The sequence below is a fragment of the Streptomyces pratensis genome, from assembly GCF_037137275.1.
GTDB classification, from domain to species: Bacteria; Actinomycetota; Actinomycetes; order Streptomycetales; family Streptomycetaceae; genus Streptomyces; species Streptomyces pratensis_B.
Genome location: NZ_JBBBEN010000062.1, coordinates 23,938 through 139,280, shown reverse-complemented (window position 1 = coordinate 139,280; position 115,343 = coordinate 23,938). Strand labels below are relative to the sequence as shown.

At 72.0% G+C, this 115,343-nt stretch carries 102 protein-coding genes, 1 pseudogene and 1 riboswitch (1 of these 104 running past the window's edge); of the genes and pseudogenes, 73 read left to right on the top strand and 30 right to left on the bottom strand.

The features are described from left to right. From V9U70_RS05085 to V9U70_RS05060, 6 genes are all read left to right on the top strand, one after another. Positions 1–1,652, top strand: partial view of a sensor histidine kinase gene (locus tag V9U70_RS05085; RefSeq protein WP_336673233.1) — the 3' portion only. Its footprint begins 1 nt before the window's first position; the window shows 1,652 of its 1,653 coding nt (coding positions 2–1,653); the start codon is cut by the window's left edge — 2 of its three bases fall inside, at positions 1–2; its stop codon occupies positions 1,650–1,652. Beyond that, the gene (locus V9U70_RS05080) at positions 1,649–2,056 is read left to right on the top strand and encodes a roadblock/LC7 domain-containing protein (RefSeq protein ID WP_336673232.1); all 408 of its coding nucleotides are present in this window, start codon (positions 1,649–1,651) and stop codon (positions 2,054–2,056) included. Before V9U70_RS05085 ends, V9U70_RS05080 begins: the two co-directional genes overlap by 4 nt. Continuing rightward, positions 2,053–2,424, top strand: coding sequence for a DUF742 domain-containing protein (locus V9U70_RS05075; RefSeq protein ID WP_336673231.1), 372 nt, complete (start codon positions 2,053–2,055; stop codon positions 2,422–2,424). Before V9U70_RS05080 ends, V9U70_RS05075 begins: the two co-directional genes overlap by 4 nt. Beyond that, positions 2,405–3,019 carry a GTP-binding protein gene (locus tag V9U70_RS05070; protein ID WP_336673230.1) on the top strand — a complete coding sequence of 205 codons (615 nt, stop codon included), beginning with the start codon at positions 2,405–2,407 and terminating at the stop codon, positions 3,017–3,019. Before V9U70_RS05075 ends, V9U70_RS05070 begins: the two co-directional genes overlap by 20 nt. 187 nt (positions 3,020–3,206) lie before the next feature. After that, complete coding sequence (locus tag V9U70_RS05065; protein ID WP_336673229.1) at positions 3,207–4,799, top strand: cytochrome P450; 1,593 nt, start codon at positions 3,207–3,209, stop codon at positions 4,797–4,799. A gap of 168 nt (positions 4,800–4,967) precedes the next feature. Next, a complete protein-coding gene (locus V9U70_RS05060) occupies positions 4,968–6,314 on the top strand; it encodes a 6-phospho-beta-glucosidase (RefSeq protein WP_336673228.1) in 1,347 nt (448 codons plus the stop codon). Between the two features lie 52 nt (positions 6,315–6,366). Here V9U70_RS05060 and V9U70_RS05055 read toward each other — a convergent pair whose 3' ends face one another. Next, positions 6,367–6,804, bottom strand: a complete 438-nt coding sequence (locus V9U70_RS05055; RefSeq protein ID WP_336673227.1) for a hypothetical protein — start codon at positions 6,802–6,804, stop codon at positions 6,367–6,369. After that, positions 6,798–7,274, bottom strand: a complete 477-nt coding sequence (locus V9U70_RS05050; RefSeq protein WP_336673226.1) for an ATP-binding protein — start codon at positions 7,272–7,274, stop codon at positions 6,798–6,800. Before V9U70_RS05050 ends, V9U70_RS05055 begins: the two co-directional genes overlap by 7 nt. 207 nt (positions 7,275–7,481) lie before the next feature. On the opposite strand from V9U70_RS05050, the gene V9U70_RS05045 reads away from it, so the two are divergent. The 3 genes from V9U70_RS05045 (at position 7,482) to V9U70_RS05035 (ending at position 9,518) form a co-directional block, all read left to right on the top strand. Further along, entirely contained in the window at positions 7,482–8,342 is an 861-nt protein-coding gene (locus tag V9U70_RS05045; RefSeq protein WP_336673225.1) for a helix-turn-helix domain-containing protein, read from the top strand. After that, complete coding sequence (locus tag V9U70_RS05040) at positions 8,342–8,578, top strand: DUF397 domain-containing protein (protein WP_336673224.1); 237 nt, start codon at positions 8,342–8,344, stop codon at positions 8,576–8,578. The genes V9U70_RS05045 and V9U70_RS05040 overlap by 1 nt, the downstream gene beginning before the upstream one ends. A gap of 133 nt (positions 8,579–8,711) precedes the next feature. Beyond that, positions 8,712–9,518, top strand: a complete 807-nt coding sequence (locus V9U70_RS05035; protein WP_336673223.1) for an SAM-dependent methyltransferase — start codon at positions 8,712–8,714, stop codon at positions 9,516–9,518. A 61-nt stretch (positions 9,519–9,579) separates the two neighbouring features. On the opposite strand, the gene V9U70_RS05030 is transcribed toward V9U70_RS05035, so the two are convergent. Then, positions 9,580–10,008, bottom strand: a complete 429-nt coding sequence (locus V9U70_RS05030; protein ID WP_336673222.1) for a cupin domain-containing protein — start codon at positions 10,006–10,008, stop codon at positions 9,580–9,582. 53 nt (positions 10,009–10,061) lie between these two features. Between V9U70_RS05030 and V9U70_RS05025 the strand changes: the two genes are divergently transcribed. Both V9U70_RS05025 and V9U70_RS05020 read left to right on the top strand, forming a co-directional pair. Next, positions 10,062–11,027, top strand: coding sequence for a GlxA family transcriptional regulator (locus V9U70_RS05025; protein WP_336673221.1), 966 nt, complete (start codon positions 10,062–10,064; stop codon positions 11,025–11,027). Positions 11,028–11,055: 28 nt separating this feature from the next. Next, positions 11,056–11,484 carry a YchJ family protein gene (locus tag V9U70_RS05020; RefSeq protein ID WP_336673220.1) on the top strand — a complete coding sequence of 143 codons (429 nt, stop codon included), beginning with the start codon at positions 11,056–11,058 and terminating at the stop codon, positions 11,482–11,484. Between the two features lie 157 nt (positions 11,485–11,641). Here V9U70_RS05020 and V9U70_RS05015 read toward each other — a convergent pair whose 3' ends face one another. From V9U70_RS05015 to V9U70_RS05000, 4 genes are all read right to left on the bottom strand, one after another. Next, positions 11,642–13,735 (bottom strand): MDR family MFS transporter, encoded by a 2,094-nt coding sequence (locus V9U70_RS05015; protein WP_336673219.1) that lies wholly within the window; start codon positions 13,733–13,735, stop codon positions 11,642–11,644. 57 nt (positions 13,736–13,792) lie between these two features. Next, positions 13,793–14,647: an ATP-grasp domain-containing protein gene (locus tag V9U70_RS05010; RefSeq protein WP_336673218.1), complete on the bottom strand. Its 855-nt coding sequence runs from the start codon at positions 14,645–14,647 to the stop codon at positions 13,793–13,795. A gap of 222 nt (positions 14,648–14,869) precedes the next feature. Next, entirely contained in the window at positions 14,870–15,133 is a 264-nt protein-coding gene (locus V9U70_RS05005; RefSeq protein ID WP_336673217.1) for a hypothetical protein, read from the bottom strand. 200 nt (positions 15,134–15,333) lie between these two features. Then, a complete protein-coding gene (locus tag V9U70_RS05000; RefSeq protein ID WP_336673216.1) occupies positions 15,334–16,548 on the bottom strand; it encodes a PucR-like N-terminal domain-containing protein in 1,215 nt (404 codons plus the stop codon). Positions 16,549–17,370: 822 nt separating this feature from the next. On the opposite strand from V9U70_RS05000, the gene V9U70_RS04995 reads away from it, so the two are divergent. The 17 genes from V9U70_RS04995 (at position 17,371) to V9U70_RS04915 (ending at position 35,272) form a co-directional block, all read left to right on the top strand. Further along, on the top strand, positions 17,371–18,303 hold the full coding sequence (locus V9U70_RS04995) for a hypothetical protein (RefSeq protein ID WP_336673215.1): 933 nt from the start codon (positions 17,371–17,373) through the stop codon (positions 18,301–18,303). A gap of 254 nt (positions 18,304–18,557) precedes the next feature. Next, positions 18,558–19,214: a hypothetical protein gene (locus V9U70_RS04990; RefSeq protein WP_336673214.1), complete on the top strand. Its 657-nt coding sequence runs from the start codon at positions 18,558–18,560 to the stop codon at positions 19,212–19,214. A 432-nt stretch (positions 19,215–19,646) separates the two neighbouring features. Further along, positions 19,647–21,143 carry a DUF6801 domain-containing protein gene (locus tag V9U70_RS04985; protein WP_336673213.1) on the top strand — a complete coding sequence of 499 codons (1,497 nt, stop codon included), beginning with the start codon at positions 19,647–19,649 and terminating at the stop codon, positions 21,141–21,143. Positions 21,144–21,706: 563 nt separating this feature from the next. After that, a complete protein-coding gene (locus V9U70_RS04980; protein ID WP_336673212.1) occupies positions 21,707–22,693 on the top strand; it encodes an ABC transporter ATP-binding protein in 987 nt (328 codons plus the stop codon). Further along, positions 22,690–23,559: an MlaE family ABC transporter permease gene (locus V9U70_RS04975; protein WP_336673211.1), complete on the top strand. Its 870-nt coding sequence runs from the start codon at positions 22,690–22,692 to the stop codon at positions 23,557–23,559. Before V9U70_RS04980 ends, V9U70_RS04975 begins: the two co-directional genes overlap by 4 nt. A gap of 3 nt (positions 23,560–23,562) precedes the next feature. Next, complete coding sequence (locus V9U70_RS04970) at positions 23,563–24,366, top strand: MlaE family ABC transporter permease (RefSeq protein ID WP_336673210.1); 804 nt, start codon at positions 23,563–23,565, stop codon at positions 24,364–24,366. Beyond that, entirely contained in the window at positions 24,366–25,667 is a 1,302-nt protein-coding gene (locus V9U70_RS04965; protein ID WP_336673209.1) for an MCE family protein, read from the top strand. Before V9U70_RS04970 ends, V9U70_RS04965 begins: the two co-directional genes overlap by 1 nt. Continuing rightward, the gene (locus tag V9U70_RS04960) at positions 25,664–26,695 is read left to right on the top strand and encodes an MCE family protein (RefSeq protein ID WP_336673208.1); all 1,032 of its coding nucleotides are present in this window, start codon (positions 25,664–25,666) and stop codon (positions 26,693–26,695) included. The genes V9U70_RS04965 and V9U70_RS04960 overlap by 4 nt, the downstream gene beginning before the upstream one ends. Next, positions 26,692–27,711 (top strand): MCE family protein, encoded by a 1,020-nt coding sequence (locus tag V9U70_RS04955; protein ID WP_336673207.1) that lies wholly within the window; start codon positions 26,692–26,694, stop codon positions 27,709–27,711. Before V9U70_RS04960 ends, V9U70_RS04955 begins: the two co-directional genes overlap by 4 nt. 1 nt (position 27,712) lies before the next feature. After that, on the top strand, positions 27,713–28,858 hold the full coding sequence (locus V9U70_RS04950; protein WP_336673206.1) for an MCE family protein: 1,146 nt from the start codon (positions 27,713–27,715) through the stop codon (positions 28,856–28,858). Continuing rightward, complete coding sequence (locus V9U70_RS04945) at positions 28,855–30,015, top strand: MCE family protein (protein ID WP_336673205.1); 1,161 nt, start codon at positions 28,855–28,857, stop codon at positions 30,013–30,015. Before V9U70_RS04950 ends, V9U70_RS04945 begins: the two co-directional genes overlap by 4 nt. Continuing rightward, positions 30,012–31,298 (top strand): MlaD family protein, encoded by a 1,287-nt coding sequence (locus V9U70_RS04940; protein WP_336673204.1) that lies wholly within the window; start codon positions 30,012–30,014, stop codon positions 31,296–31,298. The genes V9U70_RS04945 and V9U70_RS04940 overlap by 4 nt, the downstream gene beginning before the upstream one ends. Next, positions 31,295–31,816: a hypothetical protein gene (locus tag V9U70_RS04935; RefSeq protein ID WP_336673203.1), complete on the top strand. Its 522-nt coding sequence runs from the start codon at positions 31,295–31,297 to the stop codon at positions 31,814–31,816. The genes V9U70_RS04940 and V9U70_RS04935 overlap by 4 nt, the downstream gene beginning before the upstream one ends. 23 nt (positions 31,817–31,839) lie before the next feature. After that, positions 31,840–32,478: a hypothetical protein gene (locus V9U70_RS04930; protein ID WP_419723932.1), complete on the top strand. Its 639-nt coding sequence runs from the start codon at positions 31,840–31,842 to the stop codon at positions 32,476–32,478. Positions 32,479–32,537: 59 nt separating this feature from the next. Further along, positions 32,538–33,065, top strand: a complete 528-nt coding sequence (locus V9U70_RS04925) for a nuclear transport factor 2 family protein (protein WP_336673202.1) — start codon at positions 32,538–32,540, stop codon at positions 33,063–33,065. 43 nt (positions 33,066–33,108) lie between these two features. Further along, positions 33,109–33,885, top strand: coding sequence for a hypothetical protein (locus V9U70_RS04920; protein ID WP_336673201.1), 777 nt, complete (start codon positions 33,109–33,111; stop codon positions 33,883–33,885). Positions 33,886–33,943: 58 nt separating this feature from the next. Further along, positions 33,944–35,272: a lytic transglycosylase domain-containing protein gene (locus tag V9U70_RS04915; RefSeq protein ID WP_336673200.1), complete on the top strand. Its 1,329-nt coding sequence runs from the start codon at positions 33,944–33,946 to the stop codon at positions 35,270–35,272. A gap of 160 nt (positions 35,273–35,432) precedes the next feature. On the opposite strand, the gene V9U70_RS04910 is transcribed toward V9U70_RS04915, so the two are convergent. Beyond that, complete coding sequence (locus V9U70_RS04910; protein ID WP_336673199.1) at positions 35,433–36,494, bottom strand: ATP-dependent DNA ligase; 1,062 nt, start codon at positions 36,492–36,494, stop codon at positions 35,433–35,435. A gap of 76 nt (positions 36,495–36,570) precedes the next feature. On the opposite strand from V9U70_RS04910, the gene ligD reads away from it, so the two are divergent. Together ligD and V9U70_RS04900 are read left to right on the top strand one after the other, a co-directional pair. Beyond that, positions 36,571–37,593 (top strand): non-homologous end-joining DNA ligase, encoded by a 1,023-nt coding sequence (ligD, locus tag V9U70_RS04905; protein WP_336673198.1) that lies wholly within the window; start codon positions 36,571–36,573, stop codon positions 37,591–37,593. After that, the gene (locus V9U70_RS04900; protein ID WP_336673197.1) at positions 37,590–38,693 is read left to right on the top strand and encodes an ABC-2 transporter permease; all 1,104 of its coding nucleotides are present in this window, start codon (positions 37,590–37,592) and stop codon (positions 38,691–38,693) included. Before ligD ends, V9U70_RS04900 begins: the two co-directional genes overlap by 4 nt. 18 nt (positions 38,694–38,711) lie before the next feature. Here V9U70_RS04900 and V9U70_RS04895 read toward each other — a convergent pair whose 3' ends face one another. Continuing rightward, positions 38,712–40,943: an OmpL47-type beta-barrel domain-containing protein gene (locus tag V9U70_RS04895; protein WP_336673196.1), complete on the bottom strand. Its 2,232-nt coding sequence runs from the start codon at positions 40,941–40,943 to the stop codon at positions 38,712–38,714. Then, entirely contained in the window at positions 40,940–43,441 is a 2,502-nt protein-coding gene (locus tag V9U70_RS04890; RefSeq protein WP_336673195.1) for a ThuA domain-containing protein, read from the bottom strand. Before V9U70_RS04890 ends, V9U70_RS04895 begins: the two co-directional genes overlap by 4 nt. Before the next feature lie 270 nt (positions 43,442–43,711). Between V9U70_RS04890 and V9U70_RS04885 the strand changes: the two genes are divergently transcribed. From V9U70_RS04885 to V9U70_RS04875, 3 genes are all read left to right on the top strand, one after another. Then, complete coding sequence (locus V9U70_RS04885; RefSeq protein ID WP_336673194.1) at positions 43,712–44,740, top strand: multicopper oxidase domain-containing protein; 1,029 nt, start codon at positions 43,712–43,714, stop codon at positions 44,738–44,740. A gap of 273 nt (positions 44,741–45,013) precedes the next feature. Next, positions 45,014–45,808, top strand: coding sequence for a VOC family protein (locus tag V9U70_RS04880; RefSeq protein WP_336673193.1), 795 nt, complete (start codon positions 45,014–45,016; stop codon positions 45,806–45,808). A gap of 81 nt (positions 45,809–45,889) precedes the next feature. Then, positions 45,890–46,144 carry a WhiB family transcriptional regulator gene (locus V9U70_RS04875; protein WP_336673192.1) on the top strand — a complete coding sequence of 85 codons (255 nt, stop codon included), beginning with the start codon at positions 45,890–45,892 and terminating at the stop codon, positions 46,142–46,144. A 318-nt stretch (positions 46,145–46,462) separates the two neighbouring features. On the opposite strand, the gene V9U70_RS04870 is transcribed toward V9U70_RS04875, so the two are convergent. Next, a complete protein-coding gene (locus V9U70_RS04870; protein WP_336673191.1) occupies positions 46,463–47,437 on the bottom strand; it encodes an acyl-ACP desaturase in 975 nt (324 codons plus the stop codon). A 586-nt stretch (positions 47,438–48,023) separates the two neighbouring features. Between V9U70_RS04870 and V9U70_RS04865 the strand changes: the two genes are divergently transcribed. Together V9U70_RS04865 and V9U70_RS04860 are read left to right on the top strand one after the other, a co-directional pair. After that, positions 48,024–49,100 carry a polyprenyl synthetase family protein gene (locus V9U70_RS04865; RefSeq protein WP_336673190.1) on the top strand — a complete coding sequence of 359 codons (1,077 nt, stop codon included), beginning with the start codon at positions 48,024–48,026 and terminating at the stop codon, positions 49,098–49,100. Between the two features lie 83 nt (positions 49,101–49,183). After that, positions 49,184–50,257 (top strand): polyprenyl synthetase family protein, encoded by a 1,074-nt coding sequence (locus V9U70_RS04860; protein ID WP_336673189.1) that lies wholly within the window; start codon positions 49,184–49,186, stop codon positions 50,255–50,257. Here V9U70_RS04860 and V9U70_RS04855 read toward each other — a convergent pair. Continuing rightward, positions 50,208–51,584: a wax ester/triacylglycerol synthase domain-containing protein gene (locus V9U70_RS04855; protein ID WP_336673188.1), complete on the bottom strand. Its 1,377-nt coding sequence runs from the start codon at positions 51,582–51,584 to the stop codon at positions 50,208–50,210. The genes V9U70_RS04860 and V9U70_RS04855 overlap by 50 nt on opposite strands. After that, positions 51,581–52,327 (bottom strand): ATP-binding cassette domain-containing protein, encoded by a 747-nt coding sequence (locus tag V9U70_RS04850; protein ID WP_336673187.1) that lies wholly within the window; start codon positions 52,325–52,327, stop codon positions 51,581–51,583. The genes V9U70_RS04855 and V9U70_RS04850 overlap by 4 nt, the downstream gene beginning before the upstream one ends. Positions 52,328–52,693: 366 nt before the next feature. Here V9U70_RS04850 and uppS point away from each other — a divergent pair, with 366 nt between their 5' ends. Continuing rightward, complete coding sequence (gene uppS / locus V9U70_RS04845; RefSeq protein ID WP_336673186.1) at positions 52,694–54,337, top strand: polyprenyl diphosphate synthase; 1,644 nt, start codon at positions 52,694–52,696, stop codon at positions 54,335–54,337. A gap of 20 nt (positions 54,338–54,357) precedes the next feature. Here the strand turns inward: uppS and V9U70_RS04840 are convergent, their stop codons facing one another. The 4 genes from V9U70_RS04840 to V9U70_RS04820 all read right to left on the bottom strand — a co-directional run bounded on the left by V9U70_RS04840 (position 54,358) and on the right by V9U70_RS04820 (position 57,056). Further along, positions 54,358–54,999 carry a hypothetical protein gene (locus tag V9U70_RS04840; protein WP_336673185.1) on the bottom strand — a complete coding sequence of 214 codons (642 nt, stop codon included), beginning with the start codon at positions 54,997–54,999 and terminating at the stop codon, positions 54,358–54,360. Positions 55,000–55,309: 310 nt separating this feature from the next. Then, on the bottom strand, positions 55,310–55,726 hold the full coding sequence (ssgD, locus tag V9U70_RS04835; RefSeq protein ID WP_336673184.1) for a spore wall synthesis regulator SsgD: 417 nt from the start codon (positions 55,724–55,726) through the stop codon (positions 55,310–55,312). A gap of 372 nt (positions 55,727–56,098) precedes the next feature. Continuing rightward, on the bottom strand, positions 56,099–56,641 hold the full coding sequence (locus V9U70_RS04825; RefSeq protein ID WP_336673183.1) for a DUF1707 SHOCT-like domain-containing protein: 543 nt from the start codon (positions 56,639–56,641) through the stop codon (positions 56,099–56,101). Positions 56,642–56,756: 115 nt separating this feature from the next. After that, on the bottom strand, positions 56,757–57,056 hold the full coding sequence (locus V9U70_RS04820) for a YciI family protein (protein ID WP_336673182.1): 300 nt from the start codon (positions 57,054–57,056) through the stop codon (positions 56,757–56,759). Between the two features lie 135 nt (positions 57,057–57,191). Here V9U70_RS04820 and V9U70_RS04815 point away from each other — a divergent pair, with 135 nt between their 5' ends. The 4 genes from V9U70_RS04815 to V9U70_RS04800 all read left to right on the top strand — a co-directional run bounded on the left by V9U70_RS04815 (position 57,192) and on the right by V9U70_RS04800 (position 60,248). After that, positions 57,192–57,884: an endonuclease V gene (locus V9U70_RS04815; RefSeq protein WP_336673181.1), complete on the top strand. Its 693-nt coding sequence runs from the start codon at positions 57,192–57,194 to the stop codon at positions 57,882–57,884. Positions 57,885–57,955: 71 nt separating this feature from the next. After that, positions 57,956–58,393 carry a glutaredoxin domain-containing protein gene (locus tag V9U70_RS04810; protein WP_336673180.1) on the top strand — a complete coding sequence of 146 codons (438 nt, stop codon included), beginning with the start codon at positions 57,956–57,958 and terminating at the stop codon, positions 58,391–58,393. A gap of 115 nt (positions 58,394–58,508) precedes the next feature. After that, on the top strand, positions 58,509–58,652 hold the full coding sequence (mmpA, locus tag V9U70_RS04805; protein WP_336673179.1) for a morphogenic membrane protein MmpA: 144 nt from the start codon (positions 58,509–58,511) through the stop codon (positions 58,650–58,652). 303 nt (positions 58,653–58,955) lie between these two features. Beyond that, on the top strand, positions 58,956–60,248 hold the full coding sequence (locus tag V9U70_RS04800) for a YhgE/Pip domain-containing protein (RefSeq protein ID WP_336673178.1): 1,293 nt from the start codon (positions 58,956–58,958) through the stop codon (positions 60,246–60,248). Between the two features lie 72 nt (positions 60,249–60,320). On the opposite strand, the pseudogene V9U70_RS04795 reads toward V9U70_RS04800, so the two are convergent. Both V9U70_RS04795 and V9U70_RS04790 read right to left on the bottom strand, forming a co-directional pair. Continuing rightward, positions 60,321–60,634, bottom strand: a pseudogene (locus tag V9U70_RS04795) (transposase); the annotation flags it as partial. 138 nt (positions 60,635–60,772) lie between these two features. Continuing rightward, positions 60,773–61,396, bottom strand: coding sequence for a TetR/AcrR family transcriptional regulator (locus tag V9U70_RS04790; protein WP_336673364.1), 624 nt, complete (start codon positions 61,394–61,396; stop codon positions 60,773–60,775). 124 nt (positions 61,397–61,520) lie between these two features. Between V9U70_RS04790 and V9U70_RS04785 the strand changes: the two genes are divergently transcribed. From V9U70_RS04785 to V9U70_RS04770, 4 genes are all read left to right on the top strand, one after another. Beyond that, on the top strand, positions 61,521–62,972 hold the full coding sequence (locus V9U70_RS04785) for an amidase (RefSeq protein WP_336673177.1): 1,452 nt from the start codon (positions 61,521–61,523) through the stop codon (positions 62,970–62,972). Positions 62,973–63,303: 331 nt separating this feature from the next. After that, a complete protein-coding gene (locus tag V9U70_RS04780) occupies positions 63,304–64,755 on the top strand; it encodes a sugar porter family MFS transporter (protein WP_336673176.1) in 1,452 nt (483 codons plus the stop codon). A gap of 95 nt (positions 64,756–64,850) precedes the next feature. Continuing rightward, positions 64,851–66,272 carry a glucose-6-phosphate dehydrogenase gene (gene zwf / locus V9U70_RS04775; RefSeq protein WP_336673175.1) on the top strand — a complete coding sequence of 474 codons (1,422 nt, stop codon included), beginning with the start codon at positions 64,851–64,853 and terminating at the stop codon, positions 66,270–66,272. A gap of 96 nt (positions 66,273–66,368) precedes the next feature. Beyond that, positions 66,369–67,481, top strand: coding sequence for an FUSC family protein (locus V9U70_RS04770; protein WP_336673174.1), 1,113 nt, complete (start codon positions 66,369–66,371; stop codon positions 67,479–67,481). A gap of 220 nt (positions 67,482–67,701) precedes the next feature. On the opposite strand, the gene V9U70_RS04765 is transcribed toward V9U70_RS04770, so the two are convergent. Next, entirely contained in the window at positions 67,702–68,934 is a 1,233-nt protein-coding gene (locus V9U70_RS04765; RefSeq protein WP_336673173.1) for a saccharopine dehydrogenase family protein, read from the bottom strand. A gap of 206 nt (positions 68,935–69,140) precedes the next feature. Between V9U70_RS04765 and V9U70_RS04760 the strand changes: the two genes are divergently transcribed. The 4 genes from V9U70_RS04760 (at position 69,141) to V9U70_RS04745 (ending at position 75,004) form a co-directional block, all read left to right on the top strand. Next, positions 69,141–70,346, top strand: coding sequence for a CaiB/BaiF CoA transferase family protein (locus V9U70_RS04760; protein WP_336673172.1), 1,206 nt, complete (start codon positions 69,141–69,143; stop codon positions 70,344–70,346). Between the two features lie 8 nt (positions 70,347–70,354). Next, the gene (locus V9U70_RS04755; RefSeq protein WP_336673171.1) at positions 70,355–71,497 is read left to right on the top strand and encodes an acyl-CoA dehydrogenase family protein; all 1,143 of its coding nucleotides are present in this window, start codon (positions 70,355–70,357) and stop codon (positions 71,495–71,497) included. 82 nt (positions 71,498–71,579) lie between these two features. Next, on the top strand, positions 71,580–72,794 hold the full coding sequence (locus V9U70_RS04750; RefSeq protein ID WP_336673170.1) for an acetyl-CoA C-acetyltransferase: 1,215 nt from the start codon (positions 71,580–71,582) through the stop codon (positions 72,792–72,794). A gap of 38 nt (positions 72,795–72,832) precedes the next feature. Next, the gene (locus V9U70_RS04745; RefSeq protein WP_336673169.1) at positions 72,833–75,004 is read left to right on the top strand and encodes a 3-hydroxyacyl-CoA dehydrogenase NAD-binding domain-containing protein; all 2,172 of its coding nucleotides are present in this window, start codon (positions 72,833–72,835) and stop codon (positions 75,002–75,004) included. Between the two features lie 98 nt (positions 75,005–75,102). Here the strand turns inward: V9U70_RS04745 and V9U70_RS04740 are convergent, their stop codons facing one another. Further along, a complete protein-coding gene (locus V9U70_RS04740) occupies positions 75,103–75,834 on the bottom strand; it encodes a MerR family transcriptional regulator (protein ID WP_336673168.1) in 732 nt (243 codons plus the stop codon). A 529-nt stretch (positions 75,835–76,363) separates the two neighbouring features. Between V9U70_RS04740 and V9U70_RS04735 the strand changes: the two genes are divergently transcribed. Together V9U70_RS04735 and V9U70_RS04730 are read left to right on the top strand one after the other, a co-directional pair. Then, positions 76,364–77,749 carry a M14 family metallopeptidase gene (locus V9U70_RS04735; protein WP_336673167.1) on the top strand — a complete coding sequence of 462 codons (1,386 nt, stop codon included), beginning with the start codon at positions 76,364–76,366 and terminating at the stop codon, positions 77,747–77,749. A gap of 72 nt (positions 77,750–77,821) precedes the next feature. Continuing rightward, positions 77,822–79,591: a BCCT family transporter gene (locus tag V9U70_RS04730; RefSeq protein ID WP_336673166.1), complete on the top strand. Its 1,770-nt coding sequence runs from the start codon at positions 77,822–77,824 to the stop codon at positions 79,589–79,591. Between the two features lie 128 nt (positions 79,592–79,719). Here V9U70_RS04730 and V9U70_RS04725 read toward each other — a convergent pair whose 3' ends face one another. After that, positions 79,720–80,655, bottom strand: coding sequence for an FAD-dependent oxidoreductase (locus V9U70_RS04725; protein WP_419723936.1), 936 nt, complete (start codon positions 80,653–80,655; stop codon positions 79,720–79,722). A gap of 170 nt (positions 80,656–80,825) precedes the next feature. Between V9U70_RS04725 and V9U70_RS04720 the strand changes: the two genes are divergently transcribed. After that, the gene (locus tag V9U70_RS04720; RefSeq protein ID WP_336673164.1) at positions 80,826–82,463 is read left to right on the top strand and encodes an ABC-F family ATP-binding cassette domain-containing protein; all 1,638 of its coding nucleotides are present in this window, start codon (positions 80,826–80,828) and stop codon (positions 82,461–82,463) included. Between the two features lie 129 nt (positions 82,464–82,592). On the opposite strand, the gene V9U70_RS04715 is transcribed toward V9U70_RS04720, so the two are convergent. Both V9U70_RS04715 and V9U70_RS04710 read right to left on the bottom strand, forming a co-directional pair. Then, positions 82,593–85,037: a Tex family protein gene (locus tag V9U70_RS04715; RefSeq protein ID WP_336673163.1), complete on the bottom strand. Its 2,445-nt coding sequence runs from the start codon at positions 85,035–85,037 to the stop codon at positions 82,593–82,595. Positions 85,038–85,252: 215 nt separating this feature from the next. Next, positions 85,253–86,116, bottom strand: coding sequence for an SCO6745 family protein (locus tag V9U70_RS04710; protein WP_336673162.1), 864 nt, complete (start codon positions 86,114–86,116; stop codon positions 85,253–85,255). A gap of 127 nt (positions 86,117–86,243) precedes the next feature. On the opposite strand from V9U70_RS04710, the gene V9U70_RS04705 reads away from it, so the two are divergent. Together V9U70_RS04705 and V9U70_RS04700 are read left to right on the top strand one after the other, a co-directional pair. After that, the gene (locus V9U70_RS04705; protein WP_419723931.1) at positions 86,244–87,236 is read left to right on the top strand and encodes a GlxA family transcriptional regulator; all 993 of its coding nucleotides are present in this window, start codon (positions 86,244–86,246) and stop codon (positions 87,234–87,236) included. A gap of 91 nt (positions 87,237–87,327) precedes the next feature. Further along, positions 87,328–87,963, top strand: a complete 636-nt coding sequence (locus V9U70_RS04700) for a DJ-1/PfpI family protein (protein WP_336673160.1) — start codon at positions 87,328–87,330, stop codon at positions 87,961–87,963. Here the strand turns inward: V9U70_RS04700 and V9U70_RS04695 are convergent. Beyond that, positions 87,953–88,717, bottom strand: a complete 765-nt coding sequence (locus tag V9U70_RS04695; protein ID WP_336673159.1) for an enoyl-CoA hydratase/isomerase family protein — start codon at positions 88,715–88,717, stop codon at positions 87,953–87,955. The genes V9U70_RS04700 and V9U70_RS04695 overlap by 11 nt on opposite strands. A 77-nt stretch (positions 88,718–88,794) precedes the next feature. Between V9U70_RS04695 and V9U70_RS04690 the strand changes: the two genes are divergently transcribed. Both V9U70_RS04690 and V9U70_RS04685 read left to right on the top strand, forming a co-directional pair. Further along, complete coding sequence (locus V9U70_RS04690) at positions 88,795–89,418, top strand: HdeD family acid-resistance protein (RefSeq protein ID WP_336673158.1); 624 nt, start codon at positions 88,795–88,797, stop codon at positions 89,416–89,418. 145 nt (positions 89,419–89,563) lie between these two features. Beyond that, a complete protein-coding gene (locus V9U70_RS04685) occupies positions 89,564–90,019 on the top strand; it encodes an ATP-binding protein (RefSeq protein ID WP_336673157.1) in 456 nt (151 codons plus the stop codon). A gap of 25 nt (positions 90,020–90,044) precedes the next feature. On the opposite strand, the gene idi is transcribed toward V9U70_RS04685, so the two are convergent. The 4 genes from idi to galE all read right to left on the bottom strand — a co-directional run bounded on the left by idi (position 90,045) and on the right by galE (position 94,520). Beyond that, positions 90,045–90,638, bottom strand: a complete 594-nt coding sequence (idi, locus tag V9U70_RS04680; protein ID WP_336673156.1) for an isopentenyl-diphosphate Delta-isomerase — start codon at positions 90,636–90,638, stop codon at positions 90,045–90,047. 146 nt (positions 90,639–90,784) lie between these two features. Continuing rightward, on the bottom strand, positions 90,785–92,050 hold the full coding sequence (locus V9U70_RS04675; protein WP_336673155.1) for a bifunctional class I SAM-dependent methyltransferase/N-acetyltransferase: 1,266 nt from the start codon (positions 92,048–92,050) through the stop codon (positions 90,785–90,787). A gap of 260 nt (positions 92,051–92,310) precedes the next feature. Further along, complete coding sequence (locus tag V9U70_RS04670) at positions 92,311–93,252, bottom strand: cation diffusion facilitator family transporter (RefSeq protein WP_336673154.1); 942 nt, start codon at positions 93,250–93,252, stop codon at positions 92,311–92,313. A gap of 281 nt (positions 93,253–93,533) precedes the next feature. Continuing rightward, a complete protein-coding gene (gene galE / locus V9U70_RS04665) occupies positions 93,534–94,520 on the bottom strand; it encodes a UDP-glucose 4-epimerase GalE (RefSeq protein WP_336673153.1) in 987 nt (328 codons plus the stop codon). Positions 94,521–94,837: 317 nt separating this feature from the next. On the opposite strand from galE, the gene V9U70_RS04660 reads away from it, so the two are divergent. From V9U70_RS04660 to V9U70_RS04580, 17 genes are all read left to right on the top strand, one after another. Continuing rightward, entirely contained in the window at positions 94,838–96,592 is a 1,755-nt protein-coding gene (locus V9U70_RS04660; RefSeq protein WP_336673151.1) for a DUF5941 domain-containing protein, read from the top strand. Beyond that, positions 96,589–97,326, top strand: coding sequence for a phosphocholine cytidylyltransferase family protein (locus V9U70_RS04655; protein ID WP_336673150.1), 738 nt, complete (start codon positions 96,589–96,591; stop codon positions 97,324–97,326). The genes V9U70_RS04660 and V9U70_RS04655 overlap by 4 nt, the downstream gene beginning before the upstream one ends. Next, positions 97,314–98,375 carry an iron-containing alcohol dehydrogenase family protein gene (locus V9U70_RS04650; RefSeq protein WP_336673149.1) on the top strand — a complete coding sequence of 354 codons (1,062 nt, stop codon included), beginning with the start codon at positions 97,314–97,316 and terminating at the stop codon, positions 98,373–98,375. Before V9U70_RS04655 ends, V9U70_RS04650 begins: the two co-directional genes overlap by 13 nt. Then, positions 98,353–99,132 (top strand): CDP-alcohol phosphatidyltransferase family protein, encoded by a 780-nt coding sequence (locus V9U70_RS04645; RefSeq protein ID WP_336673148.1) that lies wholly within the window; start codon positions 98,353–98,355, stop codon positions 99,130–99,132. The genes V9U70_RS04650 and V9U70_RS04645 overlap by 23 nt, the downstream gene beginning before the upstream one ends. A gap of 8 nt (positions 99,133–99,140) precedes the next feature. Beyond that, positions 99,141–100,013, top strand: coding sequence for a glycosyltransferase family 2 protein (locus V9U70_RS04640; protein WP_336673363.1), 873 nt, complete (start codon positions 99,141–99,143; stop codon positions 100,011–100,013). Between the two features lie 101 nt (positions 100,014–100,114). Further along, positions 100,115–101,044 (top strand): ABC transporter permease, encoded by a 930-nt coding sequence (locus V9U70_RS04635; protein ID WP_336673147.1) that lies wholly within the window; start codon positions 100,115–100,117, stop codon positions 101,042–101,044. Beyond that, on the top strand, positions 101,037–101,822 hold the full coding sequence (locus V9U70_RS04630; RefSeq protein WP_336673146.1) for an ABC transporter ATP-binding protein: 786 nt from the start codon (positions 101,037–101,039) through the stop codon (positions 101,820–101,822). The genes V9U70_RS04635 and V9U70_RS04630 overlap by 8 nt, the downstream gene beginning before the upstream one ends. A gap of 415 nt (positions 101,823–102,237) precedes the next feature. Further along, on the top strand, positions 102,238–103,146 hold the full coding sequence (hpnC, locus tag V9U70_RS04625) for a squalene synthase HpnC (protein ID WP_336673145.1): 909 nt from the start codon (positions 102,238–102,240) through the stop codon (positions 103,144–103,146). 8 nt (positions 103,147–103,154) lie between these two features. After that, positions 103,155–104,096 (top strand): presqualene diphosphate synthase HpnD, encoded by a 942-nt coding sequence (hpnD, locus tag V9U70_RS04620; protein WP_336673144.1) that lies wholly within the window; start codon positions 103,155–103,157, stop codon positions 104,094–104,096. Positions 104,097–104,214: 118 nt separating this feature from the next. Then, on the top strand, positions 104,215–105,600 hold the full coding sequence (gene hpnE / locus V9U70_RS04615; RefSeq protein ID WP_336673143.1) for a hydroxysqualene dehydroxylase HpnE: 1,386 nt from the start codon (positions 104,215–104,217) through the stop codon (positions 105,598–105,600). Continuing rightward, on the top strand, positions 105,597–106,700 hold the full coding sequence (locus V9U70_RS04610; RefSeq protein ID WP_336673142.1) for a polyprenyl synthetase family protein: 1,104 nt from the start codon (positions 105,597–105,599) through the stop codon (positions 106,698–106,700). Before hpnE ends, V9U70_RS04610 begins: the two co-directional genes overlap by 4 nt. 105 nt (positions 106,701–106,805) lie before the next feature. Continuing rightward, positions 106,806–108,800: a squalene--hopene cyclase gene (gene shc, locus V9U70_RS04605; RefSeq protein ID WP_336673141.1), complete on the top strand. Its 1,995-nt coding sequence runs from the start codon at positions 106,806–106,808 to the stop codon at positions 108,798–108,800. Continuing rightward, positions 108,800–109,447 carry a phosphorylase family protein gene (locus V9U70_RS04600; RefSeq protein ID WP_336673140.1) on the top strand — a complete coding sequence of 216 codons (648 nt, stop codon included), beginning with the start codon at positions 108,800–108,802 and terminating at the stop codon, positions 109,445–109,447. The genes shc and V9U70_RS04600 overlap by 1 nt, the downstream gene beginning before the upstream one ends. A gap of 5 nt (positions 109,448–109,452) precedes the next feature. Further along, entirely contained in the window at positions 109,453–110,472 is a 1,020-nt protein-coding gene (hpnH, locus tag V9U70_RS04595) for an adenosyl-hopene transferase HpnH (protein ID WP_336673139.1), read from the top strand. A 109-nt stretch (positions 110,473–110,581) separates the two neighbouring features. Next, positions 110,582–111,979 (top strand): aspartate aminotransferase family protein, encoded by a 1,398-nt coding sequence (locus tag V9U70_RS04590; protein ID WP_336673138.1) that lies wholly within the window; start codon positions 110,582–110,584, stop codon positions 111,977–111,979. Positions 111,980–112,038: 59 nt separating this feature from the next. Further along, the gene (locus V9U70_RS04585; protein ID WP_336673137.1) at positions 112,039–112,647 is read left to right on the top strand and encodes a helix-turn-helix domain-containing protein; all 609 of its coding nucleotides are present in this window, start codon (positions 112,039–112,041) and stop codon (positions 112,645–112,647) included. 63 nt (positions 112,648–112,710) lie between these two features. Continuing rightward, positions 112,711–112,884: a DUF6126 family protein gene (locus tag V9U70_RS04580; RefSeq protein ID WP_336673136.1), complete on the top strand. Its 174-nt coding sequence runs from the start codon at positions 112,711–112,713 to the stop codon at positions 112,882–112,884. A 19-nt stretch (positions 112,885–112,903) separates the two neighbouring features. On the opposite strand, the gene V9U70_RS04575 is transcribed toward V9U70_RS04580, so the two are convergent. After that, positions 112,904–113,716, bottom strand: a complete 813-nt coding sequence (locus V9U70_RS04575) for a tyrosine-protein phosphatase (RefSeq protein WP_336673135.1) — start codon at positions 113,714–113,716, stop codon at positions 112,904–112,906. 442 nt (positions 113,717–114,158) lie between these two features. After that, positions 114,159–114,315, top strand: a riboswitch (cyclic di-AMP (ydaO/yuaA leader). 4 nt (positions 114,316–114,319) lie between these two features. Between V9U70_RS04575 and V9U70_RS04570 the strand changes: the two genes are divergently transcribed. Then, positions 114,320–115,309, top strand: coding sequence for a M23 family metallopeptidase (locus tag V9U70_RS04570; protein ID WP_336673134.1), 990 nt, complete (start codon positions 114,320–114,322; stop codon positions 115,307–115,309). Positions 115,310–115,343: the final 34 nt, after the last annotated feature.

Sequence of the window (115,343 nt, the reverse complement as noted above, 5' to 3'; positions counted from 1 at the left end):
TGGTCCGTGTTGAATCACCGCCGACCGACAGAAGAATTCCCGTCGTCCGCGTAGTCCTGCCGCCTGTGGTCCTGATGGGCGGCGCCACCGCGGCCGGTGCGGCCCTGGTCGTCCCGGCCGCGCGGATACCAGTCGCCGTGTGCGGCGTGATCGCCACGATCGCGGTCGCCGTACTCACCGCCGCACTGCACCGCCGCCGCCACGCCATGCGCGTCGAGCGCGCGGCGTACGAGCAACGCATCGCCTACCTGGAACACCGCATCCTCTCGCACGACTCCGAGACCGTGCGGCTCACCAAGGAGGTCATGCCCGCCGCCATCCGACGGCTGCGGGTGGGCAATTCGCCCGAAGAGGTGATGCGCGACGTCGTCGACGCGGACGTGGCCAACCGGCATCTGCCCAAGGCGCTGCGCGAGCAGATCTACCAGGTCCTCGAAGTCATCGACAACGAGGAGGCGCGGCGTGACTCGGCTCAGCGCGCCTTCGTCAGCGTCGCCCGCCGCGTCCAGGCGATCGTGAACCGCCAGGCCAGTGAACTGCGGGAGATGGAGGACCACTACGGGCGCAACCCCGAGGTCTTCGACGACCTGCTGCGCATCGACCACGGAACCGCGCTGATCGGCCGGCTCGCCGACTCCATCGCCGTCCTCGGCGGAGCCCGGCCGAGCCGCCAGTGGCCCAAGCCCGTACCGCTGTTCAGCGTGCTGCGCGGTGCGATGTCCCGCATCCTGGAGTACCAGCGCGTCGATCTGCACTCGATCGCCAAGGTCGCCATCGTCGGCACCTCGGTCGAACCGCTGATCCACGCCTGCGCCGAGCTGCTGGACAACGCGACCCGCTACTCGCCCCCCCAGACCCGGGTGCACGTCACCGCGGTCGAGGTGCAGACCGGCATCGCCATCGAGATCGAGGACGGCGGCGTCAGCCTCAGCGAGGAGGCCCGCGCCCGCGCCGAGAACATGCTCGCGCAGGCCCAGGCCGGCATCAACATGAACGACCTCGGGGAGTCCCCGCGGCTCGGCATGGCCGTCGTCGGCCGGCTCTCACGGATGTACCAACTCCAGGTATCGCTGAGGCAGTCCGCGTACGGCGGCGTCCGTGCCGTCCTCATCGTGCCGCGCGACATGATCACCACGGGCCCCGCCCCGGGCATCGCCCACGGCATCGGCGCCACCTCGCGGCCGACCAGCTCGCTGGACATGTCCCAGCTCCAGCACGTGGTACCGCCGCCCGGCAAGCGCAAGCCCAAGCCCGCCGCCACCGGCCCCGTGCCCTCGGTGGCAGCCCCGGCCCCCGCCGACGCCCCCGCGGCCGCGTCGCGCCCGGCCGCCCCCGCAGCGGCCATGGAGGACCACGCTCCCGTGGTCACCGAGTGGACCGAGAACGGGCTGCCGCAACGCCGCAGCCGGGGCCGCGCCCCGCTCGGCTCGCACAACCTCCCGCAGCAGCCCCCGCCGCCACCCGCCGTCCAGGCCAACGGGCGCCAGCCCGGCCGGGACGCGGGCGGGCCCGGTGGCGGCCCGGCCGGCGGCGAGAGGCCCCCCGGCCTGTGGCTGGAGGCCTTCACCCAGGCCGTCAACGGCGTACCGCAGGAACCGAAGCACGGCGGCGAAGACGCCGATGACGCGTGGGACAAGGGAGACCTGAAGTGATCCAGCAGCGGGGAAACATGGACTGGATGCTCAAGGAACTGGCCGAGGAGGTTCCGAGCATTCACCAGATCGTGGTGCTCTCCTCGGACGGTCTGCGCATCGCGATGCACGGAGGCGACCCCGACGTCGCCGACCGGCTCGCCGCGGCCTGCGCCGGACTGCAGAGCCTGGCCGCCGCGGTGGCCACCGAGATCCCTTACAGCGACGGCCTGATGAAGCTGGTGGTCATCGAAGTGACCGGCGGGTTCTTCTACCTGATGGCGGCCGGCACCGGCGCGTACCTCGCGGTGCTGGCCGGCGAGACCGTCGACGCCGGTCTGGTCGGCGCGCGGATGCGGGACATGGTCGTGCGGATCGGAGCCCATCTGACCAGCCCGCCCCGCCACGGCGGGCAGTCCGGATGAGCGGTCCCCGACGAGAACGCCGCAAGGCGGACCCGGCGCTCAACGATCCGGAACGGCTGTATGTGATCACCGGTGATCTCGACGACAGCGAACGGGCCGCGCTCGACCTGGTCACGATGGTCGTCGCGCAGGCGGAGCCCTCGCCGACGTTCCAGCCCGAGCAGGCCGCCATCCTTCGGCTCTGCCAGGCTCCGCTGTCCGTCGCCGAGATCTCGGCCTACCTCGGCCTGCCGTTCAGCGTGGTCACCTCGCTCCTCAGCGATCTGCTCGCGACCGAACTCATCGAGTCGCGCGCGCCGATCGTCCGCGCCACACTCCCCGACAGGTCCCTTCTCGAAGCGGTGATGCATGGACTTCAGAAGCTCTGACACGATCACCGGACCCCGTAGCGAGGACGTCCTTCCCACCACGGTCACCGCCGCGGTGAAGGTCGTGATCGTCGGCGGGTTCGGCGTCGGCAAGACCACCATGGTCGGTTCTGTGAGCGAGATCCGGCCCCTGACGACCGAAGAGACCATGACCCAGGCCGGCGTCGGCGTGGACGACAACGCCGGGGTGGAGACGAAGACCGCCACCACCGTCGCCATGGACTTCGGGCGGATCAGCCTCAGCGAGGAACTGATCCTCTACCTGTTCGGCACCCCGGGCCAGGAACGCTTCTGGTTCCTGTGGAACGGGCTCTTCGAAGGGGCCCTCGGCGCCGTCGTCCTCATCGACACCCGGCGGCTGGAAGTGAGCTTCGACGTCATCGGCCGGCTGGAGGAGCGTGGGGTCCCGTTCGTGGTGGCCGTGAACACCTTTCCCGACGCGCCGCACCATCCGGTCGAGGCCCTGCGCAGAGCGCTCGACCTGCCGGACGAGGTCCCCATGGTCGACTGCGACGCCCGGATGCGGGTCTCCAGCCGCGATGTGCTCATGACCCTGATGCGCTACCTGCACAGCCTGGCCGTCCCGCTCGCCTGACGCCGCGTCCCCCGCCCCCGAAGCGCGCCCGGAGCCGCCCCGCCGTCCGGACCGACACCGGGGGCGTGCGCCCACCGGCGCGCGCCCTCGGTCGGGGCCGCTCCTGCGTGCGCGTGTCCCACGCCCGTACGTCCCCGTCCCGTCCCCCTTGTGCACCAGCCTTGGAATCCTGATCCCTGGAGCCCCTGTGACAACCCCCTTCCACCACGAACCCGGCGCCGTGCCGCCGCCCCAGTGCCCGGCCCACGACCTCGACATCGGACCCGGCGGGCTGCGTCGGCTCCATGGTCCCGAGGCGGAGACCGACCCGGCGGGCCTCTACGCCAAACTCCGAGCCGAACACGGGACGGTCGCCCCGGTCCTGCTCCACGGTGACGTGCCCGCCTGGCTCGTCCTCGGCCACAGCGAGAACCTCCACCTCACCCGCACGCCGTCCCAGTTCTCCCGGGACTCGCGGCGCTGGCGCGCCCTCCAGGACGGCAGTGTCGCCCCGGACCATCCGCTGGCCCCCATCTTCACCTGGCAGCCCGTCTGCGTGTTCGCCGACGGCGCCACGCACGAGCGCCAGCGCGGCGCGGTCACCGACAGCATGGAGCGCATCGACACCCGTGGCGTCCGGCGCCACATCAACCGCTTCAGTAACCGCCTGGTCAACGACTTCTGCGAGAAGGGCAGCGCCGACCTGGTCAACCAGTTCGCGGACCACCTTCCGATGATGGTGATGTGCGCGATCTTCGGTATGCCCGAGGAGTACGACGAGCGCCTCGTCCAGGCGGCCCGCGACATGACCCGCGGCACCGAGACCGCCGTGGCGAGCAACGCCCACATCGTGTCCGTGCTGACGCGTCTCGTGGAACGCCGCCGCGCCGAGCCCGCACCCGACTTCGCCGGCTGGCTCGTCGAACACCCCGCCGCGATGACCGACATCGAGGTCGTCGAACACCTGCGGCTCGTCCTCATCGCCGCCTACGAGTCGACCGCCAACCTCATCGCCAACGTCCTGCGCATGGTCCTGATCGACCCGCGCTTCCGCGCCCGGCTCAGCGGCGGACACATGACGGTGCCCGAGGCGGTGGAGCAGACCCTCTGGGACGAACCCCCCTTCACGGCGGTGTTCGGCCGCTGGGCGGTGGGGGACACCGAACTGGGGGGCCAGCAGATCAAGGCCGGAGACGCCCTCCTCGTCGGCATCGCCCCCGCCAACACCGACCCCACCGTCCGCCCGGACCTCACCGCGGACATGGGCGGCAACCGCGCCCACCTCGCCTTCAGCGGCGGCCCTCACGAATGCCCCGGTCAGGACATCGGCCGCGCCATCGCCGACGTCGGGGTCGACGCGCTGCTGATGAGGCTTCCCGACCTGGAACTCGGCATCGAGGAGAGCGAACTGAGGTGGATCGGCAACATCATGTCCCGCCACCTGGTCGAGCTGCCGGTGAAGTTCGCCCCCAGCCCCCGGCAGAAGCTGGACGCCGACCCGCTCTCGGTGATGGCCCGCGCCGATCGGCCGGCCGGTGCGTGGGAGGTCTCCTCCCCGCCCCGGCCCGTACCGGAGCCCCTTCCGGCGGCGGGCATGCAGCCCGCCCACGCCCCGGGGGCCGCCCCGCAGACCGCCCCTTCCGCCCCCGCGGCGGCGGAGCCCGTCCCGGCGGAGCCCGCCCCGGCCGAGCCTGCCTCCCCGGCGGAGCCTTCCCCGCAGGCCGCGATCCCCGAGCAGCGTCGCCCGGCCGCGCCCGCCCGGCTCTGGCAGGCCGTGTCCCGCTGGTGGAACGGCTACTGATCCGCCGCTGACCCGAGCGCGACGGCGGTCCCGGGCCACTGCCCCGGACCGGGACCGCCCACGCCGCCCCACGCACGGGCCGGGACGGCTGCCGGACCGCCGGCCGGGCCCCCACGTGCGGACCGGGGGAGCGCCGCGGAGCCCGCCCGCCCCGTACCATCGAGCAGCGTGAAGCTGACAATTCTTGGCGGTGGCGGATTCCGGGTGCCTCTCGTGTACGGGGCCCTCCTCGGCGATCACGCCGAGGGCCGCGTCTCGCGTGTGACGCTGTACGACACCGACGCCGGCCGGCTCACCGCCGTCGCCCGCGTCCTCGGAGAACAGGCGCGAGGCATCGCGGACGCCCCCGCCGTGATCGCCACCACGGATCTCGAAGAGGCGCTGCGCGGCGCCGACTTCGTCTTCTCCGCGATCCGCGTCGGCGGCCTGTCCGGGCGCGCCGCCGATGAACGCGTGGCCCTGGAGGAGGGTGTGCTCGGACAGGAGACCGTGGGCGCCGGAGGCATCGCGTACGGGCTGCGCACCGTTCCCGTCGCCCTCGACCTGGCCCGGCGCATCGCCCGTCTCGCCCCGGACGCCTGGGTCATCAACTTCACCAACCCCGCCGGCCTCGTCACCGAGGCGATGTCCCGGCACCTCGGCGACCGGGTGATCGGGATCTGCGACTCGCCGGTCGGGCTGGGGCGACGCGTCGCCCGCCTCCTGGGAGCCGACCCGGACCGGGTCTGGATCGACTACGCCGGGCTCAACCACCTCGGCTGGCTCCGGGGCCTGTACGTCGACGGGCGGGACGAACTGCCCCGGCTGCTGGCCGACCCGGTCCTGCTCGACTCCTTCGAGGAGGGCCGCCTCTTCGGCCCCGAGCTGCTGCGGTCGCTCGGCTCGATCCCCAACGAGTACTTGCACTACTACTACTTCAACCGGGAGGCCGTCCACGCCTACCGGCAGGCCGAACGGACCCGGGGGGCCTTCCTCCGCGACCAGCAGGAGAGCTTCTACGCCCGGATGCGGGAGCCCGGCACTGCGGCGCTGCTCACCTGGGACCGCACCCGCGCCGAACGCGAGGCCACCTACATGGCGGAGAACCGTGAGGTGGCGGGGGCCGGGGAGCGGGAGAGCGACGACCTGGAATCCGGCGGGTACGAACAGGTGGCGCTCGCCCTGATGCGGGCCGTCGCCCGCAACGAACGCACCTCCCTGATCCTGAACGTCCGCAACCGCACGACCCTTTCTGCGCTGGACTGCGAGGCCGTCGTCGAAGTGCCCTGCCTCGTCGACGCCAACGGGGCCCACCCGGTGGCCGTCTCGCCCCTCCCGTACCACGCGGTCGGTCTGGTGGCAGCGGTGAAGGCCGTCGAGCGCGCGGTGCTCGAAGCGGCGGAGAGCGGATCGCGCGCGGCGGCCGTCCAGGCGTTCGCCCTGCACCCGCTCGTCGACTCGGTCGCGGTGGCCCGGCGGCTGGTCGAGCGGTATGCCGAGGTCCATCCGGAGCTGTCCCACCTCGGCCGGGCCTGACTGCGGGCCCGGCCGGGCGTCCACCGCGCCGGGACGGGGACCCGCCTCCTGCTCAGGGCGCGGGCACCGCGCTGGGCGTCCCGGCGGCGGCCCAGCGCGGAGTCACGCCGGTCACCTGGCAGACCATCAGGAAAAGGGGAATCGGCGGGGTGTACGGAGTGAGGCCCTCCGGCGTGTGGATCAGCCGGGGCCGTCCGACGGGGACGGCGGCGTCCCGGGCGTAGGTCACCTGCCCGGGCCAGTCCAGGTCCAGGTCGGAGCCGGCCGGGACGATCCACCACCACCGGTCGGCGTCGGCGAAGACGCACCCGGTGCGCGGCAGATGGGACATCAGGCGGAAGCCGTGGCGGGCGGGCACGCCCACGGCGTCACAGCCGAGGCTGGCCGACATCGAGGCCGGCAGCGCCAGCCGCACCGGGCCGCCGCTGTGCTCGGCGGGCAGCCGCGTGCGGTGGGCCGTGCGGAGCCGGGACAGCGCGTTCCTCAGCATGGGTGCTCCGCGTCGTACAGCCGCTCCGAGCCGTGCGGCACCTCCGCCCAGACGATGCGCCCGGAGGTGTACCCGGCGTCGTGCGAGCCCCAGGAATCGCTCAACGCGTCGACGAGGAGCAGTCCTCGGCCGTGCTCGTCGTCGGCGGTGCGGCGCAGCCGGGGGCCGTCGGGCTGGTGGCCCTGGTCCTGCACGGCTATCCGCAGTTGTCTTCCCAGGCAGCGCAGCTCGCACACCACCCGGGCGCTCGCGGTGTGCACGATCGCGTTGGTGACCAGTTCGGAGACGATGAGCACGGCGGCCTCGTGGGCGTCGCCGGTCAGCTTCCAGGCGTCCAGGCGGGCCCGCGTCAGCCGCCGTGCGCCGGCCACCGACTCGGGGCGCGCGGGCAGCGTGAAGCAGTACCGGAGCGCCTCCGTCCCGGGGCTGAGATCCGTGTTCCGGGGGATGAGCGCACTGCCAGGTGCCACGACCGATTCCTCACAGTGGGGGCTGCGTCACACGTCGTTCTCCGCGTACACGGGAGCGGGCGTGACTGAGCGAACTGGTTCGGTAGCCAACTCTCCCCCTGACACGGACACTTGGCAAGGGGCACTCTGAAATTTTCAGAGTGACTGTGTCGTTGGGGGCGCACGCATGGCACACTGCTCGCAAAACAGCGCATGGGGAGGTCTCAAGTGAGCGAACCGCGGTCCGCCCCGACCGTGGGCCAGGTCGTTCTCGGCAAGCGCCTGCAGGATCTGCGCGAGCGCGTCGGACTGGCCCGTGACGAGGCGGCGAAGGTGCTCAGGGTCGCTCCCGCGACGATACGTCGCATGGAGACGGCCGAGGTCGGACTGAAGATCCCCTATGTCCAGCTGCTGCTGAAGGCGTACGGCGTCGCCGACCGCGAGGCCGATGCCTTCGTCGAACTGGCAGAGGAGGCGAACAAGCCGGGCTGGTGGCAGCGCTTCCACGACGTGCTGCCCGACTGGTTCAGCATGTACGTCAGTCTGGAGGGCGCGGCGAGCCTGCTGCGCATGTACGAGCCGCACTTCGTGCCCGGCCTGCTCCAGACCGAGGACTACGCGCGCTCCGTGATGCGCACCGGAGCGATCGGCCAGACCAGGCCGGAGGACATCGAGCGCCATGTGGCGCTGCGCATGGAGCGGCAGTCGCTGCTGGCAAAGGGCGACGCGCCCAAGCTGTGGGTGATCATGGACGAGACCGTCCTGCGGCGGCCGGTCGGCGGACCGGAGGTGATGCGCGGCCAGGTCGACAAGCTGCTCGACGCCACCGCGCTGCCCCATGTCACGCTCCAGATCGCCGAGTTCGCGACCGGCCACCACCCCGGAACGTACGGCCCGTTCGTCCTGTTCCGGTTCGCCGTGCCCGAACTCCCCGACATGGTCTACAGCGAGTACCTGACCGGGGCGGTCTACTTCGACGCCCGCCCCGAGGTGGCGTCCTACCTCGAAGTCATGGACCGCATGGCGGCTCAGGCCGCGACTGCACAACGCACGAAGGAAATCCTCCGGGACTTCCGCAAGGAGCTGTGATGAACCGTATATACAACGGCATGCCTGCCGGGGACCTCGGCTCCGAGGGCTGGTACAAGCCGTGGAGCGGCGGTAACGGCGGCAACTGCGTCGAAGCCATGAAGCTCGCGGACGGCCGGGTCGCGGTACGCCAGTCCGCCGATCCCGACGGCCCCGCCCTCATCTACTCCAACGGCGAGATCGCCGCCTTCATCGAGGGCGCCAAGGCCGGCCAGGCGGATTTCCTTCTCCTGTGAGGCGGCGCCGCCCTATCCTGTCGGGACCTCCCAGGACGGCCCCCGTGGCGCGGCGGCGCGTCCCGGCCGTGCAGTTCGTTTCCCCTGATCCATCCGACCGTCGACGTACGGACCCCTGACCACGGAGCGAGCCATGACCGGGCACCACCACTCCATCGAGATCGACACCAGCAAGCCGCATCCGGCCCGGATGTACGACTGGTTCCTCGGCGGCAAGGACCATTACCCGGTCGACGAACAGATGGCACGGCAACTGCTCGCTCTGGACGCACGCGGCCGCGACATGGCGCGCGTCAACCGGGCGTTCATGCACCGGGCGACCCGCTGGCTCGCCGGGCAGGGGGTGCGGCAGTTCCTGGACATCGGCACCGGCATACCCACCGAGCCGAACCTCCACCAGATCGCCCAGAAGGCCGCACCCGAAGCGCGCGTCGTCTACTGCGACAACGACCCGATCGTGCTCGCCCACGCGGCGGCCCTGCTGCGGTCCACCCCCCAGGGCGCCACCGAGTACATCCAGGCCGACGCGCGCGAGCCGGAGGCCATCCTGGCCGCGGCCGGCAAGGTCCTGGACTTCGACGAGCCGATCGCGCTGTCGCTGCTGGCGCTGCTGCACTTCATCGACGACGAGGACGGCGCGGGCGAGCTGGTCGGCCGGCTGGTCGAACAGCTCCCCTCCGGCAGCTACCTGGTGCTCTCGCACACCACCGGTGACTTCAACCCGGAGGGCGCCGCCCAGGCGCGGGCCCTGTACAAGCAGCGCGGGATGACGCTGCGACCCCGCAGCCGCGCGGAACTCACCGCCTTCTTCGACGGCCTCGAACTGGTCGAGCCCGGCGTCTCGCTCTCCGCCGAGTGGCACCCGGAGCTCGGCGAGCCCGTCGAGGTCCCGGGCGACGAGCCTATCCCGGGCTACGCGGGCGTCGCGCGCAAGCCCTGACCGGGCCCGCCCCCACGCCCGCTCGCCCGGTCCCGGGCGGGAGGGCGCCGAGGGCGCCCTCTCATACGCTGAGCGGGTGCCCCGTGGTGGCGTCCACGTGGGCGGGCACCTCGTCGTGGGCGTCGCCCACCGACGACGTCCCCGACGGCTCGAAGAGCAGGAGCGAGGCGCCGCCGGTGGAGCGGGGCCGGTGCCAGACGCCGCGCGGGACGACGAAGACCGCGCCCTTCTCCAAGGTCACCGTCCGCTCGCCGTCCCCCTCCGCTCCGTCGCGCAGGGCGATGTCCAGCGCCCCCTCCACCACGAGGAAGAACTCGTCCGTATCTTCGTGCACATGCCAGACGTGCTCTCCCTCCACCTTGGCCACCCGTACGTCGTAGTCGTTGACCCGGGTCACCACGCGCGGGCTCCACAGCGCGTCGAAGGAGTCCAGGGCCTCGCTCAGCGAGATCGGTCGCATTGCGCGGGGTGCCGCGCTTCCGTTGCTCATGGCGTCCACCCTCGTCGCTGGACCCCGTCGTCCGGGAGTGCTACGAATCGCATATGGCAAAAGAATCCTCGCACCGGGTGGTGATGATCGTCGCGTCCGGGTCCAACCCCTTCGAAATGGGGGTGGCGACCGAGCTCTTCGGTCTGCGACGGCCGGAGCTTCCCGTGCCCTGGTACGACTTCGGGATCTGCTCCCCCACGCCCACGGTCCGGATGCACTCCGGCTTCTTCCAGCTCTCCGGCGTCGCCGGGCTCGACGCCGTGGACCGGGCCGACACCGTCATCGCCCCCAACCGTCCCGACCCGCTGGAGGAGCCCGACCCGGACGTCCTGGCGGCGATCGGACGCGCCGCCGCCCGGGGCGCCCGCCTCGTCAGCTTCTGCACGGGGACGTTCACGCTGGCCGCCGCCGGAGTCCTGGACGGCAGACGGGCCACCACCCACTGGCGGTGGGCCGACGCCTTCACCGCCCGGTACCCGCACGTGGACCTCGACCCCGACGTCCTCTTCGTCGACGACGGGCAGGTGATCACCGCGGCCGGCAGCGCCGCCGCCCTGGACACCGCCCTCCATCTCGTCCGCGCCGACCACGGGGCCGAGACCGCCGCGGCCGTCAGCAGGCGCCTCGTCCACCCGGCGCACCGGGACGGCGGCCAGCGCCAGTTCGTCGAGCACCCGGTGCCCGAGGTCGCCGACGCCTCGCTCGGTCCGCTCCTGACCTGGGCCGCCGCGCACCTGGCCGACGGCCTGGACGTGTCCGCGCTCGCCGCCCGCGCCGCCGTCAGCCCCGCCACTCTGCACCGCCGCTTCCGGGCCCAGCTCGGCACCACGCCGCTGGCCTGGCTCACCGAACAGCGCCTCACCCTGGCCTGCCGCCTCATGGAACGCGGCGAGGAGCGCCTCGACGTGATCGCCCGTACCAGCGGCCTCGGCACGGCGACCAGCCTGCGCACCCAGCTCCGCCGCCGCACGGGGCTGACGCCCACCGAATACCGCCGCCGCTTCGCCCCGGCCCGCTGAGGCACTCGTCCCACGGCACAATGGACCCATGTCACGACGCGCCTCCCGGCGGCCCGCCGCCCCGCGGACCGCCTCCGCCGGCCCCTGCCCGTGCGGGTTGCCCGCCGCCTACGGGGAGTGCTGCGGCCGCTTCCACTCCGGCCGTGCCGCCGCCCCGACCTGCGAAGCGCTGATGCGCTCGCGGTACGCGGCCTTCGTCCTCCAGGACGCGGCGTATCTGCTGCGCACCTGGCACCCCGAGACCCGGCCGCCCGCCGTCACGTTCGACCCCGCGATGCGCTGGGTGCGGCTGGAGATCCTGGGCGCCACCGAGGGCAGCGCCTTCCACACGGCCGGAACGGTCACCTTCCGCGCCCACTACACCGACGACGGGCGGCCCGACGCCCTCCACGAGCAGAGCCGCTTCGTCCGCCACGAGGGGGCCTGGGTCTACGCCACGGCCGTCTTCGTCGACTGAGCGCCGACGGCGCCGGACCACCGGCCGTGAGCGGGGGGCTCCCGGCGCGTGACGCCCGCCCCGCGCCGAGAGCCGGGACGTTTCCCGGCGGCGGGGCCCCGGCGGGGAAGGCGTACGGGCACAGCCGGGGCCCGGGAGCCGAACGGCCCGCCCCGGGTCAGGCGGGAGCCCCGATCCTGGCCGAGCCGCCGGGGCTCGGCTCCGGTGACAGCTCCTGGGCCAGATCCTCCGCCAGCAGCCGCTTGGCGATCACGTCGACCGTGGCCCGCAGCTCACGGTCATCAGGCCGGGCTCCGTCCTCGGCCAGCCGCTCGTTGAGCCAGCGCCCCCAGGCGTCGGAGATGACCGCCGCCTCCCGCCGGCCCGCCGCCGTGTGCGAGAAGAGCTGGCCGTCACCCGTCAGGAAGCCCTCCTCGATCATCCGGTCGAAGACCGGCACCAGCACCTCCGGCGGGATGCGGTGGCGGGCCGCGATCAGACCGAGCCCCGCGTGCCCCACCATCCGGGTGAACAGGTCCACCTGCATCACCGCCCAGGCCCCCGCGATGTCGAGGCGGGTGTCCGACTCCGCGACGATCCGCCGGGCCATGCCCGTACCCGTGCCGTGCAGGATGGTGGCCACCGAGAACTCCAGGAGTTTCGCCGAGTCCCCGGTGCCCGGCTGGGCGAAGCCCTCGCCCATGTCCGTGGAGCCGAGCCGCGCCGAGTCCCGCAGCTTCACCTCCTTCAGGAACAGCGCGACGACGAAACCGAGCAGCGCCACGGGCACCGTCCACAGGAACACCGTGTGCAGGGTGTCCGCGTACGCCTGGGCCAGCGGCTCCGCCTGGGCGGCCGGCAGCGCGTGCAGCGCCTGCGGACTCTGCGAAGCGTCGGCCAGCGCCTCCGGATCGCCGCCCGCCGCGACCGCGTCCGCCACGCCGTCGGCGAGGTTGGGCCGCAGCGCGTTGGCGTAGATCGTGCCGAACACCGCCGTGCCGAAGGCGCTGCCGAGCGTACGGAAGAACGTCACCCCCGACGTCGCCGTGCCCAGGTCCGCGTAGTCCACGGTGTTCTGCACGGCGATCGTCAGCACCTGCATGGCCAGCCCGATGCCGAGCCCCAGTACGACCATGTAGAGCGACTCCAGCCACACCCCGCTGCTGGGACCCATCCGGGAGAGGAGGAACAGTCCGGCGGCCATGACGAGGGTGCCGACGATGGGGAACAGCCGGTAGCGGCCCGTCTTGCTGACCACGTTGCCGCTGAAGATCGAGGCGACCAGCAGGCCGACCACCAGAGGCAGGGTCCGCACGCCGGAGAGTGTCGCCGAGTCCCCGTCCACGTACTGGAGATAGGTCGGCAGGAAGATCATCGAGCCGAGCATCGCGAAGCCCACGATGAAGCTGAGGATCGAGCAGACCGTGAACACCGGGTTGCCGAACAGCCGCATCGGGAGCATCGGCTCCCTCGCCCGAGTCTCCACCCGGCAGAACAGCGCCAGGGCGAGCAGCCCGCCGGCGAAGAGCCCGATGATCACGGACGAGCCCCAGGCGTACTCGTTGCCGCCCCAACTCGTCGCCAGGATCAGCGCGCTCGCCCCGACGGCCACCAGCGCGATGCCGGCGAAGTCGATGACCGGCCGCCCCGCTGCCTTGACCGAGGGGATGTTGCGGGCGGCGGCGATGACCACCGCGATGGCGATCGGCACATTGACGTAGAACGCCCAGCGCCAGGTCAGGTGGTCGGTGAACAGTCCGCCGAGCAGAGGGCCGATCACCGTCGAGATGCCGAAGACCGCCCCGATCGCCCCCTGGTACTTGCCCCGCTCGCGCAACGGGATGACATCCGCGATCAGCGCCATCGACGTGACCATGAGACCGCCCGCGCCGATGCCCTGCATGCCCCGCCAGATGATCAGCAGCAGCATGTCCGAGGCGAGGCCGCACAGGAACGACCCGGTGATGAAGACGATCGCCGAGATCTGGAAGACCAGCTTGCGCCCGAACAGGTCGCCGAACTTGCCGACCAGGACGGTGGCCACCGTCTCCGCCAGCAGATAGGCCGTGACCACCCACGACATGTGGGCGGCGCCCCCGAGGTCCGAGACGATCGTCGGCAGGGCCGTGCCGACGATCGTCTGGTCCAGCGCCGCCAGCAGCATGCCGAGCACGATCGTCGCGAACACGATGTTGCGGCGGCGTCGGTCCAGGACGGGCGGCGGCGCGACGCCACTCTGCTCGGCGGGGGCTTGCTCGCTGGCAGTGGTCACGTCTGCACCCTCACACCGGCCCCGCCCGCCCGCATGCGGGAACGGGCCGGACGGGGGTCAGCGGGGCAGGGCGGCGATCGACGCCTTCAGCCGCGCCACGAAAGCCTCCCGGACGTCTTCGGCCACCCGGTCGAGCGAGAGATACGGGTTGAGGTCCTCCAGCTCGACGAGGAGCAGAGCGCCCTCGGCCGTGCGGCAGGCGTCGACCCGTTGGACGCCGTGTGTGAGGGGGTTCCACTCGATGAAGCGCCGGGCGAACGCCAGGTCCTCCGCGTCCGCCGGGTACGGCTCCAGCACCCACCGCCGCCGCGGGTCGGGGGCGTACAGCGCGTACTGGAAGTCGTGGTCGACGAAGTAGAAGGAGACCTCGTAGCGGAAGTCGATGCGCGGTTGGACGAGCAGCGCGCCCGGGGGCGCCTGCTCAAGCTCCGTCCCGACCGCACTCCGTGCGACGAACCGCAGCCCCACCGAGTCCGCCCCCAGCTTCGGCTTCACCGCGTACCGCGCCGCCTCGGGCAGCACCGGCAGGTCCGCGGCCCGGTCCACGGTGGGGATCACCGGGAAACCGGCCCGGCTCAGCTCGACCAGATACTCCTTGCCCGCCATGTCGCCCCGCCCCCCGAGCGGGTTGTAGACCGGCTTGCCCAGTTCGACGGCGCGCGTGCGGAACGCGTCGTACGCCGTGCGGTAGTGGAGCACGGGCCCGCTGTTGCGGACGAGCACGGTGTCGAAGCCCTCCATCAGCGCGGCGGCGTCCCGGGGGTGGCACAGGGCGACGTCGAACGCCTCACGCAGCCGGGAGCCGAGGAAGACGTCCTCGTCGCCGTAGCGCCGGCCACGGGCCTCGTAGGCCAGATCGGTGACGAGCAGGACGGAGGGGCGGCGGGAACCGGCGCAGGGCACGGCGGGCATGGGCTCTCCCGGGCGGGGCGGGGACACGGACGGACGTCCACTGTCGCCGATCCCCGGGCGGGGCGGGGGACGGGGTGGCCCCTCTCGCCCGTTCGCACGGCAGCCGCCCCGGCGGCCCTCCCCGCACCGCACCGCACCGCGGGGCACTCGCCCCGGTGGTCCGTGAGCGCGCCGGCCCGCGGCGAGTGGCGGCGCGCCGTGGGCGTCATGGGACGGGGGTGTTCAGAAGGGCGATCCGGGCACGACCGCCATACGTGGATGGTGGGCGCACAGGACCTTGTTGGCACGCGCCAGGTCGGACAGGGCATGCTCGCGGTCGGCCTGGTCCTCGACGCCGAGCAGCGGGCCGCGGAAGCGGCGGACCTCCCGGGCCGCGCAGTCGGCGTCGAACTCCGCCCGGAGGATGTGCGGCGGAATGCACGAACCGATCAGCGCGGCGACCCGGTCCGGGATCGGCACGGGGACGAGGAGGTGCGAGGCGGTCATGAAGTGTTCCCTCTCGGATGGTTGGCCAGGAGGCGGTGCCCGGGACCGCCGCTGGGTGAGCGGCGGATTGCTTCCTGTGTACGGGACGCGGTTCCGGGTTTCACCTCGGGTACGTCTCCGTGTCGCAACCGTTGGGGACTGACCGTCTATTTCGCCTTACGCGCCGGTAAGTTGACTCGTCGCGCCGAACGTGCTGCGGATCAGGGGGACGCGCCGGTGGACCGGGAGCGCAACCGCAGCGCACGCAGGACCGCCTCGGTGGTGAAACGGCTCTCCGGATCGACGAGCTGATCACCGAAGATGGTCTCCAGACTGCGCATGCGATAGCGCACCGTCTGCGGGTGGACGTCGAGCAGCGCACCCATCTGCGCCGCCGTGCCCCGGGTGTCGAGCCAGATGCGCAGCGTCTCGATCAGGCGCTCGCGGCGGGCGGCGCTGATCTCGGACACGGCGGCCAGCTCCCTCCGGGCGAGCTGGTCGAGCAGAGCGGGGTCGGAGAGCAGCCACAGGGTGGTGAGGTGGTCCTCGCAGTGGATCAGCGGGGCGTCCTCGATCACCCCGGTGTCGACGAGTTCCAGCACCCGGCGGGCCCAGCGGATCGACTCGCAGGCCTGGGCGGTGGGGACGGTCAGGCCGATCGCCGCCCGGGTGGCCGGAAGGGCCTGGGACAGCATGGTTCTTCGCGCCTCGTCCAGGGGGCCGGGAACGAGTAAGTGCGGTTGCGGGGCGCTGAGGTCGACCAGGACGTCGCGGTCCGTCCTGAGCCGGTCCAGCTCCGCGGGAGCGCGTGCGGCGACCAGGGTGACCTCTTCCGGGAGGGCCCAGCCGACCTGCTCGCTGAGGTCGGCGATGGCGCTCCGGGGGGCCGGGCGCCCCGCGAGGATGAGATGGAGGAGGCGCCGGCGCAGCGCCTCACTGTGCTCGCCCGACTGGGACTGCACCTCCAGGAAGCCTTCCCTGGACAGGGATTCCAGTTCGTCGATGTAGGCGAAGAGGGCGTCGGCGAAACTCAGCATCAGGCTGGGGGACAGGTGGTGGCTCTGGCCGACCTTCTTCGCCCGCCGCAGGGCTACCCGCGCACCGAGGCGGTACGCCCCCTGGAGGGTGTCCATGCTCCGGCCCTCGTACGCCTCGAACCGGCCGAAGCGCCGGCACATGTCGTCCCGGAGCGTGGTGGGGGCGGAGGGCTCGGCCACCAGGTCGACGAAGGAGGAGAGGCTCTGCTCCACCCCCACGCGGATGGCCTGCCCGTTCGGGCCGTCGAGCAGCCGGGCGTATTCGGGGAAGGCCCGGGTGACCTCGACGCCGATTTCCTTGATGAGGCTGGGCAGTTCCGGCCGCATGATCGCGGCGAATTCCTGCGGAAGCGGGCCCAGTGGGTCTCCGGTATCCAGCGGCTGTATGAGATGTGCCATGACAAGTCCCCTTGCTCTCGGCGCCCGGTGGTGGGGTGAGACGGTGGGGGAAAGCGCTCCCACGAACCGGCAGGTGCGTACCAAGTTCGCGACGAAGATAGACCACGGAACTGGCACTGCACACCACCTGGACAAGATCGGAGTGCAGGGGGCACGCATCGTCGCCGCGGCGCGGTACTTCTGTGCAGGTCGGACCGCATTGCTCGCTTTCGGACAATGAATTTCGGCCGCATGCTCCGGCGGTGACAACAAAGGCGCCGCGCCGGCCCCGTGCTGTTCCGTGACCCCGTGGTCTTCGCGGACGCCTAGCGGAACGCCGTACGCCCAGGGGGCTCAACACGGCGAACGTGTCCAAGAGGCCGTGCGGGCGCGGGCACCGGGGCGCGGGCGCCGGGGCGCGGGCCATGCATTCCCGCACCGGGGCGCGGGGGCGCCTGAGGCTTCCGGCCGCTTCGGCGGTGAGCGGCCCGGGGTGCGCACCGGGCGCGGGGTCACGGCGGCCGTGCAGCATTTCCGCGCTTCCCCGTACGCATTCCTTGATAAGGGAAGGGTGTTCCGTTGCTCATTTCCGGATCAAAAAGCGTGGGGCGCAAAAGATCTTAGACGGACGGATTGTGTCGCGCTGTTTCCGGCGAGTAACATCACGCCTCAGCCAATTCGGTCAGGAAATCTGCCCGAAATTTGATGCTCCGATCCTCCGCCCCCGGGCCCAGCAGCGGCTCCATCACCGTCGACCGTCACCGTCGCGGTGCGGGCATGGGTTGCAGAACCGGTCAACTTCGTGCACGAGGCCGCGCCACGGCGGCTGACAGAGGGGACGACATGAGATCTGTTTCCAATCGCACCCGTATAGGCCTGCTGGCGGCGTTCACCGCGTTCAGCGCTGTGCTCTCCACGGGCTCGGCCACCGCGGCCACCCAGCTCAACGGCGACTGGGCGCCCTTCGACCGCTGCCCGGTCGACGCGCCCGCCATGCTGGCCGCGGACGGCGTCGACACCATCGCCACCTGCATCGCGTCCAGTTCGGTCACCGGCTCCATCACGCTGGGCAAGACCCAGGTCGCCACCGCCAACAGCGATCTCCAGCTCGGTGTCATCCAGCGCAGCGATGGGACCGCCTCACTGGTGGCTCCGCCGGAAGGGGCGCTCACCGCGGACCCGGCCGAGATCCCGGGCGGATTGATCGGGCTGATGTGCCCCAGTGGAATTCCCTTCGTCTCCGCGATATGCCGTCAGCTGACGGACAACGACCTCAACCGCGTGACGGCCACCATCGAACCGGCCGGAGCGCCGCGCGACTTCCAAATGAACGCCGCTTTCTCCACCGGCGAGCCCATCCTCACCCTCCCGGTCCGCATCCACCTCAAGAATCCGTTCCTGGGGGACAAGTGCTACATCGGAACCACCGCCGATCCGGTGCTGCTGAAGCCGGAGAACCTGACCGCCCCGAGCCTCTCGCTCCAGCGGTTCGCGGCGGACGGAACCCGGGACGACGAGGGCGAGATGGGGCGCTACACCTTCGACGGCGCCGACCAGGGCGATGACGCGTTCGCCGTGCCCGGGGCCAGCGGGTGCGGGGCAGGCCTGCTGAACTGGGCGGTCAACCTCAAGACCGGCCTCCCGTCCGCCGCCGGGAAGAACAGCGTGACGCTCAACGACACCACGACGTACTTCGGCAGCCCCTACGACCCCGCAGGCCTCGCGCCGAACGAGGGCAGGAAGCTGTCGGAATTCTGGCACTCCGCGCAGCGGTAGGCCGCCCGCCCCGGCCTAAGGAGGTGGTGCGACAGCGCCCCACCGGACCCCCGCACCTTCCAGGACCGGCGCCAAGGCCCCGCGTCGCGATCGAGCAGTCCCGCCCGCCGCGGGCATCCCCGGGAGAGAGCCGCTTCCCGGGACGCTCGACAGCGTCGCGGCCGACGGCGCTCCGCACCGCCCCATCAGCGGAAGCGCCCTCTCCAGTCACGTTCAGTCGCATCCCCCACGGGACGAGAAAAGGGAGTATCCCCATGTTCAAACGAACCGGTGTCCTCACCGCGATCGGCGCCGCCGCGGCATCCGTCGTGCTGGCCGCCCCCTCGGCCGTCGCCGCGCCGAGCAGCTGGACGATCACGCCGACCGGCGCCTTCACGGGCAGCGCCGGAGTGACCGTCCTGACCGACAACAACGGCAACAAGATCCAGTGCGCCTCCTCCGCGGCCTCGGGCTCCGCCCCGGCCTCTCCGGTCGCCGGCAGCCCGGCCAAGCTCGCCTCCATCTCGGCGATCTCGTTCAACTCGCCGTGCACCGGGCCGTTCAGTTCGACGTGGACGGTGACCACCACCCCGCCGTGGGAGATCTGGGGCGCGAACTACGCTGCGGGGGGCGGCGCCAACTCCACCGGTCAGACGACCGGTGAGATCAGAGCGATCAAGGCGAAGGTGAGCGGGAACAGCATCCTCGGCCCCTGCACCTTCAACGTCACCGGCAAGGTCGCCGCGAAGTACAACAACCCGAGCGCCGGAGGGAGCAACGGCACGCTGAACACGGCGGGCGGCGGGCTCACGCTGTCGATCGCCAACAAGGTGGGCGGCGGCTGCGGCATCGTCGGCACCACCGCCAGCTTCCAGGGCCTGTACACCATCGTGAACACGGCGTCGGGCAAGTCCCCGGTCATCAGCGGGTGACCCACCCGCCGTTGACGCCCTGTACGTGAGCGTGGTGCCCGGCCGTGAGCCCTCGACGGCCGGGCACTGCCCACGAGCGGGCTCCCGCCCCTCTCGTACCTCCCGCGCCCCTCGCCGGAGCGGCCGCCACGACCGGACCGCTCCGGGCGTCCGCCGGCGGGCCGATCCACGCACCCGCCGACAAGGCCGCCGCGGTGGATTGTCATCCCCTGACAAAGTCCGCGGCACGGTGCTCCGGCCGGGGCCCCCGGCTCTTCCCAGGCGCTGCCGGCGTGCGTACCGTACTGGCCGGTAGGGGGAAGGCCCCGGCCGTTCGACGTCCGCAGAGAGCCCGCTCGACGTCCGCCGCGGGGCCGTTGCCGAGCAGCAGCGGACCCGCTTTCCGCAGCCCTCCTGCCCAGGGGCTCACGCGCGCCGGAAGGACACATCCGTATGACCGTCGATGTACGCGCCGCAGCGAGACGACCGATTCACTGGGCCGTGGGCGGGACGCTCGTCGTCGCCACCGCACTCGTCCCGAGCGCCGAATCGGCGGCCGCAGAACAGACCACGGAGATCGGCCTCCGCTATGTCTGCCCCTTCCCGTCGGGGCCGGAGGAGGTGGACGTCGTCGTCTCCGCGGTGCTGCCCACCTCGGTCCGCACGGGCGAGGAGGTCCAGCCCGAGCAGGTGTCCATCGAAGTGGGGCTGGAACGGACGGCGCTCGCCCGGTTCACCGGTCTCGAAGCGGCCGTCGTCTCCGCCGAAGCCCGGCTCACCGTCCGCAACGCCGTCGGCGACCGGTCCGCCGACGCCTCGTGGGAGAAGCTGGCCGCCCCGCCGACCGCCCTGCCGGACGATGGAGCACTTGTCCTCACCGCCGTCGGCGACGTGCCGACGGTCACCTTCAACACCGCCGGACGCGCGACCATGACGCCGGCCGGGCTCGGGCTCACGCTGTCCTCGTTCACCGGCGACGGAGCGGCGACCTCGCCCCCGGGGCTCGACGTGTCCTGCGAGCCGGCCCCCGGTGAGGAGCCGCGGCCGGCCTCGATCACGGTCCGCGGGGACGCCGACCCGGCCGGCCCCGCGCCGACGCCCGGGGCGAACACCCCCGCTCCGCCACCGCCCCCGGCGCCCGACCGCCCGGGCGGCGGCCTGCCCCCCATCGCGCGGGAGAAGATCGACGCCCTCACCGACGAACGGCTCGAAGCCCTCGACGACGCCGACCCGGGCAGTTGCCCGATCGAGATCCCGCCCGAGTGGGTGATGACGACGGCCGAGACCTACGCCGCCGGCTACGCCAACGCCGCCAAGCTGGACGGAGCCGCGGCGCTGGGGCCCGCCTTCATGAAGGTGGTGCTCAACAAGCGCTACATCAACGACTCCTGCGCCTCGACGGTGGACGTCACCTCCGAGGTGGAGTTCACGTACGAGGGGCGCCGCCAGCTCCCGCCGACTGAAGCCACGTTCCTCACCTACGGTTTCATGCCGACGACCGCGACCATGACGCTGGAACAGGTAGGGCCGCCGGCCGCCGTGCACACCCACACGGTCACCAACACGCCGACCTACCCGGAGGAGACGACGGTCACCGCCCAACTCGTCATGCGGCTCTCGGACGTCGAGGTGAACGGCGTGCCGCTGGAGGTGGGGCCCGACTGCCGCACGGAGCGCCCCTTCGAGCAGGTGCTCAGAGGGTACGGCCAGAGCTACCCGAGGGCCGGCTACCTGGTGGCGTACGGAGGGACGCTGACCGGGTACGCGCACATCCCGCCGTTCGAGGGGTGCGGGGTCGAGGAGGACCTCGACGCGATCTTCACCTCGGCCATCTCCAGCGTCGGGAAGAAGGCCGACAACTACACCAAGATGACGCAGGCGCCCCTGTGCGTGGCGACCAACCCGGAAGGGCCCGACTGCCCGCCGAGGGTGCCGCTGCCCGAGAGGTGAGCACGCGGCGCCCCGCCGCCCCACTCCAGAAGGGCCCGTCCGGTTCCACAGGCCGCACGGGCCCTTCGCGCTGCCCGGACGGGCCGCCCGCGAAAACGAGGACTCATCATCATCTGACAGGTTTGACGCGCGGAACACTCACTCGCCGACAACTCGCCTCAGCCGGTGAATTATCGGCCAGGAAAATCCGTACCCAGTATTGCGGACTCAGGTTACTGGACCGTAGCGTCCCAGTTGTGCCGAGCGGAAATGCCTTCGCACCTGCCCGTTCGGCGTGCGGCGGCCCGGTATGCACCCCTTCCGGTCCACCGAACCTGCCGTAGGGGGACCGGCGTGCTTGCGCACCTTTCGACAAGGAAGGGAGCCGGCCTTGTCATCGCATGACAAGTGCTCCGCCCGCGCCACTTTGTTCGTCGATCTCCGCTGTTCAAAGGCTTGCCCCGGCGGTTTCGGCAGACATAGCGTGCGCCCCCCGGTGCACCTGTGACGAACCGCCGACCGCCTTCCTCGGAGCCGGAGCGCTAAACGATGACTACGTTCACCACCACTTCTCAGGAGGGTCGATGGGAATCGAAGTAGTCGTCGAGGGCCTGACGAAGTCCTTCGGCAAACAGAACATCTGGCAGGATGTCAGCCTCACCCTGCCCGCCGGCGAAGTGAGCGTCATGCTCGGCCCTTCCGGCACCGGAAAGACCGTCTTCCTGAAATCCATCATCGGCTTGCTGAAACCCGAACAGGGGCGCGTGCTCATCAACGGCGTCGACATGGTGAACAGCTCGGAGCGCGCCATCATGGAGACGCGGAAGCTCTTCGGCCTCATGTTCCAGGACGGGGCCCTCTTCGGCTCGATGTCGCTCTTCGACAACATCGCCTTCCCCCTGCGCGAGCACACCCGCAAGAAGGAATCCGAGATCCGTCGCATCGTCATGGAGCGCATCGACATCGTGGGCCTGCTCGGCGCCGAGGGAAAGCTCCCGGGCGAGATATCCGGCGGCATGCGCAAGCGCGCCGGCCTCGCCCGCGCCCTCGTCCTGGACCCGCAGATCATCCTCTGCGACGAGCCGGACTCGGGCCTGGACCCCGTCCGCACCGCCTATCTGTCACAGCTCCTCATCGACCTCAACGCGCAGATCGACGCGACGATGCTCATCGTCACCCACAACCTCGACATCGCGGCGACCGTCCCCGACAACATGGGCATGCTGTTCTGCCGCAACCTGGTCACCTTCGGGCCTCGCGAGGTGCTCCTCACCAGCGACACCCCGGTCGTCTCCCAGTTCCTCTCCGGACGCCGTGAGGGACCCATCGGCATGTCGGAGGAGAAGGACGCCGCCACCCTCGCGGCCGAGCGGCTCAGCGACACCGCAGCCCTACCCGCCGGGCCCCGTGCCGTCGTCCCGCAACTGGAACCGTCGCCCGGGATGCCCGTACGCCAGGGCGCGCTGCGCCGCAGGGAGAGGGTCATGTCGATGATGGGCCAGCTTCCGGAGGCCGCCCGTACGGCCATCCTCCGCAGCTACGCCCCGGCCGCGGGAGGTGCCCGCGCGTGAGTGCCCCGATGCCGGTGCGGCCGCCCGAGCCGCCCGAGATCCCGCCGCCGCCCCCCGGCCCCGGCAGCGCCCGCCCGGCACACGGACAGCGAAACCCGTCCCGGCTGCTCGCACCGCTCCGGGAGACCGGGAAGCTGTTCGCGCTCGCCGTCGCGGTGGTCCGGGCCGTCTTCCGCAGACCCTTCCAGGTCCGGGAGTTCGTCGAGCAGTTCTGGTTCGTCGCCAGCGTGACGATCCTGCCGGCCGCCCTCGTCTCCATCCCCTTCGGCGCGGTCATCGCCCTCCAGGTCGGATCGCTCACGCAGCAGCTCGGCGCCCAGTCCTTCACCGGCGGAGCCAGCGTGCTCGCGGTGATCCAGCAGGCGAGCCCGCTCATCGTGGCGCTGCTGATCTCCGGGGCCGCCGGGTCCGCGATCTGCGCCGACCTCGGCTCGCGCAAGATCCGCGAGGAGCTGGACGCGATGGAGGTCATGGGCGTCTCACCCATCCAGCGCCTCGTCGTCCCCCGGGTGCTGGCCACCATGCTGGTCGCCGTCCTGCTGAACGGGTTGATCTCCGTGGTCGGCACCCTCGGCGGCTACTTCTTCAACGTGATCATGCAGGACGGCACCCCGGGCGCGTACCTCGCGAGTTTCTCCGCCCTCGCCCAGCTGCCCGACCTCTACATCAGCGAGTTCAAGGCCCTGATCTTCGGCTTCATCGCGGGCATCGTCGCCTCCTACCGGGGCCTCAACCCACGCGGCGGCCCCAAGGGCGTCGGCGACGCGGTCAACCAGTCCGTCGTCATCACCTTCATGCTGCTGTTCTTCGTGAACATGGTCCTCACGGCGATCTACCTCCAGATCGTCCCCGCGAAGGGGAGCTGACCCATGGCGATGCTCAGCAGACTCGACCGGGCCGGCGACCAACTCACCTTCTACGTCAAGGCCATGGTCTGGATACCCCGCACGTTGCTGCGCTACCTCAAGGAGGTGCAGCGGCTGCTGGCCGAAGTGGCCTTCGGCAGCGGCGGGCTCGGGGTCATCGGCGGCACCATCGGCGTCATGATCGCCATGACCCTCTTCACCGGAACGGTCGTCGGCCTCCAGGGGTACGCGGCCCTCAACCAGATCGGCACCTCGGCGTTCACCGGATTCATCTCCGCCTACTTCAACACCCGGGAGATCGCCCCCCTGGTGGCCGGCCTCGCCCTCTCCGCCACCGTCGGGGCGGGTTTCACCGCCCAGCTCGGCGCGATGCGCATCAACGAGGAGGTCGACGCGCTGGAGGCGATGGGCGTCCGGTCGATGCCCTACCTCGTCACGACCCGGATCATCGCCGGAGTCGTCGCCATCATCCCGCTGTACGCGATCGGGCTGCTCTCGTCGTACGTGGCCTCCCGCTACATCACCATCCTGTTCAACGGGCAGTCGGCCGGGACGTACGACCACTACTTCAACCTGTTCCTCTCCCCGGACGACGTGTTGCTGTCGGTCCTCAAGGTGCTGGTCTTCAGCGTGCTGGTCATCCTCGCCCACTGCTACTACGGCTTCCACGCCGACGGCGGCCCGGCCGGAGTGGGCGTGGCGGTCGGCCGGTCGGTGCGCAACGCGATCGTCCTGATCAGCGTCACCGACTTCTTCCTCTCGCTCGCCATCTGGGGCGCCACGACGACGGTGAAGGTGGCCGGCTGATGCGTACACGAAGCCCCCGCACGACCGCTCGCTCGGCCCGGCGCCGACTCGCCGGAGTCGCCTTCCTGCTGGTCCCCGCCGTCCTGGTGTGGGTATCGGTCTCGGTGTACGAGAAGGACTTCGCGGACGAGGCCACCGTCACCGTCCGCACCGGCTCCGTCGGCAACGAGATGCACGAGAACGCCGATGTGAAGCTGCGCGGAGTGGTCATCGGGCAGGTCCGCTCCATCGCCACCGACGGCGAGGGCGCCCGCCTCACCCTGGCCATCGACCCGGACGAGCTGGACCGCGTCCCCGCCGACGTCACCGCCCAGATGCTGCCCACCACGCTCTTCGGCCAGCGGTTCGTCGCGCTCGTCCCGCCCCGGACCCCCTCGGGCGGCGCCCTGCGTGCCGGAGCGGTCATCCCGCAGGACCGCTCCAGCAACGCCATCGAGCTCGAAGAGGTCCTGGACAACGTCCTGCCGCTGCTGTCCGCCGTGAAACCCGAGAAGCTCGCCGCGACGCTGAACGCCGTGTCGCAGGCGCTGGAGGGACGCGGCGAACGGCTCGGCGAGACGCTCGTCACGCTGGACGGCCACCTGAAGAAATTCAACCCCCAACTCCCCACCCTCAACGCCGACATCAAGGAACTCGTGAAGGTCAGCGCGCTCTACGCGGACGCCGCCCCGGACGTCCTCGACGCGCTGACCGACGCCACCGTCACCAGCTCCACCCTCGCCGAGCAGGAGGCGGAACTGGCCCTCCTGCACGGCGCCACCACCGCGGCGGCGCGGGACGCCACCTCCTTCCTGCGGGAGAACAAGGAGAACCTCATCCAGCTCTCCGCGGCCGGCCGGCCGACCCTCGAACTCCTCGCCAGGTACGCCGATTCCTTCCCCTGCACCCTGCGCACCCTGGCCGGGTTCGTGCCCGCCATGGACAAGGCACTGGGCAAGGGGACGGACCGGCCGGGACTCCACGTGTCGGTCACGTCCGTCCCCTCCCGCGGGAAGTACGTCCCGGGCAGGGACGCCCCGGTCTACGACGCCACCGGCGGGCCCCGCTGCTACTCGGTCCCCTACGTCGGCAAGGCCGCCCCGACCGCCGACGACCGGCGGGCGGCCGACGTCACCGCGCCCCCCGCCGGCCGGGACGACGGCGCGGACACCGCGCTCGGCCTGCCCAACTCGCCCCAGGAGTCCCAGCTCGTCAACGAACTGATCGCCCCCTCGTTGAAAGTCCAGCCGCAGACCCTGCCCGACTGGAGCAGCGTGCTCATCGGTCCGGCCTTCCGCGGTGCGGAGGTGAAGCTCAAGTGAAACGCCGCTCGCTCACGGGACCGCTGGTCAAGTCCCTCGTGTTCATCGTGGTCACCGTCCTGGCCACCACCGTCCTGGGACTCTCCATCGCCAACAAGGGGGTCGGGGACACCACCACGTACAAGGCGCGGTTCACCGACGCCACCGGGCTCGTCCCCGGGGACAGCGTCCGGATCGCCGGAGTGAAGGTCGGCCAGGTCGAGTCCGTGAGGGTCGCGGACCGGAGGGTCGCGGAGGTCGCCTTCGCCGTACGCAAGGGGCGCAGTCTCCCCGCGTCGGTGACGGCGTCCATCAAGTACCTCAACATGGTCGGACAGCGCTACGTCGACCTCGACCGGGGCCCCGGGCCCGTCGGCCGGACCTTCGCCGCCGGGGACACCATCCCGCTCTCCCGCACCACCCCGGCACTCGACCTCACCCAGCTCTTCAACGGCTTCCAGCCCCTCTTCGAAGGGCTGTCCCCACCCGACGTCAACCAGCTCGCCGGCTCCATCGTCCAGGTGCTCCAGGGCGAAGGCGGCACCGTCGACAGCATCCTGCGGCATGTCGGGTCGCTCACCACCACCGTCGCGGCGAAGGACCGGGTGATCGGAGAGGTGATCAGGAACCTCAACACCGTGCTCAAGACGGTCAACGACCGTGAGGCGGGCTTCGACGACCTCGTCACCACCCTGGAGAAGCTCGTCACCGGATTCTCCGGCGACCGCAAACCGCTCGGCGAGGCCGTCACGGCCATGGGCGCGCTGACCACCGTCACCGCCGACCTCTTCAGGGACGGCCGCGAGCCCCTCAAGGACGACATCCGCCAACTCGGCAGGCTGAGCGCCCAACTGGACAAGGGGGCACCGCAGATCGAGAACTTCCTCCAGAAGACCCCGGCCAAGATGGCGGCCATCGGCCGGCTGACCTCCTACGGGTCGTGGCTGAACCTCTACCTCTGCGAAGCCAAGGTCAGCGGAGTCACCCACGACGACGGCAGCACTCCGCCCACCGGCATCGCCATCACCCAACCGAGGTGCCAGGCATGAGCATCACCCCCATCCGGGAACGTGACCCGGTCGCCGTCAGCATCGTCGGGCTCCTCGTCCTGGCCCTCCTCGGCCTCGCCGCCTGGCGCGCCGACTCGCTGCCCTTCGTCGACGCGGGCACCGCCTACAGCGCCGACTTCACCGAGTCCGCCGGACTCGCCGACGGCGACGAGGTGCGCATCGCCGGAGTGAAGGTCGGAGAAGTCACCGGCGTCTCGCTCGACGGGCCCCGCGTCAAGGTCGACTTCCGCGTGAAGGACGCCTGGATCGGCGACTCCTCCACGGTCGGCATCGCCATCAAGACGCTCCTCGGCGAGAAGTACCTCGCCGTCGACCCGCTGGGCGACGCCCCGCAGGACCCCGGCGCCCGCATCGCCGCGAGCCGCACCACCTCCCCGTACGACGTCAACCAGGCGTTCAACGGGCTCGGGGAGACCATCGGGGAGATCGACACCGAACAGCTCGCCAAGAGCTTCGAGACGATCTCCGACACCTTCCAGGACTCCCCGCCGCATGTACGCAGCGCCGCCGACGGACTCTCCGCCCTCTCCCGGACCGTCTCAGCGCGCGACGCCCAGCTCGCCACCCTGCTGCGGAGCGGCAAACAGCTCAGCCGGACCCTCGCCGGGAAGAAGAGCAGCTTCGAGACGCTCCTGGAGGACGGCAACCTGCTGCTCGGCGAGCTCCAGGCCCGCCGCGACTCCATTCACCTGCTGCTCACCGGAACCCGCAGACTCGGCGCCCAGCTCACCGGACTCGTCGAGGACAACGACAGACAGCTGGGGCCCGCCCTGGACTCGCTCGGCCGGGTCACCGCCGTCCTGGTGAAGAACCGCGAGAGCCTCGACGAGGTCCTCGCCATGAGCGGCTCCTACAGCCGGCTCGTCGGCAACACCCTGGGCAGCGGCCGCTGGTTCGACAACTACGTCTGCGGCGTCGTCCCGAAGCACTACCTCCCCGCCGGCACACCGCCCGAGACCGGGTGCACGCCGCCCCGCCAGGAAGGGGGACGCTGACATGAGACGCGCCCGCATCATCGGCATCGGCGCCGGACTCGCCCTCGTCGCGGTCGCGGCCGCATCCGGGGTGAGCGCTCTGGAGGAGGACGGGAAGACCACTGTCACCGCCTACTTCGACCGGGCCACCGGCGTCTACGCCGGTTCGGACCTGCGTGTCCTCGGTGTACGGGTGGGCACCGTGGAATCCGTCGAGCCCCGCGGCGAGGAGGTCGAGGTCGTGCTCCGCCTCGACAAGGGCGTCGAGGTCCCCGAGGACGCCCACGCGGTCGTCGTCGCCCCCAGCCTCGTCGCCGACCGGTACATCCAGCTCGCCCCGGCCTACGACGGCGGGCCGCGCCTCGCCGACCACGCGGTCCTGCCGGCCGCCCGCAACGCCACCCCCGTCGAGGTCGACGAGCTCTACGCCTCGATCACCGAGATCTCCACCGCGCTCGGCCCCGACGGCGCCAACGGGAGCGGCGCACTGGCCCGGCTGCTGGACACCGGAGCGAAGAACCTCGACGGCAACGGGAAGGCCGTCGGGGACTCCATCGAGCAGTTCGGCAAGGCCACCAGGACCCTTGACCGGAGCAGCGACGACCTCTTCTCCACCCTGACCTACCTCCAGTCCTTCACCACCATGCTGAAGGACAAGGACAGCGACGTCCGGACCGCCGAACAGCAGCTCGACTCGGTCACCACATTCCTCGCCGACGACAAGAAGAACCTCAGCGCGGCACTCAAGGAGCTGGGCGCCGCGCTGGGCCAGGTCAAGACCTTCATCGCCAAGAACCGCGGCGCGCTCAAGAAGAACGTCGACGCCCTGGTCCCCGTCACCCAGGCCCTCGTCGACCAACGCGCCTCACTCGCCGAGGCGATGGACACCCTCCCGCTCGCCGCGGGCAACGTCCTGAACGCCTACGACCCGGCCACCCGGAGCCTCAGCGGGCGGACCAACCTCAACGAACTGTCCATGGGCGGACCGCTCGTCGAGCCCGGGGCAGCGTCCGCCGCCGCCCGGCTCACCGGGCTCGCCCCCGTCGACGCCGGCCGCCGCAAGGCCCTGCCCGTCCTGCCGCTGCCGGAGATCGGCACGGTCTACGGCACCCCCGGCGGGAAGCCGGCGGACCAGGAACCGGATCGGAAGAAGGGGGCCGGACGATGAACCGTGTCCTGCGCGGGCCCGCGCGCGCGGCCACCGGAGCGGCGGCCCTCCTCGCCGCCGGAGCGCTGATCGCCATGGCCGTGGTCCGCCCCGATGTACCGGCCTTCACCGGGATCGAGCAGATACCGCTGCCCGGCGGCGCCGACCTCGGCGACCGGCCGTACGAGATCACCGCCGAGTTCGGCGACGTCCTCAGCCTGGCGCCGCAGTCCTCCGTCAAGGTCAACGACGTGTCCGTCGGCCGTGTGACCAGGATCGCCCTCGCTCCGGACGGCTGGAGCGCCCGGGTCACCATGCGGGTCAACGGGAAGGTCGAACTGCCCGCCAACGCGTACGCCCGCCTGGAACAGTCCAGCCTGCTCGGTGAGAAGTTCATCCAGCTCGCCCCGCCGCCCGGCGACACCGCACGCGGCTCCCTGGCGGCGGCCGGCCGCATCCCGCTCGCCCGCACCAACCGCAACCCGGAGGTCGAGGAGGTGCTCGGCGCGCTGTCCATGCTCCTCAACGGGGGCGGCGTCCAGCAGCTCAAGACCATCACCACCGAGCTGAACAAGGCGCTCGCCGGCCAGGAGCCGCAGATCCGCTCCGTCCTCAACCGGGTCGACACGCTCGTCACCGACCTCGACGCCAACAAGAGCGACATCACCCGGGCCCTGGACGGGGTCAACCGGCTCGCCGCCACCCTCGCCACCCGGGAACAGGACGTCGGGACCGTACTGACCGGGCTCAGCCCCGGACTCAAGGTCCTGGAGAAGCAGCGCGGCTCCCTGCTGACCATGCTGCGCTCCCTGGACACCCTGTCCACCGTGGCCGTCGACACGATCAACCGGAGCAAAGCCGACATGATCGCCGACCTCAAGGCCCTCGCCCCGACCCTCGAAGCGCTGGCCGACTCCGGCCAGGACCTCCCCGACTCCCTCCAGGTGCTGCTCACCTACCCCTTCACCGACGAGGTGCTGCGCGGCGTCAAGGGCGACTACCTCAACGTCTACCTGGACGTGACGGCACTGCCCGGCACCCAGATCATCCCGGCGCTCACCCCGGGCGACCCCACGGACCCGCCACCCCCGGCCGAGGGCGACGGACCGGAGGCCCTCGGCGGGCTCCCGCTGCCGCTGCCCGCCGTTGCCGGCGCCCCGCGGGGAGGCACCCGGTGATCACCCTCGCCATCCGGCTGAAGAACCTCGCCTTCCTCGTCATCGCCGTGCTGGTCCTCGGCTACCTCGGGGTGCGCTACGCCGACCTCGGCCACTACGTCGGCCTGCGCGGCTACTACACCGTGACCGTCCAACTCCCGCAGACCGGCGGCTTGTACACCCACTCCAACGTCACCTACCGGGGCGTGTCGGTGGGCCGGGTGGGCCCGATCGAGCTGACCGACGACGGAGTGGAGGCGGAGCTGCGGATCGAGAAGGACGCCCCGCCGATCCCGGACGGTCTGACGGCCGTCGTCGCGAACCTGTCGGCGGTCGGCGAGCAGTACATCGATCTGCGGCCCACCCGTGAGGACGGCCCCTTCCTCGGCGACGGTTCGGTCATCGACGCGGCCGACACCACCATCCCCGCGCCCCCCACCGACGTCCTCGTCAGCGTCGACGACTTCGCGAGCTCCGTCGACACGGAGAGCCTGCGCACCGTCGTCGAGGAGTTCGGCGCCGCTTTCGAAGGACGCGGCGACGACCTCCAGGTCCTCCTGGACACCGGTGGCGACTTCATCGAGGCCGCGGACCGGGCCCTTCCGGTGACCACCCGGCTGATGGCCGACGGCGAGCGGGTCCTGCGCACCCAGGCAGAACAGGGCCAGGCCCTGAAGGGCTTCGCCTCAGGGGCCGAGGAGCTGGCCGCCGAACTCAAGGGCTCCGACGCCGACCTGCGCCGCCTCATCGCCTCCACCCCCGACGCGGCCGTCCAGATCAGCGGACTCCTGCGCGATCTGGACCCGGCCTTCGGAGTCGTCGTGGCCAACCTCCTCACCACCTCGGAAGTCGCCGTCACCCGGCAACGCGGCCTGGAGGAGCTCCTGGTGAAACTGCCCGCCGTCGCCGCGGCCGGAGCCAGCGCGGTCGACGACGACGGCGCCCGGTTCGGCATGGCCGTCACCTTCTTCGAGCCCCTGCCCTGCACAGCCGGCTACGGCGGCACGGTCTACCGCAACGGCCTCGACACCTCGCCCGGTCCCGCGGTCAACACCGCCGCCCGCTGCACCGCGTCGCCGGGCACCGGGATCAACGTCCGGGGGAGCGCCAACGCCCCCGAGGGCGGCCCGGTCCCCGAGCCCGCCGTACCGGGTTCCATGCTGCCGCGCGTAGGCAGCGCGGAGAAGGCGGACGCATCGGGCAAGGCGGCGGACCGGCTGCCCGGGGCACTGGGCAGCGGGCCCGTGGCCGAGCCGCCGGCCGCCGGCATGGGCGGGCTGCTCGGCCTGGGAGGCGGCTCATGACCTCCCGTGCCCGACGCCTGGGCGGCTGGGCCGTCCTGCTCGCCGCCGCGCTGGTCTGCGGGCTCGGCGCCTGGTCCTACGACCGGGCGCGCCAGGACCGTTCCCTGTCCTACGCGAAGGCCCGCGACACCGCCCTCGCCCAGGGGAAGCGACACCTGACGGTGCTGAACAGCCTGGACGGCACGGACGCGGCACGGGTCGACGCCGGACTGCGCAGCTGGCTCGACGCCTCCACCGACCCCCTGCGCGACGAGCTGGAACGGACGGCGAAGGACGACGCGAGAACGCTGACGAAGGCGGGCGACACCGCGCGCGGCGAGGTCACGTCGGCGGCGCTCACCGCGCTGGACGAGCGCACCGGAACGGCGGAGCTGATCGCCACCGTGGACGTCGAGGTCACCGGGCGCACCGGTGCGCCCGGCACCCAGCGCAAGCGTTTCGAGGCCACCCTCGCCCGCACGGCGGACGGCTGGAAGGTCGAGGCGCTGACCGCGATCGGGACGGGCGGCGAGCGATGAGTCGGCGGGAAGGGGCGGTCACGGTGGACGGCACGAGCGCGGAAGCGGACACCGGCACGAGGGAGGACAGGGCCGAGGAGGATCGCGCCGAACCCGCCGTCACCGGCCCGCGACCGCCCGAGAGCTTGGACGCAGAGGCCGCGGCGGAGCCCCGGAGCAGGCCCCGGCGCCTGCCCCGCGTGGCCGGCGCGCTCCTGACGGTCGTCCTCCTGGCCGCGGGCGGCGTTCTGTACGCCGAGGGCCGCCAGTTGCGCGACACCCCGGCCACGGCCAACCTGGCGCTCACCGACGCGGAGGCGACCGCCCGGGTGACGGGCGACGTCAGCAACGCGCTCGGCAGGATCTTCTCGTACGGCCCCGGCACCACCGCCGGCGCCAAGAAGGCGGCAGAGGACGTCCTGGCGGGCCAGGCGCTCAAGCAGTACGCGGCGCTGTACGGGCAGGTCGAGCGGCAGTCGGCCGATCAGAGGCTGACGCTCACCACCCAGGCCGTGCGGGCGGGCGTGACCCGGCTGACGGCCACCAGCGCCCACCTCCTGGTCTTCCTCGACCAGGTGTACGAGCGTCGGGGTCGGGCCGCCACGACAGCCTCCGCGCAACTCGACGTGACGGCGGAACTGCGCGAAGGGCGCTGGCGGATCGTCGAGATCGGCTCCCCATGACGGCGGCCCGGCCGCGACGAAGCACCGGTCCGGTTCGGCAGGCAGGAGAGAGGCAGCTCATGGCACGTACAGGGACGAGGAACCCGCTGGTGATCGCGGCTCTGGCACTGACCGTCGGCGCGGCCGGGGCGGCGGGTTGGGGCGGCTGGCAGCGCTACGAGGCCGCGCACGACGAAGCGGCCTCCTTCGCGCAGACCCGCGACGACGCGCTGGCGGCGGGCGAACAGGCGGTGCAGAACATGAACACCCTGGACCACCGTGCGCTGGAGGAAGGGCTGGACAGCTGGGAACAGTCCACCACCGGTGACCTGCGTCGGCAACTCGTGGAAGGACGCGACGCGTTCGCGCGGCAGATCGCCGAGGCGAAAACGGTCAGCACCGCGACGGTACTGGCCGGCGCGGTGACGGAGTTGGACCAACGCTCGGGCAGGGCCGGGGTGATGGTGGCGCTCCGGGTCACCGTGAAGGCGCCGAAGGGCGAACCGGCCGTGAAGGAGAGCCGGTTGCTCGGCAGCCTCACCAAGACCTCGGAGGGGTGGAAACTCAGCGCCCTGGGCCAGGCGCCCGTCGGCAGCACGGCCGGCTGACCCCGCACCCGCCCACGCCCCACGCCCCGGAGAGGACCCGCCCATGTCCACGACCCGCCACCTCGTCAACCGCCGCCGCCGACTGGCCACGGCCGCCCCCTCCCGTACGCCGGCGGACTCCACCGGCCCGCGGGAGCTGGAGACGGAGCCGCGCCGGACGCCGGCCGACGTGGACCCCGGAGCCGACGCCGCTCCCCGTGCCGCCGACGACGGCGGAGCAGGAGCCGGCGCCGAGCGGGAACCGGACGCCGGTCCGCCTGCGGACGGCCCCGGAGAGAAGAGCCGGCCCGCACGCCGCCCCGGCCGCCTCCGCGTCCCCCTGCCCGCCGTGCTGAGCGTCCTCACCGTCCTCTTCGGAGCCTTCGCCATCTGGGCGTTCGCCTCGGCCGGCGACCTCCGCGACGAGCCGGCCCGGCAGAACACCGCCCTCACCGACATCGGCCGCACCAGTGAGGTGAAGGGCCGGATCAGCGAGGCGGTCGGCGCGGTGTTCTCGTACGACTACGCCGAGACCGCGCGCTCCGAGAGCGCGGCGAGCACCTATCTGACCGGCCGGGCCGTGGAGCAGCACAGGGAGATGCTCGCCGACGTACGGGAACAGGCGCCGAGCCAGAAGCTCGTTCTGACCACGACCGTCACCGAGAGCGCCGTGGAGTTCCTCGACGGCGACCGGGCCCGGCTTCTGATCTTCGCCGACCAGAGCAACACCCGTACCGGCAAGGACGAGGAGACGACCTACGCGGCGGCCATGTTCGCCGTGGACGCCGTGCACCGCGAGGGCGCCTGGCTGATCGCCGGCATCGACACGTTCACCCGGTGAGTCCGAAGCCCCGGACCGCGGGAGAGGACCCCGGACGACGGGGGAGAGGGGAGCCCATATGAGCTTCAACCGAACGGTGCGCCGCCGGCTCACCGCCACGGCGACGGCGGTCGCCGCGATGGCCGCGCTCACCGGGTCCCAGGCGCCGGGCTTCGCGGGGCTCGCGAGCCGCGCGGATAACGCGGCGGCCTCGGACGACGTGGTGTGGACCGAGGTGCCGGGCGACGACGTCTACCACACCGAGTTACCACCGCTGCGGAGCCCCGAACCGCTCAGGGCTCCGAAAGCGGGGGCCGGGCCAGCCCCGGCCGCGCGGCACAGCTCTGTCGCGGCCCGCGCCCGCTCGGAGGCGGGCATCCCGGCCACCGTGCTCGCCGCCTACCGCAAGGCAGAGAGCGCGGTGCGCCGCAGCGACCCCGGCTGCCGGCTGCCGTGGCAGCTCCTCGCGGCGATCGGCAAGGTCGAGTCGGGCCAGGCGTCCGGCGGCCGGGTCGACGCGCGCGGGACGACGCTCACCCCGATCCTCGGCCCCGCGCTCGACGGCCGGGGCTTCGCCCTGATCCGGGACACCGACGACGGGGCGTACGACGGCGACCGCGCCTACGACCGGGCCGTCGGGCCGATGCAGTTCATCCCCTCGACCTGGGCCCTCTGGGGCGCGGACGGCAACGGCGACGGCCGCCGGGACCCCGGCAACATCTACGACGCGGCGCTCGCCGCCGGGCACTACCTCTGCGCCGGGCCCCGCGACCTGACGCGCCGGGCCGACCTGGACCGGGCGGTCCTCAGCTACAACCGTTCCGACACCTATCTGCGGACGGTGCTGTCCTGGCTGGCGTTCTACCGCGGGGGCAGCCACCCGGTGGCGGACGGCTCGGGCCCTGTCCCCAGCACACCCGGCCCCGGCGGCCGGACCCCGCCCAGGGCTCCGGTCGGCGGCCCGGGGGCCCCGGCCGGGCCGGGCAAGGGCGACGGAGGCGTCGTCATAGGGCCACAGCCCACCCGCCCGCCGAACCCGACGCCGACCGAGCCCGGCCCCACCGAGCCCGGCCCCACCGAGCCCGGCTCGCCGAGCCCCACCCCCGGCCCGACGGACCCGGGGCCCACGGAGCCGGGGCCCACGGACCCGGGCCCGAGCCCCAGCCCCGACCCCGACCCCACGGACCCCGGACCCACGCAGCCGGGCCCGAGCCCCAGTCCCGACCCGCTGCCCACCGAGTCCGACCCCGCCGAGCCCGCCCCGGCCCCCACCCCTGACCCGACCGGGACCACCGCGTCCCCGGCTCCCGGCCCCGGCCCGGACTGCCCCGCGCCGCCCGCGTCCGGCGGCGTGGAGGCGGCGGACGATGACTGCGCCACGCCGCCGGGCGCCGCGGTCCACGCCTAAGGGCTGTCCCGTAGTCCCTGGCGGGCGCGCGACGACAGCTACGGCACCTCGCCGCGTTGTCGGAACGCCCGAATACATCCAGTATGCGGACGTCCCTCCGCCTTGCGATGCACCGCATCTGACGCCGCACGCTGATCCACCAGGGACTACGGGACAGCCCTTAGCCCCCTGACAACACCTCCGCCAGGTCGTAGGAGACGACCTCCTCCAACTGTGCGTACGTACAGCTCGCGGGGGACCGGTCCGGACGCCACCGCCGGAACTGCGTGGTGTGCCGGAACCGGTCCCCTTCCATGTGGTCGTACGCCACCTCGCAGACCCGCTCCGGCCGCAGCGGCACCCAGGACTGGTCCTTCTTGCCCGACCAGCGGTTCTGAGCGCCCGGCAGCCGGGCGCTCTCGTGTGCCGCCGCTTGCGTCCACGCCGCCCACGGGTGGTCGGCGGGCCTTGTTCGCAGCGGGGCTAGTTCCTCGGCGAGCTGGGTGCGCCGCTTCATCGAGAAGGCCGCGCAGACTCCGACGTGCTGGAGCGTTCCTGCGGAGTCGTACAGGCCCAGCAGCAGAGAGCCGACGACCGGGCCGCTCTTGTGCTCGCGGTAGCCCGCCACCACGCAGTCGGCGGTCCGCTCGTGCTTGATCTTGTACATCACCCGGGTGTCTGGGCGGTAGGGGAGATCGAGCGGCTTGGCCACGACCCCGTCCAGCCCCGCGCCCTCGTACCGTTCGAACCACTGGCGGGCGACCTCCACGTCCGTGGTGGACGGGGCGAGGGCCACGGGCGGAAGCGCCCCGGACAGCGCCGCCTCCAGCACGGCCCGCCGTTCGGACTGCCGGGTGGAGAGCAGGGAGGTGTCGTCGACGGCGAGGACGTCGAAGGCGATCAGGCTCGCCGGAGACCGCTCGGCCAGCATCCGCACCCGGGAGTCCGCCGGATGAATCCGCTCACTGAGCCGGTCGAAGTCGAGCCGTCCCTCGTGGGCGACGACGATCTCCCCGTCGATCACGCACCGCGGCGGGAGATTGTCCCGCACAGCGGTGACCAGATCGGGGAAGTAGCGGGTCAGCGGCTTGCCGGTACGGCTGCCGATGACCACCTCGTCGCCGTCCCGGTGCACGATCGCACGGAATCCGTCCCACTTCGCCTCGTACTGCATACCCGGCGGAATCGCGGACACCGATCGGGCGAGCATCGGCTTCACGGGCGGCATCACCGGCAGGTCCATGCCCCGATACTGGCCCGCCCCTGCGGCGATGTCTCCCGATATGCGCCATAAGTGCGATCGGCCTACGGTGACCGACATGGGAGCAGCGGTGGAACTGGACGCGGGCGGACGGGCCGTGAGGCTGTCCCATCCGGACAAGGTGTACTTCCCTGAGAAGGGCTACACCAAGAGAGACGTGGCCGAGTACTTCCTGGCCGTGGGGGAGGGGATCACCCGAGCCCTGGACCGGCGGCCGACCACGCTCCAGCGCTTCGTCGACGGCGTCGAAGGCGACTTCTTCTACCAGAAACGCGCCCCCAAGAACCTCCCGGAGTGGATTGCCACCGCCCGCATCACCTATCCCAGCGGCCGCCACGCCGACGAGCTCTGCCCCACCGAGCTCGCCGCAGTGCTCTGGGCCGCCAATCTCGGCACGCTCACCTTCCACCCCTGGCCGGTCCGGGCCCAGGACACCGACCACCCGGACGAGCTGCGCATCGACCTCGACCCGCAGCCCGGCACCGACTACGCCGACGCGGTCACCGCCGCCCACGAGCTGCGCTCGGTCCTGGAGGACCACGGAGTGCGCGGCTGGCCCAAGACCTCCGGCGGCCGAGGGATGCACGTCTTCGTCCCCATCGAGCCCGTGTGGACCTTCACCGGCGTGCGGCGCGCCGCCATCGCCGCCGGCCGCGAACTGGAACGCCGGATGCCCGGACGAGTGACGACCGCCTGGTGGAAGGAGGAGCGCGGCGAGCGGATCTTCGTCGACTACAACCAGACCGCCCGCGACCGCACGATCGCCTCCGCCTACTCCGTGCGCCCCTTCCCGCACGCTCCGGTCTCCGCACCGCTGCGCTGGGAGGAGATCGACGACGCGGAACCGCGCGACTTCGACATCCGGACGCTCCCGGCGCGCTACGCCGAACTCGGCGACGTCCACGCGGACATGGGCCGAGAGGCGTACCGGCTCGACGCGCTGCTGGAGCTGGCGGACCGGGACGAGCGGGAACACGGACTCGGTGACCTGCCCTACCCGCCGGAGTATCCGAAGATGCCCGGCGAACCGAAGCGGGTGCAGCCCAGCCGCGCCCGGCACGACGACGGCGAGGCTCCGTGAGCCGGGCGGCGCGCGGGAGCACGGGGCCCGGTGGCGGTGAGAAACGCGGAGGGCACGGGGCCCACGGCCGCTCCCCGGCCCTCCGTGAGCACTGGGAGGCGTACAAGCACTCGCCGTTCCTGCCCGCCACCGTCCTGGTGCTCATCATCGCCGCCGCGGCCGGTCTCTTCGCCGGCTCCTACACCTACGCCATGGCCAACCCCACCCCCCACCGGATTCCCGCGGCCGTGGTCACCCAGCCGGAGACGGAGAGCCGTGAGGACTTCGTCGCGGGGATGGAGAAGGCGCTCGACGCCTCCCTCCAACTGCGCTCCTACCCAGACGTCGCGGCCGCCCGCCGCGCTCTGGACGAACAGAAGGTCTTCGCCGTCCTGCGCCCGTCCGACGACGGGATGGCCCTCGACGTGGCCGGCGCCTCGGGAGCCTCCGTGGCCGAGCTGCTGGGCCGGGCGGGGGCCCAGGTGGGCGACGCCACGGGGGTGCCGGTGACGGTCAGGGACGTCAAACCGCTCCAGGACGGCGACCCCCGCGGGCTCGCCCTGTTCTACATCTCACTGGCCGCCGTGATCATGGGCTTCCTCGGCGCGATCCAGCTGAGCGTGCACGCCCACGGCCTCAATCCGGCGGAACGCATCGCGTTCACCGCCGTGTACGCCCTGCTCGGCGGTTTCGCCATCGCCGCGGCCGTGGACTGGTGGCTCGGGGCCGTCGACCTGCCCTTCGTCCAGTCCTGGCTGATCCTGGCGTTCACGATGTTCACCTCCGGCATGGTCTTCACCATGTTCAACACCCTGATGGGCCGCTGGGCGATGATCCCCACCTGGGGCGTCATGGTGCTGCTCGGCAACCCCTCGTCCGGCGGCGCGGTGTCCTGGCCCCTGCTGCCCTCCGCCCTCGGGCACATCGGCCGCTGGCTGCCGCCGGGCGCCGCCGTCAACGCGCAGCACACCGCCGTCTACTACCAGGGCCACCAGTTCCTGTTCCCGTATCTGGTCCTCACCGCCTGGGCGCTCGTCTCCTGCACGGTGTTCTGGGTGTGGCGCCACCGGCACCCCGGTGGCCGCGACCGCACGCCGGAGCATGCGGCCGCGGCCACGTGAGGAAGCGGGGCCCGGGGGCTACAGCTCCTGGACGCGGATGTCCCGGTAGGAGATGACGTCCGAGACGCCGTGCACCTGGAGCCCGATGTGCCCGGAGGCGAACCGCCGGCCGTCGGTGCCCGGGTCGTCGCCCCGCGGCGGCTCGAAGAGCTGACCGCGGGTGTTGTCGAACTCGTTGACCAGGACACCGTTGCGGTAGACCTCGTAGTGCTGGTCCACCACCCGGATCTCGTAGTCGTTCCAGGTCCCCTTGGGCGTGACCCCGGCGCCGCCGAGGCCCACCCGGTCGAAGCCGTACACCGAACCCGTCTTGTACATGTCGCCGTCCGGCCGGTCGTTCACCTGGATCTCATGGCCGTACTTGATGGCGACCCACTCGGGCCGCGGCTCCTCCGGATGGTCGTGGACCTTCGGGAAGCGGACGAAGACCCCGCCGTTCGCGTTTCCCGTGCCCGGGGCGTCGTCCCGCCACTGGAGCTTCAGCGAGAAGTCCTCGTAGGCGCGGGCCGGGAACCAGAGCATGCCCATGCCGTCCACCGCAGTGGAGCTGGTGATCGCGCCCTCCTCCTCGTCCAGCTCGAACGCGCCGCCGCCCACGTGGCTCCACTTGGCGAGCGAGGCGGCCGTGCCGTCGAACAGCTTGGTGTACCCCTCCGACCGGCCCGGCATCCCGATGCCCGACTGCTTGGCGGCCCGGACGACGGCCCGGCGCTCGCGCGTGTCGATGACGCCGTCGCTCCGCAGCCTGTCGACGACCTCCGTCACGTGCTTGAGGAACAGCGCGTGCGAGGACCAGTCCTTCTCGTCCTCGATCAGCTCGTTGATCGTGCAGCGGTTGCGTGTGATCCGGTTGGGCACGCCCGTGTCGACGGTGCCGACGATGACGGTGTGCCGCTCGTCGAACTCCGCGCAGTTCGGGGCGGGCACGCCGCCGCCCTGCGCGACGGTGAACGACACCCGGCGCGCCTGTGACGTGTTGCCCGCCTTGTCCGTGGCCCGGTGGGCCACCGCGTGGTGACCGACCCGGTCGACCATGACGGGGCTCGTGTAGGCGAGGTAGGGACCGCCGTCGAGGGAGTACTCGATCATGTCGACGCCCGAGTCGTCGTCCGTCGCGGTGAGGGTCACCTCGGCGCTGGTGATGAACGCCCCGTCGGAGTTCTTGTCGCCCTCCAGCTTCACCGAGGTCTCCGGGGCTGTCTTGTCCCGCGACGGCGGCTCCACCACGGTGAAGTCGACGGCCTTCTCGTCCGCGACGTTGCCCGACCGGTCCTCCGCCCGGTAACGGACCCGGTGCTCGCCCGTGTCGTGGACCATCACCGGCGCGGTGTAGGGCTGCCAGTCGCCGTCCGCCCCGAGGGCGTACTCGATGGCGTTGACGCCGGAGCCCGTGTCGGACGCGGTCACGGTGACCGTCGCCATCCCCAGGTACGCGCCGTCCGCGTCCCGTTCGCCCGAGACGGTCGCCGAGGTCTCCGGCGGCGTCTCGTCGTCCGTCGGCGGCGCGGCGACCGTGAAGTGCACGGACTTCTCCGCCGCCGCGTTGCCCGCCCGGTCGGTGGCCCGGTAGCGGACCGTGTGGTCGCCGACCCCGTTCACCACGACGGGCGTGGCGTAGGGCTGCCAGTCGCCGTCCGCCCCGAGGGCGTACTCGACGGTGTCGACGCCGGAGCCCTCGTCGGTCGCCGCCACGGTGACCGTGGCCTGCCCGATGTACGCGCCGTCGCCGTTCCGGTCGCCGTCGACCTCCGCCGAGGTCGCGGGGGCGTCGGTGTCCTCGCCGCCGCCCTCGGTGACGGTCAGGACGCCCTGCATCCGGCCGTGGCCGGGGATCGTGCAGTGGTAGAAGTAGCGGCCGGGCGTCAGCGTGACCTCCACGCTGTGCCTGCCGCCCTCGGCGTCGCCCGGGTTGGCCAGGATGTTCAGCTGGACGTCGTCGTTGAACTCCGGGTCGGAGACGCCGAACGTCAGCGTGTGCGGCATGCTCGTCGTGTTGCCGGTCGCCGTGCTGTTCTCGAAGACGATGGTCGCCCGCCCCGCCACCGCCGTCTGCGGCGCGGTCAGATAGCGGTCGATCGGATCACCCGCGGTCCACGTCAGCACCTGCTCCGCGGCCGCCGGCCGGCCGCCCTCCCGGCCGTACGCGGCGGTCGAGGTCAGCCCGAGAACCATCAGGAGCGAGCCCAGCAGGGCCGTCCAGAAGCTGAGCGGACGATGCCGCCGTCGTGCGGGGGACAGGGGGTGTCTCACTGCGCTGCCGCCTTGTCTACGAGGTCCTCGGCGGCCGGGGTCGCCCCGCCACCCTTGTACGTCACGCGCCACAGCGCCGACTTGGAGTCGGAGGTGAAGAAGCCGCGTCCGTAGTCGAGGACGTACAGCGAGCCGTCCGGCGCGAACTTCCAGTCCATCAGGTTGCGGACCCCGTCGGGCCCGACCGGAATGATCCTTCTCAACGACTCGGCGTGGGTGGGCAGTCCGCCCTTGCCCGCCGTCCTCGGGTCGGTGATCACCGCGTGCCGGGGCTGAGCGCCGTCGTAGAAGTCGCCGACGAACCACTTGCCGTCCCAGTAGGCGGGCCACTTGACGGCGGACCCGCTCTCGGCGTCGTAGCGGTAGACCGGGCCGTTCATCGTGGCCTGCCCCCCGCCCTTGAGCCAGGGCAGCAACTCCCGCTGCTCCTCGGTCCGGTAGCTCGGCACCCCGTCGGCGTCGCGCGGGTAGTCGACCCCGCCGCCCTGGGGTGAGTACCAGATGGTGTTCGGGGTCACCGGAGGCAGCTTGACCAGACCGTCGTTGTGCGGCGACTCGTTCCTCGGGGCGTCGCAGTCGTACCAGCCCAGGGGCTTGGACGGGTCGGGCAGATTGCGGTCCCGGTAGGGCTGGTTGTTGCCCATGCAGTACGGCCAGCCGTGGTTGCCGGCCTCGGTGATCGCGGCGAACGTGTCGTACTTCGCCGGCCCCCACGTGGTGCTCGGCTCACCGGCGTCCGGGCCGACCCAGCCCGCGTACAGCGTGTCGGTCGCGGGGTCGACCGAGATCCGGGCCGGGTTGCGCACGCCCATCACATAGATCTCGCCGCGGGTCTTCCCGCCGCCCTCGTCCGGCTCCCGCCCGGTGAAGAGGTTGCCCTCGGGCAGTGTGTAGGCGCCGTCGTCCTCAGGGTGGATGCGCAGGATCTTGCCGTTGAGGTCGTTGGTGTTGCCCGCGGTGCGCCGGGCGTCGGCGAAGGCGACGCCCTTGTAGGTCGGCTCCGGGTTGTTTCCGGAGTAACCACCGCTGAAGCCGGAGGAGTTGTTGTCACCCGTCGCGATGTACAGGTTCTCCTTCGAGTCCCATGCCATGCCGCCGCCCGCATGGCAGCAACTGTGGATCTGCACGGGCCAGTCGAGCAGCACCCGCTCGGAGGAGAGGTCCAGTCTGTTCGCCGCCGAGTCGAACCGGAAGCGCGAGACCTGGCGGGTGGCCATGCGCTTGACCCGGTCGATCTTCGCGTGCGGGGTGTAGTGGAGGTACACCCACCCGTTGGAGCCGAAGTCCGGGTCCAGCTCGATGCCGAGCAGCCCCTCCTCGACCTTGACCAGTTCGTCGCCGCCGCCCTTGTTGCCGAAGACGTCCAGCGCGCCCGCGAGCGTGACCTGCCCGGTCTTCGGGTCGTAGACGTGGACCTCGCCCCTGCCCTTGCCGATGTCGGGGTCGTTCCAGTCGACGACGACCGGGCTGGAGCTGTCGGCACCGCCGCGCCCGATGTAGAAGACGCGCCCGTCCGGTGCGGTGACCAGGCCGTGCGGTTCCCCGATCTGGTCGTTTAGGCCCGGCTGGTTGGGCCGGGTGAGCCGCTCGGCCGTGTAGTTGGCGTCGATGGTCGCCTTGCAGTCGGCCTGCGAGGTCCGGTTGGTCCAGGCGAGTGCGCCGCGCAGGTGGTCGCGGAAGTCGGTCTCCGCGAAGCTGTTCGCCGTGCCGCCCATGGCCGTGTAGAAGGACCGGCCGCCGTCGTAGTCGCGGCACCAGGAGACCGGGTGGTCCCAGCCGTTGCCGCCGGCCCCCGGATCGTACGTCGACTCCCTCACCCGCGCCACGGTGTGCACGTCACCGGAGGGGTTCTCCACCCAGTTCAGCCACGTGTCGGGACGCTTCCACTCCAGCGGCAGGTTCTTGGTGGCCGGGTGCACCCGGTCCCCGATCTCCACGGTCGCCCGCTGCACGGCAGCCGGGCTGTCCGCCTTCGGGCGTGCTCCCACCAGTCCGGTGAACCAGTCCGAGTACGGCTCCGTGCGCGCCGCGTCATGGATGCCGAGGAAGCCGCCTCCCGCCTCCATGTACGCCTCCAGGCCCGCCTCCTGCTCCGGGTCGAGGACGTCCCCGCCGCCGGTGAGGAAGACGACCGCGTGGAACGATCCGAGCCGCTTGCCGTTGGTGAAGACGCCGGCGTCGGCGGTGGCCACCGTGGTGAAGCGCCCGGCCTCCGGGCCGGTCAGCCCGATCCGCTCGATCGCCGCGATCCCGGCGTTCGTGTACGGCGCCTCTTCGCCCGCCGAGGCGTGGAAGACCAACACCTTGACCTTTCCGGCGGCGCCCGGAGGGGTGGGCAGGGACAACGTTGTCGCCATCCTCGCCACCAGCTCCGGACTCGGTGATGTGCTCACGCCGGCGGCGTTGCCGCTCAGCAGGGATACGGTCAGCGCGCCGGCCGCCACGACCGCCGCGAGGCCGCGTCGTGTTCTGGACCGGCGATGCGGTGCACGCTGCATGTGGTCACCCACCCCTCTGAGATCGCTTGCACCTGTCGGTGACGGTCGCTTGCTCACTCTTCGTCACTGCCTGTTCGTATACTGCGACAGCGCACGAAGCTAGACCTCTTTTCGCGGTCCGCCAAGCCTCGTGGCGGCAATCGCACGAACTTTGTCCTGGATGTGGATAAACGGCGGCGCCCCCGCTACGGTGTGGCCCGTCCCGGGGTTCCGTGGGCCCCTCCGTCTCCGAACAGCCGCCAGTTTCCGGTACGCAGTGGGGAGTTCGACATGGACCGAAGGACCTTCAGCCGGCGGATGCTGGCCGGTGGCGCGGCTGCGGCGGCAACGGGCGTGACATCGTTGTCGCTCGGCGCGGCCGCAGCGACCTCCGCCGAGCTCCCGCCGCGCACCGCCCCGGCCGGCGGCGTGGTGCGCCACCTGAGGATGTACGCGGAGAAGCTGCCGGACGGACAGCTCGGCTACGGCTTCGAGAGGGGCAAGGCCTCGATCCCCGGTCCGCTCATCGAGATCAACGAGGGCGACACCCTGCACATCGAATTCGAGAACCTCACCGACGTCGACGCCAGCCTCCACGTCCACGGCGTCGACTACGACATCGCCAGCGACGGCACCCGGTTGAACAGGAGCCATGTTGGGCCCGGCGGCACCCGCACGTACACCTGGCGCACCCACGCCCCGGGCCGTCGCAAGGACGGCACCTGGGAGCCGGGAAGCGCGGGCTACTGGCACTACCACGACCACGTCGTCGGCACGGACCACGGCACGGGCGGCATCCGCAGGGGGCTCTACGGTCCGGTCGTCGTGCGCCGTCAGGGCGACATCCTGCCCGACAGAACACTCACGATCGTCTTCAACGACATGACGATCAACAACAGGGCCGGTCACGAAGGGCCCGACTTCGAGGCCACGGTGGGCGACCGGCTCGAAATCGTGGTGATCACTCACGGTGAGTACTACCACACGTTCCATATCCACGGTCACCGCTGGGCGGACAACCGGACCGGCCTGCTGACCGGCCCCGACGACCCCAGCCGGGTGATCGACAACAAGATCTGCGGGCCCGCGGACTCCTTCGGCTTCCAGTTCATCGCCGGTGAGCGCGCGGGTGCGGGGGCGTGGATGTACCACTGCCATGTGCAGAGCCACTCCGACATGGGCATGGCGGGGCTGCTGCTGGTCAGGAAGCCGGACGGGACCATCCCCGGCCACGAACCCCACCACGCGTCGGGCGGGGCCGAGAAGGGCGGCGCGAAGGGCGAGCCCGGCGGCGAGGAAGCGGCCGAGCACCGGCACTGACCGCGACGGCGACGGCGCGGGCCGGGGCACGGCGGCCCCCGGCGCGCCGCTCCGCCCCGGCGTCCGACCCCGGCCCGTAGACGGCGCCCACGCTGAAGGGTGTGGCAGGAGCGGCCGCCGTCGGGAACGCGTGGACGGCCGGGCGGGCGGGAGCGGCCCCGCCGGCCCCGCGTGGACTGCGGTGGTCGGCGTCCGGTGCGAGACTCGACAGGAGGGGGAGACCACGGCACCGCCGCGCGAGCCGCGCCACCCGCACCGATGGAGGAGCACGCGATGACCAGCCCCGCCTTTCCCGACGGAGCGCCCAACTGGGTGGATCTCGGCACGCCCGATCTCGGCGGGGCCGCCGCCTTCTACAAGGGCCTGTTCGGGTGGGACCTGGTCCCCGGCGGCCCCGAGGTCGGGGGGTACGGGATGTTCACCCTGGGCGGCCGGTACACCGGCGGGGTGATGACGGTGGCAGAGGACGGGTCCCCGAGCGCCTGGTCGGTCTCCTTCCGCTCGCCCGACGTCGCCGCCACCGCCGATGCGGTCGCACGGGCGGGCGGGAGCGCCGCGTTCGAGCCGATGGACGTCCTCGACTTCGGCAGCATGGGCGGCTTCACGGACCCGGCCGGGGCGTATTTCGGCGTGTGGCAACCGAAGGGGCACACCGGCTTCGGCGTCGTCCAGGAGCCGGGGTCGTTCCTCTGGGCCGAGCTGTACACCCCGGACGTCCCTGCGGCGGCCGCCTTCTTCCGCAGCGTCTTCGGCTGGCAGACCGAGGAGCTGAAGGTGGAGGGCACCGACTACGCCTACACCACCGTCCACCCGGCGGGAGCCGGCCCCGAGGCGGCGTTCGGAGGCCTTGTGCGGATGGGCGACGTCCCCTCCGAAGCCGCCCGCGGGCCGCACTGGCTGCCGTATTTCGACGTGGCCGACGTCGGCGCCACCGTGGCCGAGGCCAAGCGCCTCGGAGGCTCGGAGACGCTGGCGGCGATGGAGGTGCCCGGTGTCGGGACGATGGCCAACGTCGCCGACCCGTACGGAGCGGTCTTCGCGGTGATCAAGCCCCGGCCGATGGGATGACCGCCGTCGAGACGCCCCGCCGCGGTGCGGATTGATGAGACGTTGACCGGTCGTTTATCGCGGCCGGGCACGGTGGGTCGCATGCTGATCAACACCGTGACCGACGACGCGCTCGGCTGGCAGGAGTCCGCGCTGTGCGCGCAGGCCGGGCCGGAGTTCTTCTTTCCGGCCCCGGGCAGCTCCACACGCGAGGCCAAGCAGTTGTGCAACGCCTGCGAGGGGCGGCTGGCATGTCTGGAGTACGCACTCGCCAACGACGAGCGGTTCGGCGTCTGGGGCGGCCTCTCCGAGAAGGAGCGCGAGCGGCTGCGCAGAAGGACCTACGACCGGGGCTGAACGGCGGCGTGCGCCCCGGCGTCCTCCCGCCACGTCGAGCGTGCGCACCGGAGGCCCGCAACGCCGCCGTACGGAGGGCGAGTCGAGGTCGCAGGAGCGGGCCGCGTCTCCGCGGGCGCCGGCCCTGACGCGGGCGCCGGCGCCGGGAGCCTGTACCGCGGAGGTCTCGGCGGTGCCGCGCATCACACACGGCCACACCCGCGTCGGCCGTCGTCCTCGCCGAGCCCGCCGCCGGGACCGTCCGCGCCGACGCCCGGGCGCCCGTCGGCTGACGGGCCGGGCCACGGGCGGCGGCGAGCGGCGGACGGCGACTCCGGATCAGGCCCGGCCGCGCGCCACCATCCTGGCCTTGCGGGCGGCGAGCTTCTCGTCGAACTTCGACGCCTCGCTGTCCAGCCCGCTCATGTACAGGCCCAGTTCCTCCTGCGCCTTCAGGCCCTCCGGGCCGAGCCCGTCGATGTCCATCACCTTCAGATACCGCAGCACGGGCTGGATCACGTCGTCGTGGTGGATGCGCATGTTGTAGATCTCGCCGATCGCCATCTGCGCGGCGGCCCGCTCGAACCCGGGCATGCCGTGACCGGGCATCCGGAAGTCGACGACGACATCGCGCACGGCCTGCATCGTCAGGTCCGGGGCCAGCTCGAAGGAAGCGCCCAGGAGATTGCGGTAGAAGACCATGTGCAGGTTCTCGTCGGTGGCGATCCGGGCCAGCATCCGGTCGCACACCGGATCGCCGGACTGGTGGCCGGTGTTGCGGTGCGACACGCGGGTGGCCAGCTCCTGGAACGCGACATAGGCGACGGAGTGCAGCATCGAGTGCCGGTTGTCCGACTCGAAGCCCTCCGCCATGTGCGTCATGCGGAACTGCTCCAGCTTGTCCGGGTCCACGGCGCGCGAGGTGAGGAGGTAGTCGCGCATCACGATGCCGTGGCGCCCCTCCTCGGCCGTCCAGCGGTGCACCCAGGTGCCCCACGCGCCGTCGCGGCCGAAGAGCGAGGCGATCTCGTGGTGGTAGCTGGGGAGGTTGTCCTCGGTCAGCAGGTTCACCACGAGGGCGATCTTGCCGATGTCGGTGACCTTGGACTGGTCGGACGACCAGGCCTCGCCGTCCTCGAAGACGCCGGGGAAGTTGCGTCCGTCGGAGAACGGGACGTACTCGTGCGGCATCCAGTCCTTGGCGACCTTGAGATGGCGGTTGAGTTCTTTCTCCACCACCTCTTCCAGCGCGTACAACAGTTGGGCGTCGGTCCACGCCTTCGAACTGCCGAGGTGGGGAGAGGTGATCGTCACGGGGAGCTCCTGGGGACGGGAGAATTACCTACGGCTTCGTAGGTTACGTGACCGTAGGTTAAGGCGGCCGTAAGGGCAAAGCCAAGCCGGCTCCCGAAGACGCCCGACTACCCACGGTCATCCGCCCTGACGGGGGCGTTCGCAGGAGGGCGCGGGGGGCTGATCGAGCCCTTCCTTCACCGATCCGGAGCCTGTCACTCCCGGCTCGGCCCCGGACGCGCCCCGGGCTCAGCTCTCGCCCTCCTCCTGCCCCGTATCCCGGCGCGGATACCGGGCCGTGGTCGACGCGGCCCCCGTGGCACAGGAGCGCGCGTGCCGGCCGACGGCGACGGGACCGGGAGCGTTCGCAGTCCATGGGCGGGGTGGGGCGGGCTCCCGCCTGGTGGGCCGGCGTATCCCCCCGCAGGCCAGCAAGCGTGTTCTTCGGCGGGCCGGGTCGTTGGGCCGGTCATGCAGATCAAACGGGTGACGTGGCCCGACGGCGGCTCTCGCTCTCATCAGCGCCGCGCTCCGGGCCGCGGCCACGACGACTCCGTCGCTCCGGACGCCCTGGGCGGGGTCCCGGCCGGCGGGGAGCGGTGAACCGGTGACCTCGAGTGTGGTCGACGCGGAAGCGGTCGACCTGCGTGCGGTGCGAGAGCGGGTCGATGCGGCCCTTGAGGACTTCCTGACGGAGAAGGCCCGGGCAGCGGCCTGCCGGGGGTACCCGCCGGAGGTGGTGCAGACCCTTCGCGACTTCCTGGCGGCGGGCGGCAAGCGCATCCGGGCACTGCTGTGCGTGGTGGGCTGGCATGCCGCCGGCGGTCACGGGGACGCGGCGCAGGCGGTGCGGGTGGCGGCGTCGTTGGAGCTGTTCGTGGCCTTCGCCCTCATCCACGACGACATCATGGACGACTCGGCCAGCCGCCGCGGCCGGCCCGCGGTCCACCGCGTGGTGAGCGCCCGGCTCGGTGAGGGGGCGCGGGCCGAGCGGCTTGGCGCGGGGGGCGCGCTGCTGGTGGGCAACCTCGCGCTGGTGTGGGCGCAGGAGTTGCTGCACACCGCCCGGTTGGAGCCGGGGCGGGAGGGGTCGGTGCACGGGTGGTACGACGCGATGCTGGAGGAGGTGATGTACGGGCAGTACCTCGACGTCATGGGGACCGGTCGGGGCGCTGACGACGTCGAGGCGGCCTTGCGGATCGTCCGTCACAAGACCGCTGCCGCGACGATCGAGCGGCCGCTTCAGCTGGGGGCCGCCGTGGCCGGGGCCGGTGGAGCGGTGATGGACGCCTTCACCAGGCTGGGCCTGCCCCTGGGAGAGGCGTTCCAGCTGCGGGATGACCTGCTGGACGTCTTCGGCAGCCCGGACGGCGTCGGCGCGCCGGGGCTGAGCGACCTGCGCGAGGGGAAGCGGACCGTTCTGCTGGCGCTGGGACTGCGCATGGCCGACCCGGTCCAGCGGGAACGGCTCGGGCGCCTGGTGGGCCGTGCCGACCTGCAGGAGCGCGAAGCGGCGGAGATCCGGGGCATTCTGCGGGCGACGGGGGCGCGGAAGGAGACCGAGCGGATGATCGCCTCCCGGTACACGCACGTGCTGAGCGTCCTGGACGAAGCCGGCTTCCCGCCGGCCGCGGACCGCGCTCTGCGTGGTCTGGCGGCCAGGGCCACCCAGTACACCTCCTGACCCCGGCCGTGGACCCCGGGTACCGGCCGTTATCGTCACACCCCTACCTGATGTCACCCGATTCACGAGCAGGAGCATGTGTCATGAGCCAGCAGCGGTTCCTCGAGCGCGTCAGCGGATACGAGCGTTGGTTCACCACACTGTTCGAGGAGTACTTCGCCACGTTGAGCACCCAGTTCGATGCGCCGTCGTTCAGCCGGTTCGCCCCGGAGTGCCTCGACCTGCTGCGTGAGCTGTCCTTGCGGGGCGGGAAGCGGATGCGGGTCGCGCTGCTGCGGGAAGCGACGCGCCTGGTGACGGACGGGCCCGTCGAGGGCCTGGACGCCGCCGCGTTGAGCATCGAACTGCTGCAGACCCACGGCCTGGTGCACGACGACCTCATCGACGACAGCCCCGTCCGCCGCGGGGGCCCGTCCACCTACTACGCCTACCGCCGGCGGTTTCCCGACCGCCCGCAGGCGGCCCTGGGGCTGACGGTGCTCGCGGGCGACCTCGCCCTGGCCCTGTCGCTGCGGGTCCTGCTGGACGCGAAGATGCCCGCCGGGATGCGGCAGTCCATGGTCGAGGTGCAGACACGGGCGGCGGCCGACACGTTCGTGGGGCAGATCATCGACCTGGAACGCGACTTCGCCACCGCGCCGGACGAGGAGGTCCTGCACTGCGTGGCCGACTACAAGTCCGCCCGCTACTCGATCCTCGCCCCCCTTCAGCTCGGTCTGCTGGCCGCGGGCGAACAGCCGCAGCTCTTCGAGAGGGAGCTGCGCGAGTACGCGCGGCTGGTGGGGATCTGCGGGCAGATGCGCGACGACTACCTGGACCTGTTCGGGGACGCGGGCACCATGGGCAAACCGGTCGGCACCGACCTGCGTGACGGCAGGCACACCTACACCCTCCGCGCCCTCCTCGCGGCCGTCGACGACGCCGAGCGGCGCGTGGTGGACACCGCGCTGGGCGATCCCGCCTGCACGCCCGGGACGATCGCCGCCGTCCGGGAGATCGGCGAACGCCGCGGCGTGGCGGACCGCATGCGGGCGGACATGCGGACTTACGCGAAGCAGGCGTCCGCGGTGGCCGCCGAGTGGCGTCCGCGGTGGCGGGAGGAGGCCGTCAGCTTCTTCGAGCGGTTGCCGCTGTGGAGCGTCGAGCGAGCCGGATGACCAGCGATCGCACCACCGACCTGCCCTGCCCGGCCGGTGGGGGGTCACGGTCCGCGGTACGCGTGGCCCGGGCCGTAAGATCGGCAACGGCTTGGCGCCAGCGGTCGGGAAGGGTGTCGGCGCCGGGGAGGGCGGTGTCGATGCGGAAGCACACGCTGGTCGTGTCGCCGTAGGTCATCGCCACGACGGCGAGGGGCACGCCGGGAGGGCAGCAGATGATGGGGTCGATGCGCTGCACCGCCGCGTCACCGTAGTCCAGCCGCTGACGCATCACCAGGTTGGAGGCGCAGACGGTGAGCCGGCCCGGGGCCGTGCTCACGTCCACGAGACGCTGGAGCAGCCTTCGGGGGAGGCGGGTGATGGCGGCCCTCAGTACGGTCTTGTGTCCAGCGGCCTTCAGCCCACGGGTGAGACCTCGCGTCCGCGCCAGCCGCTCGCCGACCGTCATCGGAGAGCCGGGCAGGTCGATCCGTACCGGGTACACCCGGTTGCCGGGCACCGCGACTTCGTCGGGCGTGCGCAGGTTGACGGGTACCAGCACCGGCAGGGTCGGGCGGGCGGCGCGGGGCCAGAACTCCCGGGCCCAGTGGGCGACCGCGTGGGCCAGAGCGGTGAGGTAGACGTCGTTGGCGCTGGCCGCGCCGGCGCGTGCCGCGGCGCGCAGGCTGCCGGAGGGCACGTGGACCCACAGCAGATGACGCCGGCTGGACAGCGGATGCGCGGCGGACTGCCACAGACGGTGCCGGCCTGCGCCCCGCAGCAGGACCGCGGCGCTGTGCGCGACCTGGCGCGCACGGGGCCGGGCGGCCGAAGGGACGCCCCGGGCGAGCAGGGAGTGCTCCTGGCCTGGTGGCTGCGGCCCGAAGAGCGTTTCCAGGACCGTGGCGGTGTTGGCGCCGTTCTGGACGGCATGGTGGGTGAGGTACAGCAGCGCGAACCCGTCGGGCACGTGACCGTGCAGCAGGACGATGCGCCAGGCCGGGGCGTCCTCCGGCCACGCTTCTCGCACCAGGCGGCCCACTACTTCTCGGAGAACCTCCTGTCCGCCCCCGACCTGTCCGGACCGGACGTGCCAGGTCATCTCCGGGGTGGCGGCCTCCCACCGCGCGGTCGGCCCCTCGCCGGCCACGCGGTGCGTCAGACAGGGCAGCGTGTCGAGGCGAGCGGTGACGTGCTCGCGCAGGCCCGCGAGATCGGGCGGCGGACCGCTCAGGTGCAGCACCGCCCCGACCGTCATGTTCGCGTCCGGGTGGCGCGCCCTCTGTTCGGCCCTGAGCATGACGAGATCAGCAGGGCTCGGCCCGGGGAACTGGTCCATCCGTCTCATCCCAGCAGCGTGTAGAGGGGGGCGCCGACCGCCGCGCCGATCAGCGTTCCGGCGAGGACCTGGCCGGTGGTGTGGCAGCGCAGCCGGACACGGGACCAGCCGATCAGCATGATCACCGGGGCCGGCGCGAGCGCCCACGGGCCGAAGGCGGTCACGAGGATGGCGAGTGCCCCGGAGGCGACAGCGGAATGCACCGACACCTTCCAGAAGAACGTCACGGCCAGCAGGGCGAGGAGGACGGAGGCCATCGCCGTCACCAGCGCGGTCACCTCCGCGGGGGCGCCCCCCGCGTACAGCAGTGCGGTGGCGGTGAGGACGCAGGCCATCACCCCGGGGGCGGCCATGAGGCGGTCCTGTCTGCGCCGCATGCGCCGGTCGCCCCAGTACCGGCGGCTCTCACCGAAGTGAAGGACCAACGTCGGCCCCACCGCGGTGAACAACGCGGCGAACGCCCCCCAGCCCAGGCCGGCCCAGCTGTCGGCCCGCCAGCCCAGGAGCGGGGCCAGCACGAGCATCCAGTTCCGGGGCTCGCCGCCGTCGCTGAGCAGCCACGCCCAGCGTGCTTCACCGCGCGGCACGCGCGACAGCGTGCTCTTGCCGGCCCCGTTCTCACCGACGACGCCCACCAACTGGCCCGGACGCACCTCGAGCGTCCCCCGCAGGACAGGACGCCGCCGATAGCTCTTGTGCACATCCCGCACGTCCAACACCGGCCCGCCCGCACTCACCGCTCCACCCTCCACGCCCACCGCCTCCTTCCGCGCCGGCCTGTCACCGGGCCTCGCCTGACCGCATCCAGCCTCGACCTCATCGACCGCGCCCCCGGCGACGGGAGAGCCCACCTTGGCCCAGCCGTGCAACGACGACGACCGGGCGCAGGACACGACCCTAGAGACGGTCGCGGCCCCACGGGTCGCAGCGCGTGACGGCAACGTGCCGACCGCCCTGCCGCACCGGCACTGCTTCCCCGGCGTCACCAGCTGCGGGCCGGGGGCGCTCCCGCCCCTTCCTCGCCGACCACGTCACGTCGTCACACCCGGAACCGGGCGGTCGACGTGTCGTTAGGGACCAGGGAGGCTTCCTCCCTCAGGCCTATGGGGAGGTCGCGTATGGCGCGCGAGGAGACATGGTCCGGCTCGTCCGCTCTGCACGAGTCCTACGCACGATGCGAGGCGTTGGCCAGACAGCACCACATGCCGATGTGGCGGGCGACCGAACTCCTGCCCGCGCAGGTCCGCCCTCCCATGCACGCCATCACCGGCTTCGTCCTGCGGACCGACACCATCGCCGACAGAGGCGGAACCGCGGCAGAACGCGAGCGCCGCCTCGCCCGCTGGTGTGCCGCCGCCCGTGAGGGGCTCCGCTCGGGGAAGAGCGGGCATCCGGAACTGCGGGCGTTCGTGGACACGGTCGAGCGATGGGAGCTCGACCGCGGGGTGATCGAGGAGCTTCTGGGCACTCTGGAGGCCGACTGCGTCAGTCCGCCCTTCTTCGAGACGTTCCAGGACCACCGGCGGTATCTGAGGGGAACGGGGGGCGCGACCTTCGAGCTGTGGGGCCCGCTGCTGGGAGTGAGGGGGCCGGAGGCGCTGGCGATGCTCTCCCTGCTGGGCGAGGCGGCCCAGATGGCGGACACCTTCGAGGACCTGGCGGAGGACCTCGCCGCCGGCCGCTGCTATCTCCCGCGCGCCGATCTGCGGGCCCGGGGGCTGGAGGTGGGCGATCTCGTCCGCGGTGAACGCCCCGAGGCGCTGACGGAACTGGTGCGCGTGCAACTCGGCCGCTGGAACGTCCTGCTCGAACAGGCGGCTCCGGTGGCGGGGTCGGTGCGGCCCGAGTACCAGCCGTTCCTGCATCTGCTGGTCCTGGGCGTCCACCTGCAGTTCGACGAGGCCGCTCTGAGGCAGGCGCGGGTCTTCACGCAGGGTCTTCAGCCTCTGGTGTCCGCCGACGGGGACCCTCACCGCCCGGTATGGCCGCACCTGGGAGTCGACACGGTGCCGGGTCACGTCGCGGTCATCATGGACGGCAACCGGCGATGGGCCCGGGAACAGGGGCAGCCGGCCGTCCGGGGTCACCAGGCGGGCCAGTGGTCCGCTCTGCGCCTGGTCAACGCCGCGCTGCGGCTGGGGGTGCGGCACCTGACGCTCTACGCCTTCTCCACCGAGAACTGGGACCGTTCCCAGGACGAACGGGACACGTTGTTCGAGACCATGGGCGATGCGCTGGGCCGGGGCGCGGAGTGGCTGCACGACCTGGGGGTGCGGATGCGCTGGTGCGGGCGGCGCGACCGGATCGATCCGTCGCTGGCCTCCGCTCTGACCCTGGCGGAGAGCATGACGTCGAGCAACGAGAGGCTGTCACTGACCGTCTGCGTCGACTACGGAGGGCGCGAGGAACTGGTCGAGGCCGCCCGCGCGTTGGCCGCGGAGGCAGTCGCCGGGGCGATCCGGCCCGAGGCCGTCGGTCCGGCCGACCTGGAGCGGCACCTGTACGCGCCCGGCCTTCCGGATGTCGACTTGTTGATCCGCACCTCCGGTGAGCAGCGCATCAGCAACTTTTTGCCGTGGCATCTGGCCTATGCCGAGATGATCTTCGATCCGACCCCCTGGCCCCGCTTCGGCCTGGAACAGCTACGGGAGGCGATCACGGTCTACGCCGGCCGTCAGCGCCGCTTCGGAGGCACCCTCCCCGTCCCCGCCCGGCCGAGAGAACCGGCTGGAGACCTCCCGAGCCCGGGCCCGGGCTTCTGAACCCGGGCCCGGACCTCACCTCACGGCTTCGGCGGGGTGTACACGCCGGCGACGGTCACGTATCCCAGCACCGTGCCGTCGCTGAACGGGGACGCGCCGAACGTCGCGGCATACGCGTCGAGCAGCTCAGAGGTGGCGTACAGCGGCACCTCACTGAGCCTGACCTTGAGGGGCATCCCCACCGGAGCCTTGTCGGTGGTGAGCTTCCCGTCTTCCGCACCGCACCGCAGGGCGGGGCTGTGCTCGACGGTGACGCCGTTGACCCGGCACCTTCCCGAGGCCAGTGCGCCGTGCAACGCGCCCTCCAGCTCGGTTAGCCGTACGTTGCCCAGCTGTGTGCGCACCGAGACGCCCCCGTCGAGAGCACCCCTGCCCTCGGCCTTCGGGAGCTGCGTCAGTGAGGGGTCGCCGGCTCCGGACCGCACGGGAAACCGCACCGCCGGATCACCGGCGGACTCGACCAGCACGGCTGGGGCCTCGGCCTCGACCACCGCTCCCAGCCGGTCCAACTCGGCCTGGACCTGTTCGGTCCACCGGATCTCGACCCAGCCGTCGGCGACCGTGCCGTACTTCCGGTCCGCCGCGGACGCCGTCCCCGCGAACTGCGCCAGCAGGGGCGCGGCCAGAGCGGCGCCCAGAACGTTCCGTCGTGTCGCACTCATCGATGCGCACCATCCTTCCCCGGGCCGCAGGGCGCGACCCCGGAAGGAATTCTTCTGGCACCTCGCGGCCTGGTCGGCGAACAGCCCGTAAACCACCCGAAGGTGCCCATGCCGTGTCGTCGCACTGCCGTCCGCCCGCGGCCTCCGGCGCCGCGCGGGGCGCCCGGACCCCGGGGCCCTCGAGGCAGGGAGGAGGGGCACGGCTGACGTGGGTGTCAAAGACGGGTGGAGCCGGAACGCGGGCCGGGCGACCGCGTTCAGGGCCGTGCCTCCCCGCGGGCCCACCCGGCTGCTCCCCCATGGGGCGGCGTCAGCGGGAACCGCCCAGCAGTTCGGTCAGGCTCCCGTCCAGATCCAGATACCGGTGCTCTTCGCCCACCGGCACCAGCTCCTGCGCCCGCTGGAGGAAACGACGCAGCTCATCGGTGCGGACATGGACCATCGCGATGCCCTCGGGCGCGTGGAACTCCAGCACCGTCCGCTCGTACCCGAACGGCCGCACCCGTACGTCACCCTGCCCGGCGGGGGAGTCGACCCCGACGGTCAGCAGTTCGCGGGCGAACTCCCAGGAGACCTCTGTGCCCTCCAGGGTCGCCGGGGCCGGGAACGCCATGCGGACGGCGAAGGGGTGGCCGCGGTCGTACTGCAGAGTGGCGGGCAGGGTTTCCATCCGCGGTGCGGACGCGACCATGCGGGCCTGCACGGACTGCTCGATTACGCTGGACAAGGCCTGCTCCCTCTCGCGCTGGGTGAACGCTTCCCGGCAGTGGAGTAGACGACGGAACTCCACGATCCGTGCACCGGCACGCGGCGTGAGCTGCGTCACCGGAAGTCTCCGGTCCCGCTCGCCCCGTGCCGCTTGTGCTCTCCTGCCCGGTCTCCGCCGATGCACCCTGGACCGGCCCGCTCTCGTGGGCCGTGTGCAGCGCCACGAAGGCCAGACGGAGCGCGAGACGGCTGGTGGCGCTGGTGACCGGCCCGGCCGGCGCCCTTCTCACCCTGAACGCCGGGTGCACCTGGCGCAGGGTCGGCACCGGTTCGTACGACACCGTCGTCTGCCAGCCCGGCCCGGTGGCGCCCCGACGGGGCGGGCGGCCCCTCAGCGACGCGCGTGACGGATCTTCAACAGCCCGAACTCCAGCGCGCCGGTGATCCGGACGGTGGGCCCGCCGGTGCGGGAGGCCCGGCGCGGTCTGTGGAGCACGTCCTTCCACCCGGTGCGCAGCCCCTCGAAGTCCACGACCGCGTCGCGCGGCACCGTGATGCGGGCCCTGCCGGTGCCGAGCCGCAGTTCGATGTCGACCACGGCATGGTCGATGACCGCCCGGGACAGGTCGAGATCGACGTTCCCGAAGGCGGACTCGACCTTCAGTCTGCGCGGCACCCGCCAGGCGCCGTGTCGCCTGATCCGCCCGCCGGCGGCGGCGATGGTGGACACGGGGGCCGGTTCCTGTGCCGGGAGCGGGGCGAGCGCCGACTTCAGCTCGCCGTGCGTCCGGGCGGTGAGCACCCGCTGGAGGCACGCGTCCAACTGCTCGTGCGCAACGTGTCCTTCGGCGTATGCCTCCCGCAGGCGCCGCACCGCCGATTCGCGGTCGTCCTCGGTGAGCAGGGGCGGTCGGTCCTCCGGCAGGGCGGTCACCCGGTCACCCTACTGTCCCGTCGGCGGCGCGCACACGTCAACGCCCTTGCTGGGCAAGGAGAGCAGCGGAGGGGGCCGGCCGGGCGGCGGTCCGGAACAGTGGTGCGGCCCCGCACTATCCGGGCAGCCCCTGGCTGTAGGGGGCCAGTGCGTCGGCAGTCTTCGTCACGATGAACTCGGTGATCCGGTACGTGCACACGCCGTGTGCGGTGAACGGGTCGGCCGCCGCGACCTTCTCGATCGCCGCCCGGTCCTCCCCGACGGCCAGGATCACCCCGCCGTCCCGCGGGTTCTTGCGGCCCGAGGCGATGAAGACGCCCGCCGCGTACTGGTCGTCGAGCCAGGCGATGTGCTCTTCCATCAGCGCGTCCAGGCGTTCGAGGGGAGCGGTGTAGGTCAATTCGAGTACGAACATGATCGTCAGGCTACGGGACGCACGACCGGCGACCGGCGGCCGCTGAGCCGTCGGCCCCGGGGATGCGGTGGCGGCGCCCGGCCATGGCTCCACCGTGTGGCACGGGCCCGTCCGTCACCGCATAAGCTGCCGGACATGACGACCTCCCCCACACCCGCCCATGAGACCCCCGCTGACGAAGCCGAGGCCCGGGCGGTCCAGGACCGCCTGCGCGGCCGGGTGATCCTGGACGAGGCGGGTCCGGAGCCCGGAAGCGGGCTGGTCACCGGCGTGGACGTGGCCTACGACGAGGAGAAGGACGTGGTCGTCGCGGCGGCCGTCGTGCTGGACGCGGCGACGTTGGAGACGGTCGAGGAGGCCACCGCCGTCGGCCGGGTCGCCTTCCCGTACGTCCCCGGGCTGCTCGCCTTCCGGGAGATCCCCACCGTGCTGGAGGCCCTGGAAGAGCTGTCAGTCCACCCCGGCCTCGTCGTCTGCGACGGCTACGGTCTGGCGCACCCTCGCCGCTTCGGGCTCGCCAGCCACCTGGGAGTGCTCACCGGGCTGCCGGTGATCGGCGTCGGGAAGAACCCGTTCACCTTCACCTATGAGGCCCCCGGGCCCCGGCGCGGTGACTCCTCCCCGCTGCTGGACGGTGAGGAGGTGGTGGGACGGGCGCTGCGCACGCAGGAGAACACCAACCCGGTCTTCGTCTCGGTGGGCTACCGCATCGGTCTCGACAACGCCTGTGCCCACACGCTCCGCCTCTCCGGCCGCTACCGCCAGCCGGAGAGCACCCGCAGGGCGGACGCCCTGTGCCGGCAGACCCTGCGGGAAGCCACCGCCTGAGTGCTCCGTGCGACCGGGGACGAGCGGTCCGGTTCGACGCGCACGGCGACGCGCCGCTAGCCTGCGTCGCCATGAGGCGTGTGTGGACGATGCCGGTGCTGTTCGTGCTCTGCGGCGCGGCCGTCGCGACGGCGACGGCCGCCGGGGGAGACCTCGGTACGGCGGCCGTGTTCCTGCTGGGCTTCGTTCTCCTCGCGGTGGTGCACTCGCCGCTGGTCTTCCCGAGGCCGATCGGTGCGCTGGAGGCGCGGCGTCGCAGCGCGGAGGACGGCCGTCCCGTCGTCTTCTGGAGGCCCGGCTGCATGTACTGCCTGAGGCTGCGCTTCCGGCTGGGTCGTCACGCGTCCCGCGTGCACTGGGTCGACATCTGGCGCGACCCTCAGGGAGCGGCGGCGGTGAGGGCGGCCAACGGCGGTGACGAGACGGTGCCGACCGTCGTCGTGGCGGGCCGGCCGCACGTCAACCCCGATCCCGCCTGGGTACGCGAGAGTGCCGCCCGCCCGGCCTGACCGAGGACCGCCGGCCCCGTGAGGAGTGGCCGAGGGGTCTCGGGCGGGGGCGGCGGAAAAAGCTGAGTACGTCTACGGATGGCGCTCCCGGGTCCTGCTGGGCAGGCTGACACGTATGAACACCTCTCGCACAGCCGTCCGTACCGCGCCCCTCCGTCCCGACCAGCGCCGTACGGTGCTCGGTCTGCTGCTCGGCGGCGTCGTCGGGCTCGTCTGGCTGGGGGCGATCCTCTACACGCTGGTCGGCTGGGTGTTCTGAGGCGTGTCTCGCCAGGGACTGCGGCGCAGCCCTCGGGCACGCCCCGTCCTTCCGCGGTCCGACGGGTGACCGTGGAGTGTGAGACCGCCGCCTCCGGCGCGGCACTGACCTCTCCCGCCGCGTTTTCGCCCGGAGGAAGCCGTCTCGTGCACCTGGTGTCGCTTTGTCCTCTTCGTCTGTTCGGGATCTAGGGTCGACCTGCGCACGTCGGTTGCGCCACGGGCACGGGGCGGGGGCTGTATCCGTCCGGTGCCGTGATCCGCGCAGCGACGGAACCGCCGTCGGCGACCTCAGTGGAGTGGCATGGCAACCGGGAGTTCCGCACGCGACGCCGGGACGGGCCCGGGCACTTCGGCCGGGCGGGTGCTGCGGCGGTGGAAGCTGTGGATCGCCCCCGCGGTGCTGAGCGCCCTGGTCTCCCTGGTGCTGTCGCTGCTGTACATGGGTGGCATCCTCACCCCGGCCGACAGCCTGCACCGGCTGCCCATCGCACTGGTGAACGCCGACACCGGCGCGCCGCCGCCCGGCCAGGACCGGAACCTCGGCACACAGGTCAGTGCCGCCGTCGTCTCCTCCACCCCGGACGACCAGGTGCGATGGCAGCGGATGAGCCGGGATCGGGCACAGGACGCGTTGGCGTCCGGCAAGATGTTCGGCGCGCTGGTGATCCCGCCCGGCTTCACCGCCGACGTGAGCCGGCTGACGACCGGGCAGGCCGCGGAGCGCCCCCGGCTGACCGTCCTGACCAATCCGGGCATGGGCAGCCTGGGCTCCTCCCTGGCCCAGCGGATCACCCAGCGCGCGGCGGGCCAGGCGTCCGCGTCGATCGGCCGGGAGCTGACCCGGTCGCAGGCCGCGGCCGACCTGGCCCCCGGGTTCCGCCTCCTCCTCGCCGACCCGGTCGACGTGCGCGTCGAGGTGGGCCACCCCATCGGCAGTCACAGCGGGCTGGGGCTGAGCGCCTTCTACTACACCCTCCTGCTGGTGCTCGCCGGATTCATCAGCGCCAACATCGTCCACAACGGCGTGGACACCTCCCTCGGCTACGCGGACGGGGAGATCGGGCCCTGGCACAGCCGTCACCCCACCGTGCCCATCGACCGCACCCACACCCTCCTGGCGAAGATGGGCATGACCGCCGGGCTGTCCGTGCTGACCACCACGCTGATCATGGTCGCCACCATCGGCGTCCTCGGCATGGACGCCCCCCACCTGGTGCTGCTGTGGGCGTTCTCCTTCTGCGCCTGCCTGACGGTCGGGCTGGGCGTCCAGGCCATCAACGCCGCCTTCGGCGGGATCGGCCAGCTGGTGGCGATGTTCGTCTTCATCGCGCTGGCCCTCCCCTCGTCCGGTGCGGCCGTGCCCCTGGAAGCGGTACCGGGCTTCTACCGGTTCCTCGGCTCCTTCGAGCCCATCCGCCAGGTCGCCGACGGGGTCCGGGCGATCCTCTACTTCGACGCCCGGGCGGACGCGGGACTGGCCCGGGGATGGACCATGATCGCCTTCGGGTTCGTCCTCGCGCTCCTCTTCGGCTTCGCGATGACCCGCTACTACGACCGCAGAGGCCTGCACCGCATGGTCCCGAAGCACGAATAAGCATTTCGGGGAAGTGCCGGGTCCCGCTGCTCCGGTGTCGGGCTGATGTCGTAGGGACGGGGGAATTGCTGGTCAGCCGGGGCTCGGTGGGAGCGCGACTTGGTTGAGGGCGGCGGCAAGGTGGCTGGTCCAGGGGCCAGTGCCGGGCCAGGCGGGGGATCAGTCGGCGGCTGGTGGAGACGAACTGGCCCGGCCGTGGTGAACAGAGGGAGCCACAGACGGCGAGGCTCCCAGAGCCGGGCCGTGCCGGTCAGCGCGGGCATGGGCATCCAGGCCGACAGGTCGAGTACGATCCGCACGATCTCCAGCCAGATGCCGTTCTGGGCGGTGCGGTGCAGGGGCCGGTTGCGCAGGCCGGTGGCCAGTCGGACGGCGGTGATGTGGTCGACCGTGGTGCGAGCCTGCATTTGCCGGCCTGAGCAGGGCCGCCCGTTCCGGTCAGGGACGCTTTCCAGGTGAGCGGGCGAGCCAGGACGCACTCGCGTGCCTACGTTGAGCGGTGGCCGGGCGGGCGGCGCGGGCGGTCAGTCAGCCGCCCTGTGTGCGCCGAGGTGGGAGCGGTGCCGGTCCACGATTCCCTCGACGATCTTCATCAGACGGTCTCCCGTCTGATCGATGCTTCCGTTCTGCGTGCTGACCTGCGCCCCTTCGAGTACGAAGGTGATCTCGGCCGCGGCCTGTCCGGGGTCGGACATCTGGGCTTGGGTGCACATGCCGATCAGTCTGCGGGTCTGGTGGGCCTTGTGGTCCTCGATCACTTGCCGTGCCGGATGAAGGCGGTCGGGCAGCTCGGCGAGGGAGTTGATAAACGGACAGCCCCTGTAGGAGAGCGACGGCAGCCCCTCGGCGATGAAGCGGGCCAGGCCCAGAATCTGCTCCTCGGGCCGGTCGGGGTGTTCGGTTTCCACGCGGTCGAAGGCCGCCTGATAGTCCGCGGCGACGATCCGCAGCCACTCCGCGACCAGTGCGTCTTTGGTCTCGAAATGCCGGTAGATCGCCATTTTGGTGGTCTCGGCCTTGTCGGCGATCGTCTGGACCCCCACCTGCCGGATTCCTTCCCTCTGGAAGAGCTCTTCGGCCGCGTCGAGAATGCGCTCACGAGGAGGCAGCTTCGCCACTCTGCTTGGCCTTCTGAGGGTCGATGCCATGGCCACTCCGTCACTCCGGTCGATCGCGCCGTTCACGACCTCTCCAACGGTACCAGCCCGGCCCCTTCGATACCGTAGGGTATCGTTCGGCACTTCACGGTATTGTTCTTGTCGGGGAGCGGTAGTGGAACTTTCTGAGTACGTGAGCTTCGACGCGGTCGGGCTGGCGGAGCTGGTGTCCAAGGGCGAGGTACTCCCCGCCGAGCTGGAGGCAGCCGCGCGCGAGGCTGTACAGGCAGTTGATCCGCGGATCAACGCGGTTGTGGAGACATGGCTGACCGACGACGAACCTGTCCCCGGTAGCACACCACTGGCCGGCGTCCCTTTTCTGATCAAAGACGTCGCGGTGGCCATGGCCGGGAGACGGATGGAGCTGGGAAGCCGCCTGGCGGCCGGTAACGTCGCTGGCGCCGACTCCTCGCTGATGCAGCGCTTCCGGCGCGCGGGCCTCGTGACGTTCGGGCGAACCGCGACGCCGGAGATGGCCTATGGCATCTCGACGGAATCAGCGTTGTACGGCGCGACCCGCAACCCATGGGACCCGGAGCGCAGCGCGGGCGGATCCAGTGGAGGCGCAGCCGCCGCTGTCGCCGCCGGGGTGCTCCCGGTCGCCCATGGCACCGACGCCGCCGGGTCGCTCCGTATACCCGCCGCCTACAACGGCCTCTTCGGGATCAAACCCACCCGTGGCCGAGTGTCCATGGGGCCCGACGTCGACGAGGTCTTCAACGGCCTGGCCGTGCACGGCAGCGTCAGCCGCACCGTACGCGACAGTGCGGTACTGCTCGACCAGATGCGCGGCCCGGAGCCGGGCGACCCCTACTTCGCCCAGCAGCCGTCACGGCCGTACGCGGAAGAAGTCACCCGTCACCCGGAATCGTTGCGAATCGGTGTCCTCGCCCAGGCCTGGGGTGGACGCCGCACCACCGCCCCAGTGACCGACGCCCTCTCCCGCACCGTCCAGTTGCTTGGATTCCTCGGCCACCAGGTGAAGGAGGTCGAAGTCGACCTCGGCGTCGACTGGGAGGAATTCGTCCTGGCCGGTGCCCGACTCATGACGGTGAACCTCACCACTCTCATCGACGGGCTGGCCGCCGCCTTCGGCCGTCCCATCGACTCCTCGACCCTTGAGCCGGCGACCCTTGCCGGCTACCGCTACGGGCAGCGGGTCGGCGGCGCGCGATTTCACACCGCTCTCGCGATGCGGAACCGAGTGGCCCGAAGCCTGGCGCGGTACTTCGACCAGTACGACATCCTCCTCACGCCAACCCTGCCGGAGCCTCCCGTGTCTCTGGGCGCCCATACGGAGGGCGCGGAGGCACTGGACGGCCTCGGCTGGATCGAGCGCATCAATGACCTGTCGCCGTTCACCATGCCGTTCAACGTGGCAGGCACGCCGGCCATGTCCGTACCCGTGGCGGCCGACGCCGGGACGGGGCTCCCGGTCGGTATGCAGTTCGCCGCCGGATACGGCCTCGAAGGCCGGCTCTTCCGCCTCGCCGGACAACTCGAACAGGCAAGTCCGTGGTCTGGCCGAATCCCCATGGTGTGGGCAGGGAACCACTCAGCCCGCTGAAGAATGCTCCTGGCACGCTACAGAGAGACATCGACGCATTGCTGAGCGCATCGGAGCACGACGGCGGCCGCCCCCCGTTATCTTTTTCGCGGTCCCGCAAGAGGGCCGCTGGCCTCCGATCCCGTACGAAAGGGGCGCACCCCGCCTGGCCGGGCGCGGGGCGCCGAGCCCGGCGTCCCGGTGCGGGCCGAGACGTACCCCGTGGCGAGCCCCGGCCCCCGGCCCACAGCCGACGACGCCGTCCACCACCCGATTGCTTCCCTTACGTATCTGAACATCACGAAAAGTGGTGGTCTTGACCGGAAGGTCCGCCGAGACGCGAGGAAGTGACATGGTTCAGGGATTCTCCAAGGAGCCAGGCACCCACGGACCGCTCACCGAGGTCTCCCCGGAGGGACAGCGGAAGATCGCCCGCTGGGCGGCCGCGATCGCTCTGGGCGGCTTCCTCTTCGGCTTCGACACCGGGGTCGTGTCCGGCGCTCTGCTCTACGTCAAGCAGGACTTCGACCTCAGCTCCTTCGAGCAGGGGAGCGTGGTCAGCGTGCTGCTCATCGGTGCGGTGTTCGGCGCCACCTCCGCCGGCCGGCTGTCCGAGGGCTTCGGCCGGCGCAAGGCGCTGGGACTGATCGGCGTGGTGTTCATCATCGGCACGGCGATCGCGAGCGCGGCCGGGGGATACCTGATGCTCATGGCGGGCCGTGTGATCCTCGGCCTCGCGGTCGGAGCGGCGTCGGCGACCGTTCCGGTCTACCTCTCCGAGATCTCGCCGACCAAGATCCGCGGCCGACTGCTCACGCTGAACCAACTGATGATCACGCTCGGCATCCTGATCGCCTACCTGGTCAACCTCGCCTTCTCCGGCAGCGAGATGTGGCGCGCCATGTTCGCCGTCGGCGCGGTCCCGGCCGCCCTCATGGTGGCCGCCACGCTGTGGTTCCTCCCGGAGTCGCCGCAGTGGCTCATCTCCCACGGCCAGGCGGACCGGGCGCGCAAGGGCATCGCCGCGCTCACCGACGAGGCCACGGCGGACGAACTGGTCGCGCGGGCGCAGCACCGGATCGCCGCGGAGCGCGAGAAGCGGAGGCGGGATGCCGGTCCCGGTGAGCAGGGGGCCAGGAAACTGCTCGCCGTGGACGTGCGCCCGGCCCTCGTCGTCGGACTCACCCTTGCCGCCGTACAGCAGTTCGGCGGCATCAACACGATCATCTACTACGCGCCGACCATCATTCAGCAGACCGGTCTGAACGCCTCGAACTCGATCTTCTACTCCGTGTTCATCGGCGCGATCAACCTGGTCATGACGTTGGCGGCGATCCGCCTGGTGGACCAGGTCGGCCGCCGCATCATGGTGCTCGTCTCGCTGGCCGTCATGGCGGTCTCGATCTTCATGCTCGGCCTCGCGTTCGTGGTCGGCATGAGCTCGGTGCTGACACTGCTGTTCATGGTCGTCTACATCGCCGCGTACGCGGGCGGCCTCGGGCCGGTGTTCTGGACCCTGCTCGGCGAGATCTTCCCGCCGTCCGTACGGGCCGAGGGGTCGAGCGTGGCCACGGCCGTCAACTGGGTCTCCAACTTCGTCGTCAGCCTCGCCTTCCTGCCGCTGGCGGCCGCTCTCGGCCAGGGCGAGACGTTCTGGATCTTCGCCGGAATCTGTATCCTCGCCTTCTTCTTCGTCAGCCGCTATCTGCCCGAGACCCGCGACCGGGACCCCGACCAGATCGACGCGGCTCTGCAGGCCCGCTTCGGGCGCAGGCCCGACCGGGGCCCCACGAAGGCAGGCTGAGACCGGGCCCGGCAGCAGTCGCCCACCGGTGCCCGCGTCGGCGCCGCCCGCCCGTCCGGCCGTCCCGGGGCGGCCCCCGAGAAAGGACCTCCACCATGAGCGACACCCTCCTCAGCCCTCCCGAACTCGAACGCTCCGACGCTCTGGTCCTCTTCGGCATCACCGGAGACCTCGCCCGGAAGATGCTGCTGCCCGCGCTGTACCGGCTCACCGAGTCCGGCAGGCTGACCGTGCCGGTCATCGGGGTGGCGGCCACCGACTGGGACGACGACGCACTGCGCCGGCACGCACGGGAGGCGGTCGTCGCCGCGGGCACGGACATCGACGAGGCGGCCTTCGACCGGTTCGCGGCGAGCCTGTCCCTCGTCGCCGGCGACTTCACCGACGACGCCACCTTCTCCCGGGTGCGCGACGCCGTGGCAGGGTTCGACTTCGTCACGCACTACCTGGCGATCCCCCCGTCGCTGTTCACCACGGTCGCCGCCTCGCTGGCCGCGGCGGGCCTGAACCGCCACTCCCGCCTGGTGGTGGAGAAGCCGTTCGGCGACGACCTCGCCTCCGCACGCGCGCTCCAGGACGAGCTGGCCGCTCACTTCGACGACGACCACCTGATGCGCGTCGACCACTTCCTGGGCAACCGGGCCGTCGAGAGCCTGATGGTCTCCCGGTTCGCCAACACCCTGCTGGCACCCATCTGGCACCGCTCCTACGTGGACAACGTGCAGATCAGCCTGGCCGAGGACTTCGACGTCGCCGACCGGGGCTCCTTCTACGACCAGGTGGGCTGCCTGCGCGACGTGGTCCAGAACCACATGCTGCAGGTCCTGGCCTTCCTGGCGATGGACCCGCCGAGCGCCACCAACGCCCGGGCGCAGGGGCTGGAGAAGTGGCGGGTGCTGCACGCGACGCGCACCATGGACCCCGCCGAGACCGTACGCGGCCAGTACGACGGCTACCGCGACGTCGAGGGCGTCGATCCGGGCTCCACCACCGAGACGTACTTCGCGACCCGCATGTTCATCGACAACTGGCGATGGTCCGGCGTGCCCTTCTACCTCCGCAGCGGGAAGGCACTGGCAGTGACCGCCACCGAGGTCGTGGTCGAGCTGCGCAAGCCGCCCCTGGAGCTCTTCGGCGGCGCGAGCACGAAGACGCCGCCGAACCTGATCCGGTTCCGCGTCGACGGCGACACCGGGATCAGGGCGGACCTGATGGTGAGCAAGCCCGAGAAGAACACCGGACCGATGACCGTCCCCATCGGCGTCGACTTCGCCCGGGTGCTGGGACGCCAGGAACTTCCCTACGAGAACATCCTGTACGGGGCCGTCGTGGGGGACCCCGAGTGCTTCGCCTTCTTCCCGACCGTCCTGGAGTGCTGGCGCATCGTGGAACCGGTGCTGGACCCGGCCGAACCACCCCTGCGGTACGCACCGGGAAGCTGGGGCCCGCAGGCGGCGGACCGGCTCCCCGGTCTGCGCGAGTGGCACGAGCTGAGCCGCTGCCTGTTCGACGACTAGGGGCTGTCCGGGCCGGCCCGCCCCGGTGCGCACGAGGACGCTTCCGGTCTCCCGGCGGCCGAGGGCCGAGGGGCGAGGGAGGGGACGAGGAGGACGATGCACGCGACATGGCTGCGTGTCAGGGACAACCTGTGGCCGGTGCTCCAGCAGGCCGCGGCCGCCGCGCTCTCCTGGTGGATCGCGCGGAGCGCCTTCGAGCACCACCTCCCCCTCTTCGCCCCGATCGCCACCCTCGTCGCGCTCAACACGCCCGTGGGCGGGCGGGGCACCAACGCCGTGCGGGTCCTGTCCGGAGTCATCGCGGGCGTCGTCGTGGGGCACCTGGCCTTCCGCCTCGTCGGCCACGGCGCTCTGTCCGTCGGCGTGGCCGTCCTCGTCGCGCTGTTCGTCGCGCTGCTCATCGACGGGGAGCGCATCACGATGGCCCAGGCCGCCGTGGGCGCGGTCATCTCCGTCGCGGCCGGGCAGCGGGCAGGAGTCGACCGCGTCCAGGACGCCCTGCTCGGAGCCGGGGTGGCGCTCGTGTTCAGCCAGCTCCTGTTCCCGCCGCACCCGCTCGTCCTGCTGCGACGTGCCGAGACCGCCACGCTGGTGGGCCTGGCCCGTGCGCTGGACCTGGCAGCGCGGACACTGGACGAGGCGGACGAGGAACGGGAGGCCCGGCCGGCGGAGGAACTGCTTCCCGTCTACACCCTGCTCAACGACCTGGGCAGGACGCGGGGCGACACCCTCGCCGTCGCCCGCCGCACCCTGCTGTGGCGAGGCCGCCGCCGGGAGCCCGTCGACCGGGAGATCGCGTCCACGAGACGTCTGGATCTGCTCGGAAACAGCTGCCTCACCCTCATCCGCGGAGCCTCGGCCCTGGACACGGCGCACAGGCAGGCGTTCGCCTCCACGCTACGAGAGCTGTCGGGGGTCCTGGAGGCGCTGGCCGCAGCCCCCGGAAGCCACGCCGTGCGCCGGCACGCGACCCGGTGGACCCTCGACATCGTGCGAGGGGCTCCGGAGGCGGGTCCGGCCCTTCCGGTCGCCGTGTGGGAGAGCGTGCGGCTGGTCGCCGGGGACATCCTGGTCTTCGTCGGCGCCGAACCGGACGAGGCCGGGCGCGCCGTGCACGACAGGGCCACCGACGTCCCCACCGGCGCCCCGCCCACTCTGCGGTGGACGCCGCGGCCACGACGCCGGGGACCGCGCGGGCCTGCGGGCTGAGGCACACCGGCAGGCCACGGCGCCGTGACGTCCCGCCCGGACCGTCCCGCCCGGACCGTCCCGCCCGGACCGTGGAGAACGGCCCGGGCAGCCGCACGACCCCGCCCGGCCGGGCTCTTGGCCGCACACGCACCGCGCTCGCCGCCTCCGCACACCGCGCGAGGGAGCCGACGCGGGGCGGCTGCGCGCACACGCCCCGCCGTACGGGGCGCAGCGCGCGTCAGAGCCGGGCTGCCCCGCTCTTGGCCGTACCGCTCCTCGTGGGGAGCACCGCCGCCACCCGGAAACGCAGCCCCGCGGTCCGAAGCCGCCCCAGCAGCGCGTCGCCCATCGCCACCGCTGGGGTGACCTGCCCGGACGACTGCGGCAGGGCGTCCAGGGCCAGGCACATCGCCGATTCGGCGAGGATCTTCGCCGTCTCGCCGTACCCCGGATCGCCGCCGGCCACCTCGGTGAACACCCGCCGGCCGCCGCCCTCGCCGACGAAGCGGACGGTGAACCAGCTGCGCTCGCGGCGCCGCTCGTCCGGCCCCCGGTCCGAGCCGTAACGCTGCCTCAGCCATTCCCGTACGCCTTGGACCTGGGCGGCGGCGACGAGCGCACCGGCGGCCACCGGCGCGCCGACGGCGACGGGCAGGGTCCTGACAGAGGCGAAGTGCCGGTAGCGGAAGTCGGGACCGTACCGCTGGAGGGCCCGCGCGGACCGGCCCACGACCGCCGGGTCCACGGTCGGCAGCGGCAGTGCCCAGGCCCCGGTCGCCCCGCTGTAGTGCGGGGCGCCCAGGGGGGTGCGGACACGGCGGCCCACCGGGCGCGGTTCGTACAGCCGGCGCTCCCGGGCGGCGGCCAGCATCTGCGGGCCCCGGCCGAGCGCGGTGAGCGCAGAGGCGAACGTGCCGCCGGAGAAGGCGGCATGGGTGCGCACGAAGCCGTCCACGGACAGCGGCACGTCCTCGGGCAGCTGGTGGACGGTGAAGTAGGCCCCCAGGTCGTGCGGAACGGAGTCGAAGCCGCAGGCGTGCACGAGGCGCGCCCCCGTCTCCCGGGCCCTCGCGTCGTGGTCCAGGTAGGCCCGGTCGATGAACTCCGGCTCGCCGGTGAGGTCGACGTAGTCCGTCCCGGCCTCGGCGCAGGCGGCGACCAGCTTTCCGCCGAACCGGATGTACGGCCCCACCGTCGTGGCCACCACCCGGGCGGACGCCGCCAGCTCGGCGAGCGCCTCGCTGTCGTCCGCGTCGGCCTCCAACAGCGGGAGATCGGCGCAGCCGGGTGCGATGGCGGCGAGCTCCGCGCGCAGCCCCTCCAGTTTGCTCCGGCTGCGGCCCGCCAGAGCCCAGCGGAGGCCGGTCGGCGCGTTGGCCGCCAGGTAGGCGGCCGTGAGCGCCCCCACGAAACCGGTGGCGCCGAAAAGAACGACGTCCCAGGGGCGCCTCTCGCCGTGCTTCCTGTTCACGAGTCTCTCCCCGAGGGTCCGGATTCCGACGTGGCAGCCAGAGGGTAGCGGAGGATCACGTGGCGCGATCGGCCGACCGGCGGGGATACGGGAGGATCGCGGGGAAGAGCTAAGCGCTTGCTCGGCCCGAGGGGTTGTGCGGAACGGGGCTCCTTCTTAGCATCATTGATGTTACATCGGTTGTGTCACACCAAGGGGGCTCCCAGATGGCCAGGACCGAGCACGGCCCGCTGACCGGTGTCCGCGTCGTCGAGCTGGCCGGGATCGGCCCCGGGCCGTTCGCCGCGATGCTGCTGGCTGACCTGGGAGCCGACGTCGTGCGCGTCGACCGGCCCGGCGACCCGGCGCTCGGCATCGACCCCGCGTACGACCTCACCAACCGCAACAAGCGCTCCGTCCTCGTCGACCTCAAGAGCGGGACGGGGGCGGCCCGGGTCCTGGACCTCGTGGAGAGGGCCGACATCCTGGTGGAGGGCTACCGCCCCGGCGTCGCCGAACGTCTCGGCGTCGGGCCGGAGGCCTGCCTCGCCCGCAACCCGCAACTGGTCTACGGCCGGATGACGGGCTGGGGCCAGGAGGGGCCGCTCGCCGAAAGGGCCGGGCACGACATCGCGTACATCGCGCTGTCCGGGACCCTGTCCATGATCGGCAGGCCGGACGAGCCGCCCACCGCCCCCGCCAACCTGGTCGGCGACTACGCGGGCGGCTCGCTCTACCTCGTGGTCGGCGTCCTCGCCGCCCTGCAGCACGCCCGTACGCCCGGCGGCGCCGGCCAAGTGGTGGACGCGGCGATCGTCGACGGCGCCGCCCACCTCGCCTCGATGATCCACGGGATGCTGGCGGCCGGCAGCTGGCAGGACCGGCGGGGCGCGAACCTGCTCGACGGCGGCTGCCCGTTCTACGGCTCCTACGCCACCTCCGACGGGCAGTACATGGCGGTCGGCCCGTTGGAACAGCGGTTCTACGCCGAGTTCATCGAGCTCCTCGGCCTCCCGCGGACCGCCCCCGACCGGGACGACATCGCCCGCTGGGGCGAACTGCGCACCGCCGTCGCCGACCGGTTTTGTACCCGTACGCGGGCCGAGTGGACCGAGGTGTTCGACGGCAGCGACGCCTGCGTCGCCCCCGTCCTCTCGCTCCGGGAAGCGCCGCACCACCCGCATCTCGCCGCGCGCGGCACGTTCGTCGAGCACGGCGGGCTCACCCAGCCCGCCCCGGCCCCGCGTTTCTCGAACACCCCTGCCTCTGTGCGGAGCGCGCCCGCGCGGCCCGGCGCCGACACCGAGGCCGTCGCCGCCGACTGGGACGTGCCGGCCCTCCGGGACGAGGCCGCGCACCCGGCCCCGGCCCCCGATCCGTACGCCCCGGCCCCGGCCGGCCAGGACCCCGTCCCCGACCACCGCCGTCCCTAGGAGACCTTGTGCAGCGGCAGATCTACACCGAGGAGCACGACGCGTTCCGCGCGACCGTCCGGGCCTTCCTGGCCAGGGAGGTCCTTCCTCACTACGGACAGTGGGAGCGCGACGGCGTCGTCTCCCGCGACGCCTGGCTCGCCGCCGGGCGGGCGGGGCTTCTGGGTCTCGCCGTCCCCGAGGAACACGGAGGCGGTGGCAGCGGCGACTTCCGCTACAGCGCCGTCCTCGCGGAGGAGTTCGCCCGAGCCGGGGCCCCCGGCCTCGCGATCGGCCTGCACAACGACATCATCGGCCCCTATCTCACCGGCCTCGCCACAGAGGAGCAGAAGCGGCGCTGGCTCCCCGGCTTCTGCAGCGGCGAGATCATCACCGCCATCGCCATGACCGAGCCCGGCGCCGGGTCCGACCTCCAGGGCATCCGCACCACCGCGGAGGACCGGGGCGACCACTGGCTGCTCAACGGGTCCAAGACCTTCATCTCCAACGGCATCCTCGCCGACCTGGTGATCGTGGTGGCGAAGACCACCCCGGAAGGCGGGGCGAAGGGCCTCTCCCTGATCGCCGTCGAACGCGGCGCGGAGGGGTTCGAGCGGGGTCGCAACCTCGACAAGATCGGCCAGAAGGCCCAGGACACGGCCGAGTTGTCCTTCCACGACGTCCGCGTCCCCAAGGAGAACCTCCTGGGCGAACGCGAGGGCGCCTTCGGTCATCTGATGACCCATCTGGCACAGGAGCGCATGGGCATAGCCGTCGCCGCGATCGCCGGCGCCGAACACCTGCTGGAGATCACCACCCAGTACGTCAAGGAACGTGAGGCCTTCGGACGGCCGCTCTCCAAGCTCCAGCACATCCGCTTCGAGATCGCGGAGATGGCCACCGAGTGCGCCGTCACCCGCACCTTCCTCGACCGGTGCATCGTCGACCACTCCGACGGCGTCCTCGACGCCGTGCACGCCTCCATGGCCAAGTGGTGGGCCACCGAGCTGCACCAGCGTGTCGCTGACCGTTGTCTACAACTCCACGGCGGATACGGCTACATGAGCGAGCACAAGGTCGCCAGGGCGTTCACCGACGGCCGTGTCCAGACCATCTACGGCGGCACGACCGAGATCATGAAGGAGATCATCGGCCGCTCGCTGCTCGCCTGAGCCCGGCCGGCTGCGGGGCCCGTCCGGCCCCGGACCCCGCTCTTCCCGTCCTCCTCTCGTCATCCCTCGAAAGGCAGCTGTCTTGAGTACCGAAGCATTCGTCTACGACGCGATCCGCACCCCGCGCGGCCGCGGCAAGGCCAACGGCGCCCTGCACGGCACCAAGCCGATCGACCTGGTCGTCGGCCTCATCCACGAGATGCGGGACCGCTTCCCCAACCTCGACCCGACGGCCATCGACGACATCGTCCTCGGCGTGGTCAGCCCGCTCGGCGACCAGGGCTCCGACATCGCCCGGATCGCCGCCATCGCAGCCGGGCTCCCCGACTCCGTCGCGGGGGTCCAGGAGAACCGCTTCTGCGCGTCCGGGCTGGAAGCGGTCAACCTCGCCGCCGCCAAGGTCCGTTCGGGGTGGGAGGACCTCGTCCTGGCGGGCGGCGTCGAGTCGATGTCCCGGGTGCCGATGGGATCGGACGGCGGGGCCTGGGCGATGGACCCGATGACCAGCTTCCAGACCGGTTTCGCCCCGCAGGGCATCGGCGCCGACCTCATCGCCACCATCGAGGGCTTCAGCCGCCGCGACGTCGACGAGTACGCCGCACTCTCCCAGGAACGCGCCGCCGCCGCCTGGAAGGAAGGACGCTTCGACCGTTCCGTCGTCCCGGTCAAGGACCGCAGCGGCCTGACCGTCCTCGACCGCGACGAGCACCTGCGGCCCGGCACGACGGCCGACTCCCTCGCCGGCCTCAAGCCGTCGTTCGCGGGCATCGGCGAGATGGGCGGCTTCGACGCGGTGGCGCTCCAGAAGTACCACTGGATCGAGAAGATCGACCACGTCCACCACGCGGGCAACTCCTCCGGCATCGTCGACGGCGCCGCCCTCGTCGCCATCGGCTCCCGCGAGGTCGGCGAGCGCTACGGCCTGACCCCGCGCGCCCGCATCGTCTCCGCGGCGGTATCCGGCTCCGAACCCACCATCATGCTCACCGGCCCCGCCCCCGCCACCCGCAAGGCGCTCGCCAAGGCCGGGCTGACCATCGACGACATCGACCTCGTGGAGATCAACGAAGCGTTCGCCGGCGTCGTCCTGCGCTTCACCAAGGACATGGGCCTTCCCCTGGACAAGGTCAACGTCAACGGCGGCGCGATCGCCCTGGGCCACCCCCTCGGCGCGACCGGCGCGATGATCCTCGGCACGGTCATCGACGAGCTGGAGCGGCGCGATGAGCGGTTCGGCCTCGTCACCCTCTGCGTCGGCGGCGGCATGGGCGTCGCCACCGTCGTCGAACGCCTCTGACCGCCCCGGCCACCCCTGCCTACGGAGAAGACATCCACATGAGCGAGAGCACGACCATCCGCTGGGAACAGGACGGCACCGGTGTCGTCACCCTCGTCCTGGACGACCCCGACCAGTCCGCCAACACGATGAACCAGGGGTTCAAAGACTCCATCGCGGCCGTCGCGGAGCGCGCGGAGGCAGAGAAGGACACCATCCGCGGCATCATCTACACCTCCGCCAAGAAGACGTTCTTCGCGGGCGGCGACCTCAAGGACATGATCAGGATCGGCCCCCAGGACGCCCCGGCGGCCTTCGAGGCCGGCCTCGCGATCAAGAGGGCGCTCCGCCGCATCGAGACCCTCGGCAAGCCCGTCGTCGCCGCGATCAACGGAGCGGCCCTCGGCGGCGGCTACGAGATCGCGCTCGCCTCCCACCACCGGGTCGCGCTGGACGCCCCCGGCTCCCGCATCGGCCTGCCCGAGGTCACCCTCGGCCTCCTCCCCGCAGGCGGCGGCGTCACCCGGACCGTACGCCTCATGGGCATCGCCGACGCACTCCTCAAGGTGCTCCTCCAGGGCACCCAGTACACTCCGCGGCGCGCCCTGGACAACGGCCTCGTCCACGAGGTCGCCGCCACCCACGAGGAGATGCTCGACAAGGCGCGCGCCTTCATCGACGCCCACCCCGAATCCCAGCAGCCCTGGGACGTCAAGGGCTACAAGATCCCCGGCGGCGCCCCGGCCAGCCCGCGCTTCGCCGCGAATCTGCCCGCCTTCCCGGCCAATCTGAAGAAGCAGCTGGCGGGCGCGCCGATGCCCGCGCCGCGCAACATCATGGCGGCCGCGGTCGAGGGGGCCCAGGTCGACTTCGAGACCGCCCTGACCATCGAGGCGCGGTACTTCACCGAGCTGGTCACCGGCCAGGTCTCCAAGAACATGATCCAGGCGTTCTTCTTCGACCTCCAGGCCGTCAACTCCGGGGCCAACCGGCCCCAGGGCATCCCCGAGCGCCCGGTGCGCAAGGTCGCCGTCCTCGGCGCGGGGATGATGGGCGCGGGCATCGCCTATTCCTGTGCCCGTGCGGGCATCGACGTCGTACTGAAGGACGTCTCCAAGGAAGCGGCCGCCCGCGGCAGGGCCTACAGCGAGAAGCTGCTCACCAAGGCGCTGGCCCGGGGGCGCACGACCGAGGCCGAGCGCGACGAGCTGCTGGCCCGCATCACCCCGACCGGCGACACGGCCGACCTCGCCGGGTGCGACGCGGTGATCGAGGCCGTCTTCGAGGACACCGCGCTCAAGCACAAGGTGTTCCAGGAGGTCCTGGACGTCGTCGAGCCCGACGCACTGCTCTGTTCCAACACCTCCACGCTGCCGATCACCGCCCTCGCCGAGGGCGTCTCGCGCCCCGGTGACTTCATCGGCCTGCACTTCTTCTCACCCGTCGACAAGATGCCGCTGGTGGAGATCATCAGGGGCGAGAGCACCGGCGACGAGGCGCTGGCCCGGGCCTTCGACCTGGTGCGCCGGATCAAGAAGACCCCGATCGTCGTCAACGACTCGCGTGGCTTCTTCACCTCGCGGGTCATCGGCCAGTTCATCAACGAGGGCGTCGCCATGGTCGGCGAGGGCGTCGAGCCCGCGTCGATCGAACAGGCGGCCGCCCAGTCCGGCTATCCGGCCAAGGTCCTCTCCCTGATGGACGAGCTGACCCTGACGCTGCCGCGCAAGATCCGCAACGAGACCAGGCGCGCGGTGGAGGAGGCCGGGGGCGTCTGGACCGGACACCCGTCGGACGAGGTCGTCGACCGCATGGTCGACGAGTTCGGCCGTCCGGGACGCAGCGGCGGCGCGGGCTTCTACGACTACGACGAGGACGGCAAGCGCACCGGTCTGTGGCCCGGACTGCGCGAGCACTTCACGAAGTCCGACGCGGACGTGCCTTTCGAGGACATGAAGGAAAGGATGCTCTTCGCGGAGGCCCTGGACAGCGTCCGCTGCCTGGAGGACGAGGTCCTCACCTCCGTCGCCGACGCCAACATCGGCTCGATCATGGGGATCGGCTTCCCGCCGTGGACCGGCGGCGTCCTCCAGTACATCAACGGTTACGACGGCGGCCTGCCCGGTTTCGTCGCCCGCGCCCGGGAGCTCGCCGGGCGCTACGGCGACCGGTTCCTGCCGCCTGCGCTGCTGGTGGAGAAGGCGGAGAAGGGCGAGACCTTCCACGACTGAGGGATCGGTCGCCCCGCCCGCGCGGTCGCGCCGCCACGAGGGGGCCGGGGTGGGGTGACGCGGGACGGGGCCCGCCGCTTTCGGGCGGCGCGGCCCCGTCACTCCGCGGTGAACGCGGCCCGCAGCTCCTCCTTCAGCGACCGTTGAAACGCCGTCAGCAGCGCCTGCAGGACGATCGGCTGCATGTCGGCCGAGAGCGACTTCATCGCCGCCACGTGCTCCGGGTCGCCCTCGCGCTCCCGGTAGGGGCTCCACACCTCGTCCCGGAACAACCGGGTCAGCTCCTGCGCGGCCGACCGTGTGTGCTCCACCAGGACGGTGCGCGCGGCGAGGATGGTCTCGTGGGCGACGGGCACGTCCAGCAGCTCCACCCCGAGCCGCAGCAGCCCCAGGTCCACCCGGTAGTCGCCGCCCGGCTCCTGCGGCCGCACCAGCACGCCCATCGCCGCCAGCCGCTCCACGTCCGGCTCCGACAGGGCCCGCCCGGCCCGCCGCTCCAGCTCGGCCCGGGTGGTCTCCTCGGTCTTGTCCGGGGCCCAGGACATCACCAGCGCCCGGTGGATCGCCAGCTCATGGGGGCTCAGGCCGGGCGGCAGCTGTTCCAGATAGCGCTCGATCGCCGCGAGGGTCATGCCCTGGTGCTGGAGCTCCTCGATCAGCGCGAGCCGGGAGAGATGGTCCGGCCCGTAGCGCCCGACCCGGCGCGGTCCGATGGCCGGGGGCGGCAGCAGACCCCGGGTGCTGTAGAACCGGACGGTGCGCACGGTGACGCCGGCGCGTGCCGCCAGCTCGTCCACCGTGAGCGTCGGCTCTTCGGCCCCCGTTGCCATCTGTGCTCCTCATATCGGACAGTTCCGGTGTCTCACCACTGCTGTGAAAGTGTCCGCCACCGATGCCGCGCCGTCCACCCCGGGCCCGTCGTCAGGGGCGGCGCGTGCGGGGGAGGCATGTCCGAGGCCGTCCGCCTACCGGCTGCGGACTCGCGGGCGGCCGCTGGTCACGGACCGGGCCGCTCGTCGGGCGACGCCGCACAGCCGCCGGCGCAGCGGCGACAGTCGGCGACCAGGACCGACGACAGGCGCCCGGGCCCCTGCCCAAGGCCGCCCGGCGCGCCGGCCCCCGCCCGTGCCGCCGGCCCCCCGTCGCGCCGCGATCCCGCGGCCGGCCGCGACGGGGCCGAGCGGCCGGGCGGGGCGGGGCGTCAAGGGCGCCCCGCCCGACGATCACCGTACCGCCGTCACCGAAGACCTTGATCGCCCCCCTGTCGTACGGGAGTTCACCGGGGTAACGTCCGCACACACCGACAGGCCGGCGGACCACCACGGTGCCCGCCCCGCACGCCCCGGGAGGCAGCCGCTGATGACCGCTCGCGCGCTGCGCGCGCTCAGCCCGCACCCATGGCTCGCTCCGGTCCAGGGCGCCGACCGCTCGGATTCCTCGCCGCTGACCCGGGGCACGAAAGCGGCCCGCCGGACGGCCGTGGCGGCGGCCCTCGTCTCGCTGGCCCTCCCGTTCGCCATCGCGCCCGCAGAGGCCGCGTACCGCCCGCCCCGCACCGGGTTCGAGACGAGCGGCGGAGACCGCTGGACCGGGGAGGCAGAGGAACGGTCCTTCCTCGCCGCGGTGGGCCGGGGGAGCGACCGGGTGTCGCTGGAGCGGATCGGCACGACCGCGAGGGGCCGCCCCCTCCATCTGGTGCGTACCGGCCGGCCGGGCCCCGTCGCGACCACGGTGCTGCTGGTCTGCGGCCAGCACGGGGACGAGCCCGCAGGGCGCGAAGCGTGTCTGACGACCGTGCGCGACCTGGCGTTCGCCGAGGACCGAGCCACGAGCGCCTTCCTGGCCCGCACGAACCTGCTGGTGCTGCCCACGGCCAACCCCGACGGACGGGCCGCGAACACCCGGGGCAACGCGGAGGGCGTCGACGTGAACCGCGACCACATCGCCCTGAGGACCGCGGAGGCGCGGGCCATCGCCGCCGTGATGCGCGACGAACGGCCGGACGTGGTCTACGACCTGCACGAGTACCGTGCGACCCCGCCCTACTACGACAAGGACCTGCTCGTCCTGTGGCCGCGGAACACGAACGTCGACCACCGGGTCCACAGCGCCTCCCGGGACCTCGCGGAGCGTTACGTCCAGGCCGCGGCCGCGGCGGCCGGGTACCGCAGCGGCCCCTACGGCGTCTGGACCGATCCGGCCACCGGCGAGCCCGTCAAGCGGACCGCGGGGGGTGGGCAGGAACGCGTCCTGCGCAACGCCTCCGGCCTCAAACACGCCGTCGGCCTGCTCGTCGAGTCGAGAGCCGACGCCCTGAGCGACGCGGAGAGGGCGGACCCCGCGCTCAACCGCCTCCGCAGGGTCCACTCCCAGCGGACGGCCATCGGCGGCCTGTTCGAATTCACCGAGCAACAGCGCGCCCGGCTCCGCCGGGCCACCGCGTCCTCGCGCCTGACCGGGCCGGCGGACCGGGGGCCCGTCCGCCTCGGCGGGGCGGACGACGAGCCGGCGGAGGCCGCCGAGACCATCGCCGACCCGCCGTGCGGCTACCGGCTCGACGCGGCCCAGTACGCCGACGTCAAGGACGTACTGGCCCTGCACGGCGTCAGCGCCCGGCTCCACGAGGGCGGCGCCGGTGGCGCGTACGTGCCCTTGCGCCAGTCCGCCCGTCGGCTCGTCCCTCTCCTCCTCGACCACCGTGCGTCATATCACGTGACAAGCGGTCAAATCGATGACAATTGTTGATTCTTGGAGTTCCGGGGCATACAAGGAGCTGCCCGCGGAGTGTTCTTCCGTATTCGTTGAAAGGTGCCACTCGTGTCCCAGGACCATCAGACGACGGCCGGGCGGGGGGGACTGCCGGTCACGGCGGACCTCCCCCCTGAACCGGTCAATGCCAAGGCCCCCACCACCGACCGCGTGGTGTTCGGCGTCACCGCGGTCCTCACCCTCGCCTTCGTCGTATGGGGCGCCACGGCCACCGAATCCCTGGAGAACGCGTCCGGGAAGCTTCTCAACGGTCTCATCCACAACGGCGGCTGGGGCTTCATGCTCGCCGCCTCCGGCTTCGTCATCTTCGCCCTCTGGCTCGCAGTCAGCCGCTACGGGACGATATCCCTCGGCCAGGAGGGTGAGAAGCCGGAGTTCCGGACCATTTCCTGGGTCGCGATGATGTTCAGCGCCGGCATGGGGATCGGGTTGATGTTCTGGGGCGTGAGCGAGCCCCTCGCCCACTACCGCACGCCGCCGCCCGGCACCGACCCGGCCGGCTCGGCCGAGGCCATGCAGACGGCGATGGCCACCACTCTCTTCCACTGGACGCTGCACCCGTGGGCGATCTACGCGGTGGTCGGTCTCGCCATCGCGTACAGCGCCTACCGCAAGCGCAGGCGGCAGACGATCAGCGCGGTCTTCGAGCCGCTGATCGGCAGGCGCCACGCCTACGGCGGCTTCGGACGCTTCATCGATATCCTGGCCATCTTCGCGACGTTGTTCGGCTCGGCGGCCTCGCTGGGCCTCGGCGCACTCCAGATCGGCAGCGGCTTCCAGGAGCTGGGCTGGATGGAGAAGGCCGGCACCGGGCTCCTCGTCGCCATCATCGCGGCACTGACCGTCTGCTTCGTCGCCTCCGCGGTCTCCGGGGTCGAGAAGGGAATCCAGTGGCTCTCCAACACCAACATGGTGCTGGCGCTGTTCCTCGTTCTGTTCGTCTTCGTCGCCGGACCCACGATCATCATGCTCGACCTGCTGCCCACCTCCCTCGGCGCCTATCTCAGCGACTTGGGGCAGCTGGCCGGCCGCACGGAGGCGACCGGCGGCGGTGACGTGGCCGACTGGCTCGGCAGCTGGACGGTCTTCTACTGGGCCTGGTGGATCTCCTGGACGCCCTTCGTCGGGATGTTCATCGCACGGATCAGCCGCGGCCGCACGATCCGTCAGTTCGTCGGCGGTGTGATCCTGGTGCCCAGCACCGTCAGCCTGGTCTGGTTCGCCGTCTTCGGCGGTTCGGCCATGAAGCTGGACGAGGCGGGCCGGCTCGCCGGCGCCGACACCCCGGAGGCACAGCTCTTCGGCGTCCTCCAGGAGTTCCCGATCGCCACCGTGACGAGCATCCTGGTGATGGTCCTCGTCGGCATCTTCTTCGTCTCCGGCGCGGACGCCGCCTCCATCGTCATGGGCACGCTCTCCCAGAAGGGCGTCCTCGAACCGGGCAAGTGGATGGTCGTCTTCTGGGGTGTCGTGACCGGAGCCGTGGCCGCGATCATGCTGCTCATCGGGGACGGCGAGAACAACGCGCTGGCCGGGCTGCAGAACCTCACCATTCTGGTCGCCGCGCCCTTCACCCTCGTGATGATCGGCATGTGCGTGGCCCTGATGCGGGATCTGCGCAAGGACCCGCAGATCGTTCGCCAGGAGTTCGGCGTGGAAGCGGTCGAGTCCGCGGTGATCGAGGGGCACTCCAAGTACGACGGCGACTTCGAGATCCGCATCGGCCCGGGCGGCACGCCGGTCGCGACCGACGAGCGCCCGACACCGGAGCCCACCGCTCCCGTCTCCGCCTCCCTCGACAAGCGCGCCGCCGACTGACCGGCCGGCCGACGCCGGCCCCGGGGCCCGCGACCACCGGTCGGTNGGTCGCGGGCCCCGCGGCGCTCCGGCCGGGCCCGCCCGTGTCGGGGCAGCGTTCGCCCGGTCCCGGCCCTTCGTGTGAAGGCTCAGCCCGGCCCCCGGTCCACCAGCGCCGCAGCCGCCCGCGCGCACCCCCAGGCCACGGTCACCCCCGCGCCCCCGTGCCCGTAGTTGTGCACCAGCAGCCCGCCGCCCGGCAACGTCTCCGCCTCGATACGGACCCCGGCCTCCCGCACCGGCCGCAGCCCCACCCGGTGCCCGAGCACCCGGGCCCCGGCGATCTCCGGCCGCACCCGCGCACACCGCGCCACTATCTCCCGGGCCGTCACCGGATCGGCCTCCGTGCGCGGATCGTCGGCCTCTGCCGTGCCGCCCAGCACCAGCCGGCCCGGCTGCGGGAAGAAGTACGTCGTCGCGGCCGACGCCGGATCGGCCCGGGTGAACCACTCCTCGATCCCCGGGTTCTCCACCACGACCAACTGCCCGCGCACCGGCCGCACACCGGGGTCGGGCACCAGCTCGCGCGCCCCGAGCCCCGTGCAGTTCACCACCGCCCGGCCCCGCGCCGCCACCTCGCCGAACCCCGTCACCGCCCGCCGCTCCACCGCGCCGCCCGCCGCCAGGAGACGCCGCTCCAGCCACGCCAGGTGGACCGGCATGTCCAGCAGCGGCAGCGTCACCCGCAGCCCCTCGGCTGTCTCCACCGCACCCTCCAGCTCCGCCGCCCAGGGCCCGAGCGCCGCGAACCGCTCACCGCCGTGCAGCCCGGGCACCCGCCGGACCCCGGTCTCCCGTGGCGCGTCCGCCAGCCCCTCGTACACCTCCAGCGTCTCCAGTGACCAGCCGCCGACCCGCTCCGCCGGCTCGATCCGGTACGGCCACCACAGCGCCCCCGCGACCGCGGAGGTCGTCGCCCCCGCCGGATCGCGCGACCACACGCGCACCCGCAGGCCGCGCTCCGCCAGCGTCACGGCGGTGGTGAGCCCGGCGACCCCGCCGCCCACCACGATCACCTCCGTCACCACGACCACTCCGTCCCCTCGGGGCGCGCCCGTCCTCCGCGGGCGCCGGGCCCGGAACGGACGCTAGCGGAGAGCCCGCGGCACGAGCACCCCGCGCCGTCGCGGGGCCGCACCGCGCCCCCTTCCCACGGAGCCGGGCCCGCCCGGCGCCCCTTAGAATCGGCTCCCTGATGACTGCCACCCTCGTCGCCAAGGACCTCGCCGCCGGACACGGCGACCGCACCCTCTTCGCCGGACTCGACCTCGTCGTCGCCCCCGGTGACGTGATCGGTCTCGTCGGAGTCAACGGCGCCGGAAAATCCTCCCTGCTCCGTCTGCTCGCCGGACTGGACCGCCCCGAGGAGGGCGAGCTGCGGCTCTCCCCGCCCTCCGCAGCCGTCGGCCACCTCCCACAGGAGCCGGAGCGCCGCGACGGTGAGACGGTGGCCGCCTTCCTGGCCCGCCGCACCGGAGTCGCCGACGCCCAGCGCGCCATGGACGAGGCGACGGAGGCCCTGGTCGAAGGGGCCCCGGGCGCGGACGACGCGTACTCCGAGTCCCTGGAGCGCTGGCTCGCCCTCGGCGGCGCGGACCTGGAGGAGCGGGCTGGGCAGGTCGCCGCGGAGCTGGGCCTGACCGTGGGCCTCGACCGGCCCATGACCGCGCTCTCCGGAGGCCAGGCGGCCCGCGCCGGCCTCGCCTCCCTGCTGCTCTCCCGCTACGACGTCTTCCTGCTCGACGAGCCCACCAACGACCTCGACCTCGACGGACTGGAGCGGCTGGAGCGCTTCGTGTCGGGGCTGCGCGCCGGGACCGTCGTCATCAGCCACGACCGAGAGTTCCTGATGCGCACGGTCACCAAGGTGCTGGAACTGGACCTCGCCCAGCAGCAGATCAACCTCTACGGCGGTGGCTACGCGGCCTATCTGGAGGAGCGGGAGACCGCTCGCCGGCACGCACGCGAGGGCTACGAGGAGTACGCCGACCGCAGGGCAGCCCTCGAAGCGCGGGGCCATATGCAGCGTTCCTGGATGGACAAGGGCGTCAAGAACGCCCGCCGCAAGGCCACCGACGGTGACAAGCTGGGCCGCAACGCCCGCAGCGAGGCGAGCGAGAAGCAGGCGGCGAAGGCGCGGCAGACGCAGCGCATGATCGAGCGCCTCGACGTCGTCGACGAACCGCGCAAGGAGTGGGAGCTGCGGATGGAGATCGCCTCCGCCCCCCGCTCCGGGTCCGTCGTCGCGACCCTGCGAGACGCCTGCGTGGCGCGCGGCGGCTTCTCCTTCGGCCCCGCCTCCCTCCAGATCGACTGGGCCGACCGGGTCGCCATCACCGGCGCCAACGGCGCGGGCAAGTCCACGCTGCTCGCCGCCCTGCTGGAACGGCTGCCGCTGGACTCGGGGAACGCGACGCTCGGTTCGGGCGTCGTGGTCGGTGAGGTGGACCAGGCCCGCAAGCTCTTCCTCGGCACCCAGTCGTTGCTGGAGGCGTTCTGCACCGCGGTGCCCGACACGGAACCCGCCGAAGTGCGCACCCTGCTCGCCAAGTTCGGCCTGCGCGCGGACCATGTGACGCGCCCCGCGACCAGTCTGTCGCCCGGTGAACGCACCCGGGCCGCGCTCGCCCTGCTCCAGGGGAGGGGCGTCAACCTCCTGGTGCTCGACGAGCCGACGAACCATCTGGACCTGCCCGCGATCGAGCAGCTGGAAGCGGCGCTGGAGACGTACACGGGCACCCTGCTGCTGGTCACGCACGACCGGCGGATGCTGGAAGCGGTCCGTACGACCCGCCGCGTCGAGGTGGCGGACGGTCAGGTCGAGGAAGTCTGAAGTACGACGCGCGGGGGCGGACCGTCCCACATGGTCCGCCCCCGCCCGCTCCGGCCGGCAGCCCGCCCGAGCCGCACGCCTGCCGGGCCCGGCGCCGGGTCGGAAGCGGAGCTCGCGCCCGCCCCGGCGTCAGCGCTTGCGCCCGCCCCGCTCCGGATCGGCGAGGCCGGCCCGCCGCAGGGCGTCCGCCATCGCGCTGTTCGCCGGCGCCGCCGCGCCCTGGCCCTGCCGGGGCGCTTGGCCGCGTCGGTCCCGGCCGCCGCCCTGGCCACGCTCACCGCCCGCACGGCCCTGGCCGCCACCGCCGGGCCCCTGGCCCTGCCGCTGCCTCGGCGGACGGCCGCCGCGCTCGCCGCGGTCCTGCTGCCCCGCGCCGGACCCGCCGCCCGGGCCGGGCTCGTCGTCCAGCCGCAGCGTCAGCGAGATGCGCTTGCGCTCCACGTCGACGTCCATGACCTTGACCTTCACGATGTCCCCGGGCTTCACGATGTCGCGCGGGTCCTTCACGAACGTCCTCGAGAGCGCGGAGACGTGCACCAGCCCGTCCTGGTGGACGCCGATGTCCACGAACGCGCCGAACGCCGCCACGTTCGTCACGACGCCTTCGAGCACCATGCCGGGCTCCAGGTCGCCGAGCTTCTCGACGCCCTCCCTGAAGGTCGCGGTGCGGAACGCCGGCCGCGGGTCGCGCCCCGGCTTCTCCAGCTCCTTCAGGATGTCCGTCACGGTCGGCAGGCCGAACACGTCGTCCACGAAGTCCGCCGCGCGCAACGACCGCAGCGCCTCCGTGTTGCCGATGAGCGAGGCGACCTCGCCGCCCGCGGCCCTCACCATCCGCCGCACCACCGGATACGCCTCCGGGTGCACGCTGGAGCCGTCCAGCGGGTCGTCCCCGCCGCGAATCCGGAGGAACCCAGCGCACTGCTCGTACGCCTTCGGGCCCAGCCGCGGCACGTCCTTGAGCGCCCTGCGGGACCGGAAGGGCCCGTTGACGTCCCGGTGCGCGACGATCTTCTCGGCGAGCCCCGCGCTGATCCCCGACACCCGCGAGAGCAGGGGAGCCGAAGCGGTGTTGACGTCCACGCCGACCCCGTTCACGCAGTCCTCCACGACCGCGTCCAGCGAACGGGACAGCTTCACCTCGGACAGGTCGTGCTGGTACTGCCCGACGCCGATGGACTTCGGGTCGATCTTCACCAGTTCGGCCAGCGGGTCCTGGAGCCTCCGGGCGATCGACACCGCCCCGCGCAACGAGACGTCCATGTCGGGCAGTTCCTGCGAGGCGAACGCGGACGCGGAGTACACCGAAGCACCGGCCTCCGAGACCATCACCTTGGTCAGCTCCAACTCGGGGTACTTGTCGATCAGTTCGCCGGCGAGCTTGTCGGTCTCACGGGACGCCGTCCCGTTGCCGACGGCGATCAGGTCGACCGCGTGCTCCTTCGCGAGACGGGCGAGCCTGGCCAGTGCCTGGTCCCACTGGTTGGCGGGCACGTGCGGGTGGATCACATCGGTGGCCACTGCCTTGCCGGTGGCGTCGACGACGGCGACCTTCACCCCCGTGCGGAAACCGGGGTCCAGCCCCAGCGTGGCCCGCGTCCCGGCCGGGGCGGCCAGCAGCAGATCGCGCAGGTTCGACGCGAAGACCCGCACCGCCTCGTCCTCCGCCGCCGTGCGCAGCCGCAGTCGCAGATCGATGCCGAGGTGCACCTGGATGCGCGTCCGCCATGCCCAGCGCACGGTGTCGGCCAGCCACCTGTCACCGGGGCGGCCCCGGTCGGCCACGCCGAAGCGGCGGGCGATCATGTTCTCGTACGCCGAGGGGCCGGGGAGCCCGGTGGCCTCCGGCTCCTCCGGCTCCAGGACCAGGTCGAGCACGTTCTCCTTCTCGCCGCGCAGCAGGGCGAGCACCCGGTGCGAGGGCAGCGCGGTGAACGGCTCCGCGAAGTCGAAGTAGTCGGCGTACTTCGCCCCCGCCTCCTCCTGGCCCTCGCGCACCTTCGCCGCCAGCCGGCCGCGGGTCCACATGCGCTCGCGCAGCTCACCCGTCAGGTCGGCGTCCTCGGAGAACCGCTCGGTGAGGATCGCCCGCGCGCCCTCCAGCGCCGCCGCGGCGTCCACGACCCCCTTGTCGCCGTCCACGAAGGCGGCGGCCGCCGCGAGCGGGTCGGCCGAGGGGTCGCGGAGCAGGCCGTCCGCCAGCGGTCCGAGCCCCGCCTCCCGGGCGATCTGCGCCTTCGTCCGCCGCTTCGGTTTGAACGGCAGATAGATGTCCTCCAAGCGCGCCTTGGTCTCGGCGGCCCGGATGCTCGCCTCCAGCGCCGCGTCGAGCTTGCCCTGCTCGGCCACGGATTCGAGGATCGACGTCCGCCGTTCCTCCAGCTCCCGCAGATAGCGGAGCCGTTCCTCCAGCGTGCGCAACTGCGCATCGTCGAGGGACTCGGTCGCCTCCTTGCGGTAGCGCGCGATGAACGGCACGGTCGATCCGCCGTCGAGCAGCTCGACGGCCGCTTCGACCTGTCGTTCCCGTACGCCGAGCTCCTCGGCGATCCTGCCTTCGATGGACGTCGTCACGGTTTTCCCGACTCGCCTTCTCGTACTGGCTGTGCTGGCCGTGCTCGCTGTGCGATGAGCACGCTCTTACCGGGGGTCGTCCCCTTCGCCTGCATTGTGCCGGGCGGCCGGGGGCCGTGTCGCGTGACCAGGGCTACGCCGGTGGGTCCCGCCCCGCCCCGGGCCGCGCCCGCCCGGGGCCCGACGCGTCCGCCGGGGCTCCGGAGGGCGCGGGTTCAGCCCCGGCCGGTCGCCTCTGCCGGGAACGCGCCCGCGGCGGCCGCCGTGAACAGGAAGCCGCGTGCCAGCTCGGTGAGCCGCTCCACGTCCCGCGCGCCCAGATGTTCGTACGGGGCGGCGTCCATCCGGTCGGTCGCCTCCTCCACCCCCGCGCGCAGCGCCGTGCCCGCCTCGGTCAGGGCGTTTGTCCCGTCGAGCAGGCCCCGCTCCCGCAGGCGGTCGCAGGCGGCGTCCCAGTCGGCGCGGCGCCAGCCGCGACTGGCCAGAATCCATGGGAGGGCCATGCCCTTGCCGGTGGCCGTGTGGCTGACGAGCGATTCGAGCGGGTCCAGTCCGGCGGCGAGCAGGGCGGCGAGATGGGCGTCGCCGCGGTGCTCGCGCAGCAGGGTCGCCGCGTGCCAGAAGGCCAGGTGCGGCTCTTCGGGCGCCGGCAGGTCCGCGTGCGCGGCGTACAGCGGGCGGGCGTGCGGGGTGCAGGCCTCGGTGGCGCGCAGCGCCAGCCCGGCCGCCTCCGCCATCTCCTGTGAGGCGATGGCCTCCTCGCCGAGCAGCCGCCGCAGCGTCGAGTCCGCCGCCCGCAGCCGGGCCCCGAGGGCCTCGTCGGGTGAGGCGGTCTCCCAGACGGCCGGCACATGGCGGGCCACCAGCACGGGGTTGAAGTTGTAGAAGGTGGCGCTGACGGTCCCGGCCCCCACCGCGCCGAGGGCGGCGGCCCGGGTCGCGAAGTAGGCAGCGCTCGGGTCCTCGATGCCGATCTTCCCGAACTCCGCCCCCAGGTCGGGGGAGAAGAACAGGCACGAGTGCAACGGGTTGACGGAGTTGTGGCAGCGGCGTCCTGCGCGGGCCGGGAGAGTACTCATACCCGCACGTTACCGACTGGTCGGTACGGTGCGGAACCCCGCGGCGCCCCGCGATCCGCGAGGATGGCAGGAAAGGTGGGGGACTCGTCATTGCGGCCGTCACCGCCCGCCGACCACGATGGCGGACGTGAAGCAGCGAACCGTGCTCGTCGTCCTCTTCGACGGCGTCCAGAGCCTCGACGCGACCGGCCCGATGGAGGTGTTCGCCGGAGCCTCGCGGTCTCCCGGCGTCTCCTACGACCTGCGGACCGCCTCGCTCGACGGCGGCCCCGTCCGGTCCACCGGCGGCCTGACCCTGATGCCCGACAGCCGCCTGGCCGACGCGCCGGCCCCGCACACCCTGCTGGTGCCCGGCGGCCACGGCACCCGTGCGCCCCTGCCCGAGCTGACCGCCTGGCTGCGGGAGCACGCGCCGTCGGCGCGGCGGCTCGTGTCCGTGTGCACCGGGGCGCTGCTGCTCGCGCGAGCGGGCCTGCTGGACGGCCACCGGGCGACCACCCACTGGAGCTACTGCGAGCAGTTGGCCCGCGACTACCCGGACGTCCGGGTGGAACCGGAACCGATCTTCGTCCGGGACGGGAAGCTGGCCACGTCCGCGGGCGTCACCGCGGGCATCGACCTCGCGCTCGCGCTGGTCGAGGAGGACCACGGGCCGGACATCGCCCTGAACGTCGCCCGCCACCTCGTGATGTTCCTGCGCCGGCCGGGCAACCAGGCCCAGTTCAGCGCCCAGCTCAGCGCCCGCACGGCCCGGCGTGAACCGCTGCGCGAGGTCCAGCACTGGATCACCCAGCACCCGGACGCCGACCTCGGAGTGGAGGCGCTCGCGGCCCGCGCCCGACTCTCGCCCCGGCACTTCGCCCGCGCGTTCCGGTCGGAGACCGGGACGACCCCGGGACGGTACGTCGACCGGGTGCGCCTGGAGCACGCCCGCAGGCTCCTGGAGGACACCGAGGACGGCGTCGAGCGCGTCGCCCGCGCCAGCGGCTACGGCACGCCGGAAGCCATGCGCCGCGCCTTCGTGAAGGCCCTCGCGACGGCGCCGGCCGAATACCGCCGCCGCTTCGGCGTCCTCGCGCCCTCGGCCGTACCGGCGACGGCAGGACCGAGAGCCGACTGACCTTTCCCCCGCGCCCGCCGTCCGGGCGGGCGCGGGGGCTGCGCACCGGTACACATCCGTGCCGCCACCGACCCGACCGAAAGGCTTCCTCATGCAGATCGCCATCCTGCTCTTCGACCGTTTCACCGCCCTGGACGCGGTCGGGCCCTACGAGATCCTCAGCCGGGCCCCGGGGGCCGAGACCGTCTTCGTGGCCGAGCGGACCGGCCCCGTCCGCAACGACAGCGGCAGCCTCGCGCTCGTCGCGGACCGGACGCTCACCGAGGTCACGTCCCCCGATCTGGTCATCGTCCCCGGCGGGCCGGGCCAGGGCGACCAGATGGAGAACGAGGAGCTGCTGGGCTGGCTGCGGGTGGTGGACGCGACCACAGCCTGGACGACCTCCGTCTGCACCGGATCGCTGCTGCTGGCGGCGGCCGGACTGCTGACGGGCAGGCGGGCCACCTCGCACTGGCTCGCCCTGGAGGCCCTGAAAAGGTTCGGCGCCGAGCCGACCGGGGAACGCGTCGTCCTCGACGGCAAGTACGTCACCGCCGCCGGGGTCTCCTCCGGCATCGACATGGGGCTGACCCTGCTCGGCCGGATCGCGGGCGACGACGCCGCGCGCTCGGTGCAGCTGCTCACCGAGTACGACCCGCAGCCGCCCTACGACTGCGGGTCGCCCGAGAAGGCCCCGGCCGCCCTCGTCCAGGAGTGGCGGGCCAAGAGCCGCCACGTCAGCCGGTAGGCCCCGTGGTGTAGGGGAACCGCGGGGCGCGCCGCTCCAGGAACGCGGCGACGCCTTCCGCGGCCTCGTCGGCGGCGAGCGCCTCGCCGGCCCAGTGCGCGTCCCGGTCCGTGCGGCCCGCGGTGAACTCCTTCGCCGCCGCCTGCGTCAGCTGGGACCGGGACGCGAGCACCTGCGCGTACTCCTCGACGCGCCGGTCCAGCCCGCCCATGGGGAGCACCTCGTCGACCAGCCCGGTGCGCAGCGCCCGCTCCGTGCCGATCAGCTCGCCGGAGAACAACAGGTGCTTCGCCGTCGCCGGGCCGACGAGGGCGACCAGGCGCCGGGTCGCGGAGGAGGGGTAGACGATGCCGAGCTTGGCCGGGGTGACGCCGAAGGCGGAGCCCTCCTCCGCGAACCGAAGATCGCAGGCGGCCGCGAGCTGGCTGCCGCCGCCCACGCAGTAGCCGCGCACCGCGGCCAGCGTCGGCCGGGGAAACGCGGCGAGAGCCTCCTCTGCCGCGCCCGCCAGGCCCCGGGCCTCGTCGGCGCCCTCCCGCAGCGCGGAGATGTCGGCCCCGGCGCAGAAGGTGTCCCCGGCCCCCGTCAGCACCAGCACCCGGACCGCCGGGTCGGCGGCCAGCCGCTCCAGCAGCTCCGGCAGACTCCGCCACATCACCGGGGTCATCGCGTTCCGCCTGGCGGGGTGGGAGATCACGACGGTGGCGACGCCGCGCTCGACGGAGAAGAGCAGCCGGGGTTCCGTACGGTCCATGCGCCGGATGCTATCCGCCCGGTTCGAACCTATGATCAAGAAGGGGTCGAGCGGACACGCACCGTGAGGAGTCGTCGATGGACGCATCCACCTCCGAGGGCCGAAAGCTCAGCCGCGGTTTCGGCCGGCTGACGCTTCTCGGCGCGTTGCTGGTGATCGCGGGCGTGACCGGCCTCGTGTACACCGGCGTCGCCACCCTCACCTCGATGCTCCTCTTCGGCTGGCTTCTGCTCGTCGGCGGCCTCGTCGGGCTGCTGCACGCGGTCGAGTCGCGGGGCACGAGCTACTTCTGGCTGGGCGTCGTGGTCGCCGCGCTCAACCTCGCCGCGGGCGTCGTCGTCATCCGGCACCCCGAGGGCACGGCCGAGGCGCTGACCATGTTCGCCGCGCTGCTCTTCCTGACCGGTGGGGTCTTCCGGCTGGTCGGCAGCGTCGTCGTACGGGGTCCGCAGATGGGGTGGACGCTGCTGCAAGGGGCTTTCGGGCTGCTGCTGGGACTGCTGGTCCTGTTCGACTGGCCGCACAGCAGTCTCTACGTGCTGGGCTGCTTCTTCTCGCTGGCCCTGCTGTTCGACGGGCTCGGCCTGATCGCCATCGGCGTCGGCGGCCGACGCATCGTCGGCATGGTCTCGGAACGGCTCGATGAGGAGGCTCCGACCACGGACCCGCTGAGCAAGCCTCCAGAAGAAGAGCAGAAGTAGTCCGCAGACTGGCAAAGGCGGGCAACCTCAGTCGAACAGCAGCGATACCGGGCTACTTCCGGTCAGTGGCACGGGAGGGACCAGGACACTCCCAACACTCTTTACTCGACAGTCAGTGCAGGACGAGTGAGAGCTGGTGCGGACGATGGAGAGCCCCGGGAGTGCCCCCTCCGATCCCGCTTCGTACGAAGGGGTCTGGCGCTTCACCGCCCCCTCCGTGGACGCCTCCGTGCCCCGCGCCCGGCACGCCGTACGCGATCTCCTGGGCCGACAGGGTGTTCCGGTCGAGGACGAGGTCCTCCAGGGCCTGCTCCTGATCCTCTCCGAGCTGGTCACCAACGCCGTCAGACACGCGGCACTGCTGTCGCCCGAGCTGGCGGTGGAGGTGGCCGTCGCCGCCGACCGGGTCAGAGTGTCGGTCGAGGACAGCCATCCCTACCGCCCCACCGCGCTGGAGACCGACTGCGCGCAGACCGGCGGCCGGGGGCTGCACCTGGTCAAAGTGATCACAGAGGAGGCGGGGGGCGCCTGCGACGTCGAGCACACCGCGAGCGGCGGGAAGGCCGTCTGGGCGACGCTGCCGCTGAAGACGCGGCTGTGACCCCCGTACGCCGCCCGGCCGCGCCTCACCAGCCGGAGGAGGGGCCTGTCAGCTCGCGGATCGCCGGCCGCGCCGCGTCCAGCACCGTCATGAACCACGCGGAGAACGCCCCCTGGGCGTGCCGCTCCGCCAGCTCCGAGGCCGTGACGAACGCCGTCTCGCCGACCTCCTCGGGGTCCGGCTCCGGTTCGTGCTGCGCCAGGCCCACGAACAGGTGGTTGAACTCCTGCTCCACCAGGCCCGACACCGGGTCCGGGTGGTTGTAGCGCACTGTTCCCGCCTCCGCCAGCAGTGACGGCGAGAGCCCCAGCTCCTCATGCGTACGCCGGGCGGCGGCCGCGAACGGGGCCTCGCCCGGGTACGGATGCCCGCAGCAGGTGTTCGACCAGACACCGGGGGAGTGGTACTTGCCGAGAGCCCGGCGCTGGAGCAGGAGCCGCCCCCGCTCGTCGAAGAGGAACACCGAGAAGGCGCGGTGCAGCTGCCCGGGGGGCTGGTGGGCCGCCAGCTTCTCCGCGGTGCCGGTGGTGGTGCCGTTCTCATCGACCAGTTCGAGCATGATCGCTTCTGCGGGGCCGTTCGACGAGCTGTGCGTCGCGGTGGCTGGTGTGGTCGGCATACCCATCCTTCGCTGTGGAGCCCGGCCTCGGGCGCCGGACCCCTGGAGTCCGGTCAAGTCTGCCGCACAGAAGCCGCTCGTCCGTACTCCGGTCCGGGCAGGTCCGCCCCGCCGCGCCCGGCGAGCGCGGCGGGGCGGACGGGTCGTCAGACCCCGAAGGCCGCCGGATATCGGATCATGCCCGCCGGAACGGGAACGGAACCGTCCAGCACCAGAGCCAGCATCGCCTCGTCCGGAACCTCGAATCCCGGCCGTATCCCGTAGCGCGACGCGGGGCCGAAACCGAAGCGCGGGTAGTACGCGGGGTGCCCGAGCACCAGCACCAGCGCCTCACCGCGCGCCCGGGCGGCGTCCAGCACCGCCCGCACCACGGCCTGCCCGGCCCCCTGCCGCTGGTGTGCGGGGGCGGTGGCCACCGGGGCCAGCGCGAGCGCGGGGGCGTCGCCCACCCGGCAGCGGCTCAGCAGCGCGTAGGCCGCGAGGGACCCGTCCGGGGCCTCGGCGACATACGAGAGGCCCGGCAGCCAGGCATCGGCGTCGGCACGCAGCGCGTCGACGAGGTCCGCTTCGCCCCGGGTCGGGAAGGCGGCCGTGTTGAGCGCGTGCACCGCCGAGCGGTCCGCCGCCGTCTCCGGGCGGGTGGGCCACCGGGGGTCGGCCGGCCGCAGCAGGTACGCGGCATAGCCGTACTCCGCACCGTGCTCGCGCCGCAGCGCCAGCTCCTCGCGGGTCGCGGCGAGCGCCCACTCCATGCCGGGGGAGGACGGGTCGGCGCTCTCCACCCGCTCGGCGAGCGGCGCGTAGTACGCGTCCCAGTCGCTCTCGGGCTGAAGGAGCACGTCCCTGACCGTGCAGCCCGCGGCGACAGCGGCCGCCGTGGTGTCCGGCAGGGTGCGCAGGGGGCCGTTGCGGTCCCAGAAAGCGCGTGCTCCGGCGGACGGCGCGTCCGTGGTCCAGACGCAATCGGAGATCATCATCGCGCCGCCGGGGGCCAGCAGCCGCTGCCAGTCGCGGACGGCCGTGTCGAACCCGATGCAGAACGCCGACCCCTCGGCCCAGACCAGGTCGAAGGAGCCCTCGGGGAACGCGGCGCCGGTGAGGTCGCCCATGTCGGCGCGGACCGTACGGACGCGGTCGCCGAGACCGAGGGCCTCGGCCGCCTCGCGCAGCTCCTCCAGGAACGGCTCGTGCAGGTCTACCGCGGTCACCTCGGCACCCGCCTCGGCGGCGAGCAGCAGCGCGGCACGGCCCGGACCGCAGCCCAGGTCGAGCACGCGCGGGCGGTCGGGCAGGGGGCCGGCCAGAGCCAGCAGCCGGCGCGTGGTCGCGTCGGAGCCGGGGCTCTGCCGGGGAAGGCGGTGGTGCAGAGTGAAGAACGCCTCGGTGCGCGAGGCGTCGATGTGGTCGGTCAACGTGGGAAACCCTTGAGTGAGCGGGCTCCGGCCGACGCTGCGGCGGCTGAGGCCGCGGGCTAGCCGAGAACCCGGGAGATGAGGAAGGACTGATTGCTGCGCCGGGAAGGCGTCGTCGCGACCGTCATCAACCTCAGCTCCTCTCGAAAGGGCCCGGGTCCTTTGGGCCACCGCTTCGCCATGAGACTCGAACGTCTCGGCGAAAGCACCCTAGCACTGCCCTCGCGCGCCGTCCGGGCCGTCTCGTGGCCGCGTGCGCCTCAGTGGCACAGCCGCGCCTCGTGCTCCGCGTGGCCGCTCGGCTCCAGCTGGAAAGTGCAGTGCTCGACGTCGAAGTGGTCGCCGAGGCAGAGTCGAAGCTCGTGCAGCAGCTTCTCGTGCTCGGTCGAGTCGAGCACGTCCTGGCGCACCACCACATGGGCGGAGAGCACCGGCATACCGGAGGTGATCGTCCAGGCGTGCAGATCGTGGACGCCGATCACCCCGGGCAGCTCCGTGATGTGCTCCCGCACCTCCGCCATGTCCACCCCCTTCGGCGCCGCCTCCAGGAGCACGTTCAGGGTCTCGCGCAGCAGCTTCACGGTGCGGGGGACGATCATCAGACCGATCACCAGTGAGGCGATCGGGTCGGCGGCCTGCCAGCCGGTGGCCATGATGACGCCCGCCGACACCAGCACGGTGACCGAGCCCAGGGTGTCGGCGAGCACCTCCAGGTAGGCGCCCCGGACGTTGAGGCTGTCCCGCTGCCCGCGCATCAGCAGGGAGAGGGAGACCAGGTTGGCGACCATGCCGACGGCGGCGAACGCTATGGCCAGTCCGCCCTTCGTCTCGGCCGGGTCGATGAAGCGGTCCACCGCCTCGAAGACCAGGAAGCCGCCGACCCCGAGCAGCAGCAGGCAGTTGGCCAGCGCCGCCAGTATCTCGGCGCGCGCGAAGCCGAAGGTGCGGTTCGGGCCGGCCGGCCGGTTGGCGAAGTGGATGGCGAGCAGGGCCATCCCGAGTCCCAGGGCGTCGGTGGCCATGTGGGCGGCGTCCGCGATGAGGGCCAGCGAGTCCGACAGCAGGCCCCCGACGATCTCCATGACCATCACGGACAGCGTGATGGCCAGGGCGATCCGCAGTCTGCCCCGGTACGCGGCGGCTGCCGTGCCCGTGGGGGGCGGCCCGCCGTGCGTGTGCCCGTGATCGTGGCCAGCCCCCATGAAAGATTCCTCCAGGTCCGTGCGGCGTCGCCGGGGCGAACCGCCCGACGGGGCCAGTGAACTACGGGCGGGGGGTATCCGGCAACACGGCACTGAACACCGTTGTCATCTGCTCTGACCTGCAAAAACGTTGTGCAGGTCAGAGCGGTGGCGTGATCGGTGAGGCCGCCCGGGAGCGGCCTCGGGAAGCGCCCGGCACGACATCGGGAGGTGGTGCGGGCCCCCTCGTCGCGTGCCCCCGCCCCGCCACGCGCGTCGCCCGGCGAGAGCCGTGCGACCCGTCACGGACGCGGCGCGGCGCGCGCCCCCGGGTGGTGCAGGCGCCAGCCCTCCCACGCCGACTCGACCATCTCGCGCACACCCCGGCGGGCGGCCCAGCCCAGCTCCGCGGAGATCCGCGCGGCCGACGCCACCGCCCTCGGCGCGTCACCGGCCCGGCGAGGCTCGACGACCGGCTTCCGGACCCCGCCCGTCACCTCCCCGATCACGTCGGCCAGCTCCCGCACCGAGACGCCCACACCCCGGCCCACGTTCACCGTCAGGTCCCCGCCGCCCCCGTCCAGCCGCCGGGCGACGGCGAGATGCGCATCGGCCAGGTCGGCGACGTGGACGTAGTCCCGCAGACAGGTGCCGTCCGGCGTCGGGTAGTCGTCGCCGAAGATCCGCGGGGACTCACCGCGCGTCAGCCGCTCGAACATCATCGGAACGATGTTGAAGACCCCGGTGTCCGCGAGCTCGGGCGCGGCCGCGCCCGCCACGTTGAAGTAGCGCAGGCACGCGGTCGACAGCCCGTGGGCCCGCCCGGTCGCCCGCACCAGCCGCTCCCCGGCGAGCTTGGTCTCGCCGTACGGATTGATCGGGCGGCACGGCGTCTCCTCGGTGATGACGTCCGCGTCCGGTACGCCGTACACGGCCGCGGAGGACGAGAAGAGGAAGCGCCGAATCCCCGCCGCGACCACCGCCTCCAGCACGACCGCCAACCCGCCGACGTTCTCCCGGTAGTACAGCAGCGGCTTCTCGACGGACTCCCCGACCTGCTTCTTCGCCGCGAGATGCACCACACCGCTCACCGCGTGCTCGGCCAGGACCCTCTCCAGCAGCCCCCGGTCCGACACCGAGCCCTCCACCAGGGGGACGGCGCCCGGCAGCCGGCCCGCGACGCCGCTGGAGACGTCGTCGAGCACCACGACCCGCTCTCCCGCCGCGGCCATGGCCCGCGCCACATGTGCCCCGATGTACCCCGCCCCGCCGGTGATCAGCCATGTCATGGCCGCCAGCCTAGACGTCGCGCTCACGCGGACCGGCCCGCGGTTTGTGGGCCGGGCCCCCGATCGATGATGATGATCGCGAACGGCGCCCCCGCTTGCAGACCTGCCCGAACAGCGCGCCAACGGGTGGTGAACTCGGCCTTCCGTTCATCCGATAGCCTCAGCCGACACGCCGCCGGTCCGACTCGTGACCGTGCCGCCGTGTGCCGTCCACCGTCAGTGCCAAGGAGTGAGTTCGCCTGTCGACCGCCATCCTCACCGGTGCGCCGGTACCCGGATCGCCGCTCGCGGACGATCTGCGGTCCCTGGGCTTCGACGTGCAGACCGCCGTCGACGCCGGTGACGCCGCAGCCCTCCTCGCCGCCGTCCCGGCCGGCCGGCGCGTCGCGCTCGTCGACCCCCGTTTCGTGGGCCACGTGCACGCGCTGCGGCTCGGGCTGACCGACCCGCGCTTCGCCGCAGCCGCCGTGCCCGGGGCGCTCACCGCGCGACCCGAGGCCCGCCCGGCCCTGCTGCGGGCCCTGCGACGCACCGCCGCCGCGGGCGGCGCGGGCACCCCCGTCGTCGAGCCGGACGCCGACCCGGCCCCCGACGACCGCACCGTCCCCGGCCGCATCGCCGTCGCACTGGAGGCCGAGGGCACCGCGGTGCGGCGCCCCGCCCTCGGCTCGCTCACCGCCACCGTCCCCACCGACGCAGCCCTGCGGGCGGCCGCAGAGGCGGGCCGCGACGCGGTGGACGACGAGGCCGTACGGCTGCGCAGCGCGGTGAAGGCACACGACGGCTTCTTCACCACCTTCTGCGTCAGCCCCTACTCCCGCTACCTCGCGCGCTGGTGCGCCCGCCGCAACCTCACCCCGAACCAGGTCACCACCGCCTCGCTGATCACCGCGCTGATCGCGGCCGGCAGCGCGGCCACCGGGACCCGCGGCGGATACGTGGCGGCCGGGCTGCTGCTGCTCCTCTCCTTCGTCCTGGACTGCACCGACGGGCAGCTCGCCCGCTACTCGCTGCAGTACTCCACGATGGGCGCCTGGCTGGACGCCACCTTCGACCGGGCCAAGGAGTACGCGTACTACGCCGGGCTCGCCCTGGGCGCGGCGCGCGGCGGTGACGACGTCTGGGTCCTCGCGCTCGGCGCGATGGTGCTCCAGGCCTGCCGCCATGTCGTGGACTTCTCGTTCAACGAGGCCAACCACGACGCTCTCGCCAACACCAGCCCCACCGCCGCGCTCTCCGACAGACTCGACAGCGTCGGCTGGTCGATCTGGCTGCGCCGGATGATCGTGCTGCCGATCGGCGAGCGCTGGGCCATGATCGCGATCCTCACCGCGCTCACCACCCCGCGCATCGTCTTCTCCGCCCTGCTCGTCGGCTGCGCCCTGGCCGCCTGCTACACCACGGCCGGCCGGCTGCTGCGCTCGCTGACCCGCAAGGCCGAGCGCACGGAGCGCGCGGCGCTGGCCCTGGCCGACCTCGCGGACTCCGGCCCCCTGGCGCGGGCCGTCGCGGCCGTCGTCCCCCGGCCGCGGGGTGGTTTCACGGCCCCTGCCCTCGCGCTGCTCGCGGCGCTCTTGATGGTCGGCGCGGCTTTGTGCCTCCCCTACGGGAGCGGGCTCACCGTCGCCGCCGCGGCGCTCTACGTCCTGCTCTCCGGCCTCGTCGTCGCCCGTCCGCTCACGGGCGCCCTCGACTGGCTGGCGCCGCCCTTCTTCCGGGCGGCGGAGTACGGCACGATCCTCGCGCTGGCCGCCCGCAGCGACGTGCCGCACGCGGTCCCGGCGGCCTTCGGGCTCGTCTCGGCCGTCGCCTACCATCACTACGACACGGTGTACCGCATTCGCGGCGGTACCGGCGCGCCGCCCCAGTGGCTGGTGCGGACGATCGGTGGGCACGAGGGCCGGACCGCGCTGGTGGCCGTCCTCGCCGCCGTACTCGCCTCCACCTCAGGTTTCACCACGGCTCTCACCGCCCTCGCGGCGGCCGTGGCTCTGGTGGTGCTCCTGGAGTCCATCCGCTTCTGGGTGTCCTCCTCGGCCCCCGCCGTACACGACGAAGGAGAACTCGCATGATCGGCCTCGTACTGGCAGCCGGTGCAGGACGACGTCTGCGCCCCTACACGGACACGCTTCCCAAGGCGCTCGTCCCTGTCGACGGCGACAAGACGGTCCTCGACCTCACGCTCGCCAACTTCGCCGAGGTCGGACTCACCGAGGTCGCGATCGTCGTCGGCTACCGCAAGGAGGCCGTCTACGCGCGTCAGGCCGAGCTGGAGGCGACGTACGGCCTCACCCTCACGCTGATCGACAACGACAAGGCCGAGGAGTGGAACAACGCCTACTCCCTGTGGTGCGCCCGTGACGTCGTCAAGCGCGGCGTGATCCTCGCCAACGGCGACACCGTGCACCCGGTCTCGGTCGAGAAGACCCTGCTGGACGCCCGCGGCAAGGGGCAGAAGATCATCCTCGCCCTCGACACGGAGAAGAGCCTCGCCGACGAGGAGATGAAGGTCATCACCGAGGAGGGCAAGGGCGTCCGGCGCATCACCAAGCTGATGGACCCCGCCGCCGCCACCGGTGAGTACATCGGCGTCACTCTCATCGAGGCCGAGGCGGCGGAGGAACTGGCCGACGCGCTGAAGACCACCTTCGAGCGCGACCCCGACCTCTACTACGAGGACGGCTACCAGGAGCTCGTCAACCGCGGCTTCACCGTGGACGTGGCCCCCATCGGCACCGTCACCTGGGTCGAGATCGACAACCACGAGGACCTCGCCAAGGGCCGGGAGATCGCGTGCCAGTACTGACCCGGCTCATTCCGTCCCCGGTCGTCGTCGACATCCGACGCGGCGCGATGGACGATCTGGCGGGTCTCCTGGCCGATCAGCGGATCTCCTCCTCGGGCAAGCTCGCCATCGCCATCAGCGACGGCTCCGGGCGCGCCCTGCGGGAGCGGCTCGCCCCCGTCCTGCCCGGCGCCGACTGGTACCCGGTCTCCGACGGCACGATCGACTCCGCGGTCAAGCTCGCCGACGGCATCAAGGGCAACCGCTACGACGCCGTCGTCGGCCTCGGCGGCGGCAAGATCATCGACGTGACGAAGTACGCCGCGGCGCGGGTCGGCCTGCCCATGGTCGCCGTCGCGACGAACCTGTCGCACGACGGTCTGTGCTCCCCGGTCGCCACGCTGGACAACGACAACGGGCGCGGTTCCTACGGAGTGCCCACCCCGATCGCCGTGGTCATCGACCTCGACGTCATCCGTGAGGCGCCCGCACGCTACGTCCGCTCCGGCGTCGGCGACGCCATCTCGAACATCTCCTGCGTCGCCGACTGGGAGCTGGCCCACGAGGTCAACGGCGAGGAGATCGACGGGCTGGCCGCCGCGATGGCACGCCAGGCCGGCGAGGCCGTACTGCGCCACCCCGGCGGGGTCGGCGACGACGCCTTCCTCAAGGTGCTGGCCGAGGGGCTCGTGCTGACCGGCATCTCCATGTCGGTCGCGGGCGACTCGCGCCCGGCATCCGGGGCCTGCCACGAGATCAACCACGCCTTCGACCTGCTCTTCCCCCAGCGCGCGGCCAGCCACGGCGAACAGGTCGGCCTCGGCGCCTGCTTCGCCATGCATCTGCGCGGCGCCCGCCAGGACTCCCTCCTGATGGCGTCGGTGCTGCGCCGGCACGGGCTGCCGGTCCTGCCGGAGGAGATCGGCTTCGGCGTCGACGAGTTCGTCCGGGCCGTCGACTACGCGCCGCAGACGCGACCGGGACGCTTCACGGTCCTGGAGCACCTCAACCTGTCCACCGACCAGATCAGGGACGCGTACGCCGACTATGCCAAGACCATCAGTAGCTGAACTCCGTCCGGTCGTGCACCCGCCGGGGGTGAAGGACCGGCGCAGCGGCGAGCACTGGGCCGGGCGCATGTACATGCGGGAGGTCTCGCTGCGCGTGGACCGCTACCTGGTGAACACGCGGGTCACGCCCAACCAGGTCACGTACGTGATGACCCTGGCGGGAGCCCTGGCCGCCCCGGCTCTCCTGGTGCCGGGCGTTCCCGGCGCTCTGCTCGGCGTGCTGATGGTCCAGCTCTACCTGCTCTTCGACTGCGTCGACGGCGAGCTGGCCCGCTGGAAGAAGCAGTACTCGCTCAGCGGGATCTATCTGGACCGGGTCGCGGCCTACCTCTGCGACGCCGCGGTGCTCGTGGGTCTCGGACTGCGCGCCGCCGACGTGTGGGGCGAGGGCCGGATCGACTGGCTGTGGGCGTTCCTCGGGACTCTCGCCGCCCTCGGCGCGATCCTCATCAAGGCCGAGACCGACCTGGTCGGCGTGGCCCGGCACCAGGGCGGGCTCCCGCCGGTCCAGGAAGCGGCGTCCGAGCCGCGCTCCTCCGGCATGGCACTGGCCCGCCGGGCCGCCGGGGCGCTCAAGTTCCACCGGCTGATCCTCGGAGTCGAGGCCTCGCTGGTGATCCTGCTGGCGGCCGTCCTGGACATGATCGGGGGCGACCTCTTCTACACCCGCCTCGCCGCGGCCGTCCTGGCCGGCATCGCGCTGCTGCAGACCCTGCTGCACCTGGTCTCCGTCCTGGCGTCCAGCAGGCTGAAGTGACCTCTGCCATGAAACTGGGCGCGGTGATCATCACCATGGGCAACCGCCCGGACGAGCTCCGCGCCCTCCTCGATTCGGTCGCCGCACAGCACGGCGACCGGATCGAGGTCGTGGTGGTCGGCAACGGCGCCCCGGTGCCGCAGGTCCCGGCCGGGGTGCGCACGGTGGAGTTGCCGCAGAACCTGGGCATCCCCGGCGGCCGCAACGTCGGCATCGAGGCGTTCGGTCCGTCCGGCGCGGACGTGGACGCCCTGCTCTTCCTGGACGACGACGGGCTGCTCCCGAAGCGGGACACGGCAGAGCTGTGCCGGCAGGCGTTCGCGGCGGACCCGGAACTCGGCATCGTCACCTTCCGGATCACCGACCCGGAGACCGGCGCCACCCAGCGCCGGCACGTGCCCCGGCTGCGGGCGGCCGACCCGATGCGCTCCTCGCGCGTGACGACCTTCCTCGGCGGCGCCAACGCCGTACGCACCAAGGTCATCGCCGAGGTCGGTCCGCTGCCGGAGGCGTTCTTCTACGCCCATGAGGAGACGGACCTGGCCTGGCGGGCCCTGGACGCGGGCTGGATGATCGACTACCGCGCCGACCTGGTGCTGCACCACCCCACCACGGCCCCCTCCCGGCACGCCGTCTACCACCGCATGGTGGCCCGGAACCGGGTCTGGCTCGCCCGGCGGAACCTGCCGGCCCCACTGATCCCCCTCTACCTGGGCGCCTGGCTGCTGCTGACCCTGGCCCGACGGCCGTCTGCGCCCGCGCTGAAGGCCTGGCTCGGCGGGTTCGGGGAGGGCTGGTCGACCCCCTGCGGGCCACGCCGCCCGATGAAGTGGCGTACGGTGTGGCGGCTGACGAGGCTCGGCCGACCTCCGGTCATCTGAGAAACTCTCCTCTGAGAGCATGAGGCGTATTTTCTTTCCGGGACCTGTCCGCCTGAGCCGCGCCCGCGACTGGCTGCGCGTGAAGACGAGAGTTTCAACTTGTGAGTGACACGACCCACGACGGTGGGGTAGCCCTCGGGCGTCCGCCGTCCGCCGAAGAGGGCCTGAGCGCGGTCCGGCGGGCCGCCAAGCACGGCCTCACCGTGAGCGGCGCCCGGCCGGCGCTGCCCGCGTACATGCGACAACTCTGGGGCCGCCGCCACTTCATCCTGGCCTTCTCCCGGGCGAAGCTGACCGCGCAGTACAGCCAGGCCAAACTGGGCCAGCTGTGGCAAGTGGTCACGCCCCTGCTGAACGCGGCGGTCTACTACCTGATCTTCGGACTGATCCTGGGGACCAGGGAGGGAATCCCCCACGACGTCTTCGTGCCGTTCCTGGTCACCGGGGTCTTCGTCTTCACCTTCACCCAGAGCTCCGTGATGGCGGGGGTCCGGTCGATCTCCGGCAACCTCGGGCTGGTGCGGGCCCTGCACTTCCCCCGGGCCTCGCTCCCCATCTCCTTCTCGCTCCAGCAGCTCCAGCAGCTGCTCTTCTCGATGATCGTGCTCGTCTCGGTCGCCGTCATCTTCGGCAGCTACCCCGCGCTGTCGTGGCTGCTGGTGATCCCCGCGCTGCTGCTCCAGTTCTTCTTCAACACCGGGCTCGCCCTGATCATGGCCCGACTCGGCAGCAAGACCCCCGACCTCGCTCAGCTGATGCCGTTCATCATGCGGACCTGGATGTACGCCTCCGGCGTCATGTACTCCATTCCCGTGATGCTCAAGGACAAGCCGCAGTGGATCGCGGACGTGCTCCAGTACAACCCGGCGGCGGTCTACATGGACCTGGTCCGCTTCGCGATGATCGACGGGTACGGCACCGAGAACCTGCCGGACCACGTCTGGGCCGTCGCCGTCGGCTGGGCGCTGCTGCTGAGCGTCGTGGGCTTCGTGTACTTCTGGAAGGCAGAGGAACGGTACGGCCGTGGCTGAGGACAACGCACAGGGACGCATCCCCACGGTGATCGCCGACGACGTGCACATCGTGTACCGCGTCAACGGCACCGGCGGCGGCCGGGGCAGCGCCACCGCCGCGTTGAGCCGCATCATGCGGCGGGACAAGGGCGAGTCGCGCGGCGTCAGGAAGGTGCACGCGGTGCGCGGGGTCTCCTTCACCGCCTACCGCGGCGAGGCCATCGGCCTCATCGGCACCAACGGATCGGGCAAGTCGACGCTGCTGCGGGCCATCGCCGGTCTGCTGCCGACCGAGTCCGGCCAGGTGTACACCGACGGCCAGCCCTCCCTGCTCGGGGTGAACGCCGCCCTGATGAGCGATCTGACCGGGGAGCGCAACGTCGTGCTCGGCGGTCTGGCCATGGGCATGAGCCGCGACGAGATCCGCGAGCGCTACCAGGAGATCGTGGACTTCTCCGGGATCAACGAGAAGGGCGACTTCATCACCCTGCCCATGAGGACCTACTCCTCCGGCATGGCCGCCCGGCTGCGTTTCTCGATCGCGGCCGCCAAGAACCACGACGTCCTCATGATCGACGAGGCGCTGGCCACCGGCGACCGCAAGTTCCGGGTCCGGTCGGAGGAGCGCATCCGCGAACTCCGCAAGGAGGCGGGCACCGTCTTCCTGGTCAGTCACAACAACAAGTCGATCAGGGACACCTGTGACCGGGCGCTCTGGCTGGAGAAGGGCGAACTGCTGATGGACGGGCCCACGGAGGAAGTCCTCAAGGCGTACGAGCGCGAGACGGGCAAGTAGCCCCGCACGGCTCGCGCAGGCCCCCGCCGGACCTGTCCGGCGGGGGCCTGCGCGCTGTACGGGCGGGCGAGCCGTTCGCGCGGGAGCCCGGGGCGATCTCCTCCCGGCGGATGACGTCAATTCCGCCGTGCCCGGGGAGGGTTGGCAGGCATCGCCGCGAGGGGGCGGCGGGCGCTCCACCCCCGCGCCGCCCTGGGGGCTGTGCAACGTAAGCTGTAGCGGTGCTGATTCATGGCAAGTAGGGCGATACGCCCCGGCACCGCGCCCGCTGTGCCGCAGAGCACTCGCCAGAGCGAGCGGCGTGTCCGAAAAGGGATGTTTTGGGTCAGCAGTGTAGAACGGGAGATGTGACGGCAATGACGGAAGATCTCCAGCTCCGACGTGGTCTCGCCGTCCCCGCGCCGGGCGGTCCGCAGTGACGTCCACCGTGCGGGCGCGCACCGGTGACGCCACACTCGACAAGGCCGCGGAGGAGAACTTCCCCGTGGCGCCCTTCTTCCTCCCCCGTGCCTGGCGCGACGACCTCATGGCGGTCTACGGCTATGCCCGGCTCGTCGACGACATCGGGGACGGCGACCTCGCCCCCGGCGGCGCGGACGCCCGTCACCTGGGCCTGGAGCCGGAACAGAGCGACGACCGGCTCACCATGCTCGACGCCTTCGAGGACGACCTGCGCCGGGTGTTCGCCCGCGGCGGCGAGCCGCACCACCCGCTGCTGCGCGCCCTGCGTCCGACAGTGCGACGCCGCGGGCTCACCCCCGAGCCCTTCCTCGGCCTCATCGAGGCCAACCGCCAGGACCAGAAGGTCCGCCGCTACGGGACCTACGCCGAGCTCGCCGCGTACTGCGAGCTCTCCGCGAACCCCGTCGGCCGCCTGGTGCTGGCCCTCACCGGCACCGCCGACCCGGAACGCGTCCGCCGCTCCGACGCGGTCTGCACCGCGCTCCAGATCATCGAGCACCTCCAGGACGTCGCCGAGGACCTCGGCCGCGACCGGATCTATCTGCCCGCCGAGGACATGGACCGCTTCCGGGTCACGGAGGCCGACCTGGCCGCCCCGTCCGCCGGCGCCTCCGTCCGCGCCCTGATCGCCTACGAGGCCCAGCGCGCGAGCGAGCTGCTGGAGGCCGGCGTCCCGCTGGTGGGCAGCGTCAACGGCAGGCTCAGGCTCCTTCTCGCCGGATTCGTCGGGGGCGGCCGCAGCGCGCTCGGCGCCGTCTCGGCCGCCGGATTCGACGTACTGCCCGGACCGCCCAAGCCCACCAAGCCCGGCATGCTGCGCGAAGTGGGAACCGTCTTGCGAAGAGCGCGTGGAGAGAGGTGAGCCGGACTGTGGAGGGACAGACGACGTACGCGTCGCCGCCGGTGCAGGCCGCATACAGTTACTGCGAGGCCGTCACCGGACAGCAGGCCCGTAACTTCGCCTACGGCATCAGGCTGCTGCCGGTCGAGAAGCGTCAGGCCATGTCGGCTCTGTACGCCTTCTCCCGCCGGGTCGACGACATCGGCGACGGAGAGCTGGACCCCCGGACGAAGCGGAGCCGGCTGGAGAGCACCCGCGGACTGCTCGACCGCGTCCGGGACGGCGCGGTCGACGAGGACGACACCGATCCGGTGGCCGTCGCGCTCGCCGACGCCGCCCGGCGCTTCCCCCTGCCGCTGGGCGGACTCGACGAGCTGATCGACGGAGTCCTGATGGACGTCCGCGGCGCGACCTACGAGACCTGGGAGGACCTGAGGGCCTACTGCCGGTGCGTCGCCGGCGCCATCGGCCGCCTCAGCCTCGGCGTCTTCGGCACGGAGCCGGGGGCGCGCGGGGCCGACCGGGCCGCGGAGTACGCCGACACGCTCGGCCTCGCCCTCCAGCTCACCAACATCCTGCGCGACGTCCGCGAGGACGCCGGCAACGGGCGCGTCTACCTGCCCGCCGACGACCTGGCCAAATTCGGCTGCTCGGCCGGCTTCCACCGGGCCACTCCGCCGCCCGGCTCCGACTTCGCGGGCCTCGTCCACTTCGAGGTCCGCCGGGCCCGCGCGCTCTTCGCCGAGGGGTACCGGCTGCTGCCGATGCTCGACCGCCGCAGCGGCGCCTGCGTCGCGGCCATGGCCGGCATCTACCGCCGCCTCCTGGACCGGATCGAGCGCGACCCCGAGGCCGTCCTGCGCGGACGGGTCTCGTTGCCCGGCCACGAGAAGGCCTACGTCGCGGTGCGCGGGCTGTCCGGGCTCGACGCCCGCCACGTCTCCCGGCTCACCGCGAGGGGGCGCGCCTGATGCACCCCCACCGCCTCGGCCTCCGGTCGGTCCCCCGGTGGCCCGACCCGTCCTGGACTGCGACGATCTCCGGGGAGACGACCCGACGAACCCCGGCGACGCGGGGAGAGGGGCAGACATGAGCGACGAGAACCCGCGCCCCGTCGCGGTCGTCGTCGGAGGGGGCCTCGCCGGCATCACGGCGGCCCTCCGCCTCGCCGACGCCGGACTCGACGTCACCCTGCTCGAAGGGCGGCCCCGCCTCGGCGGCCTCGCCTTCTCCTTCCAGCGCGGCGGCCTCACCGTCGACAACGGCCAGCACGTGTACCTGCGCTGTTGCACCGGCTACCGCTGGTTCCTCGACCGGATCGACGCCGCCCACCTGGCCCCCGTGCAGGACCGCCTGGACGTGCCCGTGCTGGACGCAGGCCGGGCCGCCGGCCCGCGCCTGGGACGGTTGCGCCGCTCCGGCCTGCCCGTGCCGCTGCACCTCGCCGGAGGCCTCGCCGCCTACCCGCATCTCTCACTCGCACAGAAGGCGGCCGTCGGCCGTGCCGCCCTCGCGCTCGGCCGGCTCGACCCGGCCGACCCGGAGCTGGACCGCGTCGACTTCGCGAGCTGGCTCCGGCGCCACGGCCAGTCGCAGCGCGCCGTCGAGGCGCTCTGGGACCTCGTCGGCGTCGCCACCCTGAACGCCACCGCGGCCAACGCCTCCCTGGCCCTGGCGGCCAAGGTCTTCAAGACCGGTCTGCTCTCCGAGCCCGGCGCCGCCGACATCGGCTGGGCCACCGTCCCGCTCGGCGAACTGCACGACACCCTCGCCCGCAAGGCGCTGGACACGGCGGGCGTCCGCACGGAGCTGCGGGCCAGGGCCAGGTCCCTGACCCGCGCCGACGACGGCCGGTGGAACGTCGAGGCCGCGGGCCGGCGTCTCGTCGCGGACACCGTCGTCCTGGCCGTCCCGCAGACCGAGACCCACGGCCTGCTGCCCGCCGGCGCGCTGGACGAGCCGGACCTGCTGCTCGACATCGACGACGCGCCCATCCTCAACGTGCACGTGATCTACGACCGCAAGGTGTTGCGCAGGCCGTTCTTCGCCGCTCTCGGCTCCCCGGTCCAATGGGTGTTCGACCGCACCGGCGCCTCGGGGCTCACCGGCCCCGGCCAGTATCTCGCCCTCTCCCAGTCCGCCGCCCAGGCCGAGATCGATCTTCCCGTCGCCGCGTTGCGCTCGCGCTACCTGCCCGAGCTGGAACGGCTGCTCCCCGCCGCCCGCGGTGCGGGCGTCCGCGACTTCTTCGTCACCCGGGAGCGCACCGCGACCTTCGAGCCCACCCCGGGCGTCGGACGGCTGCGACCCGGCCCCCGCACCCGGGCGCCCGGCCTCTGCCTCGCTGGGGCCTGGACGGCCACCGGCTGGCCCGCGACCATGGAGGGCGCTGTGCGCAGCGGCGGCGCCGCCGCCGACGCGGCTCTCCAGAGCCTGGGCCGTCCCCAAGGACTTCCGCTGCAGGAGGCGGCATGAGCAGTACCACCGGAACAAGAGGAGAGTCAGTGACCCCGGCGAATCCGGCTTTCGACACCGTGGCAGACACCGCGGACGTCACCGCGCTTCTGGAGCGCGGACGGGCCCTGTCCGCGCCGGTGCTGCGGGCTGCCGTGGACCGGCTCGCGCCGCCCATGGACACCGTCGCCGCCTACCACTTCGGCTGGATCGACGCCGAGGGACACCCCTCGGACGGCGACGGCGGCAAGGCCGTGCGCCCCGCGCTCGCCCTGCTGTCCGCCGAGGCCGCGGGCGCCCCCGCGGAAGCGGGCGTCCCCGGTGCCGTGGCCGTCGAACTCGTGCACAACTTCTCGCTGCTGCACGACGACCTGATGGACGGCGACGAGCAGCGTCGCCACCGGGACACGGTCTGGAAGGTGCACGGCCCCGCCCAGGCGATCCTCGTCGGTGACGCGCTCTTCGCCCTGGCCAACGAGGTGCTGCTGGAGCTCGGCACGGTGGAGGCCGGCCGCGCCGCCCGCCGGCTCACCACCGCCACCCGCAAGCTCATCGACGGGCAGGCCCAGGACATCTCCTACGAGCACCGCGAGCGGGTCACCGTCGCGGAGTGCCTGGAGATGGAGGGCAACAAGACCGGCGCCCTGTTGGCCTGCGCCGTGTCCATCGGCGCGGTGCTCGGCGGTGCCGACAACCGTACCGCCGACACCCTGGAAGCGTACGGCCACCACCTCGGCCTCGCCTTCCAGGCCGTCGACGACCTGCTCGGCATCTGGGGCGACCCGGAGTCCACCGGCAAGCAGACCTGGAGCGACCTGCGCCAGCGCAAGAAGTCGCTGCCGGTCGTGGCGGCGCTCGCCGCAGGGGGCGAAGCCTCCGAGCACCTCGGAGAACTGCTCGCCGCCGACGCGAAGAGCACCGAGTTCGACAGCTTCTCCGAGAAGGAGTTCGCCGCCCGCGCGGCCCTGATCGAGGAGGCGGGCGGCCGCGAGTGGACCGCCCAGGAAGCCCGTCGTCAGCACGCGGTCGCCATCGAGGCACTGCACGCGGTCGACATGCCCCACCGGGTACGGGAGCAGCTCACGGCGCTCGCGGACTTCGTGGTGGTACGCAAGAGATGACCACTCTTCGCATATGACTCGCAGTCGCCGGCCGGCGCCCCNCCGGGGCGCCGGCCGACGGAGACCCCAGCACAGCAGAGAAACCACTGCACGAAGGGGAAGCTCATGACAGCGACGACCGACGGAAGCACCGGGGCCGCGGAGCTCTCCGCCCTCCCGGCAGGCGACCCGACCGACACGACCACCGCCGTGGACGACGTGCTCGTCGCCGCGCGGCGGGCCGCGGAACGCTCAGTGGAGCACCTCCTCGGCAGGCAGGACGAACAGGGCTGGTGGAAGGGCGACCTGGCCACCAACGTCACGATGGACGCCGAGGACCTGCTCCTGCGCCAGTTCCTCGGCATCCAGGACCCGGAGACCACCCGGGCGGCCGCTCTCTTCATCCGCGGCGAGCAACTCGGCGACGGAACCTGGAACACCTTCCACGGCGGGCCGAGCGACCTCTCCGCCACCATCGAGGCGTACGTCGCTCTGCGGCTGGCCGGGGACCGCCCCGACGCACCTCACATGGCGCGCGCCTCCCGCTGGATCAGGGAGCAGGGCGGGATCGCGGCCGCCCGCGTCTTCACCCGCATCTGGCTGGCCCTGTTCGGCTGGTGGAAGTGGGACGACCTCCCCGAACTGCCGCCCGAGCTGATGTTCCTCCCGCCATGGGTCCCGCTCAACATCTACGACTTCGGCTGCTGGGCCCGGCAGACCATCGTGCCGCTGACCATCGTCTCCGCGAAGCGCCCGGTGCGCCCGGCGCCCTTCGCCCTGGACGAGCTGCACATCGACCCCGGCCGACCTGCCTCGCCCGAGAAGCTTGCTCCGGCCGCCAGTTGGGACGGCTTCTTCCAACGCATCGACAAGGCTCTGCACCTCTACCACAAGGTCGCCCCGCGCCCCCTGCGCCGTATCGCGATGAACGCGGCCGCCCGGTGGATCATCGAGCGCCAGGAGAACGACGGCTGCTGGGGCGGGATTCAGCCGCCCGCCGTCTACTCCCTCATCGCCCTGCATCTGCTCGGCTATGACCTCGGCCACCCGGTGATGCGGGCCGGCCTGGCCTCGCTCGACCGGTTCGCCGTCCGGCGCGAGGACGGCGCCCGCATGGTCGAGGCCTGCCAGTCACCCGTCTGGGACACCTGCCTGGCCACCATCGCGCTGGCCGACGCCGGGCTGAGACCCGACCACCCGGCTCTGGTGAAGGCTGCCGACTGGATGCTGGCCGAGGAGATCGACCGCCCGGGCGACTGGTCGGTGCGGAAGCCTGGACTCGCTCCCGGCGGCTGGGCGTTCGAGTTCCACAACGACAACTACCCGGACATCGACGACACCGCGGAAGTGGTCCTGGCGTTGCGCCGGGTGCGCCACCCGGAGCCGGTCCGGGTGGAGGCGGCCATCGCCCGCGGGGTCCGCTGGAACCTCGGGATGCAGTCCCGCAACGGAGCCTGGGGCGCGTTCGACGCGGACAACACGAGCCCCTTCCCCAACCGTCTGCCGTTCTGCGACTTCGGCGAGGTCATCGACCCTCCGTCGGCGGACGTCACCGGCCACGTGGTGGAGATGCTCGCGGTCGAGGGGCTCGCCCGGCACCCCCGTACCCGCCGGGGCGTCGAGTGGCTGCTCGCCGAACAGGAGGAGTGCGGCGCCTGGTTCGGACGCTGGGGGGTCAACTACGTCTACGGCACCGGGTCGGTGGTGCCCGCGCTGATCGCCGCCGGACTGCCGGCCCGGCACCCCGCGGTCCGCCGGGCGGTCAGCTGGCTGGAGTCCGTGCAGAACGACGACGGAGGGTGGGGGGAGGACCTGCGTTCCTACCGGGACGAGAAGTGGATCGGCCACGGTGAGTCCACCGCCTCCCAGACCGCGTGGGCCCTGCTCGCCCTCCTCGCGGCCGGACGCCGCGACACCCGCTCCGTCGCCCGCGGCGTCAGCTGGCTGACCCGTGCCCAGCTGGCCGACGGCTCCTGGGACGAGCCGCACTTCACCGGCACCGGGTTCCCCTGGGACTTCTCCATCAACTACCACCTCTACCGCCAGGTCTTCCCCCTCACCGCACTGGGGCGTTACGTGCACGGTGATCCGTTCGCCGACCGCGCCCGCGAGGGGGCCTGATGGGCGATCAGAAGGGGCCCGGCAGCGCCATCGCGCCCCTGCTGGTCGCCTGCGCGCTCGGTATCGAGCTGGTGGCCCTGCGCAGCGGCAGGGGCGCTCCAGGCCCGGTGCGCATCCTGCGCACCGGTATGGGCCCGCGGGCGGCGGAGTCGTCCGTGGCGCGCGCTCTGGGGTCCGGGCGGGTCCCCGACGCGGCCGTGATCGCCGCCGGCTTCTGCGCCGGCCTGGCCCCCGGCATGCACCCGGGGGACCTGGTCGTCGCCGAGGAGACGCGTGACGCCGACGGCGCCACCCCGTGCAGCGGCACCGGTGTGCTGGTCGCCGCGCTCGCCAGGGCCGTCACGGGCCGCACCGTCCACACCGGCCCGCTGACCGGCTCCGACCACGTCGTACGCGGCCCCGAGCGGGCCGCCCTGCGGGCGGGCGGAGCCATCGCCGTGGACATGGAGTCCGCCGCGACGCTGCGTACCGCCCTGTGCCACGGGCCGCGCCCGGTTGCGGCCGTCCGGGTGGTCGTGGACGCTCCAGAGCACGAACTCGTCCGCATCGGCACGGTGCGCGGTGGAATATCGGCCTTCCGTGTTCTCCGTGCCGTCCTGCCGGCTTTCTACGAATGGCACCGTTCCTTAACGCTCCCCAGGAGGTGAGCCAGATGGCCATGCCGCTCCGTCAGTCCATCAAGGTCGCGACGTATCTCTTCGAGCAGAAGCTCCGCAAGCGTGACAAGTTCCCCTTGATCGTCGAGCTGGAGCCGTTGTTCGCCTGCAACCTCGCCTGCGAGGGCTGCGGGAAGATCCAACACCCGGCCGGCGTCCTGAAGCAGCGTATGCCGGTCGCCCAGGCCGTGGGCGCGGTCCTCGAATCCGGCGCCCCCATGGTGTCCATCGCCGGGGGCGAACCGCTGATGCACCCTCAGATTGATGAGATCGTGCGCCAGTTGGTGGCCAAGAAGAAGTACGTCTTCCTCTGCACCAACGCGATGCTCATGCGCAAGAAGCTCGACAAGTTCACCCCGTCCCCCTACTTCGCCTTCGCCGTGCACATCGACGGACTGCGCGAGCGGCACGACGAATCGGTCGCCAAGGAGGGCGTCTTCGACGAGGCCGTCGCCGCGATGAAGGAGGCCAAGAGGCGCGGCTTCCGCACCACCACCAACTCCACCTTCTTCAACACCGACACCCCGCAGACCATCATCGAGGTGCTCGACTACCTCAACGACGACCTCGAGGTCGACGAGATGATGATCTCGCCCGCCTACGCGTACGAGAAGGCGCCCGACCAGGAGCACTTCCTCGGCGTCGAGCAGACCCGCGAACTGTTCAAGAAGGCCTTCGCGGGCGGCAACCGGCGCCGCTGGCGGCTCAACCACTCGCCGCTCTTCCTGGACTTCCTCGAAGGAAAGGCGGACTTCCCGTGCACCGCCTGGGCGATCCCCAACTACTCGCTCTTCGGATGGCAGCGGCCCTGCTACCTGATGAGCGACGGCTACGTACCGACGTACCGCCAGCTCATCGAGGAGACCGACTGGGAGAAGTACGGCCGGGGCAAGGACCCGCGCTGCGCCAACTGCATGGCGCACTGCGGATACGAACCCACGGCGGTGCTCGCCACCATGGGGTCCCTGAAGGAGTCCCTGCGCGCCGCGCGGGAGACCGTCAGCGGCAATCGGTGACCAGGTGATCGAAGCACCGGCGGCGGTCCGGCGGGCCGGGGCCGCCGCCGGTGCACCGGAGTCGACGCCCCGCGACGGCGCGAAACACGGTGAAGGAGAAGGACGGGCGATGACGGACGACGGACCTGAGGGCTTCGACCTGGCACGGCTCCTCGCCGAGCGTGGAGGCGAACGGTACGAGCTGCACGCGCGCCATCTGAACCACCAACTGCCGCGCATGCTCCGGACCATCGGCTTCGACAAGGTCTACGAGCGAGCGGAGGGCGCGTACTTCTGGGACGCGGAGGGCGACGACTACCTCGACATGCTCGCCGGGTTCGGCGTCATGGGCCTCGGCCGCCACCACCCCGTCGTCCGGCAGGCGCTGCACGACGTGCTGGACGCGCAGCTCGCCGACCTGACCCGGTTCGACTGCCAGCCGCTGCCCGGACTCCTCGCAGAGAGGCTGCTCGCCCACAGCCCTCATCTGGACCGCGTCTTCTTCGGCAACAGCGGTACCGAAGCGGTGGAGGCGGCGCTGAAGTTCGCGCGCTGTGCCACGGCCAAGCCCCGCGTCCTCTACTGCGACCACGCCTTCCACGGGCTGACCACCGGCTCCCTCTCGGTCAACGGCGAGAGCGGCTTCCGTGACGGCTTCGGGCCCCTGCTGCCGGACACGGCGATCGCGCTCGGCGACCTGGAGGCCCTGCACCGCGAGCTGAAGCGCGGGGATGTCGCGGCGCTCGTCGTCGAGCCCGTCCAGGGGAAGGGGGTGCACACCGCGCCGCCCGGCTTCCTGCGGCAGGCGCAGGAGCTGCTGCACCGGCACCAGGCGCTGCTGATCGCCGACGAGGTGCAGACCGGACTCGGCCGCACCGGGGACTTCTACGCCTACCAGCACGAGGAAGGTGTGGAGCCCGACCTCGTGTGCGTCGCCAAGGCCCTCTCCGGCGGCTACGTGCCGGTCGGCGCGACGCTCGGCAAGGACTGGATCTTCCGCCGCGTCTACTCCTCGATGGACCGGGTCCTCGTCCACTCGGCGAGTTTCGGCTCCAACGCCCAGGCGATGGCGGCGGGGCTCGCGGTGCTCGCGGTGATGGAGCGGGAGGGGACCGTCGCCAACGCGCGGCGCACCGGTGACCTGCTGCGCGAACGGCTTGCGGCCCTGGTGGACCGCTACGAGCTCCTGCACGAGGTGCGCGGGCGCGGACTGATGATCGGCATCGAGTTCGGCCGGCCGTCCTCGCTGAAGCTCCGCAGCCGCTGGACCGTGCTTCAGGCGGCCCGCAAGGGGCTCTTCGCCCAGATGGTCGTGGCGCCGCTGCTGCACAAGCACCGCATCCTCACCCAGGTGTCGGGCGACCACCTGGAAGTGATCAAGCTGATCCCCCCGCTGATCATCGGGGACGCCGAGGTGGACCGCTTCGTCACGGCGTTCACGGCCGTCATGGACGACGCGCACAGCGGCGGCGGGCTGATGTGGGACTTCGGCAGGACCCTGGTGAAGCAGGCCGCAGCCCAGCGCTGAGCCTTTACCTCTGAGGCAATTTATTTGCCTCAGAGGTAAGCGACTGGCCCAATAGGAGCATGAAGCCTCCGGAAGAAGGGGCGCAGGGCGAGCTCCCCGGCGTCGCGCCCCGCCTGCGCGACCTGCGTCGTGGCCGCGGTCTCACCCTGGAGACCGCGGCGCGGCGGGCCGGGCTCTCCCCGGCCCATCTCTCCCGGCTGGAGACGGGCCGCAGGCAGCCCTCGCTTCCGATGCTGCTCGGTCTGGCCCGCGTCTACGGTACGACGGTGTCCGAGCTGCTCGGCGAGCAGCCTGCCGAACGGAACGCGATCATCCGCGGCGGCGGCTTCGAGGGCGCGGAGGCCGACGGCTGGATGTACCGCCAGGCCGGCGGCTCAGGCCGCGCGATGCAGGCGCTGCGCGTCAGAGTGCCGTACGGGGCCCAGGGCGATCTGGTCCGGGTCCATCCCGGCGAGGAGTGGCTGTACGTCCTGGAGGGGCGCCTGCGGGTCGGGCTCGGCGACACCGTGCACGATCTCGAACCCGGCGACAGTGCCCACTTCGACTCGCTCACACCGCACCGCATCGCGGCGGTCGACCGCCGTGGCGCGGAGCTCCTCTTCGTCCACTCCCTGATGCAGAGCCCCGCCGCCGAGCTGTGCCTCGGCAACGCGCTCCACGCGCGCTGACCGGTCGCCCGTCCGACGCACCCTTCGCCGCACCGGCCGAGAGGCCGCCCAGAGAGGACCCTCATGTCCGATTCCGAACACTACGACCCACTGGGTCCCGGGCGTCGCGAGAACGAGGACCCCCAGGAACGCCGCATGCCCCGCGGCGTCGTGATCCGGCTGTTCGCCTACCTGGTGGCCGGCCACATCATCGCGGGCTTCCTCTACCTGCTCTTCGTGGTGGCCGGAAGCGAGTGATCCCGCGCTCCCGGCCGCGTCACCCCTGGTCGAGCAGCCGCTCGCGCAGCCGCTCCCTGGTCCCGGGGGACAGCTTCAGCCCCTCCGTCAGATAGCGGTCCGTCGTTCCCCAGATCTCGTCGATCGTCGCGAAGGCCGCCGCGAGGTAGGAGGCCCGGGCGCCGAAGAGGGGGTCGAGGAGCTCCATCACCTCGGGGGACATCCCGGTCTCGGACATGTCGGCGCGCCGCACCTTGTACCGGCGGTGCGCCTCGTTGGACTTGAGGTAGTCCATCTCGATCGCCTCGCGCTCGACGCCCACCGCCAGCAGGGAGACCGCTATCGACAGGCCGGCCCGGTCCTTGCCGGCGGCGCAGTGCATCAGCGCGGGGACGCTGTCCTCTGCCAGCGCGTGCAGGACCCGGCTGTGCTCGGCGGTGCGGTCCCTGATCGTCGCCTGGTACATCCGGAGCATGCGCTCCGCGCCCTGGCCGCCGGCGAGGATGGACCGCAGCTGTTCGATGTTGCCGTCACGCACCAGCCGCCAGAACTCGGCCCCGTCGGCCGGGTCCGAGAGCGGAATGCTGATATTGCGGACACCGTCGAGCTCGATGTCGTACCCGTCGAGCCGGTGGTCGGCGGAGTTGCGGAAGTCGAACACCGTGTGCAGCCCGAGACCGCTGAGGAAGGCCGCGTCCTCTGCGGTCGCGTGTGCCAGGTGGCCGCTCCGGTAGAGCCGGCCGAAGGCGGTGCGCCGCCCGTCCGCAGTGGGAAGTCCGCCCACGTCGCGGAAGTTGCGGACTCCGGTCAGGGGGGTCTCTGTCGGCGGGACCTGCGGCACCTGCTGTGTCACGGGGGCTCCTGGGGTCTGGGGCGGCGGCGCGGCTCGTCCGCGAGGGCGCTCCCGTGACGATACGACATCGATTCCCCGGAAAATCATCTCGGAGGCACGCCGGGAGCGAGGGAGAGGCGGCCGTGCCGACGCTGCGTCAGGAGTCTCCGCGAACCCATGTCCGTATTGGTCTTTTTGGGCGAACATGCCCATCTATGGGGGTGGGTGGGAATCGTTGGGTGAGCGGGATCATATCCGTGACGGTCTGTGGTGATCACGCCCGGGCGGATTCCCGGCGTCCGCACGGAAAGCCAAGATCGGTAATCCACGGAGGGTGACGGGAAAACCGGGCCGCGATCGAAACGTCGATTCCTGCGCGCAACCGATGGCTTGTTCCGGTCGTCCCGACTCGTTTACGGTCACCGTCAATCCGGATGGACCGCCTAATCCTGCCGCCGTCCGGAATTCGCACCCACCCATTCACGTGTGGCAGGAGCGGGGGAACCAGGTAAGCCGCCGACCCGGAGAGATCCGGGCCGGCTCGGGGTGAAGTCGCTTAGGCGACCGGGCATCTCCAGCCCGAACCCGACAGCTCACCTCGCAGGCGCCGGAGAGGAACTCCCCATGCCCGCAAAGGGTAAGCACCGTCGTACGAAGTCCGGCCCGATATCCCGAGGCGTCCTCGCCGCAGGGACCGGCGGCGCCGTACTGGCCCTGCCGCTGATCGGCGCGACCGGGGCGCACGCCGCGCAGCAGCAGGCCGCTCCCGCCGTGCAGCCCGTCGCGGCCTCGGCCGCCGCCGCGCAGGCGGCGCCGCAGACCGCTCCCGCCGCGTCGAAGGCCGCCCCGAAGACGTACTCCGTCGTCTCCGGCGACTACCTGTCGAAGATCGCCGCCGAGCACCGGGTCAAGGGCGGCTGGCAGAAGCTGTACCAGGACAACCGCTCGACCGTCGGCGAGAACCCCAGCCTGATCTTCCCGGGCATGAAGCTGACCCTGGGCGCAAAGGCCTCCGCCCCGGCCGCGGAGAAGTCTGCGCCGGCTCCGCAGAGCGCGCCGAAGAAGGCCGCCCCGAAGAAGGCTGCTCCGGCTCCCGAGGCCGCCGCGCCGAAGGAGGCCCCCAAGGCCGCGCCCAAGGCCGCCCCGAAGGCCGACACCGTATCGGCCGACGAGTCCGCGCGGACCGAGTCCTCCCAGGCGACCGGCTCCGGCTGGACCACCCCGCTGGCCAACGCCAGCGTCACCACCCAGTACCGCGCCTCCGGCTCCAGCTGGTCCAGCGGTTACCACACCGGATCGGACTTCCGTGCGGCCTCCGGGACCCCGATCCGGGCCATCGGCCCCGGCACCGTGGTCTCGGCGGGCTGGAGCGGTTCGTACGGCAACGAGGTCGTCATCCAGCACGCGGACGGCATGTACTCCCAGTACGCCCACCAGTCCTCGCTGAGCGTCTCGGTCGGCCAGGCCGTCTCCGGCGGCCAGCAGATCGGGCTCTCCGGTTCGACCGGCAACTCGACCGGCCCGCACCTGCACTTCGAGGTCCGCACCGGCCCGGGCTACGGCTCGGACATCGACCCCATCGCCTACCTGCGCCAGCACGGCGTCTCGGTCTGACCCCAGGGTCGGCGAGAAACGTCCGGAGGGGCGG

Coding starts and splice junctions, on each gene's coding strand:
- V9U70_RS05075 (WP_336673231.1), top strand. CDS start 2,053: ATGAGCGGTCCCCGACGAGAACGCCGCAAGGCGGACCCGGCGCTCAAC.
- V9U70_RS05070 (WP_336673230.1), top strand. CDS start 2,405: ATGGACTTCAGAAGCTCTGACACGATCACCGGACCCCGTAGCGAGGAC.
- V9U70_RS05055 (WP_336673227.1), bottom strand. CDS start 6,804: ATGCTGAGGAACGCGCTGTCCCGGCTCCGCACGGCCCACCGCACGCGG.
- V9U70_RS05040 (WP_336673224.1), top strand. CDS start 8,342: ATGAACCGTATATACAACGGCATGCCTGCCGGGGACCTCGGCTCCGAG.
- V9U70_RS05035 (WP_336673223.1), top strand. CDS start 8,712: ATGACCGGGCACCACCACTCCATCGAGATCGACACCAGCAAGCCGCAT.
- V9U70_RS05030 (WP_336673222.1), bottom strand. CDS start 10,008: ATGAGCAACGGAAGCGCGGCACCCCGCGCAATGCGACCGATCTCGCTG.
- V9U70_RS05025 (WP_336673221.1), top strand. CDS start 10,062: ATGGCAAAAGAATCCTCGCACCGGGTGGTGATGATCGTCGCGTCCGGG.
- V9U70_RS05020 (WP_336673220.1), top strand. CDS start 11,056: ATGTCACGACGCGCCTCCCGGCGGCCCGCCGCCCCGCGGACCGCCTCC.
- V9U70_RS05010 (WP_336673218.1), bottom strand. CDS start 14,647: ATGCCCGCCGTGCCCTGCGCCGGTTCCCGCCGCCCCTCCGTCCTGCTC.
- V9U70_RS05005 (WP_336673217.1), bottom strand. CDS start 15,133: ATGACCGCCTCGCACCTCCTCGTCCCCGTGCCGATCCCGGACCGGGTC.
- V9U70_RS05000 (WP_336673216.1), bottom strand. CDS start 16,548: ATGGCACATCTCATACAGCCGCTGGATACCGGAGACCCACTGGGCCCG.
- V9U70_RS04995 (WP_336673215.1), top strand. CDS start 17,371: ATGAGATCTGTTTCCAATCGCACCCGTATAGGCCTGCTGGCGGCGTTC.
- V9U70_RS04990 (WP_336673214.1), top strand. CDS start 18,558: ATGTTCAAACGAACCGGTGTCCTCACCGCGATCGGCGCCGCCGCGGCA.
- V9U70_RS04985 (WP_336673213.1), top strand. CDS start 19,647: ATGACCGTCGATGTACGCGCCGCAGCGAGACGACCGATTCACTGGGCC.
- V9U70_RS04980 (WP_336673212.1), top strand. CDS start 21,707: ATGGGAATCGAAGTAGTCGTCGAGGGCCTGACGAAGTCCTTCGGCAAA.
- V9U70_RS04970 (WP_336673210.1), top strand. CDS start 23,563: ATGGCGATGCTCAGCAGACTCGACCGGGCCGGCGACCAACTCACCTTC.
- V9U70_RS04965 (WP_336673209.1), top strand. CDS start 24,366: ATGCGTACACGAAGCCCCCGCACGACCGCTCGCTCGGCCCGGCGCCGA.
- V9U70_RS04955 (WP_336673207.1), top strand. CDS start 26,692: ATGAGCATCACCCCCATCCGGGAACGTGACCCGGTCGCCGTCAGCATC.
- V9U70_RS04950 (WP_336673206.1), top strand. CDS start 27,713: ATGAGACGCGCCCGCATCATCGGCATCGGCGCCGGACTCGCCCTCGTC.
- V9U70_RS04945 (WP_336673205.1), top strand. CDS start 28,855: ATGAACCGTGTCCTGCGCGGGCCCGCGCGCGCGGCCACCGGAGCGGCG.
- V9U70_RS04935 (WP_336673203.1), top strand. CDS start 31,295: ATGACCTCCCGTGCCCGACGCCTGGGCGGCTGGGCCGTCCTGCTCGCC.
- V9U70_RS04925 (WP_336673202.1), top strand. CDS start 32,538: ATGGCACGTACAGGGACGAGGAACCCGCTGGTGATCGCGGCTCTGGCA.
- V9U70_RS04920 (WP_336673201.1), top strand. CDS start 33,109: ATGTCCACGACCCGCCACCTCGTCAACCGCCGCCGCCGACTGGCCACG.
- V9U70_RS04915 (WP_336673200.1), top strand. CDS start 33,944: ATGAGCTTCAACCGAACGGTGCGCCGCCGGCTCACCGCCACGGCGACG.
- V9U70_RS04910 (WP_336673199.1), bottom strand. CDS start 36,494: ATGGACCTGCCGGTGATGCCGCCCGTGAAGCCGATGCTCGCCCGATCG.
- ligD (WP_336673198.1), top strand. CDS start 36,571: ATGGGAGCAGCGGTGGAACTGGACGCGGGCGGACGGGCCGTGAGGCTG.
- V9U70_RS04890 (WP_336673195.1), bottom strand. CDS start 43,441: ATGCAGCGTGCACCGCATCGCCGGTCCAGAACACGACGCGGCCTCGCG.
- V9U70_RS04885 (WP_336673194.1), top strand. CDS start 43,712: ATGGACCGAAGGACCTTCAGCCGGCGGATGCTGGCCGGTGGCGCGGCT.
- V9U70_RS04880 (WP_336673193.1), top strand. CDS start 45,014: ATGACCAGCCCCGCCTTTCCCGACGGAGCGCCCAACTGGGTGGATCTC.
- V9U70_RS04875 (WP_336673192.1), top strand. CDS start 45,890: ATGCTGATCAACACCGTGACCGACGACGCGCTCGGCTGGCAGGAGTCC.
- V9U70_RS04860 (WP_336673189.1), top strand. CDS start 49,184: ATGAGCCAGCAGCGGTTCCTCGAGCGCGTCAGCGGATACGAGCGTTGG.
- V9U70_RS04855 (WP_336673188.1), bottom strand. CDS start 51,584: ATGAGACGGATGGACCAGTTCCCCGGGCCGAGCCCTGCTGATCTCGTC.
- uppS (WP_336673186.1), top strand. CDS start 52,694: ATGGCGCGCGAGGAGACATGGTCCGGCTCGTCCGCTCTGCACGAGTCC.
- V9U70_RS04840 (WP_336673185.1), bottom strand. CDS start 54,999: ATGAGTGCGACACGACGGAACGTTCTGGGCGCCGCTCTGGCCGCGCCC.
- V9U70_RS04820 (WP_336673182.1), bottom strand. CDS start 57,056: ATGTTCGTACTCGAATTGACCTACACCGCTCCCCTCGAACGCCTGGAC.
- V9U70_RS04815 (WP_336673181.1), top strand. CDS start 57,192: ATGACGACCTCCCCCACACCCGCCCATGAGACCCCCGCTGACGAAGCC.
- V9U70_RS04810 (WP_336673180.1), top strand. CDS start 57,956: ATGAGGCGTGTGTGGACGATGCCGGTGCTGTTCGTGCTCTGCGGCGCG.
- mmpA (WP_336673179.1), top strand. CDS start 58,509: ATGAACACCTCTCGCACAGCCGTCCGTACCGCGCCCCTCCGTCCCGAC.
- V9U70_RS04800 (WP_336673178.1), top strand. CDS start 58,956: ATGGCAACCGGGAGTTCCGCACGCGACGCCGGGACGGGCCCGGGCACT.
- V9U70_RS04790 (WP_336673364.1), bottom strand. CDS start 61,396: ATGGCATCGACCCTCAGAAGGCCAAGCAGAGTGGCGAAGCTGCCTCCT.
- V9U70_RS04780 (WP_336673176.1), top strand. CDS start 63,304: ATGGTTCAGGGATTCTCCAAGGAGCCAGGCACCCACGGACCGCTCACC.
- zwf (WP_336673175.1), top strand. CDS start 64,851: ATGAGCGACACCCTCCTCAGCCCTCCCGAACTCGAACGCTCCGACGCT.
- V9U70_RS04770 (WP_336673174.1), top strand. CDS start 66,369: ATGCACGCGACATGGCTGCGTGTCAGGGACAACCTGTGGCCGGTGCTC.
- V9U70_RS04760 (WP_336673172.1), top strand. CDS start 69,141: ATGGCCAGGACCGAGCACGGCCCGCTGACCGGTGTCCGCGTCGTCGAG.
- V9U70_RS04745 (WP_336673169.1), top strand. CDS start 72,833: ATGAGCGAGAGCACGACCATCCGCTGGGAACAGGACGGCACCGGTGTC.
- V9U70_RS04740 (WP_336673168.1), bottom strand. CDS start 75,834: ATGGCAACGGGGGCCGAAGAGCCGACGCTCACGGTGGACGAGCTGGCG.
- V9U70_RS04735 (WP_336673167.1), top strand. CDS start 76,364: ATGACCGCTCGCGCGCTGCGCGCGCTCAGCCCGCACCCATGGCTCGCT.
- V9U70_RS04720 (WP_336673164.1), top strand. CDS start 80,826: ATGACTGCCACCCTCGTCGCCAAGGACCTCGCCGCCGGACACGGCGAC.
- V9U70_RS04710 (WP_336673162.1), bottom strand. CDS start 86,116: ATGAGTACTCTCCCGGCCCGCGCAGGACGCCGCTGCCACAACTCCGTC.
- V9U70_RS04700 (WP_336673160.1), top strand. CDS start 87,328: ATGCAGATCGCCATCCTGCTCTTCGACCGTTTCACCGCCCTGGACGCG.
- V9U70_RS04695 (WP_336673159.1), bottom strand. CDS start 88,717: ATGGACCGTACGGAACCCCGGCTGCTCTTCTCCGTCGAGCGCGGCGTC.
- V9U70_RS04690 (WP_336673158.1), top strand. CDS start 88,795: ATGGACGCATCCACCTCCGAGGGCCGAAAGCTCAGCCGCGGTTTCGGC.
- V9U70_RS04685 (WP_336673157.1), top strand. CDS start 89,564: ATGGAGAGCCCCGGGAGTGCCCCCTCCGATCCCGCTTCGTACGAAGGG.
- idi (WP_336673156.1), bottom strand. CDS start 90,638: ATGCCGACCACACCAGCCACCGCGACGCACAGCTCGTCGAACGGCCCC.
- V9U70_RS04670 (WP_336673154.1), bottom strand. CDS start 93,252: ATGGGGGCTGGCCACGATCACGGGCACACGCACGGCGGGCCGCCCCCC.
- galE (WP_336673153.1), bottom strand. CDS start 94,520: ATGACATGGCTGATCACCGGCGGGGCGGGGTACATCGGGGCACATGTG.
- V9U70_RS04655 (WP_336673150.1), top strand. CDS start 96,589: ATGATCGGCCTCGTACTGGCAGCCGGTGCAGGACGACGTCTGCGCCCC.
- V9U70_RS04645 (WP_336673148.1), top strand. CDS start 98,353: ATGCCAAGACCATCAGTAGCTGAACTCCGTCCGGTCGTGCACCCGCCG.
- V9U70_RS04640 (WP_336673363.1), top strand. CDS start 99,141: ATGAAACTGGGCGCGGTGATCATCACCATGGGCAACCGCCCGGACGAG.
- hpnE (WP_336673143.1), top strand. CDS start 104,215: ATGAGCGACGAGAACCCGCGCCCCGTCGCGGTCGTCGTCGGAGGGGGC.
- V9U70_RS04610 (WP_336673142.1), top strand. CDS start 105,597: ATGAGCAGTACCACCGGAACAAGAGGAGAGTCAGTGACCCCGGCGAAT.
- shc (WP_336673141.1), top strand. CDS start 106,806: ATGACAGCGACGACCGACGGAAGCACCGGGGCCGCGGAGCTCTCCGCC.
- V9U70_RS04600 (WP_336673140.1), top strand. CDS start 108,800: ATGGGCGATCAGAAGGGGCCCGGCAGCGCCATCGCGCCCCTGCTGGTC.
- hpnH (WP_336673139.1), top strand. CDS start 109,453: ATGGCCATGCCGCTCCGTCAGTCCATCAAGGTCGCGACGTATCTCTTC.
- V9U70_RS04590 (WP_336673138.1), top strand. CDS start 110,582: ATGACGGACGACGGACCTGAGGGCTTCGACCTGGCACGGCTCCTCGCC.
- V9U70_RS04585 (WP_336673137.1), top strand. CDS start 112,039: ATGAAGCCTCCGGAAGAAGGGGCGCAGGGCGAGCTCCCCGGCGTCGCG.
- V9U70_RS04580 (WP_336673136.1), top strand. CDS start 112,711: ATGTCCGATTCCGAACACTACGACCCACTGGGTCCCGGGCGTCGCGAG.
- V9U70_RS04570 (WP_336673134.1), top strand. CDS start 114,320: ATGCCCGCAAAGGGTAAGCACCGTCGTACGAAGTCCGGCCCGATATCC.